This window comes from Ewingella americana ATCC 33852 (assembly GCF_000735345.1).
GTDB lineage: Bacteria > Pseudomonadota > Gammaproteobacteria > Enterobacterales > Enterobacteriaceae > Ewingella > Ewingella americana.
In genome coordinates, this window is record NZ_JMPJ01000053.1 from 114,354 (window position 1) to 229,696 (window position 115,343).

General features: G+C 53.1%; 103 protein-coding genes, 2 tRNA genes, 1 other RNA gene, 2 pseudogenes and 1 other annotated feature (1 of these 109 only partly in view). Of the genes and pseudogenes, 45 read left to right on the plus strand and 63 right to left on the minus strand.

All coding sequences use genetic code 11. From position 1 onward, the window contains the following. The 4 genes from tyrS to anmK form a co-directional block, all read right to left on the minus strand. On the minus strand, positions 1–39 hold the 5' end (the start) of the coding sequence (gene tyrS, locus GEAM_RS10075) for a tyrosine--tRNA ligase (protein WP_034791103.1). 1,236 nt of this gene lie to the left of the window's left edge; the window shows 39 of its 1,275 coding nt (coding positions 1–39); the start codon lies at positions 37–39; its stop codon lies off the left edge, out of view. Between the two features lie 152 nt (positions 40–191). Beyond that, positions 192–869, minus strand: coding sequence for a pyridoxamine 5'-phosphate oxidase (gene pdxH, locus GEAM_RS10080; protein WP_034791105.1), 678 nt, complete (start codon positions 867–869; stop codon positions 192–194). 99 nt (positions 870–968) lie between these two features. After that, the gene (locus GEAM_RS10085; RefSeq protein WP_034791106.1) at positions 969–1,277 is read right to left on the minus strand and encodes an MliC family protein; all 309 of its coding nucleotides are present in this window, start codon (positions 1,275–1,277) and stop codon (positions 969–971) included. A gap of 113 nt (positions 1,278–1,390) precedes the next feature. Continuing rightward, the gene (anmK, locus tag GEAM_RS10090) at positions 1,391–2,512 is read right to left on the minus strand and encodes an anhydro-N-acetylmuramic acid kinase (protein WP_034791107.1); all 1,122 of its coding nucleotides are present in this window, start codon (positions 2,510–2,512) and stop codon (positions 1,391–1,393) included. 439 nt (positions 2,513–2,951) lie between these two features. On the opposite strand from anmK, the gene GEAM_RS10095 reads away from it, so the two are divergent. After that, positions 2,952–3,422 (plus strand): outer membrane lipoprotein, encoded by a 471-nt coding sequence (locus GEAM_RS10095; protein ID WP_034791109.1) that lies wholly within the window; start codon positions 2,952–2,954, stop codon positions 3,420–3,422. A gap of 163 nt (positions 3,423–3,585) precedes the next feature. Here GEAM_RS10095 and slyA read toward each other — a convergent pair whose 3' ends face one another. Continuing rightward, the gene (gene slyA, locus GEAM_RS10100) at positions 3,586–4,023 is read right to left on the minus strand and encodes a transcriptional regulator SlyA (protein WP_034791111.1); all 438 of its coding nucleotides are present in this window, start codon (positions 4,021–4,023) and stop codon (positions 3,586–3,588) included. A gap of 182 nt (positions 4,024–4,205) precedes the next feature. Between slyA and GEAM_RS10105 the strand changes: the two genes are divergently transcribed. From GEAM_RS10105 to GEAM_RS10115, 3 genes are read left to right on the plus strand one after another with little or no spacing between them, the layout of a single operon-like run. After that, entirely contained in the window at positions 4,206–4,442 is a 237-nt protein-coding gene (locus tag GEAM_RS10105) for a DUF1656 domain-containing protein (protein WP_034791113.1), read from the plus strand. A 4-nt stretch (positions 4,443–4,446) separates the two neighbouring features. Further along, a complete protein-coding gene (locus GEAM_RS10110) occupies positions 4,447–5,304 on the plus strand; it encodes an efflux RND transporter periplasmic adaptor subunit (RefSeq protein WP_034791116.1) in 858 nt (285 codons plus the stop codon). Between the two features lie 10 nt (positions 5,305–5,314). Further along, entirely contained in the window at positions 5,315–7,366 is a 2,052-nt protein-coding gene (locus GEAM_RS10115; RefSeq protein ID WP_034791119.1) for an FUSC family protein, read from the plus strand. Positions 7,367–7,485: 119 nt separating this feature from the next. On the opposite strand, the gene GEAM_RS10120 is transcribed toward GEAM_RS10115, so the two are convergent. Beyond that, complete coding sequence (locus GEAM_RS10120; protein ID WP_034791120.1) at positions 7,486–8,382, minus strand: aldo/keto reductase; 897 nt, start codon at positions 8,380–8,382, stop codon at positions 7,486–7,488. A 130-nt stretch (positions 8,383–8,512) separates the two neighbouring features. After that, positions 8,513–8,755 (minus strand): DUF1289 domain-containing protein, encoded by a 243-nt coding sequence (locus tag GEAM_RS10125; protein WP_034791122.1) that lies wholly within the window; start codon positions 8,753–8,755, stop codon positions 8,513–8,515. Between the two features lie 168 nt (positions 8,756–8,923). Here GEAM_RS10125 and GEAM_RS10130 point away from each other — a divergent pair, with 168 nt between their 5' ends. From GEAM_RS10130 to rnt, 4 genes are all read left to right on the plus strand, one after another. Next, positions 8,924–9,532 carry a TetR/AcrR family transcriptional regulator gene (locus tag GEAM_RS10130; protein WP_034791124.1) on the plus strand — a complete coding sequence of 203 codons (609 nt, stop codon included), beginning with the start codon at positions 8,924–8,926 and terminating at the stop codon, positions 9,530–9,532. A 138-nt stretch (positions 9,533–9,670) separates the two neighbouring features. Then, positions 9,671–10,762, plus strand: a complete 1,092-nt coding sequence (gene nemA / locus GEAM_RS10135; RefSeq protein WP_034791126.1) for an alkene reductase — start codon at positions 9,671–9,673, stop codon at positions 10,760–10,762. A 173-nt stretch (positions 10,763–10,935) separates the two neighbouring features. After that, complete coding sequence (gene gloA / locus GEAM_RS10140) at positions 10,936–11,343, plus strand: lactoylglutathione lyase (RefSeq protein ID WP_034791128.1); 408 nt, start codon at positions 10,936–10,938, stop codon at positions 11,341–11,343. A gap of 90 nt (positions 11,344–11,433) precedes the next feature. Further along, positions 11,434–12,147 carry a ribonuclease T gene (gene rnt, locus GEAM_RS10145; protein WP_034791130.1) on the plus strand — a complete coding sequence of 238 codons (714 nt, stop codon included), beginning with the start codon at positions 11,434–11,436 and terminating at the stop codon, positions 12,145–12,147. Between the two features lie 100 nt (positions 12,148–12,247). Here rnt and GEAM_RS10150 read toward each other — a convergent pair whose 3' ends face one another. Then, positions 12,248–12,601: a Grx4 family monothiol glutaredoxin gene (locus GEAM_RS10150; protein ID WP_034791132.1), complete on the minus strand. Its 354-nt coding sequence runs from the start codon at positions 12,599–12,601 to the stop codon at positions 12,248–12,250. 484 nt (positions 12,602–13,085) lie between these two features. Between GEAM_RS10150 and GEAM_RS10155 the strand changes: the two genes are divergently transcribed. Further along, complete coding sequence (locus GEAM_RS10155) at positions 13,086–13,946, plus strand: C40 family peptidase (RefSeq protein WP_034791134.1); 861 nt, start codon at positions 13,086–13,088, stop codon at positions 13,944–13,946. Positions 13,947–14,163: 217 nt separating this feature from the next. Here the strand turns inward: GEAM_RS10155 and cydH are convergent, their stop codons facing one another. Then, positions 14,164–14,439 (minus strand): cytochrome bd-I oxidase subunit CydH, encoded by a 276-nt coding sequence (cydH, locus tag GEAM_RS10160; protein ID WP_034791137.1) that lies wholly within the window; start codon positions 14,437–14,439, stop codon positions 14,164–14,166. Between the two features lie 150 nt (positions 14,440–14,589). Between cydH and purR the strand changes: the two genes are divergently transcribed. Next, positions 14,590–15,615 carry an HTH-type transcriptional repressor PurR gene (purR, locus tag GEAM_RS10165; RefSeq protein ID WP_034791139.1) on the plus strand — a complete coding sequence of 342 codons (1,026 nt, stop codon included), beginning with the start codon at positions 14,590–14,592 and terminating at the stop codon, positions 15,613–15,615. 57 nt (positions 15,616–15,672) lie between these two features. Here the strand turns inward: purR and punR are convergent, their stop codons facing one another. After that, the gene (punR, locus tag GEAM_RS10170) at positions 15,673–16,578 is read right to left on the minus strand and encodes a DNA-binding transcriptional activator PunR (protein WP_034791140.1); all 906 of its coding nucleotides are present in this window, start codon (positions 16,576–16,578) and stop codon (positions 15,673–15,675) included. Between the two features lie 157 nt (positions 16,579–16,735). On the opposite strand from punR, the gene punC reads away from it, so the two are divergent. Both punC and cfa read left to right on the plus strand, forming a co-directional pair. Beyond that, positions 16,736–17,950 carry a purine nucleoside transporter PunC gene (punC, locus tag GEAM_RS10175; protein WP_051899471.1) on the plus strand — a complete coding sequence of 405 codons (1,215 nt, stop codon included), beginning with the start codon at positions 16,736–16,738 and terminating at the stop codon, positions 17,948–17,950. Positions 17,951–18,313: 363 nt separating this feature from the next. Then, positions 18,314–19,465: a cyclopropane fatty acyl phospholipid synthase gene (gene cfa, locus GEAM_RS10180; protein ID WP_034791142.1), complete on the plus strand. Its 1,152-nt coding sequence runs from the start codon at positions 18,314–18,316 to the stop codon at positions 19,463–19,465. Between the two features lie 74 nt (positions 19,466–19,539). Here the strand turns inward: cfa and GEAM_RS10185 are convergent, their stop codons facing one another. After that, positions 19,540–20,196: a riboflavin synthase gene (locus tag GEAM_RS10185; RefSeq protein WP_034791143.1), complete on the minus strand. Its 657-nt coding sequence runs from the start codon at positions 20,194–20,196 to the stop codon at positions 19,540–19,542. Positions 20,197–20,575: 379 nt separating this feature from the next. On the opposite strand from GEAM_RS10185, the gene GEAM_RS10190 reads away from it, so the two are divergent. From GEAM_RS10190 to GEAM_RS10210, 5 genes are all read left to right on the plus strand, one after another. Continuing rightward, positions 20,576–21,949 carry an MATE family efflux transporter gene (locus GEAM_RS10190; RefSeq protein WP_034791144.1) on the plus strand — a complete coding sequence of 458 codons (1,374 nt, stop codon included), beginning with the start codon at positions 20,576–20,578 and terminating at the stop codon, positions 21,947–21,949. A gap of 202 nt (positions 21,950–22,151) precedes the next feature. After that, positions 22,152–22,228 (plus strand) — tRNA-Val (locus GEAM_RS10195). A gap of 31 nt (positions 22,229–22,259) precedes the next feature. Next, positions 22,260–22,336: transfer RNA gene (locus tag GEAM_RS10200), tRNA-Val, on the plus strand. A gap of 510 nt (positions 22,337–22,846) precedes the next feature. Continuing rightward, a complete protein-coding gene (pykF, locus tag GEAM_RS10205) occupies positions 22,847–24,259 on the plus strand; it encodes a pyruvate kinase PykF (RefSeq protein WP_034791145.1) in 1,413 nt (470 codons plus the stop codon). 294 nt (positions 24,260–24,553) lie between these two features. Beyond that, complete coding sequence (locus GEAM_RS10210) at positions 24,554–24,790, plus strand: major outer membrane lipoprotein (RefSeq protein ID WP_013576093.1); 237 nt, start codon at positions 24,554–24,556, stop codon at positions 24,788–24,790. A gap of 207 nt (positions 24,791–24,997) precedes the next feature. Here the strand turns inward: GEAM_RS10210 and GEAM_RS10215 are convergent, their stop codons facing one another. The 7 genes from GEAM_RS10215 to sufA all read right to left on the minus strand — a co-directional run bounded on the left by GEAM_RS10215 (position 24,998) and on the right by sufA (position 32,094). Further along, a complete protein-coding gene (locus GEAM_RS10215; protein ID WP_051899472.1) occupies positions 24,998–26,026 on the minus strand; it encodes a L,D-transpeptidase family protein in 1,029 nt (342 codons plus the stop codon). A 283-nt stretch (positions 26,027–26,309) separates the two neighbouring features. After that, the gene (sufE, locus tag GEAM_RS10220; RefSeq protein WP_034791146.1) at positions 26,310–26,723 is read right to left on the minus strand and encodes a cysteine desulfuration protein SufE; all 414 of its coding nucleotides are present in this window, start codon (positions 26,721–26,723) and stop codon (positions 26,310–26,312) included. Positions 26,724–26,752: 29 nt separating this feature from the next. Further along, positions 26,753–27,973 (minus strand): cysteine desulfurase SufS, encoded by a 1,221-nt coding sequence (gene sufS / locus GEAM_RS10225; protein WP_034791148.1) that lies wholly within the window; start codon positions 27,971–27,973, stop codon positions 26,753–26,755. Further along, the gene (gene sufD, locus GEAM_RS10230) at positions 27,973–29,274 is read right to left on the minus strand and encodes a Fe-S cluster assembly protein SufD (RefSeq protein WP_034791149.1); all 1,302 of its coding nucleotides are present in this window, start codon (positions 29,272–29,274) and stop codon (positions 27,973–27,975) included. Before sufD ends, sufS begins: the two co-directional genes overlap by 1 nt. Next, positions 29,249–29,995, minus strand: coding sequence for a Fe-S cluster assembly ATPase SufC (gene sufC / locus GEAM_RS10235; protein ID WP_034791150.1), 747 nt, complete (start codon positions 29,993–29,995; stop codon positions 29,249–29,251). The genes sufD and sufC overlap by 26 nt, the downstream gene beginning before the upstream one ends. A gap of 173 nt (positions 29,996–30,168) precedes the next feature. Next, positions 30,169–31,692: a Fe-S cluster assembly protein SufB gene (gene sufB / locus GEAM_RS10240; RefSeq protein WP_034791151.1), complete on the minus strand. Its 1,524-nt coding sequence runs from the start codon at positions 31,690–31,692 to the stop codon at positions 30,169–30,171. A gap of 30 nt (positions 31,693–31,722) precedes the next feature. Then, on the minus strand, positions 31,723–32,094 hold the full coding sequence (gene sufA / locus GEAM_RS10245; protein ID WP_034791152.1) for a Fe-S cluster assembly scaffold SufA: 372 nt from the start codon (positions 32,092–32,094) through the stop codon (positions 31,723–31,725). Positions 32,095–32,587: 493 nt separating this feature from the next. Between sufA and GEAM_RS10250 the strand changes: the two genes are divergently transcribed. Then, entirely contained in the window at positions 32,588–32,992 is a 405-nt protein-coding gene (locus GEAM_RS10250; RefSeq protein ID WP_034791153.1) for a hypothetical protein, read from the plus strand. Between the two features lie 99 nt (positions 32,993–33,091). On the opposite strand, the gene menI is transcribed toward GEAM_RS10250, so the two are convergent. Both menI and ydiJ read right to left on the minus strand, forming a co-directional pair. Next, positions 33,092–33,508, minus strand: a complete 417-nt coding sequence (menI, locus tag GEAM_RS10255; protein WP_034791154.1) for a 1,4-dihydroxy-2-naphthoyl-CoA hydrolase — start codon at positions 33,506–33,508, stop codon at positions 33,092–33,094. Between the two features lie 15 nt (positions 33,509–33,523). Beyond that, positions 33,524–36,580, minus strand: a complete 3,057-nt coding sequence (gene ydiJ, locus GEAM_RS10260; protein ID WP_034791155.1) for a D-2-hydroxyglutarate dehydrogenase YdiJ — start codon at positions 36,578–36,580, stop codon at positions 33,524–33,526. Positions 36,581–36,849: 269 nt separating this feature from the next. Here ydiJ and ydiK point away from each other — a divergent pair, with 269 nt between their 5' ends. Together ydiK and rprA are read left to right on the plus strand one after the other, a co-directional pair. Further along, entirely contained in the window at positions 36,850–37,947 is a 1,098-nt protein-coding gene (gene ydiK / locus GEAM_RS10265) for an AI-2E family transporter YdiK (protein WP_034791156.1), read from the plus strand. 208 nt (positions 37,948–38,155) lie between these two features. After that, positions 38,156–38,266: antisense sRNA RprA (gene rprA, locus GEAM_RS22665), an RNA gene on the plus strand. A gap of 151 nt (positions 38,267–38,417) precedes the next feature. On the opposite strand, the gene ppsA is transcribed toward rprA, so the two are convergent. Beyond that, on the minus strand, positions 38,418–40,796 hold the full coding sequence (ppsA, locus tag GEAM_RS10270) for a phosphoenolpyruvate synthase (protein ID WP_034791158.1): 2,379 nt from the start codon (positions 40,794–40,796) through the stop codon (positions 38,418–38,420). 512 nt (positions 40,797–41,308) lie between these two features. Here ppsA and ppsR point away from each other — a divergent pair. The 8 genes from ppsR (at position 41,309) to GEAM_RS10310 (ending at position 49,697) form a co-directional block, all read left to right on the plus strand. Next, positions 41,309–42,130, plus strand: coding sequence for a posphoenolpyruvate synthetase regulatory kinase/phosphorylase PpsR (gene ppsR, locus GEAM_RS10275; protein ID WP_034791501.1), 822 nt, complete (start codon positions 41,309–41,311; stop codon positions 42,128–42,130). A gap of 127 nt (positions 42,131–42,257) precedes the next feature. Then, on the plus strand, positions 42,258–43,304 hold the full coding sequence (locus tag GEAM_RS10280; RefSeq protein WP_034791159.1) for a 3-deoxy-7-phosphoheptulonate synthase: 1,047 nt from the start codon (positions 42,258–42,260) through the stop codon (positions 43,302–43,304). A 262-nt stretch (positions 43,305–43,566) separates the two neighbouring features. Continuing rightward, a complete protein-coding gene (gene hemP / locus GEAM_RS10285) occupies positions 43,567–43,767 on the plus strand; it encodes a hemin uptake protein HemP (RefSeq protein ID WP_034791160.1) in 201 nt (66 codons plus the stop codon). A 100-nt stretch (positions 43,768–43,867) separates the two neighbouring features. Then, entirely contained in the window at positions 43,868–45,952 is a 2,085-nt protein-coding gene (locus GEAM_RS10290) for a TonB-dependent hemoglobin/transferrin/lactoferrin family receptor (protein WP_034791161.1), read from the plus strand. A 76-nt stretch (positions 45,953–46,028) separates the two neighbouring features. Continuing rightward, positions 46,029–47,063, plus strand: a complete 1,035-nt coding sequence (locus GEAM_RS10295) for a hemin-degrading factor (RefSeq protein ID WP_034791162.1) — start codon at positions 46,029–46,031, stop codon at positions 47,061–47,063. Further along, positions 47,060–47,890, plus strand: a complete 831-nt coding sequence (locus tag GEAM_RS10300) for a heme/hemin ABC transporter substrate-binding protein (RefSeq protein ID WP_051899473.1) — start codon at positions 47,060–47,062, stop codon at positions 47,888–47,890. Before GEAM_RS10295 ends, GEAM_RS10300 begins: the two co-directional genes overlap by 4 nt. Next, positions 47,890–48,912 (plus strand): FecCD family ABC transporter permease, encoded by a 1,023-nt coding sequence (locus GEAM_RS10305; RefSeq protein ID WP_034791164.1) that lies wholly within the window; start codon positions 47,890–47,892, stop codon positions 48,910–48,912. The genes GEAM_RS10300 and GEAM_RS10305 overlap by 1 nt, the downstream gene beginning before the upstream one ends. After that, entirely contained in the window at positions 48,879–49,697 is an 819-nt protein-coding gene (locus GEAM_RS10310; RefSeq protein ID WP_128124479.1) for a heme ABC transporter ATP-binding protein, read from the plus strand. Before GEAM_RS10305 ends, GEAM_RS10310 begins: the two co-directional genes overlap by 34 nt. A 71-nt stretch (positions 49,698–49,768) precedes the next feature. Here the strand turns inward: GEAM_RS10310 and GEAM_RS10315 are convergent, their stop codons facing one another. From GEAM_RS10315 to GEAM_RS10395, 17 genes and pseudogenes are all read right to left on the minus strand, one after another. Then, on the minus strand, positions 49,769–51,223 hold the full coding sequence (locus tag GEAM_RS10315) for a protein adenylyltransferase SelO (RefSeq protein ID WP_034791166.1): 1,455 nt from the start codon (positions 51,221–51,223) through the stop codon (positions 49,769–49,771). A 151-nt stretch (positions 51,224–51,374) separates the two neighbouring features. After that, positions 51,375–52,103: an EAL domain-containing protein gene (locus GEAM_RS10320; RefSeq protein ID WP_034791167.1), complete on the minus strand. Its 729-nt coding sequence runs from the start codon at positions 52,101–52,103 to the stop codon at positions 51,375–51,377. A 345-nt stretch (positions 52,104–52,448) separates the two neighbouring features. After that, a complete protein-coding gene (gene lplA / locus GEAM_RS10325; protein WP_034791169.1) occupies positions 52,449–53,462 on the minus strand; it encodes a lipoate--protein ligase in 1,014 nt (337 codons plus the stop codon). 313 nt (positions 53,463–53,775) lie between these two features. Next, a complete protein-coding gene (locus GEAM_RS10330) occupies positions 53,776–54,255 on the minus strand; it encodes an NlpC/P60 family protein (RefSeq protein ID WP_034791170.1) in 480 nt (159 codons plus the stop codon). Positions 54,256–54,422: 167 nt separating this feature from the next. Continuing rightward, a complete protein-coding gene (gene arnF / locus GEAM_RS10335) occupies positions 54,423–54,830 on the minus strand; it encodes a 4-amino-4-deoxy-L-arabinose-phosphoundecaprenol flippase subunit ArnF (RefSeq protein ID WP_034791172.1) in 408 nt (135 codons plus the stop codon). Then, positions 54,827–55,159, minus strand: a complete 333-nt coding sequence (gene arnE / locus GEAM_RS10340) for a 4-amino-4-deoxy-L-arabinose-phosphoundecaprenol flippase subunit ArnE (RefSeq protein ID WP_034791173.1) — start codon at positions 55,157–55,159, stop codon at positions 54,827–54,829. The genes arnF and arnE overlap by 4 nt, the downstream gene beginning before the upstream one ends. Further along, a complete protein-coding gene (arnT, locus tag GEAM_RS10345) occupies positions 55,156–56,826 on the minus strand; it encodes a lipid IV(A) 4-amino-4-deoxy-L-arabinosyltransferase (protein ID WP_034791175.1) in 1,671 nt (556 codons plus the stop codon). Before arnT ends, arnE begins: the two co-directional genes overlap by 4 nt. Next, positions 56,826–57,725 carry a 4-deoxy-4-formamido-L-arabinose-phosphoundecaprenol deformylase gene (arnD, locus tag GEAM_RS10350; protein ID WP_034791176.1) on the minus strand — a complete coding sequence of 300 codons (900 nt, stop codon included), beginning with the start codon at positions 57,723–57,725 and terminating at the stop codon, positions 56,826–56,828. The genes arnT and arnD overlap by 1 nt, the downstream gene beginning before the upstream one ends. A gap of 12 nt (positions 57,726–57,737) precedes the next feature. After that, positions 57,738–59,720: a bifunctional UDP-4-amino-4-deoxy-L-arabinose formyltransferase/UDP-glucuronic acid oxidase ArnA gene (gene arnA, locus GEAM_RS10355; RefSeq protein WP_034791177.1), complete on the minus strand. Its 1,983-nt coding sequence runs from the start codon at positions 59,718–59,720 to the stop codon at positions 57,738–57,740. After that, positions 59,720–60,700: an undecaprenyl-phosphate 4-deoxy-4-formamido-L-arabinose transferase gene (arnC, locus tag GEAM_RS10360; RefSeq protein WP_034791178.1), complete on the minus strand. Its 981-nt coding sequence runs from the start codon at positions 60,698–60,700 to the stop codon at positions 59,720–59,722. Before arnC ends, arnA begins: the two co-directional genes overlap by 1 nt. After that, complete coding sequence (arnB, locus tag GEAM_RS10365) at positions 60,700–61,842, minus strand: UDP-4-amino-4-deoxy-L-arabinose aminotransferase (RefSeq protein ID WP_034791180.1); 1,143 nt, start codon at positions 61,840–61,842, stop codon at positions 60,700–60,702. Before arnB ends, arnC begins: the two co-directional genes overlap by 1 nt. A 360-nt stretch (positions 61,843–62,202) precedes the next feature. Continuing rightward, a complete protein-coding gene (gene btuD, locus GEAM_RS10370; RefSeq protein ID WP_034791181.1) occupies positions 62,203–62,970 on the minus strand; it encodes a vitamin B12 ABC transporter ATP-binding protein BtuD in 768 nt (255 codons plus the stop codon). Positions 62,971–62,989: 19 nt separating this feature from the next. Then, positions 62,990–63,541 carry a glutathione peroxidase gene (locus tag GEAM_RS10375; protein ID WP_034791182.1) on the minus strand — a complete coding sequence of 184 codons (552 nt, stop codon included), beginning with the start codon at positions 63,539–63,541 and terminating at the stop codon, positions 62,990–62,992. 61 nt (positions 63,542–63,602) lie between these two features. Next, positions 63,603–64,644: pseudogene (gene btuC, locus GEAM_RS10380) on the minus strand (vitamin B12 ABC transporter permease BtuC). Positions 64,645–64,799: 155 nt separating this feature from the next. Further along, complete coding sequence (locus GEAM_RS10385) at positions 64,800–66,272, minus strand: pyridoxal phosphate-dependent decarboxylase family protein (RefSeq protein WP_034791183.1); 1,473 nt, start codon at positions 66,270–66,272, stop codon at positions 64,800–64,802. An 18-nt stretch (positions 66,273–66,290) separates the two neighbouring features. After that, a complete protein-coding gene (locus GEAM_RS10390; RefSeq protein WP_034791184.1) occupies positions 66,291–67,673 on the minus strand; it encodes a diaminobutyrate--2-oxoglutarate transaminase in 1,383 nt (460 codons plus the stop codon). Positions 67,674–68,051: 378 nt separating this feature from the next. Next, positions 68,052–68,423 (minus strand): DUF2502 domain-containing protein, encoded by a 372-nt coding sequence (locus tag GEAM_RS10395; protein WP_034791186.1) that lies wholly within the window; start codon positions 68,421–68,423, stop codon positions 68,052–68,054. Between the two features lie 273 nt (positions 68,424–68,696). Here GEAM_RS10395 and GEAM_RS23280 point away from each other — a divergent pair, with 273 nt between their 5' ends. Continuing rightward, positions 68,697–68,840: a hypothetical protein gene (locus tag GEAM_RS23280; protein ID WP_167333532.1), complete on the plus strand. Its 144-nt coding sequence runs from the start codon at positions 68,697–68,699 to the stop codon at positions 68,838–68,840. Positions 68,841–69,148: 308 nt separating this feature from the next. Here the strand turns inward: GEAM_RS23280 and ihfA are convergent, their stop codons facing one another. The 8 genes from ihfA to thrS form a co-directional block, all read right to left on the minus strand. Then, positions 69,149–69,445: an integration host factor subunit alpha gene (ihfA, locus tag GEAM_RS10400; protein ID WP_004717732.1), complete on the minus strand. Its 297-nt coding sequence runs from the start codon at positions 69,443–69,445 to the stop codon at positions 69,149–69,151. Positions 69,446–69,449: 4 nt separating this feature from the next. Then, positions 69,450–71,837, minus strand: coding sequence for a phenylalanine--tRNA ligase subunit beta (gene pheT / locus GEAM_RS10405; RefSeq protein WP_034791187.1), 2,388 nt, complete (start codon positions 71,835–71,837; stop codon positions 69,450–69,452). 14 nt (positions 71,838–71,851) lie between these two features. Further along, entirely contained in the window at positions 71,852–72,835 is a 984-nt protein-coding gene (pheS, locus tag GEAM_RS10410; protein ID WP_034791188.1) for a phenylalanine--tRNA ligase subunit alpha, read from the minus strand. A 100-nt stretch (positions 72,836–72,935) separates the two neighbouring features. Then, positions 72,936–73,060 (minus strand) — a sequence feature (Phe leader region). Further along, entirely contained in the window at positions 73,011–73,055 is a 45-nt protein-coding gene (gene pheM, locus GEAM_RS23105) for a pheST operon leader peptide PheM (protein ID WP_133845469.1), read from the minus strand. It overlaps the preceding feature by 45 nt. 109 nt (positions 73,061–73,169) lie before the next feature. After that, complete coding sequence (gene rplT / locus GEAM_RS10415; RefSeq protein WP_034791189.1) at positions 73,170–73,526, minus strand: 50S ribosomal protein L20; 357 nt, start codon at positions 73,524–73,526, stop codon at positions 73,170–73,172. A gap of 40 nt (positions 73,527–73,566) precedes the next feature. Beyond that, entirely contained in the window at positions 73,567–73,764 is a 198-nt protein-coding gene (rpmI, locus tag GEAM_RS10420) for a 50S ribosomal protein L35 (RefSeq protein ID WP_013576135.1), read from the minus strand. 96 nt (positions 73,765–73,860) lie between these two features. Beyond that, positions 73,861–74,412, minus strand: a complete 552-nt coding sequence (infC, locus tag GEAM_RS22670; RefSeq protein ID WP_013576136.1) for a translation initiation factor IF-3 — start codon at positions 74,410–74,412, stop codon at positions 73,861–73,863. 3 nt (positions 74,413–74,415) lie between these two features. Then, a complete protein-coding gene (thrS, locus tag GEAM_RS10430; RefSeq protein WP_034791191.1) occupies positions 74,416–76,344 on the minus strand; it encodes a threonine--tRNA ligase in 1,929 nt (642 codons plus the stop codon). 287 nt (positions 76,345–76,631) lie between these two features. Here thrS and GEAM_RS10435 point away from each other — a divergent pair, with 287 nt between their 5' ends. Then, complete coding sequence (locus GEAM_RS10435; protein WP_034791193.1) at positions 76,632–77,315, plus strand: MarC family NAAT transporter; 684 nt, start codon at positions 76,632–76,634, stop codon at positions 77,313–77,315. A 31-nt stretch (positions 77,316–77,346) separates the two neighbouring features. Here GEAM_RS10435 and GEAM_RS10440 read toward each other — a convergent pair whose 3' ends face one another. Next, positions 77,347–77,979, minus strand: a complete 633-nt coding sequence (locus tag GEAM_RS10440; protein ID WP_084674100.1) for a transglycosylase SLT domain-containing protein — start codon at positions 77,977–77,979, stop codon at positions 77,347–77,349. A gap of 313 nt (positions 77,980–78,292) precedes the next feature. On the opposite strand from GEAM_RS10440, the gene GEAM_RS10445 reads away from it, so the two are divergent. Continuing rightward, the gene (locus GEAM_RS10445) at positions 78,293–79,162 is read left to right on the plus strand and encodes a fructosamine kinase family protein (protein WP_034791194.1); all 870 of its coding nucleotides are present in this window, start codon (positions 78,293–78,295) and stop codon (positions 79,160–79,162) included. A gap of 72 nt (positions 79,163–79,234) precedes the next feature. On the opposite strand, the gene GEAM_RS10450 is transcribed toward GEAM_RS10445, so the two are convergent. Continuing rightward, the gene (locus GEAM_RS10450) at positions 79,235–79,783 is read right to left on the minus strand and encodes a YniB family protein (RefSeq protein WP_034791195.1); all 549 of its coding nucleotides are present in this window, start codon (positions 79,781–79,783) and stop codon (positions 79,235–79,237) included. A 191-nt stretch (positions 79,784–79,974) separates the two neighbouring features. Here GEAM_RS10450 and hxpB point away from each other — a divergent pair, with 191 nt between their 5' ends. Then, positions 79,975–80,640, plus strand: coding sequence for a hexitol phosphatase HxpB (hxpB, locus tag GEAM_RS10455; RefSeq protein ID WP_034791196.1), 666 nt, complete (start codon positions 79,975–79,977; stop codon positions 80,638–80,640). Positions 80,641–80,659: 19 nt separating this feature from the next. Here the strand turns inward: hxpB and GEAM_RS10460 are convergent, their stop codons facing one another. Beyond that, the gene (locus GEAM_RS10460; protein WP_034791198.1) at positions 80,660–80,992 is read right to left on the minus strand and encodes a cupin domain-containing protein; all 333 of its coding nucleotides are present in this window, start codon (positions 80,990–80,992) and stop codon (positions 80,660–80,662) included. A 302-nt stretch (positions 80,993–81,294) separates the two neighbouring features. Between GEAM_RS10460 and kduI the strand changes: the two genes are divergently transcribed. The 4 genes from kduI (at position 81,295) to GEAM_RS10480 (ending at position 85,242) form a co-directional block, all read left to right on the plus strand. Then, entirely contained in the window at positions 81,295–82,131 is an 837-nt protein-coding gene (gene kduI / locus GEAM_RS10465; protein WP_034791200.1) for a 5-dehydro-4-deoxy-D-glucuronate isomerase, read from the plus strand. A 55-nt stretch (positions 82,132–82,186) separates the two neighbouring features. Next, positions 82,187–82,948 (plus strand): 2-dehydro-3-deoxy-D-gluconate 5-dehydrogenase KduD, encoded by a 762-nt coding sequence (gene kduD, locus GEAM_RS10470; protein WP_034791201.1) that lies wholly within the window; start codon positions 82,187–82,189, stop codon positions 82,946–82,948. Positions 82,949–83,099: 151 nt separating this feature from the next. Next, a complete protein-coding gene (locus GEAM_RS10475; protein ID WP_034791203.1) occupies positions 83,100–83,657 on the plus strand; it encodes a metal-dependent hydrolase in 558 nt (185 codons plus the stop codon). A gap of 193 nt (positions 83,658–83,850) precedes the next feature. Next, positions 83,851–85,242, plus strand: coding sequence for an L-cystine transporter (locus tag GEAM_RS10480; protein ID WP_034791205.1), 1,392 nt, complete (start codon positions 83,851–83,853; stop codon positions 85,240–85,242). Positions 85,243–85,322: 80 nt separating this feature from the next. On the opposite strand, the gene GEAM_RS10485 is transcribed toward GEAM_RS10480, so the two are convergent. From GEAM_RS10485 to GEAM_RS10510, 6 genes and pseudogenes are all read right to left on the minus strand, one after another. Further along, entirely contained in the window at positions 85,323–86,594 is a 1,272-nt protein-coding gene (locus GEAM_RS10485; RefSeq protein ID WP_034791207.1) for an alanine racemase, read from the minus strand. 11 nt (positions 86,595–86,605) lie between these two features. Continuing rightward, positions 86,606–87,343 (minus strand): amino acid ABC transporter ATP-binding protein, encoded by a 738-nt coding sequence (locus GEAM_RS10490; protein WP_034791209.1) that lies wholly within the window; start codon positions 87,341–87,343, stop codon positions 86,606–86,608. Beyond that, positions 87,340–87,984 (minus strand): amino acid ABC transporter permease, encoded by a 645-nt coding sequence (locus GEAM_RS10495; protein ID WP_034791211.1) that lies wholly within the window; start codon positions 87,982–87,984, stop codon positions 87,340–87,342. Before GEAM_RS10495 ends, GEAM_RS10490 begins: the two co-directional genes overlap by 4 nt. Beyond that, positions 87,981–88,718, minus strand: coding sequence for an amino acid ABC transporter permease (locus GEAM_RS10500; protein ID WP_034791214.1), 738 nt, complete (start codon positions 88,716–88,718; stop codon positions 87,981–87,983). The genes GEAM_RS10495 and GEAM_RS10500 overlap by 4 nt, the downstream gene beginning before the upstream one ends. A 49-nt stretch (positions 88,719–88,767) precedes the next feature. After that, positions 88,768–89,603, minus strand: a pseudogene (locus GEAM_RS10505) (ABC transporter substrate-binding protein). Positions 89,604–89,737: 134 nt separating this feature from the next. Next, positions 89,738–90,130, minus strand: a complete 393-nt coding sequence (locus GEAM_RS10510; RefSeq protein ID WP_034791216.1) for a RidA family protein — start codon at positions 90,128–90,130, stop codon at positions 89,738–89,740. 402 nt (positions 90,131–90,532) lie between these two features. Here GEAM_RS10510 and GEAM_RS10515 point away from each other — a divergent pair, with 402 nt between their 5' ends. Beyond that, positions 90,533–91,285, plus strand: coding sequence for an IclR family transcriptional regulator (locus GEAM_RS10515; protein WP_034791218.1), 753 nt, complete (start codon positions 90,533–90,535; stop codon positions 91,283–91,285). A 61-nt stretch (positions 91,286–91,346) separates the two neighbouring features. Here the strand turns inward: GEAM_RS10515 and kdgR are convergent, their stop codons facing one another. Continuing rightward, positions 91,347–92,144: a DNA-binding transcriptional regulator KdgR gene (gene kdgR / locus GEAM_RS10520; RefSeq protein WP_034791220.1), complete on the minus strand. Its 798-nt coding sequence runs from the start codon at positions 92,142–92,144 to the stop codon at positions 91,347–91,349. Between the two features lie 238 nt (positions 92,145–92,382). On the opposite strand from kdgR, the gene GEAM_RS10525 reads away from it, so the two are divergent. After that, positions 92,383–93,777, plus strand: coding sequence for an MFS transporter (locus GEAM_RS10525; protein ID WP_034791222.1), 1,395 nt, complete (start codon positions 92,383–92,385; stop codon positions 93,775–93,777). 80 nt (positions 93,778–93,857) lie between these two features. Here the strand turns inward: GEAM_RS10525 and htpX are convergent, their stop codons facing one another. The 4 genes from htpX to GEAM_RS10545 all read right to left on the minus strand — a co-directional run bounded on the left by htpX (position 93,858) and on the right by GEAM_RS10545 (position 98,396). Further along, entirely contained in the window at positions 93,858–94,739 is an 882-nt protein-coding gene (htpX, locus tag GEAM_RS10530) for a protease HtpX (protein WP_034791224.1), read from the minus strand. Positions 94,740–95,027: 288 nt separating this feature from the next. After that, the gene (gene prc, locus GEAM_RS10535; protein WP_034791226.1) at positions 95,028–97,097 is read right to left on the minus strand and encodes a carboxy terminal-processing peptidase; all 2,070 of its coding nucleotides are present in this window, start codon (positions 97,095–97,097) and stop codon (positions 95,028–95,030) included. 19 nt (positions 97,098–97,116) lie between these two features. Beyond that, positions 97,117–97,803 (minus strand): RNA chaperone ProQ, encoded by a 687-nt coding sequence (proQ, locus tag GEAM_RS10540; protein ID WP_034791228.1) that lies wholly within the window; start codon positions 97,801–97,803, stop codon positions 97,117–97,119. Positions 97,804–97,898: 95 nt separating this feature from the next. Then, positions 97,899–98,396 carry a GAF domain-containing protein gene (locus GEAM_RS10545; RefSeq protein WP_034791230.1) on the minus strand — a complete coding sequence of 166 codons (498 nt, stop codon included), beginning with the start codon at positions 98,394–98,396 and terminating at the stop codon, positions 97,899–97,901. A gap of 253 nt (positions 98,397–98,649) precedes the next feature. On the opposite strand from GEAM_RS10545, the gene yebS reads away from it, so the two are divergent. The 7 genes from yebS to GEAM_RS10580 all read left to right on the plus strand — a co-directional run bounded on the left by yebS (position 98,650) and on the right by GEAM_RS10580 (position 108,964). Beyond that, positions 98,650–99,897: a membrane integrity lipid transport subunit YebS gene (gene yebS, locus GEAM_RS10550; protein WP_034791231.1), complete on the plus strand. Its 1,248-nt coding sequence runs from the start codon at positions 98,650–98,652 to the stop codon at positions 99,895–99,897. Beyond that, positions 99,866–102,496, plus strand: a complete 2,631-nt coding sequence (locus GEAM_RS10555; RefSeq protein WP_034791233.1) for a PqiB family protein — start codon at positions 99,866–99,868, stop codon at positions 102,494–102,496. Before yebS ends, GEAM_RS10555 begins: the two co-directional genes overlap by 32 nt. A 125-nt stretch (positions 102,497–102,621) precedes the next feature. Then, on the plus strand, positions 102,622–104,070 hold the full coding sequence (gene rsmF / locus GEAM_RS10560; protein WP_034791504.1) for a 16S rRNA (cytosine(1407)-C(5))-methyltransferase RsmF: 1,449 nt from the start codon (positions 102,622–102,624) through the stop codon (positions 104,068–104,070). Between the two features lie 254 nt (positions 104,071–104,324). Further along, positions 104,325–106,046 carry a sensor domain-containing diguanylate cyclase gene (locus GEAM_RS10565; protein WP_034791235.1) on the plus strand — a complete coding sequence of 574 codons (1,722 nt, stop codon included), beginning with the start codon at positions 104,325–104,327 and terminating at the stop codon, positions 106,044–106,046. A 272-nt stretch (positions 106,047–106,318) separates the two neighbouring features. After that, positions 106,319–107,125 (plus strand): carboxylesterase family protein, encoded by an 807-nt coding sequence (locus GEAM_RS10570; protein ID WP_034791237.1) that lies wholly within the window; start codon positions 106,319–106,321, stop codon positions 107,123–107,125. Positions 107,126–107,194: 69 nt separating this feature from the next. After that, positions 107,195–108,553, plus strand: a complete 1,359-nt coding sequence (locus GEAM_RS10575; RefSeq protein ID WP_084674102.1) for a carbohydrate porin — start codon at positions 107,195–107,197, stop codon at positions 108,551–108,553. Positions 108,554–108,721: 168 nt separating this feature from the next. Beyond that, entirely contained in the window at positions 108,722–108,964 is a 243-nt protein-coding gene (locus GEAM_RS10580; protein ID WP_034791239.1) for a DUF1480 family protein, read from the plus strand. Positions 108,965–109,074: 110 nt separating this feature from the next. Here the strand turns inward: GEAM_RS10580 and GEAM_RS10585 are convergent, their stop codons facing one another. The 3 genes from GEAM_RS10585 to GEAM_RS10595 are packed head-to-tail and all read right to left on the minus strand — an operon-like array spanning position 109,075 to position 115,125. Next, positions 109,075–109,467 carry an ASCH domain-containing protein gene (locus GEAM_RS10585; protein ID WP_034791241.1) on the minus strand — a complete coding sequence of 131 codons (393 nt, stop codon included), beginning with the start codon at positions 109,465–109,467 and terminating at the stop codon, positions 109,075–109,077. Positions 109,468–109,510: 43 nt separating this feature from the next. After that, positions 109,511–112,531: a WG repeat-containing protein gene (locus tag GEAM_RS10590; RefSeq protein ID WP_034791242.1), complete on the minus strand. Its 3,021-nt coding sequence runs from the start codon at positions 112,529–112,531 to the stop codon at positions 109,511–109,513. Next, positions 112,528–115,125, minus strand: a complete 2,598-nt coding sequence (locus GEAM_RS10595) for a WG repeat-containing protein (protein WP_244956630.1) — start codon at positions 115,123–115,125, stop codon at positions 112,528–112,530. Before GEAM_RS10595 ends, GEAM_RS10590 begins: the two co-directional genes overlap by 4 nt. Between the last annotated feature and the right edge of the window lie 218 nt (positions 115,126–115,343).

Below are 115,343 nucleotides of genomic sequence, written 5' to 3' on the forward strand. Positions count from 1 at the left end.
CCGCTCTTGCAGTTGTTTAATCAAGTTGCTGCTTGCCATCAAAAACTCCATTAATTTTGTGCATCACGTCGATGCAACATCACGCCTGACATCATGCTGCGCATGTGCCCGTTCTCTCGCCTTTACAGGGGAATGGCATAGAATAAAGCGCCCGCGACGCGAGCGCTAGGATTTAGCATTTTTTTTCGTGGTTATGGCGCGAGGCGGTCTATTTTCCAACCAGTTGCTGGCTGACCGGCGGTTGAAACAGTTTCACGCTGGTAGATAAAGCGGTCATGCAGGCGATGCTCGCCGCCCTGCCAGAACTCCATCGAGTCCACGCTGACCCGGAAACCGCCCCAGAAGCTCGGCAATGGCACTTCGCCCTGACTGAACTTCTGCTTCAATTCGAGGAATTTGCTTTCCAGCACGCCACGGGCCGAAATGCGGGTCGACTGCTGCGACACCCAAGCACCGATTTGACTGTCTTTCGGGCGGCTGGCGAAATATTTCATCACTTCCAGCGTTGATAAACGCTCGGCGCGGCCAATCACCGCCACCTGACGGTCCAGCATATGCCAAGGGAACAGCAAGCTGATGTGGCTATTGTTGGCTAACTGCTGGGCCTTGCGACTGCCGAGGTTGGTGTAGAACACCAGCCCTTTTTCATCGTAATGCTTGAGCAACACGATGCGCTGATACGGCTGGCCGTTCTCGTCAACCGTCGCCACGACCATCGCCGTAGGGTCGGCGAGCTTGGCTTCGCAAGCCTGCTTCAGCCAGTGTTCAAACAGCGGCAGAGGCTCGGCCGGTAAATCGCCACGACGCAGCCCGCCACGGGTGTATTCACGCCGCGAGGCTGACACATCAAATTCATTATTATCAGTCATATGAAGTTCTGTACGCGAGAAAGTGTGGTGGGGCTATTCTGCGCCTGACGCGTTGGGATCTCAATCACCCAACGCGCCAGTTAGGAGGCAAAGTGAAGATTATTTTTGTACGCAGTCGTTAAGGATGATGTCATCGCCGCGCTGCACAAAGGCCTGCGGCCCTTTCGACCAGAAGGTGTAATTGCCGTCGCTGTAACGCGTGCCGGAGGCGGCGGCAACCTGTTTCAGTTTCAGCTGATTGCCGTCGAGCAGGAAATCAACCTGCTGCGCCGGTTTGTCCAGCGTGACGGTCAGCGGCGTGGTGCCGCACTGGTAGTGCAGTTGCTCGGTGGTGGCTTCCTGCTGATGGTGAAACTGGCTACAACCAGCCAAGGTTAACGTCGCCAAAGCGAAAATCGCCTTTTTCATCCTGATGTTCCTCATGAGTCTTGGTTTAGTCCGTTTAGTACCACGCCTGACGGCGTAGCACATTGAGATTAAACCGATAACGTCATAAGTGGCCTCAAGAGAGGCCGCAGGCTTTAGCGCGAAAGGCTGTTCGGCACCGGGTAAATCGCCCCCAGCACGGTTTCTTGCGACGCGCCGGTGACTGACGGCAAATTGCCCGCTTTGCCCGACAAGGTGCGAAACGCCAGCCACGCGAAGGCCAGTGCTTCCATGTCATCGCCACTGATGCCAAAGCTGTCGGTAGTAGAAACTTCGGTGCCCGGCAGCATCGCCGACAGGCGCGCCATCACCAGCGGGTTGCGCGCCCCACCGCCACAGACCATCAGGCGATCGCAGCTTCCCGCCAGTTGAACTTGCTCGGCAATGCTCACGGCGGTCAGTTCGGCAAGCGTGGCCTGTACATCTTCAGGAGCCAGCTCGTGAACCTTGCTGAGTTGCTTCTCAAGCCAGGCAATATTGAAATATTCTCGCCCAGTGCTTTTCGGCGCAGGCTCGGCGAAATAAGGGTCTGACAGCATCTGCTGTAACAGCGTCAGGTTGACTCTGCCGCTGTTGGCCCACTCGGCGTTTTTGTCATAAGGCTGGGCGCGATGACGCCAAATCCAGGCGTCGAGCAGCATGTTGCCTGGCCCGGTGTCGTAGCCGCGAATCGGCTGGCCCGGCAGCAGCAGGGACAAGTTGGCGATGCCGCCGATATTCAAAATCATCCTGCGTTCAGTCGGGTGTGCCAGCAAAGCCTGATGGAAAGCGGGCACCAAAGGCGCGCCCTGCCCGCCAAATGCCATATCGCGGCGGCGGAAGTCGCCGATGGTGGTTACGCCGGTCATGGCGGCAATGCGATTGTTATCGCCCAATTGCATCGAGAAGGTGGCGTCGCCCTTTGGCTGATGCCACACCGTCTGCCCATGGCAGCCGATGGCGGTCACCTCTTCAGCAGTGATCCCAGCCTGTTTCATCAAACCTAATACCGCCTCGCCAAACAGTATGCCCAGCCGGGTATCGAGATCGCCGACCTGTGCCAGTGTCACCTGTTGGCCCTGACACATACCTAAAATGGCGTTTTTCAATTCAAGAGGAATAGGATGAGAGTAGCTGGCCTGCTGCGCCACCATGCGTTCATCAATCGCGGCCAGAACCACGTCGACCCCGTCAAGACTGGTGCCAGACATCACGCCGATATAGCGCCCTGATTTCATAGATAACATCCTCGAATCTCCCGTGAAAAGGCCGGTGAAGGCGGTCCACTTAAATAAAAATAACTCATTTAACTTAACCAGAATTCATCTTGCAACGCTATGAGTTGCACAGGTTTTATTGCGCTATGTGATTGGTGTATTTGTTTTTTGTTAATCAGAGAGGATTTTGGGAACCAACCGGAAATAAAAAGTGACTAACAGTACAATTGACTTGCCGACGGCCTTATCCCCAGACAAAGCTGTCTAAAACCTAAACCACCGTTTATTATTAGTTGAACAGGCCTAATGTAGTATCAGCGTTATGCACCTTAGCCCTAGTTCGCTATAAACAAGACTCGACACCCTCGACAGGATGTTGAAATGTGGAATGCATCATCTACGCTATTGCTGGTTATATGATATGACGCTGCGATGACGTGACTTTAAACAGGAGCAATTTATGATTAAGCGTTTTCTGGCTGTCGCCCTTGCGGGTGTGACTCTTGCTGGTTGTGTCAGCGACAACACTGCCTCTGGCGATGTGTACTCATCCTCTCAGGCGAAACAAGTTCAACAAGTCTCTTACGGCACCATTCTTTCTACGCGTGCGGTACAGATTCAAGGCGGCGATGACAGCAACATCATCGGTGCACTGGGTGGTGCGGTGCTGGGTGGCTTCCTCGGTAACACCATCGGTGGCGGCGCAGGTAAAAGCCTGGCAACAGCCGGCGGTGCGGTCCTGGGCGGCGTAGCCGGTCAGGGTGTACAGAGTACGCTTAACCGTTCTAACGGTGTTGAGCTGCAAATTCGTCGTGACGACGGCAGCACCATTCAGGTGGTACAGAAAGTTGGCCCAACCAAATTCAGCGTCGGCCAGCGTGTTAGCTTAGCGACCAGCGGCAGCACCGTGACGGTATCTCCAAGCGCCTGATAATATCGGCACGGAGTTAACCCAATAAAAAAGCCGGGAGTGGAAGCTCCCGGCTTTTTTTTGTTCGGTTTTGTTCGGCAAATAGGCCGCATGAACAAAAAAGAGTGTGCTGTATGCAAAAATAAAGCAGAAAGCCGTTTATTCAACGGCGGGTATTAATGATTTATTGTGATTTACTTTGTAAAGAAGCGATGTTTTGTTCGAGTCGCGCCAACATTCCAGACAGCTGTTGGATATCCGACTGAGACATGCCGCTGAGGATCTCTTTGCGGGTTGAATCAATCACTGACTCCATCGCATTGATGATCGGCGAGGCTTCTTCGGTCAGTTTAATGCGTTTCGCACGGCGATCGCTGGCGCAGGTTTGACGGGTGATCAGCCGCTTTTCTTCCAGTTGGTCGAGCGTTCTCACCAAGGAAGGTTGCTCAATGCCAATGGCTTTGGCGAGCTGAATCTGCGACTGTTCTGGCGGTAACATGTTGATATTATGCAACGTTACCCAATGGGTCTGCGTCAACTCCAGCGGCTTTAAGCGTTCATCAATCAATGAGCGCCACGCACGAACTAATCGTGCTAGATCTGATCCAAGGTTCGATTCCAATTATCCCCTCCTTATAATTAGCATGCTAAGATAACTCCCCAGAGTTTAGCCTAGTTTTCGGAATTTTAATCGTGTAATTACATTTCTATATATACTGGATCTTATTACCGTCAGCTCAGGAGCCAGCTTCAACTCCCTGATTGACCTTGTTTATAACACAATCACCCGCAGAGATTAATATTGTGGATGCGCAAATCTTTCATACAGGCTACCCGCTCACGGATTTAGTCTTAGGGGCTTCGCTTTATTTCCCTCCGATCTTCAAAGCCATTTTACTGGGATTGCTTTTTTGGATTTTAATCCACCACCTTTTACGCGATTGGATCTATTCCGGCGAAGTGTGGCATCCGACCTTGATGGACTTATCTCTTTTCGTCATTTCTATTTGTGGTGCCCTGCTACTGCTGATCAACGAGTAAAAAAATGAAATTCAAAACGCTTAAATATTTCTCCACGGTGTTGGTCTTTGCGGTAGCGCTTTGCGCCGGTTGGTGGATGTGGAATTACTACATGCAGTCGCCGTGGACCCGTGACGGCAAGGTGCGCGCCGAATTAGTCGACATTACGCCAGAAGTCTCAGGGCGCATCATTGGCATCAATGTGCATGATAATCAGCTGGTTAAGGGCGGAGATCTGCTGTTTACTCTCGACCCGCAGCCTTTCCAGATAGCGCTGGATAACGCGCAGGCCGCGCTGGCCAAAGCCTCCGCCGACCTTGATAAAGCCAATCATGAAGCGCAGCGCCGCCGTGGTCTGGGTGCCGGAATTGTCTCAGCCGAAACGCTGGATGAGTCCAATATCGCCGCCAAGGCGATGAAAGCGCAGTATGAAGCCGCGCAGGCCTCTCTTGAGCAAGCCAAGTGGAACCTGAGCAAAACCAAGATCTTTGCGCCAACCGACGGCTATATCACCAATCTGCAAACCCGCCGTGGCAACTACGCCACCACCGGCACGCCGCTGGTCGGGCTGGTTGATACTCACTCCTTCTACATTTTGGGCTATTTCGAAGAGACCAAGCTGCGCCATATAAAAGAGGGCAGTTTGGCGAATATCACCCTGTATAACGGCGACATTCCATTGCAGGGTCAGGTTGAAAGCATCGGGCGCGCTATCTATGACCAGAGCGTGGATCCTTCTGCCGACTTGCTGATGAATGTGAAACCCAACGTGCCTTGGGTCAGGCTGGCCCAGCGCGTGCCGGTGCGCATTAAGCTGCTCAACGTGCCCGCCAACGTAGTGTTAGTCGCCGGAACCACCGCCACTATCTCCGTACACGACTAGGGCCGGTGACGTGAATCTCTCTTGGCTCGAATGGAAAAATACCCCTTGGGGTAAAGCCACCGGCGGCCAGTGGCGCTATGCCCTGCGCAACTCGATTGCCATGTGCCTGTCGCTGTACATCGCCTTCGTGTTACAGCTCGATGACCCTTACTGGGCGCTAACCTCCGCCGCCGTGGTGAGCTTCCCCACCGTCGGCGGGGTGATCAGTAAAAGTATCGGCCGGGTGATTGGCAGCCTGCTCGGCGCACTGGCCTCGGTGCTGATTGCCGGGCACTGCCTGAATGAACCTTGGTTGTTCACCTTTGCCATTGCCGCTTGGCTGGGGCTTTGTACTTACGTTTCCAACCATTATCAGAACAACGTCTCCTACGCCTTCGCACTGGCCGGGTACACCGCAGCCATCATCGCGTTTTCCACCGTTAACGTGACTGACACCGGCAAGATTTTCGACATCGCGCAGGCCCGCGTGTGTGAAGTGATCACCGGCATCCTGTGCGGCGGCTTTATGATGATGATCCTGCCGAGCACCTCTGACGGCGACGCCCTGCTCACTTCCCTGCGCAAGATGCACGCCCAGTTGCTGGATCACGCCAAGCTGCTGTGGCGACCGGACATTACCGAGCAAATTCGCACCTCGCACGAAGGAGTGATTGGGCAGATCCTCACCATGAATTTGCTGCGTATTCAGGCGGTCTGGAGCCACTACCGGCTGCGTCGGCAAAATAATTTGCTCAACTATCTGCTCCACCAGCAGCTGCGCATGACCAGCTACATCTCCAGCCTGCGCCGCATGTTGCTCAACTGGCCGCAGCCGCCCGAGCATCTTTATGAGACGCTGGAAACGCTGATTGAGGCGCTGCGTGACCCGGAAAGCAATAAGTACCAGATTGCCCGCATCCTCAGCCAAATCAAGCCGCACGACACCTCGGATTATCGCTATCAGGCGTTTTGGAAACGGCTGCGCGACTTCTGCTGGCTCTATTTGCATAACGAACGCTGGCTGCGTCGGGTGGAAAACACCAACGCCGCGCAGGTGGAGTTCTTGCAGCCGCCTCGCGCCAGCCGCCTCACCGAGCACACCGACACCTACGAAGCGGCCTACAACGGCCTGCGCACCTTTTTGTGTATCGTGATTGCCTGCGCCTTCTGGATGAGCACCCAGTGGAGCTCCGGCACCTCGGCGGTGGCGCTGACCGCCGTCAGCTGCGTGCTCTACTCCTCCACAGCGTCGCCGATCAGCAGCATTACCCTGCTGATCAAATCCCTGCTTCTGCTGTTTGTCGGCTGCTTTATTCTCAAGTTCGGACTGATGATCCAGTTGAATGATTTCTGGGTGTTCTGCGCCTTCTTGCTGCCTATTTTGGTCACCATGCAGATGATGAAGTTGCAGTATAAAAAGTACGCCGGGCTGTGGGGGCAACTGCTGGTGTTCAGCGGCTCGTTTTTGGCGGTGACTAACCCGCCGAGCTATGACTATGGCGCATTTATCAATGATGGGATTGGCAGAATCGTTGGCGTAATGCTGGCTGGCGTGGCTTTCCAAGTGCTGCGACCAAGCTCGGATAAGCGCAAAAGTCGGCGCATTATCCGCGCCCTGCGCCGTGACTTTATTGACCAGCTAAGCCGCAAACCGCAGCTCAGCCATTTGCAGTTTGAGTCGCTGATCTATCATCGCATCAACCAGTTAAATCAGAGTAAAGATCAGGTTTCGCGGACTTGGCTGCTGCGCTGGGGCGTGGTGCTGCTCAATTGCAGCCATATCGTCTGGCAGCTGCGCGAGTGGGAGATTCGCTCAGATCCGCTCTCTGCGGTGCGCGACGTCTGCATTCACTGCCTGAAAGGCATCATGACCGAACGCGGCGTTAGCCACACGGTGCTGGATTCAAGTTTGGCGGAGCTATCGCGGATCAGCGAATCCTTGGCACATCATCCTGATGAATCAGCGCGGGAACTGGCGGGGATTATTTGGCGGCTCTACTGCTCGCTGTCACAGCTACAGCAGGCGATTTCTATTGAGGAAGTGGCGGCTGAGAACAGTAGCACCCAGCCGATTAGAACTTAACTCAAAGACATTGGTGCTGTAGCAAGGCAGCAAATGAGTTCATCCCGATGAGCTGACACAGGTCAGTGATTCGGGTGAACGAATGAAGCTAACGCCGCTACAGCGCCAAGGACGAAGAGTTATGGGACGTCGTAGCCCAAAGCAGCCTTTCTAATTCGGAACCACTGCTGGCGCGTCATCTCAAGTGACAATGACTTCCACGCCGACTTCACGCGGTCGATTTTGCCAGAACCAATAATTGGCAGCGGCTGAGAAGGCAGGCGCAGCACCCACGCATACACCACCTGCTCAATACTTTCCGCACCAATCTCCTCGGCAACCTGTTGCAGCTCGTCGCGCAGCGGCTGGAACTCAGCATCGCTAAACAGGCGGCCGCCGCCCAGACAGGACCAAGCCATTGGCTTGATGCGCAGCTGTTGGCAAAGGTCTAAAGAGCCGTCAAGAATGGCTGGCTGATGGATTGGGGAGATCTCCAGTTGGTTGGTCACCAGCGCGAACGGCAGGCGAGACTGCAACAGGGTGAACTGCGCCGGAGTGAAGTTAGAGACGCCGAAATGCTTCACTTTGCCGCTTTTGTGCAAGGCGGTGAAGGCTTCAGCGACCTCGTCGGCATCCATCAACGGGTCCGGGCGGTGGATCAGCAACAGGTCGAGACGATCGGTGTGCAGATTGGTCAGCGACTTCTCGGCGCGCTCAATAATGTATTTACTGTCCGTGATGTAGTGGCCGATTTTATTCGCCGGGTCCGCCTTGGTGGCGATACCGCATTTGCTCACCAGCTCCATCTTTTCACGCAGCGCGGGTTTCAGACGCATCGCTTCGCCAAACGCCGCTTCACAGGCGTATCCGCCATAGATATCCGCGTGGTCCGCCGTGGTAATGCCCAGCTCAACGTGCTCTTCAATAAAGCTCAGCAGCTGTTGCGGCGTCATGTTCCACTCCATCAGACGCCAGTACCCGCTAATCATGCGAGAGAATTCCGGGCCCTGTGTGGAGAGTAAGGTACGAGGATCCATGTTATTACCTCTATCGATAGGTTATTGAGTTATTAGTTAAAGGCTGAATGATTTAAGCATACAGAATTGCCAGCGGCCTGTATTGATCTCCGCCATACGAGCAAGTTGAAAGGTGAGCTGGTGCTAAAAACTAAAAAAGAGTGGGCTGTTCTGGCTGGGCGTCGTCGTCGGGTTTCTTGGCCGCGCGCTGCAAACGCAGCAGGCGCTGGTGACACAAGCGCAGCACGTGGCGCTTCTCGGTGTCGGTCATGGTCATCCAGCCAAAACGCTCTTCGCGGCTGCGCAGGCAACCACGGCAGAATCCTCGATTATCTGCCTGACAGATACCGCGGCACGGGCTTGGAATGTCAAAAAACTCTAACTGTTGAGCCACAGTGACTCCCTATCGAGCATTGAACTCTTATTGAAGACGCTTTGCGCCGTTCCCGCAACCCCCTTTTACACTTCACCACGTTGCTCTTATTCGCAGCAACGTGTCAAAATGTGCTCTACTCCACATTTAGGGTTGACCTAGACCGACCGGTCTAATACTCTCAGAGCCATGAACAAGATGACACATCCACATAGCGATACACGCGAACATTTGTTGGCAACCGGCCAGGAACTCAGCTTACGTCTGGGCTTTAACGGCATGGGGCTGACTGAACTGCTGAAAAAGGCCGAAGTGCCTAAAGGCTCGTTCTATCACCACTTCCGCTCAAAAGAGGCGTTTGGTGAGGCAATGATTCAGCGTTATTACGACGGCTATGATGCGCATCTGCTGGCTATGTTCAGTGCGCCGCACGGCAATCAGCGTCAGCACATCCTGAACTATTACGCACAAACCATTACCAACTTCTGTGCTAGTGAAAACTACAACGCCTGTTTGTCGGTGAAGCTGTCGGCAGAGGTTAGCGACCTGTCAGAGCCAATGCGCCACGCCCTTGAACAAGGCACGGTGCGGGTGGTAGGTCGCTTAAAAGATGCGGTAGAAAAAGGCATTGCCGAAGGTTCACTTAAGGTGCCTTTCTCCCCAGCGGCCACAGCGTCAGCCCTCTACTCTATGTGGCTGGGTGCGTCATTACTGGCTAAGATCAAACGTTCTGTCACCCCGCTGGCTACTGCGGTAGAGACGATAGAAACGTTTTTGCAGGACCCGAATAAATCCTGATTGTCGCAAGAGAGTCAGGGTAATGCGTCAAGAGCGCGGTGAGTTGCCGCGCAGTAAACTTAATCAGGTCAAATGTTTGACCTCTTTTTTAAGATATGAATCAGACCGACCAGTCTATTACTGAGGAGTTTTTAGAAAATGACTAAGCTTTTTACCCCGATTGTTGTCGGTAATAAAACTTTACCGAATCGCGTATTCATGGCTCCACTGACTCGTCTGCGTAGCATTGAGCCGGGTGATATCCCTACCCCACTGATGGGTGAGTATTATGGCCAACGCCACACTTCAGGTTTGATTATTACTGAAGCGACTCAGGTTTCTTTCCAAGCCAAAGGCTATGCTGGCGCACCGGGCCTGCACACGCCGGAGCAGACTGCTGCATGGAAAAAAATCGTGTCTGGCGTTCACGCGAAAGGCGGCCATATCGCCGTTCAGCTGTGGCACACCGGCCGTATTTCTCACAACGACGTGCAGCCAGAGAACCAGACGCCGGTATCGGCTTCTGCTATCAATGCTAACACCCGTACTAGCCTGCGTGATGAACAGGGTAACGCCATCCGCGTGGATACCCCGACGCCACGTGCGCTGGAACTGAGCGAAATCCCGGGCATCATCAATGATTTCCGCCACGCGGCAGCTTGCTCTCGTGAAGCAGATTTCGACTATATCGAACTGCACGCCGCGCACGGCTACCTGTTGCACCAGTTCATGGCTCCGGCTTCTAACAACCGTACCGACCAGTACGGCGGCAGCATCGAAAACCGTACCCGCCTGACGCTGGAAGTGGTTGATGCCGCCATCGAAGAGATTGGCGCAGAGCGCGTGGGTATTCGTATCTCCCCACTCGGCCCGTTCAACGGTCTGGACAATGGCGAAGATCAAGAGCAAGCCGCGCTGTACCTGCTCGACGAGCTGAACAAACGCAACTTGGCTTACCTGCACATTTCTGAACCAGACTGGGCAGGCGGCAAGCCTTACTCTGATGAGTTCCGTGCAGCGATCCGCGCCCACTATAAAGGCGTGATTGTCGGTGCTGGTGCTTACACCGCAGAGAAAGGCGAAGACCTGATTGAGAAAGGTTTCATTGACGCCGTGGCGTTTGGCCGCAGCTACATTGCTAACCCAGACTTGGTTGAGCGCCTGAGAAGCCATGCACCACTGAACGAACCACAGCCAGAAACTTTCTACGGCGGCGGCGCTCAGGGTTACACCGACTACCCGACTTTATAAAAACGGCGAGTCCGTATAAAACGAAGAGTAACTAACTGGTTGGTTTAAAAGCCATTAGTGCAAAAAATCAACCATTGCGGCAGCCGCCCCTCCGGCTGCCGCTTTTTTTGCCTGAATCCCCATAATCAGTTAGTCTGTTATCTATTACCTACCCCCTGCATTCAGAGGACATTATGCGCTTACTTCATACCATGCTTCGTGTTGGCGACCTGCAACGCTCCATCAATTTCTACACCGATGTTTTGGGCATGCGCCTGCTGCGTACCAGCGAAAATACTGAATACAAATACTCCCTGGCCTTCGTCGGTTACACCGATGAGAGCGAAGGTGCGGTTATCGAACTGACCTACAACTGGGGTGTGGAAAGCTATGATCTGGGCTCGGCCTATGGTCACATCGCCCTTGGCGTAGACAACGTTGCCCAGACTTGCGAAGACATCCGCAAAGCCGGTGGTAACGTGACTCGCGAAGCTGGCCCGGTGAAAGGCGGTTCTACCATCATCGCTTTCGTCGAAGATCCAGACGGTTATAAAATCGAGCTGATCGAATCCAAACACGCGGGTCAGGGTCTGGGTCACTAATCCCGCTTTCCGCTAACAAGGGCGCATAAGCGCCCTTTTTTGTTGCCCTTTTTTCCTCCCCTCCTGCAACTGACAGAAAAATTTGTCATAATGCCGGCTGAATTCGATGAAGATAAGAAGCTAATGGCCGAGAATAGTGACATTAACGCCCTGAGAGGCCGATTTCGTGGTTTTTATCCCGTAGTTATCGATGTTGAAACCGCAGGATTTAATGCCCAAACCGATGCGCTGCTAGAAATTGCCGCCATTACTTTAAAGATGGATGAAGAGGGTTGGCTGGAGAGCGACGAAACGTTGCACTTCCACGTCGAGCCTTTCGAAGGATCCATTCTGGTGCCAGAGGCGCTGGCCTTTAACGGCATCGACCCGACCAATCCCCTGCGCGGCGCGGTGAGCGAGTACGATGCGCTGCACGCGATTTTCAAAGCCATTCGCAAAGGCATGAAAGAGCAGAACTGCAACCGGGCGATCATCGTGGCGCACAATGCCAACTTCGATCACAGCTTCCTGATGGCCGCCGCAGAGCGCGCCGGGCTGAAACGCAACCCTTTCCACCCTTTTGCCACTTTCGATACCGCCGCACTCAGCGGATTGGTGCTCGGGCAGACGGTGTTAGCGAAGGCCTGTATCAGCGCCGGGATGGTGTTCGACAGCAGTCAGGCGCACTCTGCGCTGTATGACACCGAGCAGACCGCCAAACTGTTCTGTGAGTTGGTAAACCGTTGGAAACGCCTTGGCGGCTGGCCATTGCCGGTGGGCGATGAGACTGAAGCCTCTTGCGAGACGGACAGCGAAGCAGAATAACTGGCCTCAGTCAGAACTAATCGGAACAAATAGATAAAAAAAGAGCGGCTCAGATGGCCGCTCTTTTTATTTTCTCTGCTGTTACAGCGGGAGCCTGAAATTACTCAGGTTGCTGCTCTTCAGAAGATTTGTATTTCTCAGCAGTTTCTTTGATCAGCTGCTGCAGCTCACCGCGCTGATACATTTCAATTACGATGTCACAACCACCGACCAGCTCACCATCAACCCACAGCTGCGGGAAGGTTGGCCAGTTAGCAAATTTTGGCATTTCAGCGCGGATATCTGGGTTTTGCAGGATATCAACGTAAGCGAAACGCTCACCACAGGCAGAAAGAGCCTGAACAGCCTGAGCCGAGAAACCGCAGCTTGGCAGCTTAGGTGAACCTTTCATGTACAGAAGGATTGGGTTTTCGGAAACCTGCTTCTGGATTTTTTCAATAGTTGGTGTGGTCATTTCTTGCTTCCTCAAGCCAAAGCTGGCTGTCACGGTCATTACTCATTATGCGCAGGCTGCTTATGGGAACCCGCAGCCTTTGTCGCTTGTCTTCTATTGTAACGATGGCTGGCATGGGATAAAAACGCCATTTTTTGCAGGGTTTTTCTCCTCTGCGCCATGCATTATTTAACTGCCTGTGCCATTTTTATTAAAATGCCTAACAGGTCTCAAAAATAAACTGGCATTCAGAATAACATTTTTGCCGAACAAATTTAACTGCCGAATTAGTCATGCGCACGGCATAGAGCATTATTTCAACCCACTGAAATATGGTGCTTTTAAAACCGTTTAATGACTATTTTCTCAGCATTTAAAAAGCTATTAACTTTTTCTCACAATATGATCTAGAATCGAGGCATTTCGTGCTGTTTTGTCCGGTTCATTTGGGCAATACTCTGACATCTCTGATGTTTAACTTTGGGCCAATATTGGTAACGACGCCATGCGTTTATTGATTACGCTTTCCGTACTGCTATTTACCCAGCTATTTCTCAATTTGGCGCATGCAGCGCCAAATGCTAACGTTTCCGCCGATCAGAAGAAAAGCCACGTGAGTCAGGCTAAACCCGATGAGCGCCGAAAGCGAAAAGCCGTGGCCAAGACCAGTAAAAAGTCTAAGGCAGAGCCGGTAAAAGAAGAGAAAACCAAAAGTACCAAGACCAAAGAAACGAAAAAGGCCGCACCGGCCAAGCTTGCTCACCACTCGCGAGCTGAAAAGAAAACCGCCAAAGTCGCGCTACACAAAACCGAAACAAAAAAAGAAAGTCGAACAAAACTGGCGAAGAACGAAACGAAAAAGAACGGCAAAAAAGCTTACGGGCGTCACCGAGGTGACAAAGACGTTCTGGCAAAAAACAGTAAACCTATAACATTAAGCGCCGCGCACAAGAAACGTTACCAACACGCGCAGCAGACAGCGATGACCAAGTTGATGCATCAGGTTGGCAAACCTTATCGCTGGGGTGGTACCTCACCGAATACCGGGTTTGATTGCAGTGGTTTAGTGTATTACGCCTATAAAGATTTGATTCGCATTAAAATGCCACGCACCGCGAACGAAATGTACCACCTTCGCGACGCAGCGCCGGTTAAGCGCGGTGAACTGGAGAGCGGCGATTTAGTCTTCTTCCGCATCAGCAAGCGCGGCGCAGCAGACCACGTGGGCGTCTATCTCGGCAACGGCAAGTTTATTCAGTCACCGCGAACCGGTGAAGATATTAAAATCACCTCACTGGGTGATGATTACTGGCAAGATCACTATGTTGGCGCGCGTCGCGTTATGACGCCTAAAACGATTCGTTAAGTCAGCTCCACCGCTAATCAGTCACTGAATAGCATTTAACGAAACGCTTATGAAGTTGTTGAGTTACCAAGACGGCATAAAGTTGGAAAACAAAAAGGGCGACCTCAGTGATGGGGTCGCCCTTTTCTCTATCTATCAATTTATTTATCTATAACGACGTCTAGATCTATTACCGAACACGATTTAACGCGCCTAACCCCTGATCGCAAACAGAGGATTAGTGCATTACCGCCGTAAAGCTAAAAGCCAAAATCATAGCTAATGCGCCGACTGTCGTGATCAATGCGAATTTCAGATTGCTGTCCATTAAAACTCCTTCTGGATCAAATGCGGCCACGTTGTAAGCCATACAGTTTGTGTGCCAAAGCAGTTTCTCACAGTTCCAGGCTAAAATCCCGTGATCATTCCCTGCCTTAACAAGACTTTTTACTTTCCCTTTTCCACAATATAAGAGAAAATTCGCGGTTACCACGCTGCGTGCCGGTCGATTCATCCCGATGTTCTTTCAGACAGTTGTCCTTTTCTGAAAAACCCACCAACGATTTCACTGCGCTTTTATTATTCAGCAGTCAAATCCACGCAGGCAAACGATTAACATAATGCTAACGTGCCAGAGCACGTCGGTACAGGAGTCATTCTTTTCATGGCAACGATAAAAGATGTCGCAAAGCGGGCTGGCGTTTCCACCACTACCGTGTCGCACGTCATCAATAAAACACGTTTCGTCGCCGAAGAAACTAAAGCCGCCGTGCAGACTGCCATTAAAGAGCTGCACTACTCGCCTAGCGCCGTGGCCCGCAGCCTCAAGGTTAATAACACCAAGTCTATCGGCCTGTTGGCAACGTCCAGTGAAGCGCCTTACTTCGCCGAAGTGATTGAAGCCGTAGAAAACAGCTGCTTCGCCAAAGGCTATACGCTGATTTTATGTAACTCACACAATAACCTCGACAAGCAACAAGCCTATCTGGCGATGCTGGCGCAAAAGCGCGTCGACGGCTTATTGGTGATGTGCGCCGAATACCCGGACGCCCTGCTGGACATGCTCGAAGAGTATCGCTCAATCCCAATGGTGGTGATGGACTGGGGCGAAGCGCGTAAGAATTTCACCGACAGCATTATTGATAACGCCTTTGAAGGCGGCTACATGGCCGGGCGCTACCTGATTGAACGCGGTCACCGCGATATCGGCGTGATCCCTGGGCAGTTGGCGCGTAACACCGGCGGCGGCCGCTTCCAAGGCTTCGTCAAAGCCTTAACCGAAGCCAATATTCCGCTGCGCGAAGAGTGGGTGGTTCAAGGGGATTTCGAGCCGGAATCTGGCTATCAGGCGATGCACAAGATTCTGATGCAGAAGCAACGCCCGACCGCGGTGTTCTGCGGCGGCGACGTGATGGCCATGGGAGCAATCTGCGCCGCTGACGAAATGGGCCTGCGCGTGCCGCAAGACATCTCGGTGATTGGCTATGATAACGTGCGTAACGCGCGCTACTTCTCCCCTGCCCTGACCACCATCCACCAGCCGAAAGAGCGTCTGGGCGAGATGGCCTTCACCATGCTGCTCGACCGTATTGTCAGCAAGCGCGAAGAGTCACAGACCATTGAGGTTCACCCGAAACTGGTTGAACGCCGCTCAGTAGCCGACGGCCCGTATCGCGACTATCGTCGTTAATAGCGCGCCGCGAATAAGATAGTCAACCGACCAACGCCTGCTCTCACGCAGGCGTTTTTAATTGCGCAGCCACTCCTGATTCATGGTTTCGCTGTCTCCAAGGTAGTCCAGCAGCCACGCCAGCGCGGGCGATTGGTTGCTTTGGTCCCACGTCAGGCAGCAGGCGCTTTCCGGGAAATCCGTAGCCAGCTGCAAAACGCGAAGCTTATCCTGCTCGAGCCATTGATCCACCATATGCACCGGCATCATGCCAACGCACAACCCGGCACACAGACACTCAATGGCGCAGGTCCAGTCCGGCACCACGAGGCGACGCTGGTTATCTAAAGTCCAGGTGTCGCGCTTGGGCAAGTTGCGCGAGGTGTCTTCCAGACATAGCGCGGGGTATTCTCGCAGTTGGTCGTCAATCAGCGGCGCGGGCAATGCCGCCAGCGGATGGCTCGGGCTGACCACGCAGTGCCAGTCCATAAAGCCCATGTCGCGAAAGCTGAAACGCCCGCCGGTCGGCACCGCGCGAGTGGCGCCGATGGCGACGTCGGCACGGCCATCAACCAGCGCGTCCCACACGCCGTTAAACACTTCGGAATGAATAATCAGCTCAGTATCGGGAAAGGTGCGATAGAAGTCGGTCACCAGCCGCCGCGCCCTTTCTGGCTTGACGATACGGTCAACCGCCACGTTGAGCTGGCCGCGCCAGCCGTTTGCCACCTGCTGGCACTGGCGGCGGGTCGCCATCATTTTTTTGATAAGCAACCGCGCATCATCGACGAAAACCTGCCCGGCGGGGGTTAATTCCACATCACGGTGACGGCGCTCAAACAGCGGCACGGCCAGCCACTGCTCGAGTTGGCGGACGGTATAACTCACCGCCGAGGGCACGCGGTGCAGTTCTGCAGCCGCCGCGCTAAAACTGCCGGTGCGCGCCACGGCGTCCACCACTTCTAACGAGTATTCTGACCACATTTCATTCGCCCTCGGCTTGCTTTCAATTTTTTTGATACATCACTGCAAATATTAGCGTTTCACAAGGGCTTTACCAAACACTTAAACTTCTAGGCGTTTTCCTGCAATTTTTGCCATCGCGTAACCTCATTGATACATCGCATTTAAGAAGAGAAAAATGAAACCCTCCTTTGGATTTATGCTCTACCTCGCCGGGCTGAGTATGCTGGGCTTTTTAGCCACCGATATGTACCTGCCTGCATTCAGCGCAATGCAAACCTCTTTAGTCACCACGCCGGGCCTGATCAGCGCCAGCCTGAGTATCTTCTTGGGCGGCTTTGCTATTGGGCAACTGGTCTGGGGGCCGCTCTCCGACCGTCTGGGTCGCCGACCTGTGTTGATTGCCGGGCTGACGCTGTTCGCGCTGGGCTGCCTCGGCATGCTGTGGGTGGAAAACATTTATCTGCTGCTCGCCCTGCGCTTCCTGCAAGCCATCGGCGTGTGTGCCGCGGCAGTGAGCTGGCAGGCGCTGGTGGTTGACCGCTACTCGTCTGACGTGGCGAAACGCACCTTTGCGACTATCATGCCGCTGGTCGCGCTCTCTCCGGCGCTGGCCCCGCTGCTGGGCGCATGGGTACTCAACCATTTCGACTGGCAGGCTATTTTTGCCTTGCTGTTGGCGGTTGGCGTGCTGCTGCTGGCCTTCTCTTTTGGCATTAAAGAAGCCAAAAAAGCCAGTGATGAGAAAAAAGCGGACAACATCAGCTTCTTCCGCCTGATGGCTTCGCCAGCGTTTAGCGGCAACGTGATGATTTACGCCGCCTGCTCGGCAGGTTTCTTTGCCTGGCTGACGGGTTCGCCATTTATTTTAAGTGATATGGGCTATACGCCGGGAGTGATTGGTCTGAGCTATGTTCCGCAGACGATTGCGTTCTTGGTGGGGGGATTTGGTTGTCGTTTGCTGATCGCCAAAATTGACGGAAACCGCATTCTGCCTTGCCTGCTAGCGGGTTATACCCTGAGCGTCGTGGCACTTTATCTGGTGGCCACCCTGACTCACGCCACGCTCATTACCCTGCTGATCCCCTTCTGTTTGATGGCTTTGGTGAATGGTGCGTGCTATCCAATTGTTGTAGCAAATGCATTAATGTCATTTCCTGCTAATACAGGCAAGGCTGCTGCACTGCAAAATACACTACAATTAGGTTTGTGTTTTGTTGCCAGCCTATTGGTTTCCACTTTTATTGCCCTGCCACTTCTGGCTACGGTGACGGTGATGCTTGGTACCGTCGTCTTGGTTGGATTGGGATTTTTTATGGCCAAAAAAGGGGAACATCAGGCGGCTGCGTCGGCGGTGACTGGCGGAGGTGAATTATCACGAAACGATGCTTAACATGCTAACGGATCGTCATAATTACCCACTGTAACAATCACTTAAAGTATATGCTCGCCCCGCACGATTTATTATTGAGAATGCGGAAAGGCGGGCTTATACTCAATCGAACCTAAAAAAATAACATTTTTCCAAAACTTTTATCACAACTTGTTGTCGATGCGGGGAGTGCATCACACTTTATAAAATGGATTTTTCACCCATAATCTTAGTGGCAGTGGGTGTTCTTCTAATAATTTCCTCTGTTCATAGTCGCATATCAGACAAGGCGGATTAACCGTCTGTTCTCATAATGACCTGCGTAAATTGCCTAATGTTTTCATGGCAGGTTAATAAGTCAGAAGAGAAAGTGATGGAGAAGCTATGAGTTCATCGTGTGTAGAAGACCTGAGTATTCAAGATAATCAATGGTATCGAATCGCCAATGAAATGCTCGGGATGGCCGATATCCAGATTAACGGTACTCGACCTTTTGATATCAAAGTAAAAAATCCTGATTTCTTTAAGCGTGTTTTGCAGGAAGGTTCTTTGGGTCTGGGCGAAAGTTATATGGACGGTTGGTGGGAATGCGAACGTCTCGATATGTTCTTCCAGCGGGTCATTAACGCCGGTCTTGAGAGTAAACTTCCGCGCCATTTTAAAGATACACTCCGCATTGCAGCCGCACGGCTAACCAACCTTCAATCCAGAAAACGCGCCTGGATTGTGGGTAAAGAGCATTATGACTTGGGCAACGACTTGTTCAGCCTAATGCTAGACCCTTATATGCAATATTCCTGCGCATACTGGAAAGAGGCAACGACTCTCGAACAGGCTCAGGAAGCAAAATTAAAAATGATTTGCGATAAGCTGCAATTGAAGCCGGGCATGCGCTTGCTCGACATCGGCTGTGGCTGGGGTGGGCTTTCTGAATTCGCAGCGAAAAATTACGGCGTTAGCGTCGTTGGGGTAACTATTTCGGCTGAGCAACAAAAAATGGCTCAAGAGCGCTGCAAAGGGCTCGACGTCACTATTTTGCTGCAAGACTACCGTGACCTGAACGATCAGTTTGATCGTATTGTGTCCGTGGGCATGTTCGAACACGTGGGTCCGAAGAATTATCAGACTTACTTCAACGTGGCGAAACGCAATATTAAGCCTGACGGTTTATTCCTTCTGCATACGATTGGTTCGAATAAAACCGACCTGAACGTTGATCCGTGGATCGATAAGTACATTTTCCCTAATGGCTGCTTGCCTTCCGTTCAGCAAATCGCGCAAACCAGCGAATCACTGTTTGTGATGGAAGATTGGCACAACATCGGGGCGGATTACGACCGGACGCTGATGGCTTGGTATGAACGTTTCCAGCAGGCGTGGCCTTCTCTGGCAGAACGCTACGGCGATCGCTTCTACAGAATGTTTACCTACTATCTCAACGCCTGTGCCGGGGCATTCCGCGCCCGTGACATTCAGTTGTGGCAGGTGGTATTCAGCGCGCAAGGCGTCGAAGGCGGTATTCGCGTTCCACGCTAAGTGACAGACGAAAAAAAGCCGGACAGTGATGAGCTGCCCGGCTTTTTTATTGCGCTAATTTTATATTTGGCGAATTACTGGTCTTGCTGCTCGGCCAGCGCCTGCGCGGTAGCCATGGCGGCTTCGCGGCTTGCTAACACGCGCTCGACGGTGTCAACAATCGCTTGGGTCTGCGGGTCGATTTCAATATTGATTTTATCGCCCAGACGTTTCGCGCCTAAAGTGGTTCTTTGCAGCGTTTCAGGAATTAAATGCACGCAGAAACGGGTTTTGGTTACTTCGCCGACGGTCAGGCTAATTCCATCAATGCCGATGAAACCTTTATGCAGCACATATTTCATTAAATCTTCGTGCGGCATGCGGAACCAGATTTGACGGTTATTTTCTGAGGTCAAAATTTTCGCCACTTCCGCCGTACAAATAATATGCCCGGACATTAAATGGCCGCCGATTTCATCATCGAAGCGCGCCGCGCGTTCCAAATTCACTTCAGAGCCGGGCTGTAAATCGCCAAGGTTAGTCAGACGAAGCGTCTCTTTAACCAAGTCAAAACTGACCAGATCGCCATTCACTTCGGTCACTGTCAGGCAGCAGCCGTTGTGCGCGACGGATGCGCCCAGCTCTAAGTTGTCCAGCATGTGGGCTGGCATTTTCACTGCGTGGGTGCGGAAATTAGGTTTTTCATCGATGGACACCAGTGTTCCTGTGCCCTGAACAATACCGGTAAACATAGGTCATGCCTCATTAAATGCTTGCTCTCTTATCCGTCAGTTTGCCGCAGAATTGAGGGAAAGCCAAATCAATGAACCTAAAATATCAACCCGATTTAAAAGCGCATTATTTAACTCGACATTCACAGCTTTATTGCTTAAAAAATCTTAAGATGTACAATCTTCGGGCTATTTCCCGCTATTTTAGCGTCATGTTTTTCATGACGTTTTCTAAATTTAATCACTGTCCAACGTGGTTGGAGTTTCGGTAATACAGCACGTAAAGCGCCTTTGGGCTTGTTCCTTAATGAATATTCATAAGGAATATTCCCCTCTCCGGCGTACGGCTCTCGACGCGATAACTTCAGGAACGAAGGATTAACTGTATAAAGGTGTATACGTGCAGAAGTACCTTACAGAAGCGCGTGTCTTATTAGCGCTCGCTGTTCCCGTCATCTTTGCTCAAATTGCGCAGACCGCAATGGGCGTAGTGGACACCATCATGGCTGGCTCGGTCAGCGCAACGGACATGGCTGCAGTGGCCGTCGGTACCTCGATTTGGCTGCCGGCAATTCTATTGGGTCATGGCTTAGTGCTGGCACTTAGCCCGACCGTGGCCCATCTCAACGGGGCCGGGCGACGTGATAAAATCGCCCATCAGGTGCAGCAAGGTTTCTGGCTGGCGGCAGGCGTGTCGGTGCTGATCATGGCCGTCATCTATAACTGCGAGCACATCATCGGCCTGATGCATAACGTCGATGAAGAGCTGAAAGAGAAAGCCATTGGCTACCTGCATGCCATCATGTGGGGCGCGCCGGGCTACCTGTTCTTCCAAGTGCTGCGCGTGCAGTGTGAAGGTTTGTCGAAAACCAAGCCGGGGATGATTTTTGGTTTTGTTGGGCTGATGGTTAACATTCCGCTCAACTATATCTTCATCTATGGTCACTTTGGCGCACCGGCGCTGGGCGGCGTAGGCTGCGGCGTGGCGACAGGCACGGTCTATTGGGTGATGTTCCTGATGATGCGTTACTACGTGAAGCATGCTTACTTCATGAAGGATATCGTTGCGCCGAGCCGTTTTGCCAAGCCAGATTGGGCCACCCTCAAGCGTTTAACCTCGCTGGGCCTGCCGATTGGCCTAGCGCTGTTCTTCGAAGTGACGCTGTTCGCTATCGTCGCCCTGCTGGTTTCTCCGCTGGGCATTGTTGCGGTGGCCAGTCACCAGATAGCCCTGAGCCTCGGCTCGCTGATGTTCGTCATCCCACTCTCTTTGGGCATGGCGACCACCATCCGCGTGGGTTCGCGCTTGGGTGAGTCATCGGTGGAAGGAGCGCGAGTCGCAGCCCGCACCAGTATTTTCACCGGGGTGGTGATTGCCTGCTTCACGGCGTCCCTCTCGGTGATTTTCCGCGAGCAGATCGCCGCGTTGTATAACGACAGCCCGGAGGTAGTAGCCTTGGCCTCTAGCCTGATGCTGCTGGCGGCGGTTTACCAGATTTCCGACGCCATTCAGGTGATCGGCACTGGCGTACTGCGCGGCTATAAAGACACGCGTTCTATCTTCTACATCACCTTTGTCGCTTACTGGGTGTTGGGGCTGCCGATTGGCTACACGCTGGGCTTGACCGACTGGGTCGTGCCGCGAATGGGGCCTAGCGGCTTCTGGTGGGGCTTTATTATCGGCCTGACCTTCGCGGCGGTGATGGTGTCGCTGCGTATTCGCTGGATCCAAAACCAATCTTCATTCGTGATTTTGGATAAAGCGCGCCGATAAGCTGCTTTAACGCACAACTCAACCGCCGGACTCCTGTTTCCTGCGGTTGAGTTGCCAGCATTAATGTTTAAAAAATCAACGCAATGAACATTAGCGCACCACTCAGTCACAATATCGTCGTAAAATGTTTTTTTCCCTTGCCAGTCATCGGGTAGGTCGCTAATATTCGTCCCCGCTGCCGCACTGGCAGACAGAAAACGATGCGTCCGTAGCTCAGTTGGTTAGAGCACCACCTTGACATGGTGGGGGTCGGTGGTTCGAGTCCACTCGGACGCACCAAATTCTGCGTAGTACCTGCTTCATCAGATGTGCGTCCGTAGCTCAGTTGGTTAGAGCACCACCTTGACATGGTGGGGGTCGGTGGTTCGAGTCCACTCGGACGCACCAGATGAACACTCCTTCGCTTTCCAATCTTGCAGTCATTTCTCCTTCGAATTCAAAACCCAATATTTTTCAATTTTAGTTTTAGATCCTATAACCCAAGCTCCTCGCTACGCTTTATCCTGCTCTAAATAGTCCCTATAGTGATTTCTCCCCTGCCCGTTTCGGCGATTTGCGCAACGAACGCCTCTCAGATGCCAGAAGCTTGCGCAGCGTCATGTTTTTTATTTTGTTTCCCGCCGCTTAGCCCCTATAATACGCACCGTCTCTCCGATTGAATGGTTTCAGCCCCTTGATCTGTCGATATCGTACTTATAAAAGCAGCACCTTACCCAAGACGATGAATAATCGTACAGAAAGCCATGCCTTGGCTGAACTTTACACACCATTTCTTCTCCAGTCGCCTACGCTTAATATTGTTTTGAATCAACCAGGCACCACCCAAATTCCTCGTGGGCAGCAGCGCTGCCGGGCGAACATATTCCCAATCCATCACAACTTGTAGATAAAATCGTCATGAAAAAGACCAAAATTGTTTGTACCATCGGCCCGAAAACCGAATCCGAAGAAATGCTGACCAAACTGCTTGATGCAGGCATGAACGTTATGCGTTTGAACTTCTCTCACGGTGATTACGAAGAACACGGTCAGCGCATCAAGAACATCCGCAACGTTATGGCTAAAACTGGCCACAAAGCGGGCATCCTGCTGGACACCAAAGGTCCAGAAATCCGCACCATGAAGCTGGAAGGTGGTAAAGACGCCGCGCTGGTTGCTGGTCAGACTTACACCTTTACTACTGACCAATCCGTGATTGGTAACAGCGAGCGCGTTGCTGTGACTTACGCAGGCTTCGCAGCTGACCTGAAAATCGGCAACACCATTCTGGTTGATGACGGCCTGATCGGCATGGAAGTGACCAACGTCACCGAAACCGAAGTGACCTGTAAAGTGCTGAACAACGGCGACCTGGGCGAAAACAAAGGCGTTAACCTGCCGGGCGTTTCTATCGCGCTGCCAGCTCTGGCTGAAAAAGACAAACGTGACCTGATCTTCGGTTGCGAGCAAAACGTTGATTTCGTTGCGGCTTCTTTCATCCGTAAACGTTCTGACGTGCTGGAAATTCGCGAACACCTGAAAGCACACGGTGGCGAGCACATCCAGATCATCTCTAAAATCGAAAACCAAGAAGGCCTGAACAACTTCGACGAAATCCTCGAAGCTTCTGACGGCATCATGGTTGCTCGTGGCGATCTAGGCGTTGAGATCCCAGTTGAAGAAGTTATCTTCGCGCAGAAGATGATGATCGAGAAATGTAACCGCGCGCGTAAAGTCGTTATCACTGCGACCCAGATGCTCGATTCCATGATCAAAAACCCACGCCCTACTCGTGCAGAAGCTGGCGACGTGGCTAACGCCATCATCGACGGTACTGACGCAGTTATGCTGTCTGGCGAAAGTGCGAAAGGTAAATATCCGCTGGAAGCCGTGACTATCATGGCAACCATCTGTGATCGTACCGACCGCGTGATGCACAGCCGTATCGACGGTCAGAACGAAAACCGCAAACTGCGCATCACCGAAGCCGTTTGCCGTGGTGCTGTTGAAACCGCAGAAAAGCTGGACGCGCCTCTGATTGTTGTCGCAACCAGCGGCGGTAAATCAGCTAAAGCCGTGCGTAAATACTTCCCACACGCCACTATTCTTGCACTGACCACTAACGAAGTGACCGCACGTCAGCTGATCCTGACTAAAGGCGTGATCACTCAGCTGGTCAAAGAAATCGCTTCTACTGACGACTTCTACCGTATCGGTAAAGAAGCGGCGCTGGAAAGCGGTCTGGCTCAGAAAGGTGATGTTGTGGTGATGGTTTCTGGCGCACTGGTTCAGAGCGGCACAACCAATACTGCATCGGTACACGTTGTTTAATTAGAAAAGTGACATCGCTTTGTGCCAAAACGCCGCGTAATGCGGCGTTTTTTATTGGCTGCAATGTAAATAATTAGACAAGACAGTAAAAACAGCTAACAAATAAATGGGACAAGTCTCATGGAATCCGGCTGTTTTCGCTGCATTTTTTAACTTTTTCGCAAAAAAAGATGCTTCTTTGAGCGAACGATCAAAATAAAGCGATTGCGAGCAAAAATTTATTCTCATTAGAAAAAGGTTTGTGTAATACTTGTAACGCTACATGGAGATTAACTTAATCTAGAGGGTTTTATAATGAATCGCACTAAACTGGTACTGGGCGCTGTAATCCTGGCTTCTACTATGCTGGCTGGTTGTTCAAGCAATGCTAAAATCGACCAACTGTCTTCAGACGTTTCTACTCTGAACTCTAAAGTTGACCAACTGAGCAACGACGTGAACGCAATCCGTTCTGACGTTCAAGCAGCTAAAGACGATGCAGCTCGCGCTAACCAACGTCTGGACAACCAAGCTCACGCTTACAAGAAGTAATATTACTTCAATAGTTAAATGGCGCACTCAGTGCGCCATTTTTTTTGCCTGTCATTCAGCATCTCATCACTCCCCTCTTCCCCTTCTGACATTCCCTGTCTACATACCCTTAAAACTCGCTACAGCACCTTCTATCAAACGCACATAAAAAAAGGAGCTGGTATCAGCTCCTTTATATGCAATGCCTCTACGGGCCGTACAGCGCGATTATTGGTTATCGGCGGTTTGGTAAGACTGTGCCTGAGTGATAGCAGCACTTTGCGGCTGAGGCACTTGGGATGCTGGCGCATCTTGCGCTGAGTCAGCATCAGTACCGTGACTCACAATCACCGGCATGCCCGAGCGGCGCTCGATAGCCTGCTTCACCACGTCTTCATTGGTCTCTTTGTTCTTGATGAACTTCTTCTCAGCGGCGGTCAGCACAATCGGCTTGGTCTGCGGATCGTCCTTGTCGGTGTGAGACAGCGGCTGGTGTACTTCAATGTAGCGCTTGCCGTCCGGCTCAACCGCCACTTTGATTGGCTGGTTGATTATCTGCACGCGCGTGCCCTTCGGCACCATGTTGAACAGCGCTTCGATATCATCCGGGCGCAGGCGAATACAGCCCGAGCTGACGCGCATGCCGATACCAAAGTTGGCATTGGTACCGTGGATCAGATACTGCCCGGTGCCTGCGGACAGGCGCATGGCGAACAGCCCCATCGGGTTATCCGGCCCGGCCGGTACCATACCCGGCAGCTTAATGCCGTCTTTCAGATAGGCTTTGCGGATATTGGCGGTTGGCGTCCAAGTGGGATTAGGGATTTTCTGGCTAACCGAGGTGACCATTTCCGGGGTATTACGCCCTAACTGGCCGATACCTATTGGCAACACGATCACCTTGTCCTCCCCTTTCGGGTAGTAATAGAGGCGCAGCTCGGCAAGGTTTACCACAATGCCTTCGCGCTTGGTGTCGGGGAGCAGCATCTGCGATGGAATGGTCAGCACGGTGCCCGGCTTCGGCAGATAAGGGTCAGTGCCCGGGTTGGCTTCCAGCATCCCAATCAAACCAATCTGATATTTGGCGGCTGCCGCCTCGAGTGGTTTGCCATCGTTTGGCACAATGTAGGTGGTGTTCTCACCGATAAGGCGGCTGTTATCCGGCGGCAGTGGATATTCTGCGGCGTTGGCCGCACCGGTTCCGGCGGTTAAATAGCCCGCGAATAACATCCCCATCAGGGGTAATACACGTTTCATACTCATTCCTACTGATGATTATCGTAAGGGTTGAAACCCGATGCCAAGGCAGATGCACAGGCATCAACTTCCTGTTGAGTTTTAATAGTAGCAACGCTAAAAGCAAAGGCAATTAAAACGCTTAAAATCAAAGCGTTACAAAAGCTCGGCGGAATGAGAATTAAGGCGAGAGAAGCGTTTTAAGCAGCTGAATTATCAGAATTAAATGGCACGGTGGGATGAGACAGGGGAAGAAATAACGTTGCTCATTAGCAGAACATTCCTAACGAGCAACGTGTCGTGATTAGCTCAATTGCTGGGCATTAGCACGAATAGCGCGGATCATCGCTTCCAGCCCTTGCGAGCGTGAAGGCGTAAGATGCTGGCTCAACTCAAGGGCGGTGAAGAACGGACGCACGTCCAACTCCACCACTTCCTGCGCGGTCAGACCTTGATAAAGGCTGAAGACAATCGCCAACAGGCCTTTAACGATAGCGGCATCGCTGTCACCCGCAAAACTCAGCTCACCCGCCTCGTTAGTCTGCATCACAATCCAGACTTGGCTTTGACAGCCGGAGATCAGGTTTTTATCTTGGCGATGTTCATCGGCAAGCGCGGGTAACTGGCCACCCAGTTCAATCACGTACAGGTATTTCTCTTCCCAGTTCGGGCACCGGGAAAAGTTTTTCACTAATTTGTCTTTATCTGGCAAAGCCATAAAAATAGATCCTGATAATAGACTGCGGGTTAACCCAGCAGACGATGAATGCGTTGCAGCCCTGCGACCAAGCGATCGACTTCTTCGCGAGTATTGTACATGGCGAGCGACGCCCGGCACATGGCCGGCACACCGTAAAATGACATCAATGGCATGGCGCAGTGGTGACCGGTACGGATAGCGATACCATATTGGTCAAGGAAGCTGCCGACATCATAGGCGTGGTGCTTGCCTAAGTTGAAAGCAATCACGCCAGAGCGAATTGCCGGGCCATAGATGACAATATCAGGGATCTGAGCCATAGCTTCGAGTGCGTAACTCATCAGCGACTGCTCGTAATCATGGATCTCGGCAATGCCAAGGTCAGTGACGTAGCTCATCGCCGCGCCCAACCCCATGATGCCAGCCGTGTTTGGCGTACCCGCCTCAAAGCGCCAAGGCGCTGCAGCAAAGGTGGTGCCTTCGGTCAGGCTGACGTGTTTGATCATCGAGCCGCCGCCTTCCCAAGGTGGCATTTGATCCAGCAAGGCTTTCTTGCCATACAAAATACCGATGCCGGAAGGCCCGTAGAGCTTGTGACCCGACCAGACATAGAAGTCGCAATCCAGCGCCTGCACGTCCACGGTGTGGTGCATCACGGCCTGCGCGCCATCAACCAATACCGTCAACCCGGCGGCTTTAGCCTGAGGAATGATGGTTTCGATTGGGTTCACCGTGCCGAGCACGTTGGACACGTGGGCCAGCGCCAGCAGCTTGGTGCGCGGGGTGATCAAGGTTTCCAGTTCAGACAGGTCTAGCTCGCCGTTTGGCGTTAAGTGCCAGACGTCGATATGCAGGTCACGCTCTTTCGCCAGCATCTGCCATGGAACGATGTTCGCATGGTGCTCCATCTCAGTGATGATGATGCGATCGCCAGCGTGCAGCAACGCGCGGCCAAAGGTGTTAGCAACCAGATTAATGGCTTCGGTCGAACCTTTGACGAACACAATCTCTTCGGCAGAAACCGCATTGATGAACTCTGCCGCTTGCTGGCGGACATTTTCCATCTGCTCGGTGGCTTCAGCGCTTAAGGTATGAATGCCGCGGTGAACCGCGGCATAGCCATGCTGGTAGAATTCAAGCTCGCGCTCAATAACCTGACGGGGTTTCTGCGCGCTGGCCGCGCTATCAAGGTAGGCCAGCGGCTGGCCGTTAACTTCACGGCTCAGCAGAGGGAAATCGTTACGCACTCTTTCCAGTGGAAAACTCATTACTCACCTCGATTTAGTCGGCCAGCAATACGGGCAATGACTACATCGCGCAGGGTTTCGTTTTCGATGGCTTCGGTCAATTCCGCCGCAAAAGCAAAGATAATCATATGCTGTGCGTCCTGCCCGCTGATACCACGCGCGCGCAGGTAGAAAAGCTGTTCGTCATCGATACGGCCCACTGTCGCACCGTGGCTACATTTCACATCATCGGCATAAATTTCTAACTGTGGTTTGGTGTCCACTTCAGCCTGTTTGCTCAGCAGCAGGTTGTTGTTGGTCATCTTACCGTCAGTTTTCAGCGCGTGTTTTGCCACTTTAATCATGCCGTTAAACACGGCCTTGGCGCGGTCACGCACGATCACTTTATGCAGCTGATTGCTGTTGCAATAGCCTTTGTTGTGTTCGAGATAAGTACGGGTATCGGCAATTTCTGCGTCAACCGGCAATACCAGACTGTTGATGTCCAGATTGCTGTTTTCACCGTTAAGCTGCGCGCTGGTGTTGTTACGGGTCAGGCCCGCACCCAGCAAGAAGCTGTGGCTTGCAACGCGGGCGTCACGACCAATCACTAAATCATTGTGCGAGAAGTGGAAGCTCGCCTGGCTTTCAAAGGCCAGTTTGTAGTGAGTGAAGTCCGCGTTGTCGCCAACGTTGACGGTCATACGTGAGCCGGTGAAATGACCTTTGTCACTCAGGCTGACGTAGTGCTCGATCACTTCAGCATTGGCGCCGCTTTCAATCGCCAAGTGGTAGCGATGGTGAACGGTATTAATCTCACGAGCCTGTTCGCGACCACTGCTGACGTGCAGCAAATAGAGTGGTTTCTCAGCTTGTTTACCGGCAGGTAAACGCACAGACAGGCCGTCTTGCGCCAGACTTTCGGTCAGGTGCAGGAAGACTTCTGACTCAATCGGCTCAGGCAGAGTCTGCTGAACGGAAGGACTCAGTTTTTCGATTTCAAACGCGCCGGTTTGCACGTCGCTGAGGTCGGCGTCAAAGCGACCATCAACGAACACCAGACGGTAAGCATCCAGCGGCAAAGCCAGAGCCTTCAACTCTTCTGCGCTCAACGCCTGTGGCTGCGGAGCAAAGAATTGATTACCGAGCAAAGATGAAACCGGAGTGTACTTCCAGTTTTCAAGTTTGGCGTGCGGGAAACCTATACGCAGAACTTGCTGCCAGTGCGCATGCGCGTGGGCAGAGTTCTCGCCGCCTGCGCTTTCGAACAGGCGATACAACTGTTGCATGGCGTGCGAACTGCCCGCCGCAGGTACATTACTCTTGGTCTGTAAGCCAGCCATAACCCTGCTCCTCTAACTGTTTAACCAAGGTAAAATCGCCGGATTTAACAATGCGGCCCTGCCACAAAACGTGCACGTAGTCAGGCTTGATGTAGTCGAGGATACGCTGGTAGTGGGTCACGATAACGAATGAACGTTTGCCGTCACGCAGGCTGTTAACGCCGTCAGAAACAATTTTCAGCGCGTCGATATCCAGACCTGAGTCGGTTTCATCAAGAATGCACAGATTTGGCTCAAGAGCCGCCATCTGCAGGATATCGTTACGTTTTTTCTCACCGCCGGAGAAGCCGACGTTGACAGAACGGGTCAGCAAATCTTCTGGCATTTTCAGCATGGAGATTTTTTCTTCGATGAAATCAGCGAAGTCAAAACGGTCCATTGGTGCCTGACCGCGGTACTTGCGTACGGCGTTAACGGCAGTTTGCAGGAAGAAGTGGTTGGTGACGCCAGGGATCTCAACCGGGTACTGGAAGGCCATGAATACGCCCTCGCCTGCCCGCTCTTCTGGGTCTAGGTCCAGCAGGTCTTTACCGTTGAATTCAACAGTACCGTCGGTGACTTCGTAGTCCTCGCGTCCGGCCAGCGTCGCGGAAAGCGTACTTTTACCGGAGCCGTTCGGGCCCATAATAGCGTGCACTTCCCCTGGTTTGATCTCGAGATCAAGCCCTTTAAGAATTTCCTTTTCTTCGACACGGACTTTTAAATTCTTGATGCTTAACATACGTATCCTTGAGTTTGCGCCTGCGCGCTCATAATTCTGTGGTTCTTTCACTGGTTCAGTCGTTCAATTTCCAGCGCTCGTCTAAATCGTCTTCTCACGGGAAAGAAGTGGGTGGACGAGCGGGAAAAGCGTCAGTTCTCTTTATATAGCGTTGTTATATAAGAGAAAGAGAATCACCCGACGCTGTGCTCAAGGCTGATGGCCAGAAGCTTCTGGGCCTCAACGGCAAACTCCAGCGGCAGCTCAGAGAAGACATCCTTACAGAAGCCGTTAACAATCATCGAAATCGCATCGTCTTCGCTGATACCGCGTTGTAAGCAGTAGAACAGCTGGTCGTCGCCGATTTTCGACGTTGTTGCTTCGTGCTCAAGCTGGGCAGTGTTGTTGCGCACTTCCACATAAGGGAAAGTATGCGCGGCACTGTCTGGGCCGATAAGCATGGAGTCACACTGAGTAAAGTTACGGGCATTCTCAGCCGTTGGCAGAATCTTCACCAGACCGCGATAGCTGTTCTGGCTGTGACCGGCAGAGATACCTTTAGAGATAATGGTCGACTTGGTGTTTTTACCAATGTGGATCATTTTGGTACCGGTATCGGCCTGCTGCTTACCGCTGGTCAGCGCGACAGAGAAGAATTCACCGATTGAGTTATCCCCTTTGAGGATAACGCTCGGGTATTTCCACGTGATCGCGGAGCCAGTTTCAGACTGAGTCCAGGACATTTTTGAACCTGAACCTTCACACAGTGCGCGTTTGGTCACGAAGTTCAGTATCCCGCCGCTGCTGTCTTTGCTGCCGGAGAACCAGTTCTGCACGGTGGAATATTTCACTTCTGCATCTTTGTGCAGAATGACTTCAACCACCGCCGCGTGCAGCTGATAGGTGTCGCGCACCGGGGCAGAACAACCCTCGATGTAGCTCACGTAGCTGCCTTCGTCGGCAATCAGAATGGTACGTTCGAACTGACCGGTTTTCGCCGCGTTAATACGGAAATAGGTGGACAGCTCCATCGGGCAGCGCACGCCTTTTGGTACATAAACAAAAGTACCGTCAGAGGCCACGGCGGCATTCAGTGCAGCAAAGAAGTTATCTTGCGCAGGCACCACGGTACCGAGGTACTTGCGCACCAAGTCCGGGTATTCATGAATGGCTTCGCCGAAGGAGCAGAAAATCACGCCGGATTCAGACAGTTTTTCACGGTAAGTGGTGGAGACGGAAACGGAGTCGAAAATTGCATCGACCGCCACTTCTTTGCCTTCACGAACCGGAACACCGAGCTGTTCGAACGCTTTTTCGACTTCGCTGGTCAGGTAATTTTTGCCGTCAACTGCAGGCACGCCCAGCGAATCCGCTGGAGGCTGCTGCGTGGCACCCGGCTGAGAACCACAGGTATCATCACAGCTGCCGCAGGAAGGTGCGGAGTAGTAGCTGTAATCCTGATAGTCGAGCGGCGTGTAATACGCTTTCAACCAGTGTGGCTCTTCCATTTTCAGCCAAGCATGATAAGCCTGCAGACGGAACTCCAGCATCCACTCAGGCTCATTGCGCTTCGCGGAAATGGCACGCACCACATCTTCGTTGATGCCAGATGCTAATTCATCGGTTGCCAGCTGAGTGAAGAAGCCTTCCTTGTATTTCGTCTCCTCGCCGACCCAAGACTGCACATTGTCTGGAATTTCTACGTTGCTTCGTGACATGTTGGTTACATCGCTTCGTTTACAATAATGTTAGACACCAAAGCTCTCGCCACAGCCGCAGGCGTGTTGAGCTTTAGGATTATTGAATTTAAATATCTGATTCAGTCCTTCGCGGACGAAATCCACCTCGGTGCCATCAATGAAAGGCATTGCCTTCAGCGGGATGAACAACTTGGCACCATCGTGTTCAAACACCAGATCATCGCCGGCTGGCTGTTTAGTCAGATCAAGGACATACGCGAAACCCGCGCAACCCGACTGCTTCACAGAGAGCTGTAGCCCTTTAACTTCTGGATCTTGGTTGATTAGCGTCTTGACCTGCTTAGCCGCAGAGTCAGTCAACGTCACACCTTTCCAAACATTCTCATCTAAAGAGAACGTGCCGACTGTTTCAGTTTGCATCTGTCCTACCTCATCGTTTCAGGGTCATAGACAAGACCTATTGTGCCTATTCTAGTGATAACAGGTATCACTTCAACCTCTTGTTTTAAGAGGGTATAGCGATTTAGCGCGAGGAACTTCACTCTACGCAGCCGCTTTCCAAGGCTGGCCGCTGGCGGGTCTTCAACACCGCGACCATCAACTAATTGAATAAGTTGTCAATTTTTTGTTAAAAAAAACCAAACTGCCGATTTTCAATATAAAAAATAATGTTCCTGATAACTATTATAAAACATTCATCGGAAATACCTATTTATGAATTCGTTCTTTTATAGTCAGGAAATGCCTTTTTTCGCCCCTATTTCCGCAGTTTTCACAGGGGTATTGCGGATTTTTATGGCTAATAAATTGACCAATAAAAAATCCCGTTGGCTAATTGATCACTCGCCGCTTTGCAAATATGATAAGTTCCACTTTGATAATGGTTATCATTCACAAAACTGGACTGCTGCTAATGACTCAATCGGTTAATGCATGGCTGCAAACTAAAATCGACGAATACAAATTCAGCGTGCGTGATGCCACGGTAGATTTTTATATGGCGGAAGCCGCGCTGCAAAGAGTGGATGCCGAAATCAGCCAGCTCAAGCGCTTCAACAGTATCTGTCTGGACATGGCGAACATGTGCCTGCAAAACGGTGATGATCACAGCTACCTTCACGCGCTGTGTAAATTACATAACCGGCTTATTTTAGAAATAAATACCGCTCACCGTAATGAGCTATTCCGCGTGCAGAGTTATCACTTTGCCCGCCATACGTTAAAACTGATTTGTCACTATTATGCCATGATGGGCATCTGGGACAAAGCGACAGCCTTTCAAACTGACTTTGTAAAACGCGTCCCCTTTCAGCTTTAGCGTCAATTCAATCAATTAGCGCCTCGGCTTGCCGCAAATAAAAAGGCAGACATAGCGAAATATGTCTGCCTGATGCACATCTATTAACATTTCAGTCGATCAATCGATGATCATCGTGGTCAACCGCGAGATGCAGCACAGCCTCTCCTGCTCATCGAAAATCTCAATCTGCCACACCTGATTGCGTCTGCCGGTGTGCAGCGCGCGGCACACGCCCTTCACCCTGCCCTTAGTAGCCGAGCGCAGATGGTTGGCATTGATCTCGACTCCCACCACTTTCTGCTCGCCCTCACTACACAGGTAGCCCGCCATAGACCCCATCGACTCCGCCAGCACCACCGAAGCGCCGCCGTGCAACAGGCCGAACGGCTGGGTGGTTCTTTGGTCAACGGGCATGGTGGCCTCGAGGTGGTCATCCGCCAGCAGCGTAAACTCAATGCCCACGTGTCCAACCATACAGCCCTGCCCGCTGGCGTTTAGCGCCTCAAGGGTGGTTTGCCGTTTCCAAAATGTCATAGCGTCTCCTGTCCGTTAGGGGATCATTTCCAACAAGGCTTGCAATGGATGGCGCAGCCCATTGCCTTCGATACGTTTTACCTGACTGCGGCACGAGTAGCCGGTCGCCAGACAGCGCTGACGCGGCAAACGCTGTAAGGATTGATGCCAGGACAGCTCGTAAATACCCAGTGAGTTCTGGATGTTCTTGCTCTCATGGCCGTAAGTCCCGGCCATGCCGCAACAGCCGACGCTGACATTTTCCAACTTAGCGCCGTAGCGGGCAAAAATGTCCCCCCACTGCTTGCCGCTGGTTGGCAGCGCCGTGCTTTCAGTACAGTGGCCGAACAGATACCAAGACTCGCCGCTTTGCTGCTGCTCCGGGCGGTCGGCCAGTAAGGCACTCAGCCACTCGTGAACGAGCTGTACTTCAAAGGATCCGCGCGCTTCGCCAAGGATCTCTTTGTATTCATCGCGATAGCAAAGCACCAAGGCGGGATCGACGCCCACCAGCGGCATGCCCAGCTGCGCCACGCGGTTAAGGAACACCGAGGTTTTCTTGGCGGTTTTAGCAAAACGCTGCAAAAAGCCTTTGATGTGCTGCGCCTTGCCGTTCGGCGAGAATGGCAACAACACCGGTTTCAAGCCTAGCTTCTCCACCAGCCGCACGAAGTCGGCCACCACCTGTGCGTCGTAGTAGCTGGTGAAAGGGTCCTGCACAATCAACACGTACTGGCTGCGCTGGGCAGGGTTGATTTTCTCCAACTGCTCCAGCGTCATGGTAGTGGCACTGTGGCCCAGCAGCTGCTGGCGCAGGGTTGGCGTGGATAATAAAGGAAGGTCAACCATGCCGATGCTTTTGCGGCTCATCTCCCGCACCCACGGCTGGCTAAAGAAGAAGTTGAACACCTTCGGCGCTTTCGCCATCAGCGGCGTGTAGCTTTCCACGCCAGCTACCAGATGATCGCGCATTGGGCGCAAATAGCGGGTGTGGTAGAGCTGCAAGAAGCGCGAGCGGAAGCCCGGCACGTCGATTTTTATCGGGCACTGGGTGGAGCAGGCTTTGCAGGCCAGACAGCCGGACATCGCCTCTTTCACTTCATGGGAGAAGTCATACTCGCCTTTATTGGCATGCCAGGTGTTGCGCGTCCGGTCGATAAGCCCGCGGAAGCTCACTCCTTGCTGAGGCAAGGCGTTTTCCAGCGCCAGCGGGTCGACGCCCTGCTCTGCCAGCAGGCGCAGCCATTCGCGCACCAGCCCCGCACGGCCTTTCGGCGAGTGAATGCGGCTACCGGTAATTTTCATCGACGGGCACATTGGGCTTTTCACATCGAAGTTAAAGCACAGGCCGTTACCGTTACACTCCATCGCCCCACGGAAGGACTGGCGGACCTCAAGAGGGATGCGTCGATCAAAAGTGCCGCGCTTGACCGCGTCTACTTTCATCATTGGCTCGTCGTCGTCCAATGGCGCGCAAATCTTGCCGGGGTTAAGCCGATTGTCCGGGTCGAACACCGATTTAATGCGGCGCAGCTCGTGGAACAGCTCCTCGCCGAAGAAGGCCGGGCTGTATTCAGCGCGGAAGCCTTTACCATGCTCGCCCCACAGCAGGCCGCCGTATTTGGCAGTTAAGGCCACCACTTGGTCGGAAATCTGCTTCAGCAGGACTTCTTGTTGCGGGTCACACATATCCAGAGCCGGGCGGACGTGAAGCACCCCGGCGTCGACGTGGCCGAACATGCCGTAACTCAGATTATGGCTGTCGAGCAGTGCGCGGAATTCAACAATGTAGTCCGCCAGATGCTGCGGCGGCACGCAGGTGTCTTCAGCAAACGGCAGCGGCTTGGCCTGCCCTTTGGCGTTACCCAGCAGGCCCACGGCCTTTTTGCGCATATTATAGATACGCTCAATGCCCGGCAGGTCGGCGCAAATCTGATAGCCAATCACCCCGGCCTCGCCGTCGCTGATTAAGCTGTCGAGGCGTTCGCAAAGCGCTTCAACCTGACGTTCTATCAGCACGCCGTCATCACCGGCGAACTCGACGATATTCAGCCCCTGCATGTCTTTACCGGGAACATCGGTAATGTAGTCACGCACGGTGTGCCAGACGATATCTTCCCGCGCCAGATTGAGCACTTTGGAGTCGACGGTTTCCACCGACAAGGCGTTGGCCTCGACCATCAGTGGCGCATTGCGCAGCGCAGAGTTGAAAGAGTCATACATAATATTGACCAAACGGCGCACTTTCGGGATTGGCGTGATGTTCAGCCGCGCTTCGGTAATAAAGGCCAGCGAACCTTCTGAACCCGTGAGGATGCGAGTCAGGTTGAAGTTTTGCAGGTCGTCGCTCAATACGTGGCGCAGGTCATAACCGGTGAGGAAACGGTTAAGTTTAGGGAATTTTTCGATAACCAGCGCGCGGTTGTCGCGACAGCTGTCCAGCACGGTGCGATAAATCCGGCCGATCACCGAATCCTCTTCGCCCAGCTTGTCAGCCAGCGCCGTCGGCATGGAGGTGGTATCAAGCATCTCGCCACCAATCACAATCGCCCGCAGCCCGAGAACGTGATCTGAGGTTTTGCCATAGACCAATGAACCCTGCCCCGAGGCATCGGTGTTGATCATGCCGCCCAGCGTCGCGCGGTTACTGGTGGAGAGTTCTGGAGAGAAGAAATAGCCGAGGGGGCGCAAATAGTCATTGAGCTGGTCTTTAATCACCCCAGCTTCAACCTTCACCCAGCCCTGCTCGACGTTAACGTCAAGGATGCGGTTCATATGACGGGACATATCAACCACAATTCCTCGGTTTAACGATTGCCCGTTGGTGCCAGTACCGCCACCGCGCGGGGTGAATACCAGAGATTTGAAGCGCTCCTGCCCTGCGAGGCGCGCCAGCAAGGCCACGTCAGAGGTCGCCATCGGGAACAGCACGGCATCCGGCAGCAGCTGATAGACGCTATTGTCGGTCGCCATGGTCAATCTATCGGCGTAAGTGGTGGTCACATCGCCGGTGAACCCGTCTTTTTTTAACGCTTCCAAAAAATCGAGCACCAGTTGAATGACGCCGGGTGCCTGTGAAATCTGTGGGATCATTTATTTCGACTCTATTTTGTTGTTGTTTGCCGGGCCCTGTTCATTACCCAACATAAAAACTAACATACTTCGTTTTCAAGCGCTTCGTCTGCGTAAGGTTGACTATAATCATCCACCGATAGCGGTTGCGCGGACAGATGTCTGGCGCAACAAAAAGTGCGATCTATTGTCCAAAGCTGGAGAAATGCTCCATGCTTATCCAGTTATGCAAAGCAGTACTTGTCCGTAATATGTGGGCTTAAGCCTTGTTTTTACTATGAGAACCAAGAATGAATCTCCCGATGAAGCGTTATGATTTACCTCAAATTATGTTTGGGGTGTTGTTTATTGCTCTGATGACGGTGGCCAGTATTTGGGTTGTTCAACCCTTTATTTTAGGCTTTGCTTGGGCTGGCATGGTGGTTATCGCCACTTGGCCGTTAATGATCAAATTGCAAAAATTGCTCTGGGGTAAGCGTTTTCTGGCGGTGATAGTGATGACACTGCTGTTAATTCTACTTTTCGTTTTACCTATTGCCCTGCTGGTAAGCAGCGCGATTGAAAATGGTACACCGCTGGTGCAGCTCGCCAGTAACCCTTCAAGTCTGCATATGCCGGACTTCAAATGGTTGCAGGCTATCCCACTGGTGGGACACAAGCTGTATAGCGGCTGGCACTCGCTGATTAACGGCGGCGGCAGCGCCTTGATGGGCAAGGTCCAGCCGTATGTCGGCCAGACTGCCTCGTGGTTTGTGACTCAGGCCGGGCATTTGGGTCGCTTTATCGTCCACTGTTCTCTGATGCTGTTGTTCAGCGCCCTGCTTTATAGCCGTGGCGAACAGGTTGGCATGGGCATCCGCCACTTTGCTATCCGTCTGGCAGCCGATCGCGGCGACGCGGCGGTTATCCTTGCCGGTCAAGCTATCCGCGCCGTGGCGCTGGGCGTAGTGGTAACCGCGATTGTGCAGTCCGTGTTGGGCGGCATTGGTTTAGCCATCGCCGGTATTCCTTACGCGACCGTGCTGACCGTGGTGATGTTTGTCTGCTGCGTGGCGCAAATCGGGCCACTGCTGGTGCTGATCCCGGCCATAGTCTGGCTGTACTGGACCGGCGATAACACCTGGGGCACCGTGCTGCTGGTGTGGAGCTGCGTTGTAGGTTCACTGGACAACGTGCTGCGCCCGGTTCTGATTCGCATGGGCGCGGATTTGCCAATGCTGCTGATCCTCTCAGGGGTTATCGGTGGCTTGTTCGCCTTCGGCATGATTGGTCTGTTTATCGGCCCGGTGGTTCTGGCCGTCTCTTATCGCCTGATTTCCTTATGGGTTAATGAAGCGCCAGAACCTGAGAAAAATGTTGAGCAAGTGGTTAAAGCGCTCGACGAGTAATCGCTAAGAACGCCGTCTGCATGCGCTTTTCACCCGCGTTGTGCAGGCGGCATTTTCACTTCGCAAATCCCTCCGCAATAAAACTTCCCCACAGTTTTCCTTTTGAATTTTCTTCATACATAAACCCGGTTAATTAGTTAACTATCGAAATAATTACTATTAAGAGTATTCTTACAGACTGAAAGGCTGGGCAACCCTAGTATTATTAACAGTTTGGATTTCAACCTCCTGATTTATATGCAAGCTTTCCCCTAGCTGGCATAAAACAAAATTGCTGTGTGTAGTCTTTGCCTGTCTCCAATGACGGGCCTTTTTTTGTCCAAAATTCAGCAAATCGTATAAAAAAAGCCCACTGCTATTATCCTCTTCGTAGGCTCCTCCACGCGCATTTCTCGCCGTGTCGCCATGAAAAAAGCCGTGGCTTGAAGACCACGGCTTTTGCAGTTTATTGGCTCAGCAATTACTGCCGATTATTTCTTTTCTGCCAGCGCTAGCCAGGTTTGCACCACGGTGTCAGGGTTCAGGGACAGGCTGTCAATTCCCTCGTCCATCAACCATTGAGCGAAGTCCTGATGGTCAGAAGGTCCCTGCCCGCAGATACCCACGTATTTGCCCTGTTTCTTGGCGGCTTTAATCGCCATCGACAGCAGCGCTTTCACCGCCTCGTTGCGCTCGTCAAAGAGTTCAGACACCACGCCAGAATCTCGGTCAAGGCCCAACGTCAGCTGAGTCATGTCGTTTGAACCGATGGAGAAGCCGTCGAAGTGCTCGAGGAACTGCTCCGCCAGCAAGGCGTTGGAAGGGATCTCACACATCATGATCACTTTCAGGCCATTTTCGCCACGTTTCAGCCCTTGGCGCGCCAACTCGGCCACCACTGCTTCAGCCTGCGCCACGGTACGCACAAACGGGATCATCACTTCAACGTTGGTGAGATCCATGTCGTTACGCACCCGCTTCATGGCTTCACACTCGAGAGCGAAGCAGTCGCGGAAGTTGTCCGACACATAGCGGCCCGCTCCACGGAAGCCCAGCATCGGGTTCTCTTCGTGCGGCTCGTACTTCTCACCGCCGACCAGATTGGCGTATTCGTTAGACTTAAAGTCTGACAGACGCACAATCACGCGTTTCGGCCAGAATGCCGCGCCAAGCGTGGCGATCCCTTCGGTCAAACGCGCCACGTAGTACTCACGCGGGCTGTCATAACCCTGAATAAGCTTGCTGATCTCTTCCTGCAACGCTGGTTCCTGCTGGTCGAACTCCAGCAAGGCTTTTGGATGCACGCCAATCATACGGTTGATGATGAACTCAAGACGCGCCAGACCTACACCTTCATTCGGCAGGCAGGCAAAGTCGAAAGCACGGTCAGGGTTACCGATATTCATCATAATTTTCAGCGGCAGCTCTGGTAGTTCGTTCACTTCCGAACTCTGCACGCTGAAGTCCAGCTCATCTTCGTAGACATAGCCAGTGTCGCCTTCGGAGCAAGATACCGTGACCTTCTGGTTCTCTTTCAGCTTCTCAGTGGCATCGCCACAGCCAACCACCGCCGGAATACCCAGCTCGCGGGCAATGATCGCCGCGTGACAGGTGCGTCCGCCGCGATTGGTGACGATAGCCGAGGCTTTCTTCATGATCGGTTCCCAATCCGGGTCGGTCATGTCGGTTACCAAGATGTCACCGGCTTTAACATGGTGCATTTCGCTGATGTCATGGATGATTTTCACCGGACCCGCGCCAATGCGGTGGCCGATAGCACGCCCTTCCACCAGCACCTTGCTGCTGCCATTGAGCTGGTAGCGCTCCATCACCTGCCCGTTAGAACGTACTGTCTCTGGACGAGCCTGCACGATGTAGAGTTTGTTGTTGTGACCATCTTTGGCCCACTCGATGTCCATCGGGCGGCCGTAGTGTTTTTCAATTAATAACGCCTGCTGGGCCAGCGCCTGAATCTCTTCGTCGGTCAGTGAGAAGCGATCGCTGAGTTCAGCCGGTACATCTTCAATCTGTACCTGCTTGCCGTGCTCTTGGCTGTCGGCGTAAACCATGCGGATCTTTTTCGACCCCATGGTGCGGCGCACGATAGCCGGTTTATTTTTGGCAAGCGTCGGCTTATGGACATAGAACTCGTCAGGGTTAACCGCCCCCTGCACCACCATTTCACCCAACCCGTAGGCGGAAGTAATGAACACCACCTGATCGAAACCGGACTCGGTATCAATGGTGAACATCACGCCTGCCGCAGCCAAGTCAGAACGCACCATGCGCTGAACCCCGGCGGAGAGCGCCACGCCGCGATGGTCATAGCCCTGATGTACGCGATAAGAGATCGCGCGGTCATTAAATAAAGAAGCGTACACGTGCTTGATGGCCGTCAAAATGGCATCAAAGCCCTGTACGTTAAGGAAGGTTTCCTGTTGGCCAGCAAACGACGCGTCTGGCATATCTTCGGCGGTGGCGGAGGAGCGCACGGCGAAAGAGGCATCTTTTTCACCTTCAGACAGCTGCTGATAGGCTTGGCGGATATCTTTTTCCAACTCAGGCTGGAAAGGTGTTTCGACAATCCATTGACGAATCTGCGTGCCGGCTTTGGTCAACTGGGCGATGTCATCCACATCAATGCTGTCGAGCAAATCGTGGATACGCGTGTTGACGCCGCTCTGGTCCAAGAAGTCATTAAAGGCTTTTGAACTGGTCGCGAAGCCATTAGGTACGGATACACCCAAATCAGACAGATTGGTGATCATTTCCCCTAAGGACGCATTCTTACCCCCGACCTTGTCAACGTCGTTCATACCTAACTGGTTGTACCAGATAACATTGCGTAAATCGGGTTCTAGATTGGCCATGAAACAATCCTTTCTTAATTTCAATAGGCTGCTGGCGAATAAGCAGACTAATAGTTGATGTACGGAAATTGGCGTATTACTGAAAAACGGTCAGTTATTTCAGACTAGCATAGAGAACAATAATCTTTGGACAGGTGAATCGATCCAGCAACTGAAACTATTTCTGTTTAAGAAAATTCCACACTCAACCTCACTTGAGCCCATGAGCAAACCCAGTAATTCCTTACAAATCATGAAGACATGCAACACATCTTCTGCTTGCCAACTACCCTACACCAGATGCTGAAGCCGTGCTGAAGCAAATCAAAACCCTGCGGCACGCCTCGGGAAAAATAAAATGTCATTTCATTTTTCTCAGCCGATTTGCGCAATATCTCGCAAAGTTTGCGCAATAAAATTGTTCTGCTTTTTATTTCCATCCAATAAGACTATTACTGTTTATCTATCGCGAAATATAAATGAAAATGCTGGCAGAGCGAGCTTGCCGAATTAACGAAATTCAGGAGTTTGATGTGGATAGATGTGTATTTTACATTTCGGACGGCACCGCCATTACGGCGGAAGTGTTGGGGCACGCCGTCCTTTCTCAATTCCCGGTTAATGCGACAACCTTCTCGCTGCCTTTTGTAGAGAACGAAGGCCGAGCCAAGGCGGTGTGCCAGCAAATCAATGATATCTATGCCAAGACCGGCGCTCGCCCGCTGGTGTTCTACTCCATTATCTCGCGCGAAGTTCGCGACATCATTGCCAGCAGTGAGGGCTTTTGTCAGGACATCGTGCAGTCATTGGTCGCGCCGTTGCAAAACGAACTGGGCGTTGAACCCACTCCCGTTGCCAACCGCACGCACGGCCTGACCGCCAGCAACATCAGCAAGTATGACGCCCGTATTGCGGCCATCGACTACACGCTGGCTCATGATGACGGAATCTCTTTGCGCAATTTGGATCAGGCGCAGGTGATTTTGCTGGGCGTCTCGCGCTGCGGCAAAACCCCCACCAGTCTCTATCTAGCCTTACAGTTTGGTATTCGCGCGGCGAACTACCCGTTTACTGCCGACGACATGGATAACATCCAGCTGCCACCTGCCCTTAAGCCCCATATGCATAAGCTGTTTGGCTTAACCATCAACCCTGAGCGGCTGTCTGCCATTCGTCAGGAGCGCGTAGAGAACAGTCGCTATGCCTCGCTGCGCCAGTGCCGGATGGAAGTGTCAGAAGTGGAAGCCCTGTTCCGTAAGAACCAAATACGCTACCTGAACAGTACAAACTATTCGGTAGAAGAGATTTCGGCCAAAATAATGGACAGTTTCGGCATGAGCCGTCGGATGTTTTAAAGGCTTTTAATGACGTAGACGGCATAACCTGCCGTCTACAGTTGAAATCATCTTGTTTTGCGTTATTGTGATCGCCATCACTTCCCGGTATTCCTGCCGTAGCGAAGAAACACATTTCGAGAATCACATGTCACAAACAGATGAACTGCGTACGACGCGCATCGACAGCCTGATCACACCTCAGGCACTGGCGGAAAAACTGCCAGTTTCCTCGTCGGTTGCCAACAGCGTGACAACGTCACGCAAGCGAATTGAACAGATAATTTCCGGTGAAGATCCCCGTCTTTTAGTGGTCGTTGGCCCCTGCTCCATTCACGATATCGAAGCGGCGATTGATTATGCCGGTAAGCTCAACGTGTTGCGTGAGCGCTATAAAGACCGTCTGGAAATCGTCATGCGCACCTACTTCGAAAAGCCGCGCACGGTGGTGGGCTGGAAAGGGTTGATCTCTGATCCCGAGCTGAACGGCACTTTCCGCGTCAACCACGGCATTGAGCTGGCCCGCAAAGTGCTGCTGGCAGTCAATGAATTGGGAATGCCAACGGCGACCGAGTTCCTCGATATGGTGATCGGCCAGTATATTGCTGACTTGATCAGCTGGGGAGCCATCGGCGCACGCACCACCGAGAGCCAGATTCACCGTGAAATGGCGTCGGCGCTCTCTTGCCCGGTCGGCTTTAAAAACGGCACTGACGGCAACACGCGCATCGCCATTGATGCGATCCGTGCGTCGCGCGCCAGCCATATGTTCCTCTCGCCGGACAAAACCGGCCAGATGACTATCTACCGCACCTCAGGCAACCCTTACGGACATGTGATCATGCGCGGCGGTAAGACGCCAAACTACCACGCGGCCGACCTACAGGAAGCCTGCCGCAATCTGGCCGAGTTCGATTTGCCTCAACGTTTAGTGGTCGATTTCAGCCACGGCAACTGCCAGAAGCAGCACCGCCGCCAGTTGGACGTGGCGGAAGACATCTGCCAGCAGATCCGCGCGGGTTCAACTGCCATTGCCGGTATCATGGCAGAAAGCTTCATTGAAGAAGGTACCCAGCCGATTGTTGCTGGCAAGCCGCTGACTTATGGTAAGTCGATAACCGACCCATGCCTGAGCTGGGAAGATACCGAGACCTTGCTCAAGATGTTGGCCGACGCCGTGGACAGCCGTTTTTGACCTTTAGCTAAAATATTTGCGCTAAGTCACACATAAGGGCAGCTCAGGCTGCCCTTTTCAATGCGTAAAATTTATCCCCACAGTGAGATTATCTTTACGCCCCGCCGCTGATTTTCCTCACAGTTTTGCCCTTCCCCCTGACAGAAATAGGGTTAACCCTCAGATAACTGACGATTTAACATCAGATTTCTCTTGATGTGTTTGGTCAATGATTTGATAATGATTCTCACATTGATATTAATTGCTATTAACATCTGTAACTATGAATGACAAAACTCAACCCATTTCACCACAGGCTATCGGCCACCCGCCGCTGCACAGCCATGGAGAAAATACCGAGGGTGCAATCTGCATTTCCAGTGCAGATCTGCTGGGTGATGCTGGCGTTGCGACCATTATTCATCAAGGGCAACGCTACCAACTGCGTCAGACCAAAGCCGGAAAACTGATACTGACAAAATAACCGGTTTACCCATTTAACTTACCCGCCAGCCACCCAGGTCTAAGGATCAAGGCAGCCAGCAAATCTTATTGATATGTGAAAACATACGGAGAATTGCCCCATGCTTCATACCCTTACCACACGGCTGCGTTATTCAACTTTGAGCCTGGCGATTGCCTGCGCTCTGCCGCTGGTAGCCCAAGCCGACACCACACCTGCCCCAGCAAAAGACAGCAAAACCACGGCTGATTCCAACAAGAAAGTGTCTGAAGACACCATGACCGTTGCTGCAACAGGTAACCCACGCGACAGCTTTGAAGCGCCAATGATGGTGACCGTGATTGATGGCACCAGCGCTGAAAGCCTGACCTCTTCCACTTCCGCCGACATGCTGCGCCGCGTTCCGGGCCTGAGCGTCTCCGGCACCGGCCGTACTAATGGTCAAGATATCTCACTGCGCGGCTATGACCGTCGCGGCGTGCTGACGCTGGTCGACGGCATTCGCCAAGGGACCGACACCGGTCACCTCAACAGCACCTTTATTGACCCCGGGTTAATTAAACGCGTAGAAGTGGTGCGCGGCCCGTCGGCCTTGCTGTACGGCAGCGGCGCACTGGGTGGCGTGGTCTCTTATGAAACTGTAGACGCCGCTGACCTGCTGCTGCCGGGACAAGATATCGGTTACCGCGTGTTTGGCACCGGCGCGACGGGTGACCATAGCCTCGGCATGGGTGCCAGCACCTATGGAAAAACCGACAATTTTGACGGCTTACTCTCCTTCGGCACCCGCGACGTGGGCGACCTGAAACAGAGCGATGACTTCAACGCGCCGAATGATGAGAGCATCAGCAACGTGCTGGCGAAAGGCACCTGGAAGCTCGACCCAGCGCAGTCTATTAGCGCCAATTTGCGCTATTACGACAACCGCGCCAAGGAGCCGAAAAACCCGCAAACGCCTGATATTTCAAGTGGTAACGTATGGACCGATCGCTCGACCATCCAGCGCGATGCCCAACTGAGCTACAACCTGAAACCTGAAGATCAGAACTGGCTGGATGCTAAAGCCACCGCCTATTATTCCGACGTGAATATCAATGCGCGCCCTGAAGGCACGCCAGAAGAGAAACGCAAGCAAACCACCAAAGGCGCCAAGCTTGAAAACCGCTCTCGGGTCTTCACCGACAGCTTTGCCGCCAACTTGCTGACTTACGGCACCGAGGCTTACAAGCAGGAGCAGACGCCGGGCGGCGCAACCACCAGCTTCCCGCAGGCAGACATCAACTTTGCTTCCGGCTGGTTACAGGACGAAATCACTCTGCGCGACCTGCCGGTTTCGATTCTGGCCGGTACTCGCTATGACAACTATCGCGGCAGCAGCGACGGTTATTCCGACGTTGACGCCGACAAGTGGTCATCCCGTGGCGCATTGACCATTAACCCGACCGACTGGCTGATGGTGTTCGGCTCCTACGCACAGGCTTTCCGCGCGCCGACCATGGGCGAAATGTACAACGACTCGGTGCATTTCAGCATCCCAATGGGCCCGACCACCATCGTCAATAACTGGGTGCCGAATCCAAATCTGAAACCTGAAACCAACGCCACGCAGGAATACGGCTTCGGTCTGCGTTTCAACGACTTGATGATGGCCAATGATGACCTGCAATTCAAAGCCAGCTACTTCGACACCAACGCAAAGGATTACATCACCACGGCGGTGAACATGAAGCTTGGCGTTGGGCGTACCGGGCCTTATTGCATCGATTGCAGCACCTACTCCACCAATATCGACCGCGCTAAGCTGTGGGGCTGGGATGCCATGATGAGCTACAAAACTGACCTGTTCTCATGGGACGTGGCCTACAACCGCACTCGCGGTAAAGATGAAGCCACCGGCAACTGGATTGACAGCATCAATCCAGACACCGTGACCAGCAGCCTCGACGTGCCTATCGCGCAATCCGCCTTCTCTCTCGGCTGGGTGGGCACTTTTGTTGAACGCTCAACCCACGTCAATACCGGCACGGCGCAGCAAGCGGGCTACGCCATCAATGACTTCTACGTGAGCTATAAAGGGCAAGACAGCTTGAAAGGCATGACCACCGCCGTGGTGCTGGGCAACGCCTTCGACAAAGAATCGTATTCACCACAGGGCATTCCACAAGACGGCCGCAACGCCAAGTTGTTCGTCAGCTATCAGTGGTAATTGCACTGTAAGGCACCCCTAAAAATCGCCCGGCCTCGTTCCGGGCGCTATCAATAAAAAAGATGAGGATAGAGCAATGAGTTCATTAAATTACCAAAGTTATCTGCAAGCTAAAGAAGCGAATCCGGGCAAGTATGCTCGCGATCTGGCGGAGATTATGGGCATCAGCGAAGCCGAACTGACTTCCCTGCGCGTGGGTCATGATGCAGGTCGTATGGACGTTGATGCCAGAACCTTACTGACCGCCCTTGAGAAAGTCGGCGTGACCAAATCCATCACCCGCAATGATTATGCTGTCCATGAGCAAATGGGCCGCTATGAGAACCAGCACCTGAATGGCCATGCTGGGCTGATCCTCAACCCGCGCGAGCTGGATTTGCGTCTGTTCCTGCAGCACTGGCTGCACATCTTCTGCATGACCGAGAGCCACCCGAAAGGCGACCGTCACAGCATTCAATTCTTTGATGCCCAAGGCACGGCGGTACACAAAGTCTATACCACCGACGAAACTGACATGGATGCGTGGCACGCGCTTATTGCGCAATATCGCAGCGCTGAAAACCCTGCCCTTGAGCTGGTTCCGGCGGTGAAAGCCGAAGAGAAAACGCAAGCCGCCAGTGGCGATATCGACAGCGAATGGCGCGCCATGACTGACGTTCACCAGTTCTTCCAGTTGCTGAAACGCCACAACCTTAGCCGCCAGCAGGCATTCAAAGCCGTCGGCGATGATTTGGCTTATCGCGTGGATAACGGCTCGCTGGCCGCTATTTTGGAAGCGGCTCGCGACCAGCAGAATGAAATCATGATTTTCATCGGCAATGCCGGTTGTGTGCAGATCTTCACCGGCCAAATTAAGAGTGTCCGCCCGCACGGCGAGTGGATCAACATCTTCAATTCCCGCTTCACCATGCATCTGATTGAAAGCGCCATCGCCGAAAGCTGGGTGACTCGCAAACCGACCAAAGACGGTTTCGTGACCAGCCTTGAGCTGTTCGCGGCTGACGGCACGCAAATCGCGCAGCTTTACGGTCAACGCACCGAAGGCCAGCCAGAGCAGAACCAGTGGCGTGAGCAAGTGGCCGCACTGAGCAGCGAGGGCGTCGCAGCATGAAACGTCGGTTGAGTGCATGGGTGATCGCGCTGGCCGGGGCCTGTGCCCCGCTGGCCCAAGCGGCAGAGCGTCTGGTGAGTATCGGCGGCGACGTGACTGAAATCGTCTATGCCCTAGGCGCAGGAGATGAATTGGTGGCGCGTGACAGCACCAGCTTGAACCCCGAGCAGGTGAAAAAGCTGCCAAACGTCGGCTATATGCGCCAGCTTAATGCGGAAGGCATTTTGGCGATGAAGCCAAGCTTAGTGCTGAGCAGCGAGCTGGCCGAGCCTTCTCTGGTCTTACAGCAGGTGGCGCAGAATGGCGTCAAAGTGGTGCGCATTCCGGGGAATACCACGCTGGACACCGTGCCGCAAAAGATTGAAGTGATTGCCGATGCCCTCAACCGCCAGCAAGAAGGTGAGAAACTGATTGCGACCTACCGCCAGAAACTGGCGGTAGTGCCTCACAGCCCTCTGCCAGTGAAAATTTTGTTTGTGATGAATCACGGCGGCACCAATGCCATGGCCGCCGGTCAGCACACCGCGGCAGACGCGATGATCACCGCCGCTGGCGCGCAAAACGCCATGCAGGGGTTCTCCCGCTACCGCCCGCTGGCGCAGGAAGGCATTATTGCCAGCGCACCAGACATCTTGATGGTAACCACTGACGGCGTGCGATCGCTGGGCGGCATTGAGCAAGTGTGGAAATTGCCCGGCGTGGCGCTAACGCCAGCCGGTAAGAACCATCGCGTGTTGGTCCTTGACGATATGGCGCTGCTCGGTTTTGGCCTCGAAACGCCGGACGTGCTGGTTAAGATTCGTCAGGCCGCAGAACAGGTTAAATAATGAGTACCATGACGACCTTCGCCCACTCCCGCATCAGTACCCCAGTGCGGGTACTAGCGGGTTTGGCGATCATCCTGCTTATTTTGGTTGGTATCGCCATGAACTCCGGGGCGCTCTCTGTGCCGCTGCGCAGTTTATTCAGCCGCCATATCGATGATGGCCTGTGGCAGATTTGGCTGACCATCCGCCTACCCCGCGTGCTGCTGGCGGTGCTGGTTGGCTGCGCGCTGGCCTGCTCGGGCGCCGTGATGCAAGGGCTGTTTCGCAATCCGCTGGCTGACCCCGGTTTACTTGGCATCAGCAGCGGCGCGGCGCTGTTTGTCGCCATGTCCATCGTGTTACCAATGTCGCTGCCGCCGGTTATCGCGCTGTATGGGCAAATGGTCGCCGCCTTCGCGGGCAGCGTGGTGGTGTCGGTGATTGTGTTTACTCTCAGCCGCTACGGCCACGGTAATTTGTCCCGCCTGCTATTGGCCGGGATCGCCATCAACGCCATCTGTGGCGCTATGGTTAGCGTGCTGACCTACGTCAGTGACGACCAGCAGCTGCGCCAGTTCTCCCTGTGGATGATGGGCAGTCTGGGTCAGGCGCAGTGGCCGACGCTGATTGTGGCGGCAACTCTTATCCTCCCGGCCTGTATCGCCTCATTCCTGCTATCGCGTCGCCTGAACCTGCTGCAACTGGGCGATGAAGACGCGCATTACCTCGGGGTGAATGTTCGCCGCACCCAGCTTCAACTGCTGTTGATTAGCGCCCTGCTGGTGGGCGTTGCCGTGGCGGTGACTGGGGTGATTGGCTTTATCGGGCTGGTTATCCCTCACCTGCTGCGCCTGCGCGTGGGCGCGGATCATCGCTGGCTGCTACCCGGCTCAGCCCTCGGCGGCGCATGCTTGCTGCTGCTGGCGGACACACTGGCGCGAACGCTGGTGGCTCCGGCAGAAATGCCCGTCGGCCTGTTGACCAGCCTGATTGGCGGGCCTTACTTCCTATGGTTGATTCTGCGTCCGGGGACACCACGATGAACCACATTCCCTCTAGCCTTCGCGCCGAAAACCTGCGGCTCACCGCCGGGCCGCGCTGCCTGATCGATGACGTTTCGCTGCAACTCAACAGTGGTGAAGTGGTGGCGCTGATTGGCCCTAACGGCGCGGGGAAATCCACCCTGCTGCGCTTACTCACCGGCTTTTTACCTGCCGACCAAGGTTATTGTGAATTAGCCGGTAAAGCCCTCTCCGACTGGGCGCCGCAGGAGCTTGCGCGCACGCGGGCGGTGATGCGCCAAAGCAGCGAGTTAGCCTTTAACTTCAGCGTGCGCCAAGTGATTAACCTTGGGCGAGCGCCCCACGGCAAGGGTCACCACGCGCAGGCGATGCAGCAGGTGATGGAACAAACCGACTGCCTGACGCTGGCGGACAGAGATTACCGCGAGCTGTCCGGCGGCGAACAGCAACGCGTGCAGCTCGCCAGAGTGTTAGTGCAGCTTTGGCAGCCGACCCCAACTCCGCGCTGGCTGTTTCTGGATGAACCGACCTCGGCCCTCGACCTCTACCACCAGCAGCACACCTTAAGATTGCTACGCAGGCTGACTCGAGAAAGCCCGCTGGCGGTGTGTTGCGTGCTGCATGATTTGAATCTCGCCGCGCTCTACGCCGACCGCATCGTGCTGCTGCACCAAGGCCGAGTGGTAGCTTCCGGCACGCCAACGGAGGTGCTGACCGCCGAGACGCTGGGCCAGTGGTATCACGCCGATCTTGGGGTGAATCAGCACCCGGAAAGCGCGGTGCCGCAGGTATTTTTGCGCCAATAGCCTTCTTGCAAAAGGAATGTAAAAAGGGTTCAGCATGCTGAACCCTTTTTTATGGCGGCTTATCCGTAGTTTTAACTAGAACAAGAAACTTCCAGATGCTTGCCCCAGTCCGGCGGCAGCGCGGCCATCGCTTCATACTGCGGCGCATCGCTGTAAGGGTCGCGCAGCGCCTGATGCAGCTGGGACAAGACACTGATGTCATCGTGCTCAGCTCGCTCAATCGCCTGTTGCGCCAGATAGTTACGCAGAATCACCCGCGGGTTGGATTGCTTCATCGCCTGTTGGCGCTCGGCGTCGCTTTGCTCTTCCAACTGCAAGCGCTGGCGATATTGCTGGAACCAACTGTCGAAGCCTTCACGGTCAATAAACTCATCGCGCAGCGGCGACAGCGACTGTTGCTGCTCCACCTCACTCAGCAGGCGGAAGGTGCGCGTATAGTCCCGCCCCTCTTTCGCCATCATACTCAGCAGCCCGGTCAGCAGGTCATTGTCCTGTTTATTTTCCGTGAAGAAGCCGAGCTTCGCGCGCATTAGCTGGCCGTAAGCCTTCATCAGAGCTGGCTCGTAGGCATTCACCGCCCCTTGCAGTTGTTCGGCGCTCATCAGCCCTGATAGCGTTTGAGCCAAACGGTGCAGGTTCCAATAGGCCACCGCCGGTTGATTATCAAAGCTGTAGCGCCCCTGATGGTCGGAGTGATTACAGATGAAATTCGGCTGATAGTCATCGAGGAAGCCATAAGGGCCGAAGTCGATGGTCAGGCCGAGGATCGACATGTTGTCGGTATTCATCACGCCGTGGGAGAACCCGACGCTCTGCCATTGGGCGATCAGTTTTGCCGTGCGCTCCACCACGTCTTGCAGCCACAGCGCGTAACGCGTCGCGGGGTCACTTTCGCTTTCTAACAACTGCGGCCAATGGTGAGCAATCACATAATCCGCCAGCTGCTTCACCTGATCCGGCTGCTTGCGATAGTAGAAATGCTCGAAATGACCGAAGCGGATATGGCTCTCAGCCACCCGCATCAGCATCGCGCCGCGCTCGGCCTGCTCGCGGAATACCGGCTCATCGCTGGTGACAATGGTCAGCGCACGCGTGGTCGGAATGGAGAGATGATGCAGCGCTTCTGACGCCAGAAACTCACGAACCACCGAGCGCAGCACCGCGCGGCCGTCGCCCATGCGCGAATACGGGGTCAAACCGGCGCCTTTTAAGTGCCAGTCAAAACGGCGACCGTCGGGCAGCACCTGCTCGCCGAGCAAAATACCGCGCCCGTCGCCGAGCTGCCCGGCCCAGACGCCAAACTGATGGCCGCTGTAGACCTGCGCCAGCGGCTTCATGCCGGGGAAGAAGGCTTCTCCAGTCCAGAATGGCCGATGTTCGGCAGCAAACAGGCTTTCATCCAGCCCCAATTCTTGGGCCAGAGGCTCACTGTGATAAAGCAATTTTGCACCTTGCAGCGGCGTCGGTTGCAGCTCGGTGTAAAAACCCGCGAGCTGGTCGGCATAATGGTGTTCAAACTGTGGCATAAATCCCCCTTTCTCTCAGTGTAGAACTGCCTGCGGGGGATTAACACGGAGTAAAAACAGGGAGATTAAGGGATGACGGACAAAGAAAAACCCAGTAAAGCCTAATTTACTGGGTTTTGGAGCAGCTTCTCGTCGGTGATGGCTCTGTCTATTAATGAAATTGAGAGGGGCTCTCAAGTAAATTATCCAGCGCTGCGGCCTCCACACCCGGCCAGAGCATGCCTTTCATCCCCTGAACGTCCGTTTTATTCAAAGCGTCGAAATACTCGGCACTGTCTAAGCCATCAATCACCACATTGCGACAAAACCTATTAAGGTTTCTTAACAATGAAGGCAAAATAATGGTGAAATTTTCGCCTTGATATAACTCCCAGAACAGAGCCCGGTCGAGTTTTACCCAGGTGAAAATATGGTCAAAAATCGGCGCCATATTGGCATTACCCGACCCCATCCCGTCGAGCCACAGGGTGAAATCATTTTTCAATGCCACTAATTGCGCATTGTTCTTGCCAGCAGAAAGTTGTGGAAATGACTCATTTATACTCAGATGAATAAACCTAAGCTGTTTAATTTCATCACGTAATACATCGTCATCAGTAATAATATTGGCTAATTTTTCTTCAACCGTAATATTGAGGATCACCTGGTTTTTCTCAAACCAAGCTGCATGTTCTTTGGCAAAGGCCACTTGTTCGGACAAAAAACGAGAGAGTTGCTGTGTGTTTAATAAGTTCAAAACCAGTTCAGTCGGCATAATAAGCTTGCTGTCTGTGCTCGCAAAACGACAAATTAATTCAACGGCTAATAGTTTGCCCTTGTTTGAATATATCGGCTGGCACAAATAGTTGCTGCTAAAGGCCGTATCGAATTGTATTTTCATTTTTTTCCAAAACATCAACGGCACTACACATTGATTAATAACTTTGTTGTATACCAATCAAACCAGAACGATGTTCGGACCCTATCAGCCGTTAATCACTCTTATTATCGATACCAAAAAAGTGCCTGTCTGGTGTTAAGTCTGCTGCTAAGTTCCCGCTTTTAAACATGAAACTGATTTTAGAATTATACCCCCATATAACAGTCTGTTTATAAATGTTAGGGGGGTGAAACAGGGCGTTACACTTCAATCTTATCGTTAGCGAACATTAAGCGCAACTTAGGAAATGAACCCTCTTTTAGCCAGCGTTACGGCAAAAAGAAGGCTAATTAGAATGATTATTTTTTACTGAATGCAGCTGACCAGCCATTGCTGCAATTGGCTTAATTCTGTTTTCAGTGCCGGATGGCGCTGAATGATGTTTTGACACACCTGCTCCACCTCCGCCGGGCGATATGGCGTGTCCACCAATTCGACCGCCAATTCGTTTAAGGGTGCGGGCTGCAGGCTGTCGGTGAACACCTGCGCGCGGCTGATATGGCCCTTTACCACGTCGAAATGGATATCCACCCCGCCCCAGACAAAACGCTCATTGAGCAGGTGGCTGAAGGCTGGTGCCTTGCCGAAATTCCACTCCCAGCTGCTCTGCTTGGCGAACTGCGCCTCAAAGCCGGGTAAATCAGGGAAGACGTCTGGCGAGATAATTTCCGGCTCGACTTCTACCCCGTACCAGTCAAAGAAGGAGTCGATAATTGCGTCGCACACCTGCTGATGATTAATCTCAGGAATTAATTCATTAAGGTTCGCCACCCTTGAGCGTACCGAGGTGATGCCCTTGGCCTGCAATTTTTTCGGGTCGGGATTGAGGTAGTCGGCCAGACGGCTAAGGTCGGCGCTGAGCAGCAGCGTGCCGTGGTGGAAGCCGCGATCCGGCGTCTCTTTATAGGCCGAGCCGGAGATCTTGCGCTCGCCGTCCGCCGTTTGCGCCACTAAATCGTTGCGACCTGACGCACTGGCATTAACCCCCAGCGCGTTGAGCGCATTGAGGATAATGGCCGTTGAGACGCTTTTGTCATACTCCGGCTTGCCAGCCATAAAGGTGAAACAGGTATTGCCCAAGTCATGAAACACCGCCCCGCCGCCGCTGCTGCGGCGCGCCAGACGAATACCATCCTGCTCCATCCGGCGGGTATTGCACTCCTTCCACGGATTTTGCGCCTGCCCAATCACCACCGTCTCAGCATTACGCCACAAGAAGAGGATCCGCTGACTGGTCATCTGCCGGAAAATACAGTCCTCAACGGCAAGGTTGAACCAAGGATCATAAGAGTCGGAAAGCAGCAATCTGATAGGTTTCATCACGTTTCATCCTGAAAGAGTTTCACCCGATGATATCAGCAAAAAAGCCGATCAAATACGCAGAGCCTGCGAGGGAATAGACAATAAACGTCAAAAGATACCGCGAAATCTTCCTAGCATTCCGCAAAATCATTCAAGCCGCGTCAAGGCGGCAACCGAGCAAAGCCAACTGAAGCACTTCCTAGCATTCCGCTAAACCATTCGCGTTGTATTAAGGCGGCAACCGAGCAAAGCCAAGGAGCTTACACAAGTAAGTGACTTGGCTTTGCGAGGGCAGCCAACGCAAAGACAACGTGAAGGGTGACGCGGAATTTTAGATGCGGCGAGCCTGCCAATACACCTTTCGCCAATAAACATTATTCAAAGACGATCGCGTCACACCTTGACTGGTCGATGCGTGAATAAATTGGTCGCCGGTGTCGTAGATACCGACGTGCAGGCCGTTTTCGCCGCTGCCGGTTTTGAAGAAGACTAAATCGCCGGGCAGGAGTTCATCTCGGGAGACTTTGGTGCCGATTTCGGTTTGTGCGGTGGTGGTGCGTGGTAACACCATGCCGAAACGATCGCGGAAGGTGCGGAAGACAAAGCCAGAACAGTCGACGCCGCTAGGTTGCAGGCCGCCATAGCGATAAGGCGCACCACGCCACTGGCTGAGCTGATCGTTGAGTTGCGCGACCACGGCGATAGAGTCGGATAACTTTCCGCTCGGCGGGGGCGCATGGCTACTACAACCATTCAGTACCAGAGCAGCTAATACCAGCAGAGAATACAAGGTTCCGGTGGTCCAACGCATGGCAGTCCTTCCTTTCGGGATGACGGTCAAACGATATCAACAGGCAGAACGGTCCCTGTCAGATGTCGCCTTGCTCTAAGAGCAGGTTATTAGAGGATAAAAAGAATTTAGCGCTATTTTATCCGTCATCCAATCGAAAATCGCAAATTCAGTGGAATTAGTGGCTTTCAGTGCGGCTGTTGGCTTGGCTTGCTGTGAATTAACCAGACGCCGAACATGATCAATATTCCACCGCAGGCTTTCAGTAAATGCACGTTTTCATTGAACCAAGGCAGTGTCACCGCGGCCAGATAGACCAGCGCGTAGCTCAGGCTAAGCAAGGTATAGGCGCGGTGCAGAGGTAAAATCCGCAGCGCGAAGAACCAGCAGAGCATGGATAACGCGTAGCACATGATGCCAATCGTCACCGCCGCCAGCGACGTCAGGTTATTGAAAATAAAAGAAAGCTGCAGTTCAGACAGTGAGAAAAGCGGGATGCGCACCATCCCCCACTTCAATAATAGCTGTGCGAGAGTCACCAGCAGCAGGCTGCCGACGCCCCAGCTGTATCCGCGTTTGGTTTCAGCACTGGTCATGCGTTAATGCTCATTAAGGCTATTCCCAGCATGATGAACGCCACGCCCAACCAGTGGCGGCGGTCCACATGCTCTTTGAAAATCCAGCGCGCGCACAGGGTGATCAGCACGAAATTCAGGCTCAGCATTGGGTAAGCAATGCTGAGAGGAATTTGTTGCAGTACGCGCAGCCAGAACAGCATGGCCAAGCCGAGTAAGGCAATGGCCAAGATGAACCAACGTATGGCAGGTTTGAAGGAGTCGCCGCCGACCTGTGCCGCTTGCTTCTGACAAAGCTGCCCGGCACAGGTCAGGATACTGACCACTAAGACGAAGAAGTACGCTGTCATGGCAACTTACGGTAGAACAGTAAGGCCAGACGGTTCATCTGCACTCGCTGGTCGGCCTGCGGCAACTCAGAAGTGGTGCTGATTTTGCTGTCCAGTTTGATGACCACGGAAACATCCCCCTGTTGGCGAGCAGCTTGCAGCCAGGCCGGGAAGTTGGCGGCACTGATGTAATGCCCTTCCGCATCAGGATAACCCAAGCCGTATTCCACTTCGCCCTTCTCGTCATACATCAGAATGTCGCTGCGCTTGAGGGTCCAGGCCAGTCCTGTCGCCACGCCGACGTTATCCGCCAACACATACCGGCTGTGCTGAAGTAAGGCAAGATTGGTGTCCATAAAGGCCTGCGGCTGCTTGGAATCCACCACTTTTTGCGGAATAGCCTGCCCCACCAGCAGCGCCAGCACCACCGGGCAAACGGCCGCCCAGTACCAACGGTCACGCAGCGAGGTCAGGCTTAGCGCACCGGCTAAGGCCCAAGGCGCAAAGCACAGGATGCCAATGGCAACGCGGGAATGTTCTTCTGGCGTATACACCGGTTTGATGTGCAGAGGCGTCAGGCCGGAAATCGCTACCACCGCCAGCACCGTCACCACACCAAAAATGATGTTGATGATGCCGTTGGCTTTCAGCGCGCGCAGCTTGCCGGAGATACGGATCTGCTCGAGGTGATCGGACATCAGCAGCGCCAGCGGCGCAAAGCACGGCAGGATGTAGGTCGGCAGCTTGCCTTTCGCTACGCTGAAGAAAATCAGCGGCATCAAGGCCCAGCTCAGCAGGAAGAACAGCTCAGGGCGCATCACGCGCTTGGTCCAGCCGCTGATCAGTGCTCCCGGCACGAGCCCCATCCACGGCAGTGCGCCTAAGAACAGCACCGGAATGTAGTACCAGAATGGCGCTTTATGCTGGGCATTCTGCTCAGCGAAACGCTGAATATGTTCGACCCAGAAGAAGTAGTTCCAGTAGTCAGGCTCGCGATGAGCAATTGCCAGCACCCACGGCAGGCTTAATACCAGCGCGCTGAGTACCGCCAGCGGCCCCCAGCCAAACAGGGTTTTGAAGCGTTGTTCACGGACAACAATCGGCAGCACGGCGATAACCGGCAGCGCCAGCGCCAGAAAACCTTTGGTCATAAAGCCCATACCGCAGGCCAAGCCGAGGGCAATCCAACTGCCAACCTTCTGCTTGGTGGTGACGGCCTGCATACAGAAATAGCTGGCCACCATCGCGGCGGTCATCCACAGGGTGATCATCGGGTCGAGAACGCTGTAGGTCCCGATGGTGAAAACCAGCGTGAAAGAGAGATAAATCAGCGCGGCGATGCACGCCTTCTGGCGGTTACGCCACATCAGCATCGCCAGCCAACCAATCAGCAAGGTGCTGAGCAGCGTACAAAAGACCGAGCCGAAACGTACTGCAAAATTGGTTTCGCCGAAAATCATCTGGCTAATATTGTTGAACCAATATCCCGCCACTGGCTTTTCGAAATAGCGCAAACCTAATAGATGAGGCACCACCCAATCGCCGCGCTGCAACATTTCACGGCTGATTTCGGCATAGCGCGTTTCATCAGGCTGCCACAGTAAACGAGTATTCAGAGGCACTAAATAGACCAGCGCGAAGAACACTAACAGTACGGTGCTCCACACACCTTTGTACGCTTTGGACATCAGGAAAGACCTTCTTTCTGGCAACCTAACCACCCTTCCCGTCCTGGGAAGGTTGAACGAACGACGCGGCCCACCGGCAAGGTGTTCAGGTCAGCGGGCAGTAACTCACCCATTGCGCAGAACTGAATACCTTCTTGTGCGGCGCGCGTCAGTAAATCGTCAAACATGTCTGCCAGCGACATCCCTTCCACTTCGGCGTGAATGGTGTACACCGGCACGCCATTGTCTTGCTTGATGGCGTCGAGAATAAAATCGTTAAAGGTCGCAGTGGTCACTTCGCTGCCAATCACTTCGTCATAGGTCGGCAAAGTGACGGGAATTTGCACGGTGCCCGTTTGGCCGTTTTCTAACAATGGCAGGAAAGGATGCGTCCCCCGGCAGTCGCTGTTGTAGCGAAAACCAAAGGTCTGTTTCACATCAATAACCCGCTGGTCAGCTCGCCAGCCCGCCACCGCAGAGCAATCTACCGGACGACCAATGCAGCTTTGCAAAGCATCAAGGCCGAGGCGGATTTGCTTTTCCAGCTGTGGTTTTGACCATTTGCCGACTTTCGCCTGCCAGCCTTGGTGATCCCAAGCGTGCAGACCCACTTCATGGCCCTGCTCGGCAGTCTGTTTCATTAATGGCGCGAAATCGCGATAGATTTGCTTGCCCGGCCACGCGGTGCCCGCCAGCAAAATATCCAGCCCATAAAGAGACGCGGCGTTGGAGCGCAGCATTTTCCACAGAAAGCGCGGACGCAAAAGGCGCCATAAATGACGCCCCATGTTGTCCGGACCTACGCTGAAAAAGAAGCTGGCAGTTACGTTATGCTTCGCGAGAACTCGCAGTAACTGAGGGACACCCTTTCGGGTGCCGCTCCAGGTATCGACATCAATTCGTAATCCGACTTTTTTCATGCAGCCTTACCGTTATGCCTGATTGTTGTCTGGATTAACCGAACGCAGGAAGAAATCGAGGGTTTTTTCGACGGTTTTATCCATCGCGATTTCAGGGGTCCAGCCCAGCAGACGCTTGGCATTCTTGATGCTCGGCGTGCGGTGCTCAACGTCCTGATAACCTTTGCCGTAGTAAGTGCTGCTTTCCACGGATTTGAAGCCAGCAAACGGCGGGAACTGGTCGCGCAGTGGGTGAGCTTCAAAGCTACGCAGCAGCATCTCGGCCAACTCGCGAATACTGGCTTCGTTAGTTGGGTTACCGATGTTGATGATTTGGCCGTCGCAGCGATCTTCTTTGTTCTCAACGATGCGGAACAGCGCTTCGATACCGTCAGTGATGTCGGTAAAGGTACGTTTCTGCTCGCCACCGTCAACCAGCTTGATTGGAGAACCTTCAACCAAGTTGAGGATCAGCTGAGTAATGGCGCGTGAGCTGCCGATACGTGCTGCATCCAAGTTGTCCAGACGCGGGCCCATCCAGTTAAACGGACGGAACAGAGTGAAGCGCAGGCCCTCTTTCACGCCGTAAGCCCAGATCACACGGTCCAGCAGCTGCTTAGACACCGAGTAGATCCAGCGCTGTTTGTTGATTGGGCCAACAATCAGGCGAGAAGTGTCTTCGTCGAACTCTTTGTCGTCACACATGCCATACACTTCAGAAGTGGATGGGAAGATGATGCGTTTTTTGTATTTCACGCAATCACGAACGATTTTCAAGTTCTCTTCGAAGTCCAGTTCGAACACGCGCAGTGGGTTACGGGTGTATTCGATTGGGGTTGCGATAGCCACCAGCGGCAAGATCACGTCACATTTCTTGATGTGATACTCGATCCACTCGGAGTGAATGCTGATATCGCCTTCGACGAAGTGGAAGTGCGGGTTGTCCATGAAGCGGCTCACGGCATCAGAGCTGATGTCGAGACCAAAAATTTCATAGTTGTCTTCGCGCAGCAGACGCTCGCTCAGGTGGTTACCGATGAAGCCGTTAACCCCTAAGATCAGCACGCGAGTACGGCGTTTCATCACCGCGGTTGGCAGCGAGCTGAGTTTAACGTCAGGCATGATGCCCAGTTCCAGCGCCAAGCGAGAACCCTGCACGTAAAGACCAGATTCACTCTGGCCGGCCAGAATTTCCAGCGCGCCTGTGCCACACGCCACGACCAGCGGATCGCTGGACAGCACGGTACCCGGCTTTTTGTCGTGAGCGGTGTCTAGCGGGCGTGAACGCCAGATAGTCATTTTGCGCTGGCCGAGGTAAGTGAAAGCACCTGGATAAGGTTCAGTCACGGCGCGGATCAGGTTGTTAATTTCAGTCGCAGATTTGTGCCAGTGGATCTCGCCATCAGCAGCGGTACGGCGGCCGAAGTAGCTCGCTTGAGACTCATCTTGCGGAGTCAGGGTCACGTTGCCCTGCTTGATTTTTGGCAAAACGTCGGTCAACAGCACTTTCGCCGCGTCACGCACTTTCGCGTGCAGCGTCAGCGCGATGTCGTCATTGCTGATTGGCACAGCCAGTTGGCCGACGATGTCACCAGCGTCTGGGCGTTTAACCATCTTGTGCAGAGTTACGCCAGTCTCGGTTTCGCCTTTGAGCAGCGCCCAGTTAACCGGCGCGCGACCACGGTAGCGTGGCAGCAGAGAGCCGTGCAGGTTGAAGCCGCCCAGCGGCGCCAGAGACAGCACTTCTTCGCTGAGCATGTTGCGGTAGTAGAAGGAGAAAATAACGTCCGGCTGCAATTCACGGATACGGTCAACCCACAGCGGGTGATTCACATCTTCCGGCGCATAAACCGGCAGGTTCAAACCCGCGCCCACACGAGCAACGGAAGAGAAAAAGTTATTTTCGTCTGGCGAATCAGTATGAGTAAATACTGCTTGTACGTCATAACCCGCGTCAACTAAGGCCTGAAGCCCAACGCAACCAATATCATGGTAGGCAAATACAATCGCTTTCATTACTCTTCTTCCTGGCTGTTTTCGTCAGAACGCATTCCAACGACTTTTTGAACAAAATAACGGGGACGCGCACGAACATCGTTATAGATTCGCCCGATGTACTCACCGAGTAATCCCATACCCACAAACTGTGCGCCAATAAACATAAATAAGACGGCGAAGAGCGTGAAGACGCCCTCTGCGGCCCAGACTGGACCATGAATCAAACGCATGAGGATCAGGAAGACGGCCAGCACGAATCCGAACAGCGCGATGGCGCTGCCCACAACGCTGAGCATACGCAGCGGCGTGGTGGTCAAACAGGTGATTAGGTCGTACATCAGGTTGATGAGTTTCATCAGGCTGTACTTAGAATCGCCGAATTCGCGTTCTGAGTGCTGCACCGGAATTTCCACCGTTTTGCGCGCAAAGGTATTGGCCAAAATAGGAATAAAGGTGCTGCGCTCGTGGCAGTGCAACATGGCTTCGATGATGTGACGGCGATAAGCACGCAGCATACAGCCGTAGTCACCCATAGATTTGCCGGTCGCGCGCTGAATCATCATGTTGATGAGTTTCGACGCGGACTTGCGGAACCACGAGTCACGGCGGTTAGCACGCACGGTACCCACCACGTCATAACCTTCGTCGGCTTTAGCCACCAGACGCGGGATCTCTTCCGGCGGGTTCTGTAAGTCAGCATCAAGGGTAATAACCAAATCGCCCGATACGTGGTTAAAACCCGCCATGATTGCCGAGTGCTGGCCGTAGTTACGGTTGAGCAGCACGGCTACGATGCAGTTTTCAGGGACTTCAGCCGCTTCGGTTAGCATTTCGGCTGAACGGTCGCTGCTGCCATCATCAATTAAGATAATTTCATATTTTTGAGTCAGTTGGCGGCAAGCTGCTTGCGTACGCGAAAGCAGAGCCGGCAGACTCTCTTCTTCGTTATAGACCGGAATAACTACCGAGACTTTACGGATTGGTTCAAATTGCGCCACTACTGCGTCTCCAGAAGTGAAAAAAGGGCTGCAACAACGCGATCAACATCGCTGTCCTGCATATCAGGGAACAGAGGCAAGCTGCACAGGCGCTCGGTGTTCCATTCAGTATTCGGCAGGCTAAGTTCTGGATAACGCTCGCGATAATACTTTTGGGTATGAGCCGCGCGGAAATGCAGCCCGGTGCCGATACCTTTAGCCTTCAGGCGCTCCATCAACTGGTCGCGGCTAAAGCCCAAACGGTCGGTATCGACGCGGATCATAAACAGGTGCCACGCGTGCAAGTGCGGGTAGTCAGGGGATTTCATTGGGATGAAAGGTGAACCCTGAAGCTTCTCTAAATAGAGATTCGCCAGCTCTGTGCGACGCGCGTTGATTTCAGGCAGACGGCGCAGTTGCACCACGGCAATTGCCGCCTGAATATCAGCAAGATTGTATTTGAAGCCCGGCTCAACCACTTCAGCCTGCGGCTTACGCCCCTGCACTTCGCGGTCAAAGGCATCAACTGCCAGACCGTGGAACTTCAGCGCGCGCACTTTCGCCGCCAGCTCGTCGTCGTCAGTGGCGACTAAACCACCTTCGGCACAGGTCATGTTTTTGATGGCGTGGAAAGAGAAAATGGCCGTGCCCTGAGCGCCAACCCAGCGATCGCGGTAACGCGTGCCTGCGGCGTGCGCGGCATCTTCGACAATGGCGATGCCGTGCTGTTCAGCTAAAGCATAAATAGGGTCGAGATCCAGCGGCGCGCCCGCGTAATGCACGGGGATAATCGCTTTGGTGCGCGGGGTGATTGCCGCAGCAACGTCGTCTGCGTTAATCATCAAGGTATCAGGGTCAACGTCAATCATGACCGGCTCTGCGCCAAGCAGAACAATCATGTTCAGGGTAGAAACCCAGGTTTGAGAAGGCGTGATCACTTCATCGCCGGGGCCAATGCCCAAGGCCATCAGGGTAACGTGCATCCCACCGGTTGCCGATGAGACGGCAATAGCGTGTTTACATCCGAAGGTCGCCGCAAAATCCTGTTCGAGCTGGTTCGCCTGAGGCCCGGTGGTAATCCAACCTGAGCGCAGAACCTGACTCACAGCCTCAATTTCTTCCTCACCGATTGACGGGCGAGAGAAAGGCAAAAAATTTTCCATGACACTATCCCAAGAGGTAATAACTCAGTTCAGACTCTAAAGCGGTTTGATTTAACAATAATTAAACGCCGAGCCGAAATAATCAGACACATTGCCAGCCTAAGCTTAATTTAACCTTAAGGGGCGTCAAGTTATCTGTAAAGAAAATAGGATAAGTGTGAATTAACCTATATTTTCACTAGTAAATAGGTCTGTAATTTCAATCTGATAGCGAAAAAGATGGCTTTTTTTGGAAATTAAATACGATATTTCTTAAGTCTTAGTGGGGAAAATTATTGTTAGCCCGCGAGCTATTATTGAACGGCAATAATATTGTAAACAAGCATTACTTAAATAATGAATTTGTCATATTAAGCTGAATTAATGCGCAATGATTCCCGGTGCGGCACTCAGCCAGCGCTGATTTTCTAGGTTATGCATCTGAAAATTCACGCCAAATATGCCAGAAAGCGCCTCGGGTTGCATAATATTTATACAATCACCTGCCGCCAGCACCTGCCCGGCTTTCATTAGCCAGACAATGCCCGCGTGGTGCAGGGTATGGTTGAGGTCATGGTCGCTCATAATGGCAATTCTGCCACTGGCGCAATAGTGGTCGATCAGGCCATCCAGAGCCTGCTGTTGAGCTACATCGAGGCTGTTCATCGGCTCATCCAGCAGCAAAAGTTGGCTTTGCGGATTGAGCGTCGGCCAGACTTGCAACAACGTCGCGGCCAGCCTGACGCGCTGCCACTCGCCGCCAGAAAGGCGCGTCACCGGGCGATGGAGCTTATCCTCCAAATGCAGTTCGCGGGTTAAATGCGCGACGGTGCTTGCGACCAATGCAGCTTCGGCCATGGCGGGCTGATGCAGCGACAAATACTGGAACACCGGCATCATGGATATCGGCGCGGACTGCTGGCACAGATACCCTCTCCGTCTGGCCAGTTGCGGCCCGGAAAGGGTATCCAATGATTGCCCCGCAAGGCTGACGCCCCCTGCTCCCTGAAGCAAACCCGCCATGCGGGCCAATAAGCTGCTCTTCCCCGCGCCGTTCGGCCCGACAATATGGACGCGGCTGCCCGCCTCCACTTGGGTGGAAAAAGCCCGCAGCCGCTCGGCTACGCTCAGGTTATTGCATTCCAGCATCAGCGTTTCGGCCCCTAAATTACTTGGTTAATGCTTGTTTAACTGCACTAACCAACTGGGCATCTTCCGGGGTCATGTCTGGCGCGAAACGCTGGATCACGTCACCATCGCGGCTCACCAGGAATTTTTCGAAGTTCCACAGAATGTTGCCCGGCTGCGCGGGAGCACGGCCTTTGCTGGTCATGCGCGCCAAGAACTCGCTGCCTTCTGGCTCGAGCGCTTTTGGCTGAGCGGAGATCAGCGCCTTGTAAAGCGGGTGACGGTTCTCACCATTTACTTCCAGCTTGCTGAACATGGGGAATTTCACGCCAAACTGGGTGGTACAGAAGCTGTGGATCTCTTCTTCGGTGCCCGGCTCTTGTGCGCCAAACTCATTGCACGGGAAGCCTAAGACTTCAAAACCTTGGCCGTGGAACTCTTCATACAGCTTTTCCAAACCGTCATATTGCTTGGTCAGGCCGCATTCGGACGCCACGTTAACCACCAGCAGCACGGAGCCTTTAAACTCGCCCAGCGTGGTTTTTTCGCCATTAATTTTTTTCAGTTCAACGTCAAAAATTGCATTACTCATGATTATTTCCCGTTGTGATTTGCAGGTTTAGTGACTCGTTTTTCTTCAAAATCTATTCGATTTAGGCGGACTTAAGCAGCAGCCAGATAAACAACGGCGCGCCCAAGGTCGCCGTGACGACGCCAATCGGCAATTCGGTCGAATAAAGCGCGATGCGCGCCAGCACGTCGGCGAGCAGCAGCACGCTGCCCCCGGCCAACGCGCAGGCGGGTAATAAATGTCTTTGATTGGTGATGCCGCACAGCCGCAATATATGAGGGATAACCAAGCCAACAAAGCCGATCACCCCGGCCAGCGCCACGCTCAGCCCGACAACCCAGCCGACAGCGAGCACCAGCAGGTTACGCCACAGGGCGACGGGCAGGCCCAACTGCCTGCGCCTGCGCCAAGCCGAGTGAAAGCAGATTCAGCGATTTCCCTTGCACTATCATCCAGATCAGGGGCGGCAGCAGCATCAACCCCAGCCAGTATTGCCGCCAGTCTACCCCGCCGAAGCCGCCCATCATCCAGTACATGAGCTGGCGTAAATCGAGGTTACTGCTGAAGTAAACCGCCCACGTCATCACCGCGCTGCACACGATGCCAATGGCAATGCCGACCAGCAGCAGGCGAGCATTGGCTAACAGCCGTTTGCTGGCGAAATAGAGCAAAATGAAAGTAGTGATCAGCGCCCCGGCGATGGCGGCAAGGCTTAAAATCCATACCGGCGTGAGGCCGTTGCCCAGCATCACGCACAGCACCAGCGCCACGCCCGCGCCATTGGCGACGCCCAGCAATCCCGGCTCAGCCAATGGGTTTTCAAACAGTGCCTGCATCACGGCTCCGGCCACGGCCAGCGCGCTTCCGACCAAAATCACCGCCAGCGCGCGAGGCATACGCAACTGCCAAACAAACAGCTGGTTTTGAGCTTCAAACCATTGAGTCGGCCACAGCCACTGCTCACCGGCACACAGGCTGAAGACAAACACCAGCAGCAGAAATCCCCCAAGCCCCCCTAGCCGCGCATAGGCATGGCGACGCTGCTGGGACTCAAGCTGGCTGAAGGTGGGATTAGGGTTTAGCAATGAGGCATTATCCTGAGGCGATGTATGGCATTCGGCCATCAATAAGTGAAAGCTATCCTACCGATATTAGTCGCTTAGCTCTATAGCCGCCTGCTCGATAGCCGCTGCTTTTTGTTTAGACGAAAAATCCAATAAAAAAGCCGATAACACAATCATGTTATCGGCTTAATGGCAGTTCGCACGAGATGGGCGAATTAGGCGTTCAGTAACTTCTGACCCGTGCTGTCAACCAGCGCCAGCAGCACCTGAATGTCTTCCAGCGTCACCGTTGGGTTCAGCAGAGTCAGTTTCAGGCAGGTTACGCCGTTAGACTCAGTCACGCCCACGTTGGCGCGGCCGGAATCTAATAGGGCATCACCGATGCGTTGGTTAAGCAGTGCAACCGCTTGGTCACTCGCACCAGCCAACTGCTCTGGACGGTAACGGAACAGCACGCTCGCCAGCTGCGGCTTCATCACCAACTCAAGGGATGACTGCTCGGTCACGTACTGAGCCACTTCTTGAGCCAGCGTCACGCCGTGGTCGATGATTTCAGCGTATTGCTTCTGGCCCAAGGCTTCCAGACCCATCCACAGTTTCAACGCGTCGAAGCGACGGGTGGTCTGCAAGGATTTGGACACCAGATTCGGCACGCCCTGCGCTTCGTCAAATTCTGAGTTCAGGTAAGCCGCCTGATAGCGCATCAGCTCGTAATGGCGAGCTTCTTTCAGCAAGAACGCGCCACAGCTGATGGTCTGGAAGAACTGCTTGTGGAAGTCCAGAGTAATGGAGTCCACCAGCTCAATGCCGTCCAGATAGTCGCGATACTTCTCGGACAGCAACAGCGCGCCGCCCCAAGCTGCATCGACGTGAACCCAAATCTGCTGCTCGGCAGCCAGCTCGGCAATGGCACGCAGCGGGTCGATAGCGCCAGCGTCAGTGGTACCTGCGGTCGCCACGATAGCCAGAACCTGCTCGCCGTTGGCTTTCGCCTGCGCCAGCTTCTCGCGCAGATCGTTGAGATCCATGCGCGCAAATTCATCGGTTTTCACTAAGGTCACGGACTGGTAGCCCAGACCCAGCAGCGCCATGTTCTTCTGCACGGAGAAATGGGCATTCTCGGAGCAGAAGACTTTAATTTTACGCAGGTTGCCGACTAAGCCATCCTGCTGGATGGAGTGGCCCTGACGAGCGAAGAAAGCGTCACGCGCCAGCATCAGGCCCATCAGGTTACTTTGGGTGCCGCCGCTGGTGAAGACACCGGCGTCGCCAGCCTGATAACCCACTTGGGTACGCAGCCATTCAATCAGCTTCATCTCAATGATGGTGGCTGACGGGCTTTGGTCCCAAGAGTCCATGCTCTGGTTGGTGGCGTTAATCAACACTTCCGCAGCTTGGCTAACCACCAGACTTGGACAATGCAAATGCGCCACGCACTGTGGGTGATGCACGGACAGGCTGTCTTTTAAGAAGTATTCAATCGCACGTTCAATCGCTGCCTGATTGCCAAGGCCTTCAGGGTTGAAATCAAGCGTGATGCGCTCACGCAGTTCAGCGACGGTTTTGCCCTGATACATTTCTGGCTGCTGTAGCCACTGCACCACGGCCGCGCTGCTCTGCGCGATAGCCTGCTGGTAAGCCTCGGTGCTCTGCATCGAGGACGCCAGAATCGGGTTTAACTTGGACATTGTGTTCAACTGCTCCATTTAGACAGGCTTGATGCCAGCGGCTAACAAGGCCTGTTCAAATTTATCCAAGAATACGCCCAGCTCTTCGTTAGTGATCAACAGAGAAGGCAACAGGCGCAGAACGCAACCGTTACGGCCGCCGCGTTCCAGAATCAAGCCTGCTTCGAAGCATTTTTTCTGCAGCAATGCGGACAACTGACCGTCAGCCGGATAGCAACCCATGTGGTCCTGAGGTTCGTTTGGCTTAACAATCTCGATACCCATCATCAAGCCCAGACCGCGGACATGACCAATCACCGGGTAGCGTTTTTGCATTTCGGCCAATCTTTCTTTCAGCCATTCGCCCTGCGCAGCCACTTTGTCAGCCACTTTCTGGTCTTTGAGGATCTTCAGCGTGGTCAGGCCGGTAGCCATCGCCAGCTGGTTGCCACGGAAAGTCCCGGTATGGTGGCCCGGTTCCCACGCGTCAAACTGCTTCTTGATACCCAGAACGGCTAATGGCAGACCGCCGCCGACGGCTTTCGACATCACGATGATGTCTGGCTCAATGCCTGCGTGTTCGAAGGCGAAGAACTTGCCGGTACGGGCAAAGCCAGCCTGAACTTCGTCGAGGATCAGCAGAATGCCGTGCTCTTGAGTCACTTTACGAATGCGCTGCAACCACTCAACCGGAGCCGGGTTAACCCCGCCCTCGCCTTGAACAGCTTCCAGAATGACCGCCGCAGGTTTGCGCACGCCACTCTCAACGTCATTGATCAGATTTTCAAAGTAGTAAGTTAATGCTTTTACGCCAGCATCGCCGCCGATACCCAGTGGGCAGCGGTACAGGTGCGGGTAAGGCATAAACTGAACTTCTGGCATCATGCCGTTAACCGCTTCTTTCGGAGACAGGTTACCCGTCACCGCCAGCGCACCGTGGGTCATCCCATGGTAGCCACCAGAGAAACTGATCACGCCACTGCGGCCAGTGTGTTTCTTCGCTAACTTCAGCGCAGCTTCAACCGCATCGGCACCCGATGGGCCAGTGAACTGCAGGCAGTACTCTTTACCCTGTCCCGGTAACAGCGACAGCAGGTATTCAGAGAACTGATCTTTCAACGGAGTTGTCAGATCAAGAGTATGTAACGGCAAGCCGCTGGTAATGACATTTTGTATGCTTTGCAACACATCCGGATGGTTATGTCCTAAGGCTAGCGTTCCCGCGCCAGCAAGGCAGTCAAGATATTGATTATTCTCAACATCGGTGATCCAAACCCCTAGGGCTTTCGCAATTGCGAACGGCAATTTGCGTGGATAGCTCCTAACATTCGATTCAAATTCAGCTTGTCTCGCTAAATAGGCTTCATTGTTTCCGTTTAATGAATTCGCACCAAAAGTATCAATACGGACTTTATCCGTCATCATATCTCTCCTACAACTGGGGGTTATCGCTAACGCCAAAGTTGAATAAATGAATAAATAATTAATCACAGTGTGTAAAACGCGGCCAATATATGGCTTTTTAGCCCTAGGCTCAATAATTTATTTTGTTAAGGTTTGTTTATAATTTTTCTTATACGAATCAATAAATTGGCCGTTAATTGACCACGTTAAATCTGATAGAGCCGTGATGCGTAATCCGAACGGCTATAAAAATGCCTTTCAATCAGCTAGATGGCGACCTTAAAGGGTTTATAACTCAGGGATTAAAACCGGGTTTTGCGGGGTAAAAACGGGGGAAATACGCACAAAAAAGCATCTTTTGTAGCCGGTACGACGTACCGGCTAACTGATTAGAGATTAACCGCGTGGTCCCTGTGGCGGAATGGGCTGCCGATTATCTTCGTGCCAGCCGTCTGGATGCGGCCTACCCTGATCGTGAGGCTGGCCGTGTTGATAGTGCACCGGTCTTGGCGGCGGTGGCGGAGCGGGCTGCCAGCGGTCACCGCGCCAGTACATGCCTCGGCTGTTGCGTTCGCCCACATAGTGTCCTTGATGCGCATGCCACCACTGCGGCGCTCGCCAGTCATAGCCGTCCCAGTAGTACCCACGATGGTCCTGATCGCCAATGTGCAGCGTCACCCCCGGCGTGTTGATGTCTACCACCACGTTGGCCTGCGCAACCACGGGTAAGGCCAGTACACAGCATAAGAGTAAGAATGATTTATTCATGGTATCCGCCTTATTAGTTTGCGTCGTGCTCAAGGCAAAACTTATAACAAGGGGAATTAAATAGGCTATCGGATAACGGGAGTTTTGCGGTTAACTTTCTTCTTGCTTACTCAATTAAAACAAATGTATCTCAGGGGAAATAAATAATTAAATTGGCCAAGAATAACTCGACAAATATTATAGTAGCCTTAACAGATCTTAACGCTAGCCTGACAACAATCTGACGGCCATCTATTTATACTGAGAGCGTCTCTTCAGATAAAGGATATTTCCATGCGTAGATTATTAGCTTTCGTTGGCGTTGCTCTGGTGGTCATGAGCCTGAGCGGCTGCATCTTCCCCGGCCCTTACGACCACGGCGGCTACCATGGTGGTTATCATCGCGGTTACTACGGCCATCCTTACTACTGGCATTAATTTATTCGGTTATTGCTCACTGGCATGAGCAAGAAACGCATCAATTATTTCTTCATCAAGGGACTTCGGTCCCTTTTTGTTTATTTAACTTTTCACTTATTCAAATCAGCAAAAGTTTTTAAATAAAAACTCGCGGCCGATGAAATTAATCTATCAGACTATTCCTGAAGCCTAAAGTCTCTTAACGCTATTTTTTCGAACTCTATTGAAAATCTTTAAAAAGGATATTTAGGAAAAAGACGAATCTGGCTTTGAAGCGCGAAAGCATAAAAAAAAGGCCGCTTTCGCGACCTTTTTGACCAACTCACTTACTCTTTTGGAGTGGCATTCTCAACCCGGCTTTTCAACTTCTGTCCCGGACGGAAAGTCACCACACGGCGCGCCGTGATTGGGATATCTTCGCCGGTTTTCGGGTTACGTCCCGGACGTTGGTTTTTGTCACGCAGATCAAAATTGCCAAAACCAGACAATTTAACTTGTTCGCCATTCTCCAAAGCGCGACGCACTTCTTCGAAAAACAGTTCGACCAGGTCTTTGGCATCCCGTTTGCTAAGCCCAAGCTTCTCAAACAGGTGTTCTGACATTTCAGCTTTAGTAAGCGCCATAGGTTCAATCCCTCAAGGATGCTTGGAATCGCTGTTTTAGAGCCTCTACGCATTTTGCAACGGTAGCGGCGATCTCCTCTTCTTCCAGTGTACGAGCGGTATCCTGCAATACCAGACTGATGGCCAAACTTTTATAGCCTTCAGTCACGCCCTTCCCACGGTACACGTCAAATAAGTTTACGCCAACTACCTGATTTGCGCCAACTTTCTTACACTCTGCCAAAATATCGTCTGCGGCAACGTTTTCAGCCACTACAACGGCGATGTCGCGACGGTTAGCTGGGAAGCGGGAAACCTCCTTCGCATCAGGCAGAATGCGGTCTGCGACCTTATTCCACAGCATTTCGAACACTACTGTGCGACCGTTCAAGTCCAGCTTACGTTCCAGCTCTGGGTGTACTACACCAATGAAACCAATACGTTCGCCGCGTAAATAAATTGCTGCGCTCTGCCCCGGATGCAGTGCTGGGTTCACTTCAGCCTTGAACTGAACATCATCCAATTTGCCGGTAAGCTCAAGAATCGCCTCAAGATCGCCCTTCAAATCGTAGTAGTCAACTGCCTGACGCGCCAGATCCCAATGCTCTTCATTTTTGTTACCTGCGATCACGCCAGACAGCATGACGTCCTGACGGATACCCAAATCAGCTTGAGTATCAGGAACAAAGCGCAGGCCGCTTTCGAAAATACGCACGCGGTTCTGCTGGCGATTCTGGTTATAAACCACTGAAGTCAGCAAGCCAGTCCACAGAGAAAGGCGCATAGCTGACATTTCTACTGAGATTGGGCTTGGCAGAATCAGGGCTTCTTCGCCCGGATGCAGCAAATTCTGAATTTTCGGGTCAACGAAGCTGTAGGTGATAGCTTCCTGGAAGCCGCGGTCCACCAGCAGGTTTTTCACGCGCTTCAGGGACAAATCGGCTTCGCGATGTTTAGTCATTTCCAGATTAGCCTTAACCGGCACATCAGGAATGTTGTTGTAGCCATAGACGCGGGCCACTTCTTCGACCAAATCTTCTTCGATTTGCATATCGAAACGCCAGCTTGGCGCGACCGCCGTCCAGCTTGCGCCGTGATGTTCAACTTTGCAGCCAAGGCGGGTCAGAATGTCGGTAACCTGTGCATCTTCAACGTGATGACCAATCAGGCGATCCAGTTTTTCACGACGCAACTCAATGGTAGCGGCTTTTGGCAAGTCTTTTTCAGAGGTGACATCGATAACCGGACCAGCCTGACCGCCACAAATCTCCAGCAGCAGCGCAGTGGCGCGAGCCATGGCTTTGAATTGCAGCTGTGGGTCAACGCCACGCTCGTAGCGATGGGATGCATCAGTATGCAGGCCCTGACGGCGCGCGCGGCCGGTGATAGACAGCGGGTTGAAGAAGGCGCTTTCCAGCAGGACGTCCTGCGTCTCTTCATTCACACCTGAGTGCTCACCGCCGAAAATGCCGCCCATGGCTAAGGCTTTCTCGTGGTCAGCGATCACCAGCGTGTCGTCATTCAGCTTGGCTTTGGTGCCATCAAGCAGGGTCAGCGCTTCATCTTTCTTCGCCAGACGCACAACGATGCCGCCCTGAATGCGATTTAAGTCGAAGGCGTGCATTGGCTGGCCGAGTTCCAGCAGCACGTAGTTGGTGATATCAACCACGGGGTCAATGGAACGAATGCCGCAACGACGCAGCTTTTCACGCATCCACAGTGGCGTAGCGGCTTTAACGTTAATGCCTTTGACTACGCGGCCAAGATAACGCGGGCAGGCTTCGGTCGCCTGAACCTCAATAGGCAGAACGTCGCTGATGGTCGCCGCAACAGGCGACATATCCGGCTCGTTCAATGCCAGTTGGTTAATCACCGCCACGTCGCGAGCCACGCCGATGATACCTAGGCAATCAGCGCGGTTTGGAGTCACGCTGATTTCAATGGTGGTGTCATCCAGTTTCAAGAATTCACGGATGTCAGTACCGATCGGCGCGTCCAGCGGCAGCTCAATGATACCGTCGTGATCGTCGGTAATACCCAGCTCGGAGAAGGAGCACAGCATGCCTTCTGAAGGCTCACCGCGCAGTTTCGCAGCCTTGATTTTGAAGTCGCCCGGCAATACCGCGCCGACGGTGGCTACTGCCACTTTCAGGCCCTGACGGCAGTTCGGTGCGCCACAAACGATGTCCAGCAGGCGATCGCCGCCGACGTTGACTTTTGTCACGCGCAGTTTGTCGGCGTTCGGGTGCTGGCCGCACTCAACCACTTCACCTACGACAACGCCGTTAAAGGCACCGGCGACAGGCTCCACGCCGTCGACTTCTAGCCCGGCCATGGTGATCTGGTCGGATAATGCTTCGCTGCTGATGGCTGGGTTTACCCATTCACGCAACCAAAGTTCGCTGAATTTCATGTGATATTCCCGCCTTACTTAAACTGTTTGAGGAAACGCAGATCGTTTTCGAAGAAAGCGCGCAAATCGGTTACGCCATAACGCAGCATAGTCAGACGCTCCATGCCCATACCGAATGCGAAGCCTGAGTAGACTTCTGGATCGATACCTACGTTGCGCAGCACGTTGGGATGCACCATCCCGCAGCCCAGCACTTCCAGCCATTTGCCGTTTTTGCCCATCACGTCAACTTCAGCGGAAGGCTCGGTGAATGGGAAGTAAGACGGGCGGAAACGAATCTGCAAATCAGCTTCAAAGAAGTTATTCAGGAAGTCGTGCAGCGTCCCTTTCAGGTTGCTGAAGCTAATGTCTTTATCAACGATCAGCCCTTCCATCTGGTGGAACATCGGGGTGTGAGTCTGGTCGTAGTCGTTACGGTACACGCGGCCCGGCGCAATGATGCGGATCGGTGGCTGCTGGCCTTTCATGGTACGGATCTGTACGCCTGACGTTTGGGTGCGCAGCAGACGGGTCGCGTCGAACCAGAAGGTGTCGTGGTCGGCACGCGCCGGGTGGTGGCCTGGAATATTCAGGGCGTCGAAGTTGTGATAGTCATCTTCGATTTCAGGGCCGGTAGCGACAGAAAAACCTAACTCACCGAAGAAGGTTTCGATGCGGTCAATGGTGCGGGTCACCGGGTGTAAACCGCCATTTTCGATACGACGACCCGGCAGTGAAACGTCAATGGTTTCTTCTGCCAGACGGGCGTTCATTGCCGCTGATTCCAGCTCATTCTTGCGCGCGTTGAGCGCTTCCTGAACTTCTTGCTTCGCCTGGTTAATGACGGCACCTGCGGCTGGACGTTCTTCAGCAGGTAATTCGCTCAGCGTTTTCATCTGGAGCGTAAAATGGCCCTTCTTACCCAAGTATTCGACACGCACTGTTTCTAATGCGGCAATATCCTGAGCACTCTCTACGGCGGCCTTGGCACTGGCGACCAGTTCTGCGAGATGTGGCATTGCTTTCCTCTTCTTCTGGCTTATATGGCCGGATGTGAAATAACCGGTAATTTATCAGGGGCGCGCGTTAAGCCCTGAACTTTAGTAAATAAAGAACAGATACAAAAAAGCCTCCACGAGGGAGGCTTAGGCGCTACTTTTCGTTTCTTCTCTTACGCGCGAAAGCCTTCCTGAATCAGGCGCTAAAGTAAAAAAAGAAACGGAAAATAGCAGTGTTCATGCTTGCGTTACCTTGTTGATGCTCAGTTTGCTGGCGTTAATGTCACACAGTGAGATGACAACTTGACTGATTATAAACAAAAAAGAGGGAGCAAGCTCCCTCTTTTTAGCTGACTTACGCCAGAGCTGCTTTCGCTTTTTCTACCAGTGCGCTGAACGCGAACTTATCGAAAACTGCGATATCAGCCAAAATCTTACGGTCAATTTCAATAGAAGCTTTTTTCAAGCCGTTAATGAATTTGCTGTAAGACATGTCGTTCTGACGAGCTGCTGCGTTGATACGCGCGATCCACAGCTGACGGAACTGACGTTTCTTTTGACGACGGTCACGGTAAGCGTATTGACCAGCTTTGATAACAGCCTGGAATGCAACACGATATACGCGCGAACGGGCACCGTAGTAACCTTTCGCCTGCTTTAAAATTTTCTTGTGACGTGCACGTGCAATCACACCACGTTTTACGCGAGCCATATGCTCTCCTGAGTATTATTCTTGATTAAAAAAAGTGTATTTATGCGTACGGCAGACATGCAGAGACCAGACCCAAATCGTTCTTGGATACCAGGCCTTTTGGACGCAAGTGACGTTTACGCTTAGTAGCTTTTTTGGTCAGAATATGACGCAGGTTAGCGTGCTTACGCTTAAAACCACCATTAGCGGTTTTTTTGAAGCGTTTAGCGGCGCCACGTACTGTTTTGATCTTTGGCATTTTAAATTCCACTTCGCATTGTTAATTACATGAATCAGAAAGGCGAACTAAACCCACGCAGCGCAAGCACTGCGCGGGGAAAGTTACTTGGAAGCCTTACTGTTTCTTCTTAGGTGCGAGCACCATGATCATCTGACGGCCTTCGATCTTCGTAGGGAAGGATTCGACAACGGCCAATTCAGAATCTTCACACAGGTCTTTACGGACGCGGTTAAGCACTTCCATACCGATCTGTTGGTGCGCCATCTCACGCCCACGGAACCGCAGGGTGATTTTGGCTTTATCGCCATCTTCCAGAAAGCGAATCAGGTTGCGTAGTTTGACCTGATAGTCGCCATCATCGGTACCAGGTCGGAATTTGATTTCCTTAACCTGAATAACTTTTTGCTTCTTCTTCTGCTCTTTGGTCGACTTGCTCTTCTCGTAGAGGAATTTGCCGTAATCCATGATTCGACAAACTGGCGGTTCGGCATTCGGACTGATTTCTACTAAATCGACGCCCGCTTCCTCAGCTTTTTCAAGAGCTTCATTCAGACTGACAATACCAATCTGCTCGCCATCGACGCCGGTGAGGCGAACTTCTTGCGCGCGAATCTCTTTGTTAATGCGATTAGGACGCGCCGGTTGAACTCGTTTTCCGCCTTTAATACTTTATTCCTCCAGTTGATGAAGACTTCTGCTGCGGATCTCCGCCAGCAGTTTGTCAACGACTTCGCTAACGTCCATGCTTCCCAAGTCTTTTCCGCGGCGGGTACGAACGGCAACTTTGCCTGCTTCGACCTCTTTATCGCCACAAACTAACATATAAGGGACACGGCGTAGCGTGTGCTCGCGGATTTTAAAGCCAATCTTCTCATTTCTCAAGTCGGCTTTAACGCGAATGCCTGCATCTTGCAGTTTTTTAGTTAATTCTTCGACATAGGCAGCTTGTGTATCGGTAATATTCATTACCACTACCTGAACCGGAGCAATCCACGTTGGGAAGAAACCTGCGTACTCTTCGGTAAGGATACCGATGAAGCGTTCCATAGAGCCCAGAATTGCGCGGTGAATCATTACTGGCACTTGACGGTCGTTGCTTTCGCCAATATAAGACGCGTTCAAGCGGCTCGGTAATGAAAAGTCGAGTTGCACGGTACCACACTGCCACGCACGATCCAAACAATCATGCAAGGTGAATTCAATTTTCGGGCCATAAAACGCGCCTTCGCCCGGCTGATATTCGAATTCAATCTTGTTTTCAGTCAGTGCCGCAGCCAAGTCATCCTCGGCTTTAGTCCACATTTCGTCAGTACCGATGCGCTTCTCAGGACGGGTAGAAAGTTTCACCACAATCTTTTCAAAGCCAAAGGTGCTGTACATGTCGTAAACCATGCGAATACAGCTGTTTACTTCGTCACGGACCTGCTCTTCTGTACAGAAGATGTGGGCGTCGTCCTGAGTAAAGCCACGAACGCGCATCAGGCCGTGCAATGCGCCAGACGGCTCATTACGGTGACAGCTACCGAACTCCGCCATACGCAATGGCAGGTCGCGGTAAGACTTCAAACCTTGGTTGAAGATCTGCACGTGCCCCGGGCAGTTCATCGGTTTGATGCAGTATTCACGGTTCTCGGAAGAGGTAGTGAACATCGCGTCTTTGTAGTTATCCCAGTGACCTGTTTTTTCCCACAGCACGCGGTCCATCATGAACGGACCTTTCACTTCCTGATAGTCGTAAGACTTCAGTTTCATGCGCACGAAGGCTTCCAGCTCGCGGAAGATAGTCCAGCCGTCGTTGTGCCAGAACACCATGCCCGGTGCTTCTTCCTGCATGTGATACAGGTCGAGCTGCTTACCGATTTTACGGTGGTCGCGTTTGCTCGCTTCTTCCAAACGTTGCAGATAAGCATTTAACTGCTTCTTCTCAGCCCACGCGGTGCCGTAGATACGTTGCAGCATTTTGTTTTTGCTGTCGCCACGCCAGTAAGCACCGGAGGTTTTCTGCAATTTGAAGTGATGGCAGAAACGCATGTTTGGCACGTGCGGACCGCGGCACATGTCGACGTATTCTTCGTGGTGGTACAAGCCCGGCTGGTCATCATGACTGATGTTCTCATCCAGAATTGCCACTTTGTATTGCTCGCCACGGCTTGCAAAGGTATCGCGCGCTTCCTGCCAGCTGACTTTCTTTTTAATTACGTCGTAATTCTTTTCAGCCAACTCGTGCATACGCTTTTCAAGCAGATCGAGGTCTTCCTGAGTCAGCGTGCGATCGATATCAACATCGTAGTAAAAACCGTTGTCGATAACTGGACCGATAGCCATTTTGGTGTTCGGCCACAATTGTTTAATTGCGTGACCCAACAAGTGCGCACAGGAGTGACGCAGGATTTCCAAACCGGCTTCATCTTTAGTCGTGATGATCGCTAACTGGGCGTCCTGAGTGATTAAATCCGTCGCATCAACCAATTCGCCATTTACACGACCAGCGATACAGGCTTTCGCCAGACCTGGACCGATATCAAGGGCGACATCAAGAGGAGAAACGGGGGAATCAAACGAACGCTGACTTCCGTCAGGAAGAGTAATAACTGGCATGTTAATTCCTTATCTACAGTGGTGCCCCACACGACAGAGCACATATAGAAAATATTTGGGTTTAAATTCATTTAGTTAGTTACGCTATTCAGCTCTACTTTGCCGAATACATGCACCCGTGAGGCCCTGATTTCATTGCCTCAAGATGCGACGTAAAAAACGCCAGCCAGTGTAACATCCGTAAAGCGCAGTTTTCCAGCAACCTTGGTTGCTTAATGGTGCTATTTTTCGTGTAATTCTCTGCAAGGCACTTATCTTGAAAGGACATTGAAAATGGAAGGAAGAACATGACCGAAATTGCCCAATTATTTAAAGCCGTCGGACTGGGGTTAGTGATTTTGCTGCCGCTGGCGAACCCGCTGACCACCGTCGCGCTGCTGCTCGGCCTGTCGGGCAATATGACCACCCAGGAGCGCAACCAGCAGTCGCTGATGGCCTCGGTGTACGTGTTCGCCATTATGACCGTGGCGTTCTATGCAGGTCAGTTGGTGATGAATACCTTCGGGATTTCCATTCCGGGTCTGCGTATCGCTGGCGGTCTGATTGTCGCCTTTATCGGTTTCCGCATGCTGTTCCCTCAGCCACACGCTGCGGAGAAGACCATGGTGGAGCACAAAACCGAGGAGATGAAGAAGCAGGATTCGCCGAATATCGCCTTCGTGCCTCTCGCTATGCCAAGCACCGCCGGGCCGGGGACCATCGCGATGATCATCAGCAGTGCGTCGGCCATCAAAGACGGCGTGGATTTCCCAGAGTGGGTCATTGCCGTCGCGCCAGTACTGACCTTCTTTATTATTGGCCTGATCCTCTGGCTCTGTTTAAGAAGCTCAGGGGCGATTATGCGTCTGGTGGGGAAAAGCGGGATTGAAGCGATTTCGCGTCTGATGGGGTTCTTGCTGGTCTGTATGGGCGTTCAGTTTGGTATTAACGGCATTCTGGAGATTATTTCACACTACCCGCCAGCAGCCTGATTGCGCTGCTGACGGGTAGAATGAACAGTGCTTATCTCATGGCCAGATAAGCATTGTTCACTTTCCACAGGTAACGAGGGGCCTGCGGAGCCGGGTGTTTTTGCTGCACGTGTTCGTAGAACTGCTGTGGTGTCATCTGATTAATTTTTGCTACAGCGTAGGTTCTGTCGCTGGAGAAGGTTCTCAGTAGTGCCCCTGCACCGTTTACATAAGCCACTGTTGTTGCATAACGGCGCGTTTGTGGGTCACTGATACCCGCCAACTGCTGCTGCAACATGCTTAGGTAAGCTGTACCTAAATCGATATTCACCGCTGGGTCTTTCAATTCATGGGTACTCGGTTGCCCGTAGCGCCCTTTCATCCGGTAAGCATCCCGCCCCGCCGTGGATGCTTTTAACTGCATCAGGCCAATCGCGTTAGACTTACTGACCACGGTCGGATTGAAACCTGACTCGACCTGAATAATCGCCTTAACCAATGTTTCATCAACACCATAGGTATTTGCTGCTTGGTGTATCACGCTGCCGTAAGGTCCTTGGTGCATCATGGACGTATCCGGTAATGCGGCCGGCGGATTCAGAAAGTGAGTCCGTTGTACCGGCGTTTCTTTAGCGCAACCCGCTAATAAAAGCGCGGCCATCAAATAAAGAATGTTTGGTTTCACGTTATGCCTCTCGCGACTTTGACGAAAGCCAGCATATACATCTTCTTCGCACACCTGAATATATTTTTAGTCTATGCTGAATAATGTTCTGTTAAACAAAGGTATTAGGAAAGTGTCGATAAGATAATTCTGCTTATATATGCACTATTACTGTCTCTTATTCCTAATTTCATATTCTCTTTGTGACAAACAGATGAAGCAGATCACGCGTATTTACTTCACAACCTGATTTTGCTGTGCACCAGATCGGGTTTTTCAAGTGAGAAAGACGCTAACTTAATGAATTATCAGGCCAGTCAGAAGGGGTGATTCCATGTGGCAAGCCGTTAATCGTTTGTTAAGTGAACATCTTGGTAGCGCCGAAATCCGTGAGCGGGTTGAGCTTCCCGGAGGAGAAATCCACCCGGCGTGGCGACTCAGTTATGGGGATAGGGATATCTTCGTGAAGTGTAATTCACGCGAGATGCTGCCCATTTTTGCCGCCGAGGCTGACCAACTCGCCCTGCTCGCTCGCAGTAAAACGGTGAAAGTGCCTGAAGTGTATGGCGTTGGCAGCGACCGTGATTACAGCTTCCTCTTACTTGAATATCTCCCCCTTAAACCTCTGGATCAGCACAATGCCTACTTGCTAGGCCAGCAGCTGTCGGCTCTGCATCAGTGGAGCGAGCAGCTACAGTTCGGGCTGGATTTTGATAACGAGCTGGCAACACTGCCCCAGCCTAATAGCTGGCAGAAGCGTTGGCCGAGCTTCTTTGCCGAGCAGAGGATTGGCTGGCAGCTCCAGTTAGCCGCCGAGAAAGGCATGGTGTTTGGCAATATTGAAGACATCACGGATAAGGTGCTGGCCCGGCTGCATAACCACCAGCCGCAGCCCTCTTTGCTGCACGGCGACCTGTGGCCGCACAACTGCGCTTTATCCGAGAACGGCCCGGTTATTTTCGACCCGGCTTGCTACTGGGGAGATCGCGAATGCGATTTCGCCATGCTGCCTTTATATCCCAATGTCCCAAGCTATATTTATGATGGATATCAAAGTCGTACTCCCCTTCCCGATGATTTCGTCCTGCGCCAGCCGATCTACCAATTATATTATCTGCTCAATCGCAGTAATCTTTTTGGCGGCCAACATCTGGTAGTGGCGCAGCGGGCAATTGAACGCTTGATGCAAAGCGACTGGGCATAATAAAAGAGCCTGAATCTATTAAAGATTCAGGCTCAATGTTCGCCGCTTAATAATGATTTAGCAAAGCGTTTATCAGGCCAGTAAACCTAATAATTTAAGAATGAAATAGGCAATCACCGCCAGAATAATGGGCAGGATATACAGCGGGAAATATTGCACAAAAATAGTGTGTCGCGGTAAGACGATACGCTCTTCGATTTGCTGCTTGGTGCGCCCTTCGCCCTCTTTCGCCTGCTCCAAAATCAACTGATCCTGAATGCCTTCGCGGATGTGCTTAACCTGACGCGACATGCGCGCGCCGGAAGCCTGCAACGCCAACCCGACAAAGATAAGCCAGTAGATAATAAAGAACACGATGTTGGCGGAGGTCACGCCCTGCCCGAGCACCGGAACCGGCGAGTTGTACCAAAACATATTTAAAAACGAGGTATTGAAACGCACCATATCCACCATGACGTGAACGAAGTCCAGCATCACCGCGTTGATACCCTGCTGGGCTTTACTGTGCTCATAGACAAAGTTCAGCAATGAAATGATGGTCGACAGCAATGCGGGGATGAAAACTACCCAACCCAAGATCCGCTTTAATACGGCAACGCGCCCGGCCTGTTGATACGTCATGAATTCCCCTTGTGAAGACGTCTCAGATATCGACTAAGTCTACCCGCAGATTAGGAATGTCGCCCACTGTTTTAATGGCTTAGACACAAAGTCAGACAATATTTTCGCGTTACTCGCTCCGTTCATCCGGCTTCTGCCCTGAGCCAACGAGTGATAGAGTGGCGAAAACCTCAACCATGGAGAGAAAAACAATGGCGTACTCGCGTCCGATTGCTGCGGCAATTTTTGATATGGATGGTCTGCTGATCGACTCTGAGCCCCTGTGGACACAGGCCGAGCTGGATGTTTTTGGCGATTTGGGATTAGACCTTTCGCAGCGCCATCTGCTGCCTGACACGCTGGGCCTGCGCATCGATCAGGTGGTGCGGATGTGGTATCAGGCCATGCCTTGGCAAGGCCCGACGCAGGAAGAAGTAACCCAGCGCGTGATTGCTCGCGCCATCGAACTGGTGGAACAGACTCGGCCGCTGCTGCCCGGCGTCACCCACGCGTTAGAGCTGTGCCGTGCGCAAGGGCTGAAGATAGGCCTGGCTTCGGCTTCTCCGCTGCACATGCTGGATAAAGTGCTGGAGATGTTTAACCTCACCGGCTACTTCCAGATCCGCGCCTCCGCCGAGCACCTGCCTTACAGCAAGCCGCACCCAGAGGTCTATATTCAGGCTGCGGGCCAGTTGCAGGTTGACCCGCTGAACTGCGTCACGCTGGAAGACTCCTTTAATGGCATGATTGCCACCAAGGCCGCCCGCATGCGCTCTATCGTGGTGCCGGACCATGCATTTAGCGAAGACCCGCGCTGGGCCTTGGCTGACGTCAAACTCTCTTCTCTTGAGCTGCTGCGGGCCGAGCATATTCGCTAAGCGCTTCGTCATCACAGCTTTATAAGAAGTCCGCGCGCTTGGGTGAAAAGGTGTCAATCAGCACACTGCCTTGCTCAAGCGCCACCACGCCGTGCATCTCGTGCTTCACCGCCCGGTAAGCATCCCCCACGCCCAAGATTTTCTTCTCGCCTTCTATCTCCACTTCAAAGCTGCCTGCCGCCACATAAGCAATCTGGTCATGAATATCATGCTTATGCGCCACGCCAATCGCTCCTTTATCGAAGTGCACCGCGACCATCATCAGGTCATCGCTCCAGGTCATGATTTTGCGTTTTACGCCGTGCCCAAGCTCTTCCCATGGGGTTTCTTCATCTATAAAGAACGTTTTCATCGCAGCTCCTGTCGGTATGAGTTAAGGGGGAAAGCGAGCCTTGGCGGCTCAAAGCTGAAAATCATTCTACTCGGCCTTAGCGCCCGCCAGAGGATCAGTTTCGTAAATCTTGACCTCCCTCATAAAATAAATAAAACATCATTTCATTTTTATTGAATTCATATGCCAATGACTTTATGCTGCAAATACCAAGGACGAGCCGGCGGTTTGATCTTTGCGGTGATGTCACTGCCACGCGTCACCTCAGTCAGCGCCGACAACTCCTTCCTTCATTGCACTTACCACGCACGAGAGGCACCGACATGCAAGTCCGTCAAAGCATCCATAGCGACCACGCCAAACAGCTCGACACTGCGGGATTACGTCGCGAATTTCTGATTGAGAAAATCTTCGAAAAAAACAACTACACCATGACGTACAGCCATATCGACCGCATTATCGTCGGCGGCGTGATGCCGATTGATGCCAAGGTGTCGGTGGGTGACGAAGTCGGCAAGCAGCTTGGTGTGAGCTATTTCCTTGAGCGCCGCGAACTAGGCGTGATTAACATTGGCGGCCCGGGTCTGATTGTGGTCGATGGCACCACTTATGAGATTGGTAACGAAGAAGCCCTGTATGTCGGCAAAGGGGCGCGAAACGTTGAGTTCAGCAGCCTCGACCCGGCCAAGCCTGCCAAGTTCTACTACAACAGCGCCCCGGCCCACACCACCTTCCCTAACAAGAAAATCACGCTGGCCGAAGCCTCGCCGCAGACCATCGGCGACCCAGCCACCAGCAACCGTCGCACCATCAATAAGTTTATTGTTCCTGACGTGCTGGAAACCTGCCAACTGACCATGGGCCTGACCAAGCTTGAGCAAGGCAGCCTGTGGAACACCATGCCGTGCCACACCCACGAGCGCCGGATGGAAGTCTATTTCTACTTTGATATGGACGAAGAAACCTCCGTATTCCACATGATGGGCCAGCCGCAAGAGACGCGCCATCTGCTGGTACACAATGAACAGGCCGTGATCTCCCCGAGCTGGTCGATTCACTCCGGGGTGGGCACCAAGCGCTACACCTTTATTTGGGGCATGGTGGGCGAGAATCAGGTGTTTGACGATATGGACCACGTGAAGGTCAGCGAACTGCGCTAATCGGCCAGCAGAGTTATCTTTCGGCCCGAGCGCCGTTGTTAAAAGAGAAAAGACTATGATCCTTAATGCATTTGATTTGGCAGGAAAAGTCGCGCTAGTGACCGGCTGCAACACCGGCCTTGGGCAAGGTATGGCGATTGGCTTGGCGCAGGCGGGCTGTGACATTGTTGGCGTTAACCTCAGTTCACCCAATGAAACAGCGGAAAAAGTCACCGCGCTGGGTCGCCGTTTTCTCGATCTTCGCGCCGATTTGGGCAGTATCGAAGGCATTCCACAGCTGATTGAGAAGGCCGTTGGCGAGTTTGGGCATCTGGATATTCTGGTTAACAATGCCGGGATCATTCGCCGCGAAGACGCCATCGAGTTCAGCGAGAAGAACTGGGATGACGTGATGAACGTCAACAGCAAGACGCTGTTCTTTATGTCTCAGGCCGTGGCGCGCCAGTTCATCAAGCAGGGGCACGGCGGCAAAATCATCAATATCGCCTCCATGCTCTCCTATCAGGGCGGCATTCGCGTGCCTTCTTATACTGCGTCAAAAAGCGCGGTGATGGGCATCACTCGCCTGATGGCCAATGAGTGGGCCAAGCACGGCATTAATGTCAATGCGATTGCGCCGGGCTACATGGCGACCAATAACACCGAGCAGCTGCGCGCCGACGAAGGCCGCAGTAAAGAGATTCTGGAGCGTATTCCGGCGGGCCGCTGGGGCGTGCCTGAAGACGTGATGGGGCCAGTGGTGTTCTTGGCCTCAAAAGCCTCAGACTATGTGAATGGTTACACCGTGGCGGTTGATGGCGGCTGGCTGGCGCGTTAAGCTGTAAAATCAGTCGAAAAAAGACGTCTAAAATGGCGTCTTTTTTATTATATTTCAAATAGTTGACAATTCGTTACAGGGTAACTCTTCCCTGATTGTGACAGTTTCACTTATACTGGATAAAATAACAGTTATTAAGTTCGGAAGCGTCATGACGGCGGAAGGCCATCTCATATTTTCAATCGCCTGTGCGGTATTCGCCAAAAAAGCACAGCTCTCTCCTGAGCTGGCGCACGGGGACTGGTGGCATATTATCCCAGCCTCGCTGCTGACGTCACTGCTGCCCGACATTGATCACCCAAAATCGCTGATCGGCCAACGGCTTAAGTGGGTCTCCGCGCCCATTGCCCGAGTCTTTGGGCATCGGGGCTTCACCCACAGCCTGTTGGCAGTGGTCGGCGGCATCTTCCTGATGCGCACCCACTTCCCCCATGATTGGGTGATTCCGATCGACGCTTTCCACGCGATGATTATCGGCTATCTCAGCCATATATTGGCCGACATGCTGACCCCTGCAGGGGTGCCTCTGCTGTGGCCCTGCCGCTGGCGTTTTCGCCTGCCGCTGATCAATAGTCAGAAAGGCAACCAGTTGGAGCGCACATTATGCTTACTCTTGGTGGGCTTCACCCTGTTCTGGCCCAACTGGACGCCCATTATTGGTGCAATCAAACCGGAGTCATTTAGCAAATTATTGAACCTGATCACCTAAAATCGCGCATAAAATAACCTAAAAAGGCATATTTAGTGCCTTTTTAGCTCGGAAAGTTATAAAGCATTCTTTTTGGATATAAATACCCCTCCTTATGAACTGTTATTCTATGCCCCAACGCTATGGGATGGTGCATTCCCCGAAGTGGGAACATCAGAAAGCAAAACATAATTAGAAATTTGGAGATCTGGGTATGAATCTTCCGCTCGTGATTAACGTGGTGGTCTTCGTCGCCCTCCTTCTGCTTTTGGCGCAAACCCGCCACAAGCAGTGGAGTCTGGCAAAAAAAGTCCTGGTCGGTCTGGTGATCGGCGTGGTGTTTGGTCTGGCATTGCAGCTGATTTACGGCTCTGACAACCCAGTACTGAAAACCTCTATTACTTGGTTCAATATCGTCGGTAATGGTTATGTGCAGTTGCTGCAAATGATCGTCATGCCGCTGGTATTCGTCTCCATTCTGAGCGCGGTTGCCAAGCTGCATAACGCCTCTTCACTGGGCAAAATCAGCTTCCTGACTATCGGCACGCTGCTGTTCACTACCCTTATCGCCGCTCTGGTGGGTGTGTTTGTCACCGGCCTGTTTGGCCTGACCGCTGACGGTCTGGTTCAGGGTGCTCAAGAAACAGCTCGTCTGTCTGCGCTGCAAAGCAACTACGTGGGTAAAGTCGCTGACTTGACCATGCCGCAGCTGATCCTGTCCTTCATTCCGAAAAACCCGTTTGCCGATTTAACGGGCGCAAGCCCGACGTCGATTATCAGCGTGGTCATCTTCGCGGCCTTCGTTGGCGTTGCTGCCCTGCAACTGGTTAAAGATGACCAAGAGAAAGGCCCGCGCGTGCTGGCGTTCATCGACACTCTGCAAGCTTGGGTGATGAAACTGGTTCGTCTGGTGATGAAACTGACTCCATACGGCGTGCTGGCCCTGATGACCAAAGTGGTTGCAGGCTCTAACGTGCAGGACATCATCAAGCTGGGTAGCTTCGTGGTGGCGTCTTACTTGGGTCTGGCCATTATGTTTGTGGTTCACGCGGTGCTGCTCTCCTTCACCGGCATTAACCCAGCGAAATTCTTCCGCAAAGTGTGGCCAGTGCTGACCTTCGCCTTCACCAGCCGCTCTAGCGCAGCCTCTATTCCACTGAGTGTTGAAGCGCAAACGCGTCGTCTGGGTATTCCAGAATCTATCGCCAGTTTCGCTGCGTCCTTTGGTGCCACCATTGGTCAGAACGGCTGTGCGGGTCTTTACCCGACCATGCTGGCAGTGATGGTTGCGCCAACCGTGGGTATCAACCCGTTTGACCCAATGTGGATCGCCACCTTGGTGGGTATCGTGACCCTCAGCTCTGCCGGTGTTGCCGGTGTGGGTGGCGGTGCGACCTTCGCGGCGCTGATTGTGCTGCCAGCGATGGGCCTGCCGGTAACGCTGGTTGCCCTGCTGATTTCGGTCGAACCTTTGATTGATATGGGTCGTACCGCGCTGAACGTCAGCGGCTCAATGACTGCCGGTACTATCACCAGCCAGTTACTGCGCCAGACCGATAAGTCTTTATTAGAAGCCGATGACAACGCCGAACTGGCGCATCGCTAATCTTCTATTGATTGGCTAGACGATAAAAAAGGCCGCGACGGTTAACGTTGCGGCCTTTTTGTATTTCAGACGCTTAGTGCTTAAAACGCGGTTTCCAGCGAATCCGTCACGCAGTAGTTGTCATCCACCAGCGGCAGATAGCGCCATTTATCAAACGCGGTACAAGGATGGGAAATACCACAACCCACCCAATCGCCCGGCTGGAGCGTCTCATCCTCTGGCAGCAGCAGATAGGCATGCTGGTCATTGACGTCGCTGATGGTCAAATGGCTGGCCGAGCGCGGCTCGCTGCCGTCGGCATTGCGGATCCACAGCGGGTTTGGCAAGTCTTGGTCGAAAGGCACGTCGCGACGGCCAAAATCAACAAAAGCCAGTCCCGGCTCGGGGCGCGACAGCACCCTGCCCCAAATTTCCAAAGACGCTTCAAAATGGTGGGTTGCGCCCGGCTGAGCAAAGGGCGCAATGCGCGAATAGAGTCCGCTGTCGTGGGCCATGTAGGCACCCGAGCGGATCAGCGGCGTGACCGGCAGAGGCAAGCTTGCCGCCGTGAAGCAGGACGTCACCACGTCAAACCACGCCCCGCCGCCCGCGCTAAGAATAATGTTGTCACTGGCGAACAACTGCTTGTCGGCCAGCAGCGCCGCCGTGGCGATCATCATTTCGCAATAGGCTTTCACCCGCGCAATGCCCGCCGCGTCGCGCCCTGCGCCCAGTGCGCCCTCATATCCCGCCACGCCGACCAGCCGCAGTTGGCTGCTGGCAGCAATGGCTTCGGCGATGCTAACTGCCTCATCCTGTGTTCGGCAGCCGGTACGGCCGCCGCTGACCGACATCTCCAGCAGCACGGAGATCTGGCTGTCACCCAGATTCTGCTCCAGCAGCTTCACGCCTTGCAGCGAATCGACATAACAGAGGAAGCCGTGGTCAGGGTGATCTTTCTGCCACTGGCCGATCCAGCGGATCCCCGCCGGGTCCACCAGCTCATTGGCTAAGAATACGTTGCGAATGCCGAACTGGCGCAGTGCGCGCACCTGAGCCGGGGTCGCCGCACCCAGTCCCCAAGCGCCGCCTTCACTAATGGCACGGCGCAGCACGCCCGGCGACATCGAGGTTTTGCCATGGGCGGCCAGCATCACGCCATTCTCACGGCAGAAAGCCGCCAGTTGGCGCAAATTATTCTCTAACGCCGACTGCTTCATGATCATCAGTGGCGAAAAGACCTTATCGCTACTCAGTACCGCCGTGCCCTGCGGCAGAGGGGCATCGCCCGCGCCCGCCACCGATTTAAAGCGCGGCGCGGCCTGCTGTGGGTCAAGCTGGCCGTCGGCCCGCAATGGAAATTGAACAGACATGCTTCCTCCGATTAGTGCTCAAGCACGCGGGATAAGAATTGCTGGGTACGCTGATTTTGCGGATTAACAAAAATCTGCTCCGGCGTGCCCTGCTCGGCAATCACGCCTTGGTCCATAAACACCACGCGGTCGGCGGTTTTACGCGCAAAGCCCATCTCGTGAGTCACCACCACCATGGTCATGCCCTCGCGAGCCAAGCTGCGCATCACTTCCATCACTTCGCCCACAAGCTCTGGATCGAGGGCTGACGTGGCTTCATCGAAGAACATGATTTTCGGTTCAACCGCCAGCGCACGGGCAATGGCCACGCGCTGCTGCTGTCCGCCGGAGAGCTGGGCAGGATAATGGTGGGAACGCTCGGACAGGCCAACGCGCGCTAAGGCCGCCATGCCGCGCTTATTGGCTTCGGCGACGGAGAGCTTTTGCGCCTTAATCAGCGCCAGCGTGACATTGCCGAGCGCGGTTTTGTGTGGGAACAGGTTGAATTGCTGGAATACCATGCCGACGTGGCCGCAGATTTCGCGCGAGCGCTTTTTGTCATGCAGCGGCACGTTATTGACCCAAATTTCGCCGCCGTCGGCGGTTTCCAGCCCGCTCATGATGCGCAGCACGGTACTTTTTCCGGAGCCAGAAGCACCAATCAGCACCAGCACCTCGCCCAGTGAAACGTCCAGACTGATCTCTTTCAGCACTTGGGTTGAGCCGAACGATTTCGTCACATTATTCAGCGTAATGGCGGGTTTACTCATGATAACTGACTCCTGGTTTGATGATGTTGAACCCAACGCGAAAGCGGGAAGCAGACCGCGAAATAGAGCAAGGAAACAAGGCCGTAAATCACGACCGGCTGGCCGATGCGGTCGACAATCGCCTGACCTTGGTGCATCAGCTCGGACATGCCAATCATGCTGACAATCGAGGTATCTTTTATCAGTGACAGATATTGGCCGACGAGCGGCGGCAGCACGATGCCGCGAGTTTGTGGCAGAACCACGTTCATAAAGGTTTGGCGTTTCGACAGGCCGAGGATCCATGAGACTTCCCACTGGCCTTTCGGCACGGCTTCAATCCCGCCGCGAAACACTTCGGCGATATAAGCCCCTTGATAGATGCTCAGGCCCAAAATGCCCGCCGCGAACAGGTTGATGTCATAACCAAAATAAGCCACGCCGAAATAGATAAACATCAGGGTGATAAGCACCGGCGTGCCGCGAAACAGCTCGGTGTAGAGCACGGCTATCTGCTTGGCAATCGGCAGATTGCTGGTGCGAAGCACTGCCGCCAGCAGGCCGAGCAAGGTGCTGCCGATAATGGCCGCCACCGAGAGCATTAAAGTGATCCCTAAGCCTTGCAGCAAGATAGGTAAAGAACTGGTGATTAAATCGCTCATGAGGTTTTCCCTCCTTTCGCTGTAGGGGTCAGCCATTTCATTGGCTGCCACCATGAGGCTCTTTTACTCGAGGTCACCAGCGCCGGATGGAATAACTTCCGCCCCGCCACATTTCCCAGCCACGAGAAGATATTGCTAAACAGCAGATAGATAACCGTCACGATGCTGAAGGTCTGGATATAGAGCAATGTGCGGGCGTTAATCACTGTCGCCGTGCCGGTCAGTTCTGGCAGCGCGATGGCTGACAGTAAAGAGGTGCCCAGCAGCAGCTGGATCAGGTTGTTAATGATGGCTGGCCATACGGCCCGCGCCGCCTGTGGCAGCACCACGCTGATAAACACCTGACTTCTTGGAATACCCAGCACCCACGCGGCTTCCAGCTGACCTTTCGGCACTGACTGAATGCCCGCACGGAAGGTTTCTGACAGATACGCCCCGACGTTAATCCCCAGCGCCAGCACCCCAGCGGTGAACGCACTCATGGTGATACCCATAGAAGGCAGGCCGAAGAAAATGATGAATATCTGCAACAACACCGGCGTGTTACGAATGAATTCGACATAGCAGTGGCTTATCCAGCGCACCACCGCCAGACGGGATGACTTCGCCAGCGCCGAGATAAGTCCCAGCGCTAAGGCCAGCGCAAAGGCGATAATAGTGACTTGCAGGGTCAGCCACGCGGCGGAAAGAAACGTATCGCCATAGCGCCACAGGGTTAGCCATTGATAACTCATGGTCCTACTCCTTCGAGTGGCGCGGCATCAACTGCCGCGCCATTTACTATCAATATTGTGGGTTCAGCGGGTAGCGAGGTTTGCTGCCAAACCATTTCTGATACAGCGTGGCGTTGTCGCCAGAGGCGTTAATCTCGAAGAGGAACTCATTCAGATAGTTAGCCCACACCTGATCGCCCTGCTTGACGGCAAAGGCGTTGTACTCAAGCGGCACCAGCGCCTCATTGGTCACGGCCAGGGTTGGGTCGAGCTTGGCCTGATAAGCCAAGAAGTTGTTATCTTCAATCATGGCGTCGGCCTGACCCTGTTTCACCGCCAGAATGGCCGCCTGCGAGGAGTCATATTCCTGAATATTGACTTTAATACCCAAGTTACGCACTTCATCGCCGTTGGTTGAGCCTTTCACCGTGGCAATGGTTTTACCCGCCATATCATGGGCAGATTGAATGCCGCTATTTTTACGCACCAACATCGCTTCACTCGCCACCACATACGGGTTGGTGAAAGTAATTTCTTTGGCGCGATCAAGATTGCGCGTGAAGTTACAGAACACCACGTCGACTTTATTGGTTTGCAGGTTTGGAATTCGGTTAGCACTGGTGGTATTGACCATTTCCAGCTTAACGCCCATCTCTTTGGCGAGGGCTTTTGCTAAATCAACGTCATAGCCGTCCGGGTTATTATCTTTATCGTAAAAACCAAATGGCGCGAAACTCAGGCAGTCGCCAACGCGCAGCGTGCCGCGCTGGAGCACGGTTTGCAGGGCGGATTGCGGCGCAGCACCCGCTTCTTTTTATCGTCGGTCGGCGTGCAGCCTGCCAGAGTCAATAATGCCAAGGTGGCAGCAACGGCTTTGACACTTACTTTCAGCGATGTTGTATTCATTTTTTCTCTCTTTATATAAATGGAGACTGATATGAAAAATAAATTCACAGAAAAATGAAAAGCATGGTGAATAAATACTGTCCTGGTGTGGTCGTAGTATTAAATAAATCGACAACCAAATTAAATAGTAATAATTATTTACGATCGGAGCGGAAGCATTTCATATCCACTTCTACTTTACAGTCCACAACTAAATCTTGAACGCTACAAATACGGGCTGGAGGGTTGCCTTTAAATATCTCACTGAATACTTTATTAAATGAACTGAAATAGCGCGCGTCAGTTAATACCGCCGTGACGTGAACCACATCTTCGACCTGATAGCCGGCTTCGCGCATGATGGTTAAGCAGTTTTCGAAGGCCAGCTGCGTCTGTTCGATGATGCCGCCTTCGACTACTTCGCCATCAAGCATCGGCGTCTGGCCGGAAATATATAACCAGCCATCGGCCTCTACGGCCCGTGCGAAGGGGAGTTTCTGGCCGCCCGTGCCTGTTCCACCTTCAACACCGTAACGTTTAATCGCCATGCATTACTGCTCCTGTTAGAGAAAATGCTGTGCCTGCATCGGCACATCAACTGTCCGATATACTGGACATCAATCTCTGATACCGGACAACTTCAGATTTGCATATGAAATGAGCTTTTGCAATATGCAGCGGATTAATTAGTTTTCGGCGATGTGTTCTGCGTCTCATAAATAAAACTTTCAATCTGTGAATCAGGGTGGAAATGTGATCTTAATCCTATTTCTTTCGCCGCCATTAATAGCAGCGCGCCAAAACGGGGCACCAAAATAGAACAGGTTATTTCCCTTTAAATTGGACAGCAGGATTAATTCTTTAACGCCGGGGATGGGTTAAATTCTTAGGGCCGTGTATGATGCGTTTAATATATTCCGTTCGCACCATTACAACAGGGGAGTTGGCTTATGCCAGATGAGAAAGTATCACGGGCGCGCGGTGTTGACAGGGTTATCGATATTTTTCGCCAATTGCATATTGCCGGTAGGCCAATGGCGATGCGGGATCTGATTGAAGCGACGGGCGCGCCGCGCTCAAGCGTCTATGACTTAGTCAGCCTGTTGGGTGACGCTGGCCTGCTGGAGTTAGATGCCGACGGCGCGGTGTTTTTCGGCCGCGAGATGCACTATTACGGTGCGGACTATATGGCGCACAATGACCTGATCCGTCGCGCTCACCAGTCCATGGTCGAGATTGTGGCGCGCCACGGGGAAACCGTTCAGCTTTGCATGTTGGAAGGCAATAAGTACACCGTGGTGCTGTCAGAAAGTAATGCCCATCCGTTCAAGATAACCTCGGATATCGGCGTGCGGGTGCCTATCACCTGGACCGCCACCGGTCGTTTACTGCTGAGTAACTGGTCGGATAGCGATATTCTCAAGCTGATCCCGGAAGAGGACTACCAGCTGGCCAATGGTCAGATTCTGGATAAACAGACCTTTCTCAATGAGATCCACTACGCGGGGCATTTGGGCTATTGCATGACGGAAGGCTTGTCTGAGAGTTTTACCTGCTGCATGGCGGCGCCAATTCGCTCTCGCAGTGGTCAGGCAGTAGCGGCTATCTGCTTTATGGTCAGTCGCGACACGCCAGAAGAACGCCGCCAGATGCTGCTGAAAGAGCTGATCGACGCCGGGCGCAAGCTTTCTGATTTAACCTAAGCGGACCCACTTGTAACTCCCTCCCCTAACCTTGCCCGGCAAGCTTAGGGGAGTCGGCAGCTTAGAATGGGTAGTCGTGGTAACCCAGCTGTTGGGAGATGTTGCGCGCCGCGGTGTGCAGCATGCTGACATAATCGTTTTTGCTCTCTTCAGAGAAACGAATGGTCGGGAAGGAGATACTCAAACCAGCGGTCACCACGCCAAAACGGTCAAACACCGGCACGGCGATACAACGCAGCCCCTGCTCTTGCTCTTCAATATCTTCGCCAAAGCCCTGCTCGCGAACTTTCACCAGCGCATTGCGCAGCGCGTCGGCATCAAGCAGCGTGTTTTCGGTACTGCGGGTAAATTCCATTTCTGACAGCAATGAATCCACTTCGCTACGTTCACCCCACGCCAGCAGCACTTTACCAATGGCGGTGCTGTGTAGCGGGTTGCGGCGACCAATGCGCGAATGCATGCGCAGGTTGTACATGGAATCAATTTTATGAATATAAACGATGCCAATGCCGTCTTCATCCAGCGCGCCCAGATGAATCGTTTCGCGGGTTAAGCGAGACAGCTCGCGCATTTGAATATCCGCGCTACGGATCAGATCAACGTTCTGCAAGGCTTTCGCGCCCAGCTCAAATAACTTCAAGGTGAGAGAATATTTCTCCGACTCGCCTTCTTGAGCCACATAACCTAACGATTTCATCGTCTGCAAAAAGCGGTAAACGGTACTTTTCGACATCATGACGCGTTGCGAAAGTTCAGTAATACCAATCTCTCTCTCTTCTCCCAGCGCCTGCAAAATGCCAAAAACTTTCAGAACTGAGGAGACGGAATCCGGTTGTTTATCAAGATCTGCGTTAGCCATAACTCTCTTACCTGCCCGCTTTAGTTTTGTTTCAAAAAAAATAGAACACAGTTTTCATTATAATGGCAAGCTTTTAACAACCGCAATCATCCAGAAGAAAAGCTGAGATTTTGCGCCAATAATTCATAACTTTTCTTACAATATTACTAACGTTTGCCAATAATCACGGTTGTCTCTCAAGAGTGATTAGCGTGATAATATTTCCTCTTATTATTACCCCTAATGCCGACACTCATTCATGACACTCACGCCAAATGACGGGCTTCCCGTTCCTCAACGCTATGGGGCGATTCTGGCTATCGCTCTCGGCATTACCGTTTCCGTGCTCGATGGCGCGATTGCCAACGTGGCATTGCCGACCATTGCCAAAGATTTGAATGCCAGCCCGGCATCTTCGATTTGGGTGGTGAACGCCTATCAGCTGGCGGTGACGATTTCGCTGCTGTCGCTGGCGTCATTGGGGGATATTTTTGGCTATCGCCGTATTTATCAGACCGGGCTATTAGTTTTCAGCATTACCTCGCTGTTTTGCGCCCTGTCGGACTCACTGACCACCCTGACCATCGCGCGCATCTTGCAGGGGTTTGGCGCGGCGGCGATCATGAGTGTTAACACTGCGCTAATCCGTATTATTTACCCGCAGCGCTTCTTGGGGCGAGGGATGGGGATTAACGCGCTGATCGTGGCGGTTTCTTCGGCGGCTGGGCCGACCGTGGCGGCAGGTATTCTGTCTATTGCTTCGTGGCAGTGGCTGTTTGCCATCAACCTGCCGATTGGTATCGCCGCGCTGGCGCTGGGGCTGAAGTTCTTGCCAGCTAACAGCACTAAAAGTCAGGGCCAGCGTTTTGACTTCACCAGTAGCCTGATGAATGCCCTGACCTTCGGCCTGTTGATCACCGCCATCAGCGGCTTCGCTCAGGGACAAAATCGCCTGCTGATCTTGGCTGAAGTGGTGGCGCTGGTGATCATCGGTTGGTTCTTTGTACGCCGCCAGCTGTCGCGCCCCTTCCCACTGCTGCCGATCGATTTGCTACGCATTCCGATCTTCGCCATGTCGCTCGGCACCTCGCTGTGCTCATTCAGCGCGCAAATGCTGGCATTCGTGTCGCTGCCGTTCTTCTTGCAGAATACGCTGGGGCTGGATTCTGTCTCCACCGGCCTGCTGCTCACCCCGTGGCCTCTCGCTACCATGGTGATGGCACCTATTTCTGGCCGTCTGGTTGAGCGCTTCCATCCGGGAATGCTCGGCGGTATTGGGCTGATTGTGCTGTCATTTGGCCTTTATTCAATGTCGATGCTGCCTCATGACCCGTCGAATCTGAACATCGTGTGGCGCATGTTTATCTGTGGTGCCGGATTCGGTCTGTTCCAGTCGCCAAACAACCACACCATTATTACCTCCGCGCCGCGTAACCGCAGCGGCGGAGCCAGCGGCCTGCTCGGCACGGCGCGCCTGCTCGGCCAGACCACCGGCGCGGCGCTGGTAGCCCTGATGTTCAACCTGTTCCCGGAACATGGCACTCATGCTTCGCTGATCCTCGCCGGTACGCTGGCGGGCGGCGGTGCGCTGGTCAGCTTTATGCGTATGACCCAGCAAACGGCCAGCCAGAAGGAAGCGGCGGAGAAATCCTAGCGGCTGGTGTGATACATCGCAGGCATAAAAAAACCCGGCCACCTGAGCCGGGTTTTTCTTTGGCGAGTCACCAAGCGCTATTACTTGATGTACTGGCCACTGCGTAATGCTTCGATACGCTTGTCCAAGGCCGGGTGCGACATAAACAGCTCACTGAACGACTTGGATTTACCGTTGATGCAGAACGCCATCATGCTGCCCGCTTCTTGCGGCTCATGGCTGGTTTTCAAACGCTGCAGCGCGGCAATCATCTTCTCGCGGCCCACCAGCTTGGCTGAACCGGCGTCGGCGTAGAACTCACGGTGACGCGAGAACCACATGGTGATGATGCTGGCCAAGATACCGAATACCAGTTCAAGCACGGTGGCGACCGCGAAGTAAATCATCGGGTTGCCGCCGCTGCTCTCTTCTCCGTCACGGTTTCCGGAAAGGAAACCAGAGGCTACCTGAGCAATCAGGCGCGAGATAAAGATAACGAAGGTATTCACGATACCCTGAATCAGCGTCATGGTGACCATGTCGCCGTTAGAAATATGGCTGATCTCGTGGGCGATAACCGCTTCGGCTTCGTCCTGGCTCATGCTTTGCAGCAGGCCGGTACTGACGGCGACCAGAGATGAATCGCGGCGCGCACCGGTAGCAAAGGCGTTGATGTCCGGCGCGTGGTAAATCGCCACCTGTGGCATGGCAATGCCCGCCTGCTGAGACTGGCGACGCACGGTTTCAACCAACCAGCGCTCGGTTTCGTTACGCGGCTGCTCGATAACTTCGCCGCCTACCGAACGTAACGCCATCCATTTAGACATCAGTAAGGATACGAAGGAGCCACCGAAACCGAACAGACCGGCCATGATCATCAGACCCTGTACGCTGCTTGACTGAATGCCCGTAAGGCTCAGCACCAGACCGAAAATCAGCATGACCGCCAGGTTAGTTATCAGGAACAACCCTATACGCATCATAAAATGTCACTTCCTCATTGTTGTTTCGTTTTTTATTGTCAGGTGAAAATCGACAAATCACGTCGACCTGCCTAGATCCTATGGGCTTATGGTGCAGATTCAAGAGTCGGGCGTCGTTATGCCCCTAAAATCACAATACTTTACAAATTGCAGCGTTTGATCTCATTTATTTATCCACAATTGTGCATATTCACAGCGCCGCCGCGACTTAAGAGTTCGCTGGCGCTGAATCGCAGGCAATAAAAAAGCGCACCGGAGTGCGCTTTTCGTATCGACCGAAGTCAGGACTTATTTGCTGGCAGCGGGAGCTTTGTCGCCCTGCTCTTTCAGCAACTTAGCCAGTTCTACGGCGATGTTGTCAGCTTCATCAAGATACGGGTCTGGAGCGACGTAATCTTTAGGCAATTCATCCAAAGATTTCAGCGGCTTCTTACCTTCACGTTTGAAGCGTTCGTTCAGACGAGCCAGACGCGTTGCATCATCCTCTTTGTCTTCTTTATCACGCTGGGCGTAGTTCAGAGAGACGGTATCGCGCTTGTCTTTCAACGCTTTGTAGCGCGCGATATCTTGCTGGATGTACTGGAACTCTGGGTCTTTAGCGATACGCGCATCGTGATCTTTCAGCAATTCAGGTACGAAAGGTTTCAGATCGCCGGTCTTGGTGTAGGTGGCAGCACTGATGCTGTCCCACGGCAAGGCGTTATCTTCAAACTTCTCGCCAGTTTCAATCGCTTCAATCCCGGTCGGCATCAGGATGTCAGGGGTTACGCCCTCACGCTGAGTACTGCCGCCGTTGATGCGATAGAACTTCTGGATGGTGTACTGAACGGAACCCAACGCAGGCCACTCAGGGCGCAGCATCTGATCATAAATACGGTTCAGAGAACGGTATTGCTGCACAGTACCCTTACCGAAGGTCGGTTCACCCACAATCAGAGCACGGCCGTAATCCTGCATCGCAGCGGCGAAAATCTCTGACGCAGAGGCGCTGAAGCGGTCAACCAGCACCACCAGCGGGCCTTTGTAGTACACCACGCCGTCGGTATCGCTATCCTGACGAATGCGACCGTTGTTATCACGCACCTGCACGACCGGGCCGCTTGGAATAAACAGACCAGACAGAGACACGGCTTCGGTTAATGCACCGCCACCGTTGGTACGCAAGTCGATAACCAGGCTGCTGACATCCTGCTTAGCCATTTTTTGCAGCTGTACTTTGACATCATCAGTCAGGCCAACGTAGAAGCCCGGGATATCCATCACGGCGACTTTTTCGTTGCCGACTTTCTTGATGGTCATCTTAACGGCCCGGTCTTCCAGACGGATTTTCTCGCGGGTCAAAATAACAGTACGGGTTTTGGTACCTTTACCAGCAGGCAGGATTTCGAGACGAACTTTACTGCCTTTCGCGCCTTTGATAAGAGCGACGACGTCGTCGAGACGCCAGCCAATCACATCAACCACGCCTTTGCTGGTGGCTACCTGTCCAACGCCGACGATACGGTCACCCACTGCGATAGCTTTGCTTTTGGCCGCCGGGCCGCCAGCTACCATCGAGTTGATCACGGTGTAATCGTCGTCGCCTTGCAGAACGGCACCAATACCTTCCAGAGACAGGCTCATTTCAGTATTGAACTGCTCGGTGCTGCGTGGAGACAGATAGTTAGTATGAGGGTCGATTTCATGCGCGAAGGCATTCATCACCAACTGGAAAACATCTTCGCTGTTGCTCTGAGTTAGACGCTTCATCGCAAAACGATAGCGTTTGGTCAGCACATCACGAATTTCCTGATCGGTTTTCCCGGTCAGCTTGAGGTTCAGCTCGTCATATTTGACTTTGGCGTCCCACAGGCTGTCCAACTCGGCTTTATCTTTCGGCCAAGGGGCTTTTGCGCGATCAAGATTGATGGTGTCGTTGCCCGTGAAATTCATTGGGCGCGCCAGCACTTCCAACGCATAGGTATAGCGTTCGAAACGGCGTTTTTGGGCCAGATTGAACAACGCGTAAGGCGTATTCAGTTGACCGGTTTTGAGTTCCTCACCCAGCGTGCTGCGTTTATCAGCAAACTGAGCAATGTCCGAGGCCATTAATACGTTATGGCCGTAGTCGAGCATATTGAGGTAACGGTCGAAAATCTTAGCGGAGAAATCTGCATTAAGGTCAAATTGACGATAATGCGAACGGGTAAAGCGTGCCGTAACACGCTCGCTTACCGTTGCGTCCTGAGGCTCTTGTGTCAGTTGCTTGAGCTGGTCGATAGTCACCGGGGCGCTATCGTTCGCATAGCTGGTGTTAACCAGACTGGCTCCTGACAACAACAGACCTGCAATAACGCTTAATCTGACAAATTTGTTCATGCCTGAGTTGGCCTCCGTATCAGAACTGCAAGTGTTCTGCGCGCACGATCATCGCCAGACCCGTAGAGAGCTGAACTCGGACACCGTCTTTGGCAATTTCCAATACGGTGGCGTCCATAGCACTCTGACCCGCTCTGACTTTGATTTCTTGGCCAATTTGCAGTTTTGAGATATCTGTGACTGGCACCTGACGCGGTTCACGTTTTTCCTCACGCGGTGGGCGAGGTGCACGTGGTTTGCGATTTTCTTGACCAGCTACAGCAGCAGGCGCGTTTTCACGGCGCGGCGCAGGTTTTTTAGCAGCCGGACGTGGACGACGTGGTTCGGCTTCACCCGCTTCACGACGTTTAGCCTGTTGTTCAGCACGTTGTGCTTGAACACGAGCTTTTGCTTCTTCTAATTGCTTACGGGCATGTTCGACGTGCTGTTCTTCGAGCTCACCACATGCATTACCGTCAAGGTCAACGCGCTGTGCGCCAACTTTAACGCCGTACAAATAACGCCAGCTTGAGGTATACAGACGCAGAGCAGAGCGCAGCTGAGTTTTACTCAGGTTCTCTTCGCCTTGCACGCGCTCGACCAAATCCGCAAAAATACCGATCTTTAAAGGACGAGCTTCGCCTTCGGCGCTAAAACAGAGCGGGAAACGCTCGGCCAAAAAGGCAATGACTTCTTTACTACTGTTCAACTTAGGTTGATTTTCCATGAAATTTCCTGATTACAACGGGTTTGCCAACCGGCGCAGGCATGAACAGGCGTCATTATAATGACGCCACCGTTAAATGCCACGTTATCCGTAGATCAACTTGCGATCAGATTGACATATTTTGCTGCATCGCTGTTTTGCAGATGCTGGCAAAGCCCGGCAACTAACTCTGTCAGCCCTTGTTCATCCGCTTCGTCGAAGCGTTGATAGACGGTGCTATCGATGTCCAAGACGCCAATCACTGTGCCATTAACGCTAATCGGTAAGACGATTTCTGCGTTACTTGCTGCGTCGCAGGCGATATGCCCGGGGAACGCATGCACGTCACCGACGCGCTGCACGGTGTTTTCAGCCACGGCCGTCCCGCAAACGCCCTTTCCTACTGGAATGCGCACGCAGGCAATTTTGCCCTGAAAAGGTCCAAGCACCAGAGTGGAACCATCCATAAGATAGAATCCCGCCCAGTTAACCCCTTCAAGACGCTCATAAAGTAAGGCGCTGGCATTCGACAGAGTAGCAATAAAATTGTTCTCTCCGGCGATGAGCGCGTTCAGATCACGTTTTAATTCCGCGTAGAATTCTTGTTTATTCATGTAATAACCAATAATGACCCAAGGGCAGTCAGCCGATATGTTGTGCTTAACCCCTATAAAATAAGCATTAAATGCCCATCTGAACAAGGTTAATCCTATGTGACTTCAAAAAGACTGACCTACAATGACTGTTTGCCGACCGCATAATACGTTATTTTGTTAAAAATACCTGACAGAACTTAACATCCTAGCCCTGTAGAGCATTTCAGGGTAAGTACAATGATAACAACTGGCAAATTTACACCCGGGCTCTATGAAAATACGCACAATGTCAGGACCTTTACCGCAGCCACGCTATCAACGTTGCAATGAATGCGATTACCTTTTTTCTATTCCTGACCTGAAGAAAACGCAAACAGCTCATTGCCCACGCTGCAATGCCAAGGTTGAAAAAGGCCGGGTCTGCTCGCTGCCGCGCCTGATTATTATCGCCATTAGCATCTTGGTGCTGATGCCTTTCGCCTTTACCGAGCCTTTAATCAGCATTCGTCTGCTGGGCACCCGCATTGACGCCAGCCTATTTGAAGGTATCTGGCAGATGTCGAGCCAAGGCTCACCGCTGACTGCCAGCATGGTGGCTTTCTGCACCATTGGCGCGCCGGTCACTTTAGCCGGTTCTATCCTTTATCTGCACTTCGGCAGCCGTTTGGGGATGAACCTCAAGCCGGTGCTGTTGATGCTCGACAGGCTGAAAGACTGGGTGATGCTCGACATCTATCTGGTCGGCATGGCCGTCGCCAGCATCAAAGTAAAAGAGTACGCTGACATTGACGTCGGCCCGGCGCTGTTGGCCTATCTGATGATGACCGTGCTAGTGACGCTGACCTTGATCAATCTGAATATCGAGCAGCTTTGGGAGGAGTTTTACCCGCAGCCGCGCCCGAAAGGTTTGCCTTCCACCTTCAAGCTCTGCCTGTCGTGCAAATTTACCGGCCACGCCGATGACAAAGGTCGCTGCCCGAGGTGTCACGTGCCGATGGCGGTGCGTTACAAACACAGCTTGCAGAAGACTTGGGCGGCGCTGATTGCCGCCATGATGTTCTTGCTGCCCGCTAATCTCATGCCGATTTCTGTCATTTATCTGAATGGGCAACGCACCGAGGACACGATATTCTCCGGCGTCGTTTCGCTGGCGACGTCCGGCAACGTGCCAATTGCCGCCATCGTGTTTATTGCCAGCGTGCTGGTGCCTTTCACCAAGGTTATCGTGATGCTCACCTTGCTGTTGAGTATTCATTTTAAGGCGATTCAAGGATTGAAAACGCGGATACGCTTACTGCGGGTGGTGACCTGGATTGGTCGCTGGTCGATGCTTGATCTGTTTGTAATTTCCTTGATGATGTCGTTGGTGAACCGTGACCAACTGTTGTCATTTACAATGGGCCCGGCGGCCTTCTTCTTTGGCACCGCCGTGATCCTCACAATACTTGCCGTAGAATGGCTTGATAGCCGCTTGATTTGGGATGCACATGCAACAGGAAACGCCGAATACACCGACTGAAGCGCGGGTTAAGAACAGACGCCGGATATCGCCTTTCTGGCTTCTGCCTTTTATTGCCTTACTGATAGCGGGCTGGCTTATCTACAGCAACTATCAGGAACGAGGCACCACCGTTACCATTGATTTCCAGTCTGCCGCCGGGATTGTCGCGGGGCGAACCCCTGTGCGCTATCAGGGGGTGGAAGTCGGCACCGTTGAGTCAATCAGCCTGAGCAAAGACCTGCGCACCATCATGGTCAAGGTCAGCATCAAGAGCGACCTGTCGGACTCCTTGCGCGATGGCACTCAATTCTGGCTGGTCACGCCGAAAGCCTCTCTGGCCGGGGTTTCCGGGCTGGACGCGCTGGTGGGCGGTAACTACATCGGCATGATGCCGGGCAGCGGCAAAGAGAAAGATCACTTTGTGGCGCTGGATACTCAGCCGAAATATCGCCTGAACACTGGCGAGCTGATGATTCACCTGCACGCCCGTGATCTCGGCTCACTCAGCACCGGCTCGCTGGTCTACTACCGCAAAATTCCGGTCGGTAAAGTTTACGATTACGATATTGAAGCCGGAAACGACGGCGTCACCATTGACGTGCTGATCGAGCGCCGCTTCGCCCATCTGGTCAAAGACACCAGCCGCTTCTGGAATGTCTCCGGCTTCAAAGGCGATTTCAGCCTCAGCGGCGCGAAAGTTGAGATGGAAAGCCTCGCGGCGCTGGTCAACGGCGCGATTGCCCTCGACTCGCCTGCTGACGGCAACGTCGCCAAGCAAGAGCAGTCCTACGAGCTATACCCGGACTTGGCGCAGAGCCAGCGCGGGGTAGAAATCGATCTCGATCTGCCTAACGGCGACGGCCTGAAAGAGGACCGCACGCCGCTGATGTACCAAGGGCTACAGGTGGGTACGCTGACCAAAGTGACCCTTCAGCCAGACAACAAGGTGACCGGCAAACTGACCGTTGACCCGTCGGTGATCGACATGATGCGCACCGGCACGCGCATTGAGATGAACAGCCCGAAAATCAGCCTGAGCAATGCCAAGCTGAGCCAACTGCTGACTGGCAACACGCTGGAGCTTATTCCCGGCGAAGGTCAGCCGCAGAAGCACTTCACCGTACTCGACAGCAGCCAGCGCCTGCTGCAAGACCCCGGCGTGCTACAAGTTCAGCTGATTGCTCCGGAAACCTTTGGTATTGATGCCGGGCAGCCGGTGATGCTGCACGGCATCGCCGTCGGCCAGGTTCTCGACCGCAAAATGACCGATGAAGGCATTCTGTTTAACATCGCGGTGAAGCCTGAATACAAAGGCCTGTTGCACAAAGACAGCAAGTTCGTGGTAAACAGCCGCGTTGACGTCAAACTGGGCATCGACGGCATGGAAGTGCTGGGTGCCAGCGCCCAAGAGTGGGTGGACGGCGGCGTGCGCATTATTCCGGGCGGCAAAGGCGAACCGGCGAAAAAATACCCGCTTTACAGCAATGCTGAAAAAGCCGCCGAAGGCATTCAAGGCGAACAGCCGGGCGCAACCCTGACGCTCACCGCCAAAAGCCTGCCAGACGTTCAGGCCGGTTCCGTGGTGCTGTACCGCAAATTCCAAGTGGGCCAGATTGTTAACGTGACGCCAAAAGCCAATGAGTTTGACGTCGACGTCTATATCCGCCCTGAATACCGCAAGTTGCTCACTGATAAGAGTATTTTCTGGGCCGAAGGCGGCGCGAAAGTGCAACTGAATGGCAGCGGCTTAACGGTTCAGGCCTCGCCGCTCGACCGCGCGCTGAAAGGCGCGATCAGCTTCGACAACAACGAAGGCGTCACCCTGAGTAAAGGTGCCAAACGCGTATTGTATGAGTCAGAAACCGCAGCGCGCGCGGTAGGCAGCCAGATTACGCTCAATACCTACGACGCCAGCAAGCTCTCAGCCGGAATGCCAATTCGCTACTTAGGCATCAACATTGGTCAGGTTGAGTCACTGAAGCTGGAGTCGAAACTGAATCAGGTTTCCGCCAAAGCCGTGCTCTACCCTGAGTATGTCGACACCTTCGCCCGCATGGGGACGCGATTCTCTATCGTCTCGCCGGAGATCTCCGCAGGCGGCGTCAGCAACCTAGACACCCTGTTGCAGCCCTATATCAATGTGGAAGCAGGTAAAGGCCCGTCCTCGCGCACCTTCGACCTGCAAGAGTCGACCATTACGGATTCCCGCTACACCGACGGTCTGGGCATTGTGGTTGACGCAGCCGAAGTCGGCTCGCTGCAAATCGGTACGCCAGTGCTGTTCCGTGGTATCGAAGTCGGTACCGTGACCGGATTCTATCTGGGCGCCATGGCTGACCGCGTCAACGTCACGCTGCGTATCAGTAAGAAGTACCAGTATCTGGTGCGCGACAATAGCGTGTTCTGGCTGGCGTCGGGCTATAACCTGCAATTTGGGCTGACCGGCGGGATGCTGAAAAGCGGCACCTTCCAGCAGTTCATTCGCGGCGGTATCGCCTTCGCCACCCCGCCTTCAACGCCAGTTGCGCCGAAAGCGGGCGCGGGTCGCCACTTCCTGCTTAACCCGGAAGAGCCGAAAGATTGGCAAAAATGGGGCACGGCAATCCCGAAAAACTAAAGGTCGCCGCGTAATGCTCAAAGGCCACCCTCGGGTGGCCTTTTTGTTGCTGCACCGCGCTTCGCCGGAACATGGTAAACTTGCGCCAATTTGATTTTCCGTTTCCTCTGCGACGAGACTTTCCTTTGTCCAAACCAACTCAATTTGTGGCGAAATTGCCACCCGCATTCCTTGATGCCACCCGCGAAATCATGCCAGCCGCGCTGAGCATGGATGACTTTATTGCTGCCTGTAATCAGCCACTGCGTCCCAGCCTGCGGGTAAACACGCTAAAGATCAGCGTCGCCGACTTCCTTGAGCTGGCGGCCAGCTACCAGTGGGAACTGACGCCGGTGCCTTGGTGCGCAGAAGGCTTCTGGATAGTGCGTCAGGGGGATGATGAAACCCGTCTGGGCAATGCTCTCGCGCACCTCGCCGGGCTGTTTTACATTCAGGAAGCCAGCTCGATGCTGCCGGTCACCGCCCTGTTTGCCAACGACACTCGACCAACGCTGGTGATGGACGTGGCTTCTGCGCCCGGCTCTAAAACCACGCAAATCGCCGCGCTGATGAATAATCAGGGCGGAATTGTCGCCAACGAATACTCCGCCAGCCGCGTGAAGGTGCTGCATGCCAATATCAGCCGCTGCGGCGTAGCCAACACCGCCCTCACCCATTTCGACGGAAGAGTGTTTGGCGCGGCGCTGCCGGAAACCTTCGACGCCATTTTGCTCGACGCTCCCTGCTCGGGCGAAGGCGTAGTGCGTAAAGACCCGGACGCCATGAGCAACTGGTCAGCCGAGAGCGTGGTCGAGATTGCCGCCACCCAGCGCGAACTGATCAACAGCGCCTTCCACGCGTTGAAGCCCGGCGGCACGCTGGTTTACTCCACCTGCACCCTGAACGCGCAGGAAAACCAGCAGGTCTGCCAATGGCTGCTGGATGAATATCCCGACGCGGTAGAAGTGGAGTCACTGGCCGACCTGTTCGACGGCGCGCAGAAAGCGCTGACCGCCGAGGGCTATCTGCACGTATTCCCACAGGTTTATGATAGCGAAGGCTTTTTTGTTGCCCGCCTGCGTAAAACGGCCTCGATTGATCGCCTGCCAACGCCGGGCTACAAAGTGGGGAAATTCCCGTTCTTCCCGCTATCGCGCAAAGATAGCGCCGAGGTGATTGCGGCGGCGCAAAAGTCCGGCATCGTTTGGTCTGACCAAGAGATGGCGATTTGGGAGCGCGATAAAGAGCTATGGCTCTTCCCGCGCGTGCTCGAGCCGCTGTTTGGCAAAGTGCGCTTCTCACGCATTGGCATGAAGCTGGCGGAGCGTTTTTCTAAAGGTTTCCGCTGGCAGCATGAAGCCGTTATCGCCCTCACCGCCGATTCGGCAGAGACTCATTTCGCCATTGATGACGAGCTGACGCAGGCGTGGTTCCGCGGCGTGGACATTTACCCGCCGGAATCTCCCGAACGCGATGAGTGCGTGGTGACTTGGCAGAATCAACCGTTAGGGCTGGCGAAACGCATCGGCAGCAGAATTAAAAACAGCTTACCCCGCGAACTGGTGCGCGATGGTGCTATTCGCCCTCATAAGTGAGCATTAGTCCACCATTAATGGCACTCAGCCATTAGCAAAACTTGAGTTATTTTTAAAGCGCCCGTCAATCAAGCTTCTCTTATTTGATTGACGGACCTGCACATATCCTCAATTTTTTGTTGGAATTAGTAGTAGGAATAATCCTAAGCAGCCATGTATTATTGCGGAAATGAATGACACTTCTGGAAATATTATTTCCAGATATGAAGCATATAGCCCGTGTCGAGTAAAGTTTTGCCAGTCGGAGAAGTATCATGGCGGATGAAATACAGTTCCAGTCGGCAGAAGGTCATCTTCTGCGAGAAATGGCCAGCCTTCGCGATATCATTGACAACAACTCTGACTGGATCTGGGAAGTCGACACTCAGGGCAGATACGTTTTCTCCTCCAATAAATGCCAAGAGTTTCTTGGCGTGCCGCCTGAACACGTGTTGGGCAAAACGCCGTTTGACTTCATGCCAGCTGACGAAGCCACGCGCGTTAGCGCCCAGTTCGCCGCCATTGCCGCCCGCCGTGCGCCTTTTGGTGGCTTGCTGAATAGAAATATTCGCGCCGACGGCACTGAAATTATTCTCGAAAGCAGCGGTATTCCGCTGTTTGATGCTGCCGGTGAGTTTAGAGGCTATCGGGGCATTGACCGCAACCTGACTAATCTCGATCAAGCTCCGGGCCAGCGCCTGTTCCAGCTGGAAACCATCTATTCCAACGCGCCGGTCGGCCTGTGTTTCATCGATTTGCAAATGCGTTATGTGACGGTAAATGACGCCATGGCTAACATCATTGGCCTTCAGCCCTATGAGGCCATTGGCCGCCGAGTCGGCGTATTTCTGCCCGGCCTCGCCCCGCTGCTGACTAACGCGCTGGAACTGGCTCAGCGCAATGAAGCCACGCCCGACCGCGAGTTCTCACTGCCTGGCAACAACCAGATTTTCTTCGTAAGAATTAAAGCGGCTTATGATACGCAGAATCAGCTGAGCGGCCTTTCCGTCGCCATGACCGATATCACCAGCCTGAAACGCATGGAGCGTGCGCTGCGCGAGAGCCAAGAGCATTACCGCAATATGGTGGAGCTGAACCCGCAAATTCCGTGGACCGCCGACCCTAAAGGGTTGCTCAACGACGTCAGTTCGCGCTTCCAACGCATTACCGGCATGACCCGGCAGGACATTCTGGCTGACAAGTGGATCCAAAGTATGCACATCGAAGACCGTCGCGGTGCGGTGCAAACCTGGGAGCAGTGCCTGAAAACCGGCGCGCCGCTGGATATCGAAGTGCGCTTTTGCCACGTCGATCGCGGCTGGAACTGGATGCGCATTCGCGCGGCGGCCAGCTATGCACCCGATGGATCTATTCAACGCTGGTACGGCACGGCAGAAGACGTTCACGAGCGCAAACTGCTGGAGCTGAAACTGGTGAAGGCTAATCGTCGGTTGGAAATTCAGGCGCGCACCGATCCTCTTACCAAATTGCCTAACCGCCGCGAATTCAAAAAAGTGCTCAGCCACGAGTATATGCGGGCCAAGCGCAACAGCAGCCCGTTGACGGTGGTGATGATTGATATCGACTACTTCAAGAACTTCAATGACCACTATGGCCATTTGTCCGGCGACGCCTGCTTGCGACTGGTGGCCCGTACTCTGCGAAAAGCGCTGAAACGCAATACCGACGTGATAACTCGCTTCGGTGGCGAGGAATTTGCCGCTATCCTGCCTGATACCGATTTAAAAGGTGCATGGATTGTGGCGCGCCAGATCATGGAAGCCATTGAAACGCTGGGTATTAAACATAGTTTTAGCGAGTTCAATCGGGTGACCATCAGTCAGGGCATTGCCACCTACACGCCGCGTGAAAACCCGGATATTGAAGATCAGTCGGATATCGTCAGCGCGGCAGACCAAGCCCTGTATATTTCCAAAAATAATGGCCGCAACCAAATTAACGCCATGCCAATCTCTGCCCGCCACAACCTGCTTTAATTAACAGATCAAAGTGTGACTCTTTACGGGATATATTTTGTCGAATGAGTCACACTTCCTCATCATTAAATTCATCATGAATTGCCAATATAATAAAACTAGTGATACCGTCCCCCGCGTAGATAAATGGATTGTTACTGCAAACGCAGGCAAAACCTAAACCTTACGAATTATTCACCCAAAGAATAAATTCGTGGTTTAGGTTTTTTTTTGCATTTAACACTCGCGTTATTTTAATTATATATTTTGGATATGCATCAGGGACGCACTATATGAATAAATTATTTATTACCTCAACTTCAATGGCAATTTTATTATTATCACTCTCCCCCTGTCAGGCTAAAGGGTGGGAAAAAGGTAGTTTTCACTCAGAGAAAATTGATCTGCCATATCAGCTTTATACGCCAGAAAAGAGTTCAACGTTATTGCCTTTGGTGATCTATTTACATGGTACCGGGCAGGCAGGAAGTGACAATCAGGCGCAGCTTTACCAAGGTGAAAATATCGGGCCAGACTACTTCACCAGCCCGGCCAGCCAGTCACATCAAGCTACTTACGTTTTAGCACCACAAACCCCGGCGGCCATTCGCTGGGCCAGCACTAGCCTTGCTGAATATGACTTTAAGCAAACGCCCATCACCTCCTCTATGGAGAACTTACTGGCGCTGATTGATAAAACCGTGGCCCAACACCCTATCGACAAAAACCGAATTTATCTCGCTGGCCTGTCCCGTGGCGGGCAAGGCGTTTGGTACGCGGCCCTGCTGCGCCCCGATTATTTCGCCGCCATTGTGCCGATTGCCGGTTCAGGCAGCCCAGAGTACGCACAGAAATTAATTAAGTTACCGATCTGGGTATTTCACGGCACGGACGACCAAGTGACTGATGTCAATTACAGCCGCAATATGGTCGACAGCATAATTAAACAAGGTGGCAGCACCCGCTATTTGCGTTACACCGAAATAGAAGGTGGAAATCATGAATCATCTTGGTTAACCGCACATAAAAATAGTGAATTATGGCAGTGGGTGTCGAAGCAAAATAAAAACAATCACACTTCTCCCGCAATTACTCACTAATAGATTCGACTAATAAGGAAAGCCATTATGTTTCTCAGGACGCATAAATTAAATGTTTTTGTACTTTGTATGACGTTCATTAATCCACTTTGTTATGCGGATGATAATGAAATTCCGGCCATTGAAGATAAAGCCGCCAAACCTTGGGCTTCTAAAGCGCTGGGCTTTGAGCCATCTCCTCAAGAAGGGCTGTTGGGGGATTGGCTGGGAGTAAAACCTGCATTGAAGGAGCACGGGTTCAAATACACCCTCGGCTACCTGAGTCAAAGTGCCTACAACATTGACGGAGGCTATGACCAGAGCGGCAAACTGGCATATATCGACCAGTTTTGGCTGATGTTCAAACAAGATTTGGAAGGCCTGACCGGTATTCCCGACGCCACCATTGATGGCAATATCGTCAATCGCAACCACGACTCAAACCTCACTCGCGACCGCACGCAAGACCCGCGCAGCGGCTTCACCGACATTGCACAGGAGAGCTGGGGTGGCGGTTCAATTACGCGCCTTGGCTGGCTGACCTTCAGCCGAAGCTTTATGGACCGCAAGCTCAGTTGGCGAGTCGGCCTGATGAATAAACAGCTCGATTTCGACCAAATTATTCCCTGCGATTTCCAGACCCTCGGCCTTTGCGGTGGCAAGTCCGCCAGCGGCGGCATGTGGTACAACTGGAACGTGCACTACTGGGGAACGTCGCTGAAGTACAAGTTTGATAGCGGGATTACGCTAAAAACCGGTTTGTATGAACAAAACCCTGAAACCAACAGCCGGGGGCATGCGTGGAGTATCTCAACCACCGGCAGCCGTGGCGTGGTGGTTCCGTTGGAAGTTGAATGGCGCACCCGTGCCATTAATCAGCTCCCCGGCGCCTACAATCTCGGGGTGATTTACACCAATGCCAGCCAGAAAGATCGTTATAAAGGCAAGAACGGCGGCCCCGGTGCCACCGACCCCGATGGCTATGATGAGATCCAGCAGAACTGGTATCTCTACGCCGGTCTTAACCAGCAAGTGACTCAGCACAGCACTGATGCGGACCGTGGCATGAGCGTCTACGCCAGCCTTGGGCTAGCTGACCAACGCGCTTTGCCAATGCACTACAAAACCTCCGTCGGTTTGCGCTATCGCGGGCTGTTTGATGCGCGCCCGGAAGATATGATTGGTGTGGGCATAGGGCGCTATGTCCCGGGAGACCATTTCAAAGACAATCGCCGCTACCTCAACCAGCTGAGTGGGGTTACGGATGTTAATTCTTCACAATATCGCCCAGTGCCGGGCGTTTCATTGACCGGAGAGGTTTTCTATCGTTGGAGACCTATTCAATGGCTTGAACTGCAACCCGGCGTGCAGTATTGGCACAATCCAGGCGGCGTTAAACAGACTTCTGACGCTTGGGTCGGTGCCTTAAAAGCCGTGGCCTACTTCTAACACTCCCCTAACTTGGGTCAGCCATTTGCTGGCCCAATTTGCTTTAATTTTCCCGAGCTAGAAAATTCTTATGGCGCTTTTAACGCGCTCAGCTATTCTCAGTAAGTGGCCTTAACTGGTCATACCTCCTCTTGCGCATTCTAACCTTCACAAGTTAAGGAGTACCTTATGGGGAAATCTGTTATACGAATCGGTAGTTATGAAATAGATGACGCACAGTTATCTACGCCGGAAGCCAAAGGCGGGGACAAGGTTTTCATTCCCTGCAAATCGGACCCGGATTTATGCATGCAGCTAGATGCGTGGGACGATCACACCAGCGTTCCCGCCATTCTTGATGGCCGACACTCGGTGCTGTACAAAGAAAAATACGACAAAGAAAAAGATGAATGGATTATGCGTCTTGAATAAAAAACATGGCGAACGGAGTTCAGTTCGCCATGTTTCATTGTTAGGACACTTAGTGACAAGCCAGAGTTAACGGCACCAGCTGTGAACGCCAAGCCATTAACGCTAAAAAGTTAGAAGGTTTCCACCAGCACAAACTTCATCAATAACAATGGCATGTTTGGTGAAAACAGGTCGTACTCTTCAAAGAAACGCTGATGCTCTTTACGCCAATAAGCCAGCGTTCTATCACCTTCACCCTCTTCGAAAGCATGCTGCTCAGTCACTAAATCGAATGGCACCTGCTTCACCTCAGTCAGCTTCACTGCACACACTGGGTTATTGCGGCCATCGACCACCACGAAAACCTCGCCAGCTTCTGGCTCGGGTTCATCATCCAGATTGGCGCAGGTCGCCGTCTTAACGCCATCGATAACCAGCTTCGCCAATGCATCTGCCTGAGCCTCGGTATCGCCAAAAGACCAACGCTCTGCGGCTATGTATTTTTGTGGGATTTGAGGGATCATGTTTTATCCTTTTCCATTAAAGGGTGCGCGTTAAACGTACACATTATTTTTTACTCTCGGCTGCTGGAGCAGTGCAGGTATTAGGAAGCTCCACCGGCCATTGGCGCGTGCTGCCTGCGCCGTACAACACGGGTATGCCACATTCGATATCCACGCGGGCTAACGGCTTGCCGGTGGTGTCTAGCATCATTGAGGTATCGCCAGTAGAGACAATAGCCACGCCGCTGTCGAAGGTAGAAACCGCGTCAAACACTGGCGGAATGACAAATTTCCCCGCCGCGTTAATAAACCCGTAGTGGTTTTCCACTTTGGCAAAGGCCAAATCATTTACCGGCAGCCCAAGGTCGGTATAGCTGACGTCAGGCAATACCTTGCCCTGCGCGTCAATCCACACTTTCTGCCCATCGTCACGGGTCAGCACTGCACGGCCGTTACTGATAACACTGGCCTTGCCCTGTACTGTCAGCGCCAACTTGCCGGTACCATCAACATAACGCGTGGTAGCCACGTCGTCTTGAGCATCGTAAGAAACTGGCATATCGCTGGCTAGCGGCCAGTGCCACTGACCAGCAGGCATGAGCGCCACCCGCGCGCCAGTGTTGTCTATCAGCTCAGTACCCTGCTCGCTGCTGCGCAAAGCACGGTCTTTCACAAAAGCTGAGCTTTCGGTTGCTAAAGCTGGCTCAATTTGCCAACTGCCCTGTGTAGAGAGATAACCCTCTTGCGGCTGGCGAGAGAGTTTTATCCAGTCGCCCACGGCGGTGATTTGCGTCTGCTGCTCATGTAACTCAATGTTCCCCTGACTGCTCAGCAGCCAAGATTGCCCACCCGCTGCCGTCGCCAGAATACGGCCATCTTTGAACTGTGTAACATCCAAACCAGTGGTCGGAGCGATACGCTGCTTGATGTCCGTCCCCATCACTGAGGCCAATACCGAGGTTTCAGGCTGGTCGGCGACAAGAGGATCGGTTAGCAACCAGAGTGCCGGATTGATTCGCTCGGCTTTGGCATATGTAGCGTCAACCACCAGCTTGCCGCTCTCATCCGCCAGCCCCCACAGGCCATTCGGCAGCTGTACTGCCGCCTGCTGCCCGGCGTAGGTGTCTACGCTTTTATAGGCTGGCGAAGAGATAACCTTCTGGGTGAGAACGTCGTAAATTCCCCACAGAGCGCCTTCAGAGGCCGTCTCGCGGAAACGGAACCAGCCGTTGCCGATAGACTCCAGCTCAAAAGCATCAGGCAGAGTGAAATGCTTGCCGCTGGTATCAATGGCGGTCAGTTTGCCATTCAAATAATCCAGCGCGTAGCCCTGTTCAAATGGCGAGATATTGTCTTCAGTCAGCGGAACACGAACTTTCCCCTGCTCATCCACAATGCCCGTGCCCTGCGCAGTTTTCACAATAAATTGCTGGGAGATATCACCTTTAGGGTCAGCAGTGACCTCGGCCGCAGCGGGCTGAATGTCCAGCCACTTGCTATCAATCTGCAATGAACCGTCGGCGCGCATAAAGCCAGCGCCGGTTTTTGAAGGTGAGTCAGGGCGAATCAGGGCGATTGGGGTAGTGTCGGAAGCCGCGTTGCCACGCAGAGGCTCAAGGCGGTAGCCTTCAAGCGCAGAATTGTTCTTCTGGCTTATCAACGCTTTGCCGCTGCTATCAACGATATTGATAACTTTTCCCTGCTCATTTTTGAGCCACAGGTTGCCGTTAATCACATCATTATCAGCAATTTGGCTCAGCCAAGCCACATTTTGCGCCCCACCAATCATGCCGCCGGAGGCCGAGATAATAGCATTCACCTTCGGCGATCCGTCTTTGACGGTCAGCAGGAAATTACCAGTATCTTGAATCAGCGGCACGCTGCCAGCAGGAAGATTTAACGCCGCTTTTTTACCCGGCACATAGACCTCGACCGACTCTTTACCCTGAGTCGAGAGAACATAGTTACCTTGATAAATAAGCGAATTGGCTTTCTCTTCGTCGAAAGAGGCCACCACGGCGCTGCTGTTATCCAGCAGCTTTATGCCATCGGTCGCTTTTGCCAGCCAAAACGTTGGCGTCACGGCTTTTACGGAGAGATATTTTTGCGTGTCCGGCGTGCCATCATCACGGATAAGCGTGATGCCGTCATTGCTGGTCGCTAAGGCCAGATGCTGATTATTGGCATCCAGCTGAATGTTTTTAAATTGGGGCTTGAGTCGCCATTCGAGGTTTTGGTCGGCAATGCCATAACCTTCAATGCCTCGGGCGATAAACAGTTGATTTTTGCCAAAAGGCTGCAAGATTTCCATCTTGTCACTGGCAACATGACGGGATTCGTCAGGCGCCAGCAAGACCGTTTTATAGTCCAAGCGCAGACGTGCTGGTTCACCGTCGCTCAGCGTGGCGGTATCCACCAGCTGATCCAAAGGCTGGCCGACCTGACTACCTTTGCGGTCAATAATTTGCACTTTGCCGTCGAGTGTCACCACGGCCAGACCTGACTGGGTAAAGTTCTCAGCCTGATCGAAAGTCGGTTTGATTATCCAACTACCCGTGGCGTCGATATAACCCCATTTCCCCGCTTGTTCGGCTCTCGCCGCGCCAAAGTGGAAATCACCAACGTTGTCGAACACCGGTTTGATAACCAGCTGGCCCTGAGCATCAAGGAAGCCCCAGCGATTGCCCGTTGGCGCGGCTGGTGAAGGCGAAGCTGCGGGCTGAGTTTCAGCAGCCGCTGGCTGGTCTGAAGCTTGCGCTGCTTGGCTTGCAGGCTGTGCTGGCTGAGCAGGCGCTTCAGCCGGAGTTTGCTGATCGGTAGAAGGTTGAGCAGTAGGAATTTGCGCAGCAGGCAGCTGAACCGCCGCGCGACCTTCATGCACACTGCGAATACATAAGTTTTGCGTCGCAGGTAGCGCGAGTTCGGCCTGATGTGCGCCATTCGCCGCATTCAGGTCAGCAAAACAGGCACTGCTCGGCTCGGCTAAGGCCGGGTAAGCAAACCCGACCAAGGCCATCATGCCGCCAGTGCGTAATGCGCCGCGAATGGCAGCGCGCAGGGAAACACCACCAACAGGTTGGATCATTGACCACTCCCATTGGCGCAAGTCACCGGCTTCAGCGGCCAGAACTGGTGCCCTTTCGCATCGGTAATAATACGTTGATTACAGTGTACTTCGAGCTGCGCCAGCACGTTGCCATTGGTATTGAGCAACTGCGCCTGACCTTTCATTCCGGCCCATGCGCGTTTCTCGCTAAAGTCTTGCGCCCACTCGAACTCAGGCACCACGGCAAAGCGACCGGCCAGATTGATATAGCCGAAGTTCGCCCCGTAGGTTGACTGCTTCACGGCTTTGGCAAGGCCGTCGTTCATGCCGCCAATCTTGTCGAAGTAGGAACCAATGACTTTTTTGCCATTCGAATCAATCAGGCCGAATAGGCCGTTGGTGTCCTTGAATGGCACTGTCCCTTCGCTGGCATCGCTGACCTGAAGGCTGCTTAAACCTGGGTAACGCTGAACTTCGTGACCCGAGTTATCAAACAGCACGGTCTCGCCAGTCGCATTATCGTTGAGGGCTAAACGCGCCATGGAAGCAAGGGGTTCAGCAGCTGCAAAACCTTCCAGCGGCTCGCCACCCGTGGTGTCAATCAGCGTGACATGGTTGTCGCTGACTGCACTGGCCCAATCTTGCGGCTGAACAAAGTTAAGTGCGGCGGAATAGAGAGGCTGAACTTGCCACTGGCCCTGCCCATCAATTGCGCCAAAGCGCGGGCCAAAGCCGAGCAGTACCCACTCGTTATCAATGTTAACGGATGAAGGGATAATCGCCTTGCTCACCGCGGCGCGCCCATCGTTGTCGATTACGGCTACGCCACCGTCTGCAGGCTGTACCAACCAATGTTCATTACCGACGTTCAGCGGTTTGCCAAGTAAGTTGCTGGCAATCGATTGACCATTTTCGGCGTTAAACAGGCTGAAATGGTGTTGAGCGTTGGCCGCGTCGTTTGGCTGGTCATCGTCGGAGATGCTAAACATGGCATCTCCAATATATTGTGGTTTACCTGAGCGATCTTCATCGGGTGCAATGGCCCATTGACCGGTGCGGTTAATCACGCCCCAGCCGCCATCAGCTCTCGCCACGGCATAACCTGCTTTAAAGTCATCAACCTCAAAGAACTGCGGTGCGGCTAAGACGCTTTTGCTTTGAATATCCCACAGGCCCCAGCGTCGGTCTTTACCTTCGCCTTCTGCCGTTAACAGAACACCAGAGCTAATGCGCTGGCCGCTCTGCAAAATGTTGTCCGGTGCATCAACCACGTTGCCATGGTTATCGATGATGCGTTTGCTTTCAGGCTTGTTATCTTCAGTGGTCGCCCAGCTGTAATCACCCGAGAAAGGCGTAATTTGTGCGAAGGTTGGCTGAATCGCCCATTTGCCATCAGCATCAATGGCGCCCATCTTATGGTTCTCAGTTTTCACCAACAGCGGCGCATGGCGAATGTCGCCGTCAACACTGGCCCACTGCGGATCTGAGTAGACTTCGCCTTGCGAGGTTAAGATAGCAACGGATTTTTTGGCGTCATTAGGTTCTAGCAGCGCCCAAGGTAGGCCTTGTGCTTGGGCATTTTGCCCGGCGCTGCCATTGCCTGACTTCTGAGAACTTAGCTCCTGAGCACCTAAAGGCTGAACCTCAAACTCGCGCAGGGCGTTCAGCACGGAATCAGCCAACAGGCCAACACCATTGCTGTTATAGATTTGCACCACTTGAGGCGATTTACCCTCATTCTGGAGTACCCAGAGATTGCCGTTTTGCATCAGCAGTTGTGGCTTTGTGGCTTTCACATTCACGATTTGGTTCTGCGGGCCAATCAGGGTTACACCCTTGCCGCCTTTGGCGACTAACCAGTCGCCCCAGTCCTGCAAATCTTCTGCCTGATCGGCAGCAATATCCTGCACTTTCTCAAGGGTGCTGCTAAGCAGTAGGTGACCGCCATTATCGGTGGTAACTAACCAGCTTCCAGATTTAAGAGCATGCACGGCTTTGTATTTTTCTTTGCTGAGCGCAACGCCTTGTTTATCAAGGAATGTCCAGTCAGTCTTATCCTTAACGGCAATGACTTCACCATTCAGCACTGGCTCATTGCGGGTTTTCAATACCATAGGATCAACGGCCCATTCGCCATTATCATTGAGGTATCCCCAATAGCCGCTGTCGGCGGTATCGCGTTTCTGAGCTGGAACCAGCCCTGACTGAGGCTCTTGCAGCGCCATCACGTCATCAGGTAAGGCGAGGGATTTGCCGGTTTGCGCATTCCACAGCGCAGGAGAAACCTGAGCCTGAACACTTGCCAGCGCCTGCCCTTTGACAAAGCCTTCACTGTCCAGCGACGCGCCAAACGGCAGGGTTTGAATCACCGCACCTTTACGATCAATCAGCGCAAGACGGTTATCAATCACCACCAGCGCAGTGCCAGCAGCATTAAAATCCGTCGCGCGGGTAAATCGAGGCTCAATCACCCAGTGGCCTTTCTTATCTATATAGCCAAAGAGATCGTCTTTCTTCGCCGCAGCAATATCATTAGAGAAGCCGCTGACTTCGCGGAACTGAGGTTCAATGACCATATGGCCGGTGAGATCAACATAACCCCACAGCCCTTGGGCATCGCGCGAGGCCCCCATCAAAACTGGGGATAAGCCTTGCTGGAAAGGCAATTGGCACTTTTCAGCTGTTTTGGCGTTACTGCACGCCCGCAACCACGCATCGTCTGCATGGGCCGGCAAGCTAAAAGTAGCATTCAGAACTATCGCTAAGGCGCTGAAGTTTCTGAGATGTTTGAGTGTTTCGGAGCAAATCATCCGATTCCCTTATGACAAGATAATAAGAAAGTTTAGCGCAC

Excerpts from the sequence above, each read along its gene's own strand:
- arnB (WP_034791180.1), bottom strand. The coding sequence starts at position 61,842 with ATGGAAAATTTTTTGCCTTTCTCTCGCCCGTCAATCGGTGAGGAAGAA.
- ydiK (WP_034791156.1), top strand. The coding sequence starts at position 36,850 with ATGAATCTCCCGATGAAGCGTTATGATTTACCTCAAATTATGTTTGGG.
- anmK (WP_034791107.1), bottom strand. The coding sequence starts at position 2,512 with ATGAAATCAGGGCGCTATATCGGCGTGATGTCTGGCACCAGTCTTGAC.
- proQ (WP_034791228.1), bottom strand. The coding sequence starts at position 97,803 with ATGGAAAATCAACCTAAGTTGAACAGTAGTAAAGAAGTCATTGCCTTT.
- sufB (WP_034791151.1), bottom strand. The coding sequence starts at position 31,692 with ATGTCACGAAGCAACGTAGAAATTCCAGACAATGTGCAGTCTTGGGTC.
- btuD (WP_034791181.1), bottom strand. The coding sequence starts at position 62,970 with ATGCTGGAATGCAATAACCTGAGCGTAGCCGAGCGGCTGCGGGCTTTT.
- GEAM_RS10580 (WP_034791239.1), top strand. The coding sequence starts at position 108,722 with ATGGGGAAATCTGTTATACGAATCGGTAGTTATGAAATAGATGACGCA.
- GEAM_RS10395 (WP_034791186.1), bottom strand. The coding sequence starts at position 68,423 with ATGAATAAATCATTCTTACTCTTATGCTGTGTACTGGCCTTACCCGTG.
- GEAM_RS10150 (WP_034791132.1), bottom strand. The coding sequence starts at position 12,601 with ATGACCACACCAACTATTGAAAAAATCCAGAAGCAGGTTTCCGAAAAC.
- GEAM_RS10330 (WP_034791170.1), bottom strand. The coding sequence starts at position 54,255 with ATGCGTTGGACCACCGGAACCTTGTATTCTCTGCTGGTATTAGCTGCT.
- sufC (WP_034791150.1), bottom strand. The coding sequence starts at position 29,995 with ATGTTAAGCATCAAGAATTTAAAAGTCCGTGTCGAAGAAAAGGAAATT.
- GEAM_RS10215 (WP_051899472.1), bottom strand. The coding sequence starts at position 26,026 with ATGAAACGTGTATTACCCCTGATGGGGATGTTATTCGCGGGCTATTTA.
- arnF (WP_034791172.1), bottom strand. The coding sequence starts at position 54,830 with ATGACCAGTGCTGAAACCAAACGCGGATACAGCTGGGGCGTCGGCAGC.
- htpX (WP_034791224.1), bottom strand. The coding sequence starts at position 94,739 with ATGATGCGTATAGGGTTGTTCCTGATAACTAACCTGGCGGTCATGCTG.
- kdgR (WP_034791220.1), bottom strand. The coding sequence starts at position 92,144 with ATGGCTAACGCAGATCTTGATAAACAACCGGATTCCGTCTCCTCAGTT.
- cydH (WP_034791137.1), bottom strand. The coding sequence starts at position 14,439 with ATGAATCGACCGGCACGCAGCGTGGTAACCGCGAATTTTCTCTTATAT.
- punR (WP_034791140.1), bottom strand. The coding sequence starts at position 16,578 with ATGTGGTCAGAATACTCGTTAGAAGTGGTGGACGCCGTGGCGCGCACC.
- ihfA (WP_004717732.1), bottom strand. The coding sequence starts at position 69,445 with ATGGCGCTTACTAAAGCTGAAATGTCAGAACACCTGTTTGAGAAGCTT.
- GEAM_RS10375 (WP_034791182.1), bottom strand. The coding sequence starts at position 63,541 with ATGAGTAATGCAATTTTTGACGTTGAACTGAAAAAAATTAATGGCGAA.
- GEAM_RS10210 (WP_013576093.1), top strand. The coding sequence starts at position 24,554 with ATGAATCGCACTAAACTGGTACTGGGCGCTGTAATCCTGGCTTCTACT.
- GEAM_RS10500 (WP_034791214.1), bottom strand. The coding sequence starts at position 88,718 with ATGAGTTATCAATGGCTAACCCTGTGGCGCTATGGCGATACGTTTCTT.
- GEAM_RS10575 (WP_084674102.1), top strand. The coding sequence starts at position 107,195 with ATGACGTTCATTAATCCACTTTGTTATGCGGATGATAATGAAATTCCG.
- arnA (WP_034791177.1), bottom strand. The coding sequence starts at position 59,720 with ATGAAAGCGATTGTATTTGCCTACCATGATATTGGTTGCGTTGGGCTT.
- GEAM_RS10155 (WP_034791134.1), top strand. The coding sequence starts at position 13,086 with ATGCGTTTATTGATTACGCTTTCCGTACTGCTATTTACCCAGCTATTT.
- GEAM_RS10525 (WP_034791222.1), top strand. The coding sequence starts at position 92,383 with ATGACACTCACGCCAAATGACGGGCTTCCCGTTCCTCAACGCTATGGG.
- GEAM_RS10545 (WP_034791230.1), bottom strand. The coding sequence starts at position 98,396 with ATGAATAAACAAGAATTCTACGCGGAATTAAAACGTGATCTGAACGCG.
- arnE (WP_034791173.1), bottom strand. The coding sequence starts at position 55,159 with ATGACAGCGTACTTCTTCGTCTTAGTGGTCAGTATCCTGACCTGTGCC.
- GEAM_RS10315 (WP_034791166.1), bottom strand. The coding sequence starts at position 51,223 with ATGCCACAGTTTGAACACCATTATGCCGACCAGCTCGCGGGTTTTTAC.
- kduD (WP_034791201.1), top strand. The coding sequence starts at position 82,187 with ATGATCCTTAATGCATTTGATTTGGCAGGAAAAGTCGCGCTAGTGACC.
- punC (WP_051899471.1), top strand. The coding sequence starts at position 16,736 with ATGAAACCCTCCTTTGGATTTATGCTCTACCTCGCCGGGCTGAGTATG.
- GEAM_RS10290 (WP_034791161.1), top strand. The coding sequence starts at position 43,868 with ATGCTTCATACCCTTACCACACGGCTGCGTTATTCAACTTTGAGCCTG.
- GEAM_RS10110 (WP_034791116.1), top strand. The coding sequence starts at position 4,447 with ATGAAATTCAAAACGCTTAAATATTTCTCCACGGTGTTGGTCTTTGCG.
- GEAM_RS10085 (WP_034791106.1), bottom strand. The coding sequence starts at position 1,277 with ATGAAAAAGGCGATTTTCGCTTTGGCGACGTTAACCTTGGCTGGTTGT.
- GEAM_RS10585 (WP_034791241.1), bottom strand. The coding sequence starts at position 109,467 with ATGATCCCTCAAATCCCACAAAAATACATAGCCGCAGAGCGTTGGTCT.
- cfa (WP_034791142.1), top strand. The coding sequence starts at position 18,314 with ATGAGTTCATCGTGTGTAGAAGACCTGAGTATTCAAGATAATCAATGG.
- kduI (WP_034791200.1), top strand. The coding sequence starts at position 81,295 with ATGCAAGTCCGTCAAAGCATCCATAGCGACCACGCCAAACAGCTCGAC.
- GEAM_RS10460 (WP_034791198.1), bottom strand. The coding sequence starts at position 80,992 with ATGAAAACGTTCTTTATAGATGAAGAAACCCCATGGGAAGAGCTTGGG.
- arnD (WP_034791176.1), bottom strand. The coding sequence starts at position 57,725 with ATGAAAAAAGTCGGATTACGAATTGATGTCGATACCTGGAGCGGCACC.
- GEAM_RS23280 (WP_167333532.1), top strand. The coding sequence starts at position 68,697 with ATGCGTAGATTATTAGCTTTCGTTGGCGTTGCTCTGGTGGTCATGAGC.
- hemP (WP_034791160.1), top strand. The coding sequence starts at position 43,567 with ATGAATGACAAAACTCAACCCATTTCACCACAGGCTATCGGCCACCCG.
- purR (WP_034791139.1), top strand. The coding sequence starts at position 14,590 with ATGGCAACGATAAAAGATGTCGCAAAGCGGGCTGGCGTTTCCACCACT.
- rnt (WP_034791130.1), top strand. The coding sequence starts at position 11,434 with ATGCCGGCTGAATTCGATGAAGATAAGAAGCTAATGGCCGAGAATAGT.
- sufD (WP_034791149.1), bottom strand. The coding sequence starts at position 29,274 with ATGGCTGGCTTACAGACCAAGAGTAATGTACCTGCGGCGGGCAGTTCG.
- prc (WP_034791226.1), bottom strand. The coding sequence starts at position 97,097 with ATGAACAAATTTGTCAGATTAAGCGTTATTGCAGGTCTGTTGTTGTCA.
- pheS (WP_034791188.1), bottom strand. The coding sequence starts at position 72,835 with ATGCCACATCTCGCAGAACTGGTCGCCAGTGCCAAGGCCGCCGTAGAG.
- GEAM_RS10280 (WP_034791159.1), top strand. The coding sequence starts at position 42,258 with ATGTCACAAACAGATGAACTGCGTACGACGCGCATCGACAGCCTGATC.
- GEAM_RS10185 (WP_034791143.1), bottom strand. The coding sequence starts at position 20,196 with ATGTTTACCGGTATTGTTCAGGGCACAGGAACACTGGTGTCCATCGAT.
- ppsA (WP_034791158.1), bottom strand. The coding sequence starts at position 40,796 with ATGGCCAATCTAGAACCCGATTTACGCAATGTTATCTGGTACAACCAG.
- GEAM_RS10555 (WP_034791233.1), top strand. The coding sequence starts at position 99,866 with ATGCAACAGGAAACGCCGAATACACCGACTGAAGCGCGGGTTAAGAAC.
- rpmI (WP_013576135.1), bottom strand. The coding sequence starts at position 73,764 with ATGCCAAAGATCAAAACAGTACGTGGCGCCGCTAAACGCTTCAAAAAA.
- GEAM_RS10310 (WP_128124479.1), top strand. The coding sequence starts at position 48,879 with ATGGTTGATTCTGCGTCCGGGGACACCACGATGAACCACATTCCCTCT.
- GEAM_RS10510 (WP_034791216.1), bottom strand. The coding sequence starts at position 90,130 with ATGGCGATTAAACGTTACGGTGTTGAAGGTGGAACAGGCACGGGCGGC.
- GEAM_RS10095 (WP_034791109.1), top strand. The coding sequence starts at position 2,952 with ATGATTAAGCGTTTTCTGGCTGTCGCCCTTGCGGGTGTGACTCTTGCT.
- GEAM_RS10300 (WP_051899473.1), top strand. The coding sequence starts at position 47,060 with ATGAAACGTCGGTTGAGTGCATGGGTGATCGCGCTGGCCGGGGCCTGT.
- ydiJ (WP_034791155.1), bottom strand. The coding sequence starts at position 36,580 with ATGATCCCACAGATTTCACAGGCACCCGGCGTCATTCAACTGGTGCTC.
- hxpB (WP_034791196.1), top strand. The coding sequence starts at position 79,975 with ATGGCGTACTCGCGTCCGATTGCTGCGGCAATTTTTGATATGGATGGT.
- GEAM_RS10435 (WP_034791193.1), top strand. The coding sequence starts at position 76,632 with ATGACCGAAATTGCCCAATTATTTAAAGCCGTCGGACTGGGGTTAGTG.
- GEAM_RS10485 (WP_034791207.1), bottom strand. The coding sequence starts at position 86,594 with ATGTCTGTTCAATTTCCATTGCGGGCCGACGGCCAGCTTGACCCACAG.
- GEAM_RS10490 (WP_034791209.1), bottom strand. The coding sequence starts at position 87,343 with ATGAGTAAACCCGCCATTACGCTGAATAATGTGACGAAATCGTTCGGC.
- GEAM_RS10305 (WP_034791164.1), top strand. The coding sequence starts at position 47,890 with ATGAGTACCATGACGACCTTCGCCCACTCCCGCATCAGTACCCCAGTG.
- pdxH (WP_034791105.1), bottom strand. The coding sequence starts at position 869 with ATGACTGATAATAATGAATTTGATGTGTCAGCCTCGCGGCGTGAATAC.
- GEAM_RS10475 (WP_034791203.1), top strand. The coding sequence starts at position 83,100 with ATGACGGCGGAAGGCCATCTCATATTTTCAATCGCCTGTGCGGTATTC.
- GEAM_RS10445 (WP_034791194.1), top strand. The coding sequence starts at position 78,293 with ATGTGGCAAGCCGTTAATCGTTTGTTAAGTGAACATCTTGGTAGCGCC.
- GEAM_RS10595 (WP_244956630.1), bottom strand. The coding sequence starts at position 115,125 with ATGGGGGCCTCGCGCGATGCCCAAGGGCTGTGGGGTTATGTTGATCTC.
- GEAM_RS10515 (WP_034791218.1), top strand. The coding sequence starts at position 90,533 with ATGCCAGATGAGAAAGTATCACGGGCGCGCGGTGTTGACAGGGTTATC.
- lplA (WP_034791169.1), bottom strand. The coding sequence starts at position 53,462 with ATGAAACCTATCAGATTGCTGCTTTCCGACTCTTATGATCCTTGGTTC.
- rplT (WP_034791189.1), bottom strand. The coding sequence starts at position 73,526 with ATGGCTCGCGTAAAACGTGGTGTGATTGCACGTGCACGTCACAAGAAA.
- sufE (WP_034791146.1), bottom strand. The coding sequence starts at position 26,723 with ATGGCTTTGCCAGATAAAGACAAATTAGTGAAAAACTTTTCCCGGTGC.
- GEAM_RS10250 (WP_034791153.1), top strand. The coding sequence starts at position 32,588 with ATGACTCAATCGGTTAATGCATGGCTGCAAACTAAAATCGACGAATAC.
- yebS (WP_034791231.1), top strand. The coding sequence starts at position 98,650 with ATGAAAATACGCACAATGTCAGGACCTTTACCGCAGCCACGCTATCAA.
- pheT (WP_034791187.1), bottom strand. The coding sequence starts at position 71,837 with ATGAAATTCAGCGAACTTTGGTTGCGTGAATGGGTAAACCCAGCCATC.
- GEAM_RS10450 (WP_034791195.1), bottom strand. The coding sequence starts at position 79,783 with ATGACGTATCAACAGGCCGGGCGCGTTGCCGTATTAAAGCGGATCTTG.
- GEAM_RS10120 (WP_034791120.1), bottom strand. The coding sequence starts at position 8,382 with ATGGATCCTCGTACCTTACTCTCCACACAGGGCCCGGAATTCTCTCGC.
- GEAM_RS10320 (WP_034791167.1), bottom strand. The coding sequence starts at position 52,103 with ATGAAAATACAATTCGATACGGCCTTTAGCAGCAACTATTTGTGCCAG.
- sufS (WP_034791148.1), bottom strand. The coding sequence starts at position 27,973 with ATGAGTTTTCCACTGGAAAGAGTGCGTAACGATTTCCCTCTGCTGAGC.
- nemA (WP_034791126.1), top strand. The coding sequence starts at position 9,671 with ATGACTAAGCTTTTTACCCCGATTGTTGTCGGTAATAAAACTTTACCG.
- gloA (WP_034791128.1), top strand. The coding sequence starts at position 10,936 with ATGCGCTTACTTCATACCATGCTTCGTGTTGGCGACCTGCAACGCTCC.
- GEAM_RS10480 (WP_034791205.1), top strand. The coding sequence starts at position 83,851 with ATGAATCTTCCGCTCGTGATTAACGTGGTGGTCTTCGTCGCCCTCCTT.
- GEAM_RS10590 (WP_034791242.1), bottom strand. The coding sequence starts at position 112,531 with ATGATCCAACCTGTTGGTGGTGTTTCCCTGCGCGCTGCCATTCGCGGC.
- sufA (WP_034791152.1), bottom strand. The coding sequence starts at position 32,094 with ATGCAAACTGAAACAGTCGGCACGTTCTCTTTAGATGAGAATGTTTGG.
- GEAM_RS10570 (WP_034791237.1), top strand. The coding sequence starts at position 106,319 with ATGAATAAATTATTTATTACCTCAACTTCAATGGCAATTTTATTATTA.
- GEAM_RS10565 (WP_034791235.1), top strand. The coding sequence starts at position 104,325 with ATGGCGGATGAAATACAGTTCCAGTCGGCAGAAGGTCATCTTCTGCGA.
- GEAM_RS10495 (WP_034791211.1), bottom strand. The coding sequence starts at position 87,984 with ATGAGCGATTTAATCACCAGTTCTTTACCTATCTTGCTGCAAGGCTTA.
- thrS (WP_034791191.1), bottom strand. The coding sequence starts at position 76,344 with ATGCCAGTTATTACTCTTCCTGACGGAAGTCAGCGTTCGTTTGATTCC.
- GEAM_RS10130 (WP_034791124.1), top strand. The coding sequence starts at position 8,924 with ATGAACAAGATGACACATCCACATAGCGATACACGCGAACATTTGTTG.
- GEAM_RS10385 (WP_034791183.1), bottom strand. The coding sequence starts at position 66,272 with ATGTCCAAGTTAAACCCGATTCTGGCGTCCTCGATGCAGAGCACCGAG.
- pykF (WP_034791145.1), top strand. The coding sequence starts at position 22,847 with ATGAAAAAGACCAAAATTGTTTGTACCATCGGCCCGAAAACCGAATCC.
- GEAM_RS10295 (WP_034791162.1), top strand. The coding sequence starts at position 46,029 with ATGAGTTCATTAAATTACCAAAGTTATCTGCAAGCTAAAGAAGCGAAT.
- GEAM_RS10390 (WP_034791184.1), bottom strand. The coding sequence starts at position 67,673 with ATGACGGATAAAGTCCGTATTGATACTTTTGGTGCGAATTCATTAAAC.
- menI (WP_034791154.1), bottom strand. The coding sequence starts at position 33,508 with ATGACATTTTGGAAACGGCAAACCACCCTTGAGGCGCTAAACGCCAGC.
- arnT (WP_034791175.1), bottom strand. The coding sequence starts at position 56,826 with ATGTCCAAAGCGTACAAAGGTGTGTGGAGCACCGTACTGTTAGTGTTC.